Origin of the sequence: Agrobacterium sp. NPDC090283 (assembly GCF_044769685.1) — a bacterium.
Lineage (GTDB): Bacteria > Pseudomonadota > Alphaproteobacteria > Rhizobiales > Rhizobiaceae > Agrobacterium.
Map to the genome: position 1 here is coordinate 114,261 of NZ_JBIVYG010000008.1, position 110,815 is coordinate 225,075.

Annotated in this window: 117 protein-coding genes and 1 tRNA gene (2 of these 118 only partly in view); 50 read left to right on the forward strand and 68 right to left on the reverse strand. The window is 59.2% G+C overall.

The window, feature by feature from the left end; all coding sequences use genetic code 11:
• From fabI to fabA, 3 genes are all read right to left on the reverse strand, one after another.
• A protein-coding gene (gene fabI / locus ACIQUH_RS13800) for an enoyl-ACP reductase FabI (protein WP_400815898.1) crosses the window boundary here: on the reverse strand, nt 1–755 show its 5' portion. 52 nt of this gene lie to the left of the window's left edge; 755 of the gene's 807 nt are visible here — the first part of the coding sequence; it begins with the start codon at nt 753–755; its stop codon lies off the left edge, out of view.
• 6 nt (nt 756–761) lie between these two features.
• On the reverse strand, nt 762–1,985 hold the full coding sequence (gene fabB, locus ACIQUH_RS13805) for a beta-ketoacyl-ACP synthase I (RefSeq protein ID WP_400815901.1): 1,224 nt from the start codon (nt 1,983–1,985) through the stop codon (nt 762–764).
• Nucleotides 1,986–2,060: 75 nt separating this feature from the next.
• Nucleotides 2,061–2,576: a 3-hydroxyacyl-[acyl-carrier-protein] dehydratase FabA gene (gene fabA, locus ACIQUH_RS13810; protein WP_003507274.1), complete on the reverse strand. Its 516-nt coding sequence runs from the start codon at nt 2,574–2,576 to the stop codon at nt 2,061–2,063.
• 318 nt (nt 2,577–2,894) lie between these two features.
• Here fabA and irrA point away from each other — a divergent pair, with 318 nt between their 5' ends.
• Nucleotides 2,895–3,314 (forward strand): iron response transcriptional regulator IrrA, encoded by a 420-nt coding sequence (gene irrA / locus ACIQUH_RS13815; RefSeq protein WP_006309975.1) that lies wholly within the window; start codon nt 2,895–2,897, stop codon nt 3,312–3,314.
• Between the two features lie 74 nt (nt 3,315–3,388).
• On the opposite strand, the gene ACIQUH_RS13820 is transcribed toward irrA, so the two are convergent.
• A complete protein-coding gene (locus ACIQUH_RS13820) occupies nt 3,389–4,027 on the reverse strand; it encodes a trimeric intracellular cation channel family protein (protein WP_400815904.1) in 639 nt (212 codons plus the stop codon).
• A 78-nt stretch (nt 4,028–4,105) separates the two neighbouring features.
• Between ACIQUH_RS13820 and ACIQUH_RS13825 the strand changes: the two genes are divergently transcribed.
• A complete protein-coding gene (locus ACIQUH_RS13825; RefSeq protein ID WP_400815907.1) occupies nt 4,106–4,624 on the forward strand; it encodes a hypothetical protein in 519 nt (172 codons plus the stop codon).
• Nucleotides 4,625–4,636: 12 nt separating this feature from the next.
• On the opposite strand, the gene ACIQUH_RS13830 is transcribed toward ACIQUH_RS13825, so the two are convergent.
• Nucleotides 4,637–5,347: a YoaK family protein gene (locus ACIQUH_RS13830; protein WP_400815909.1), complete on the reverse strand. Its 711-nt coding sequence runs from the start codon at nt 5,345–5,347 to the stop codon at nt 4,637–4,639.
• Between the two features lie 207 nt (nt 5,348–5,554).
• On the opposite strand from ACIQUH_RS13830, the gene ACIQUH_RS13835 reads away from it, so the two are divergent.
• From ACIQUH_RS13835 to ACIQUH_RS13870, 8 genes are all read left to right on the forward strand, one after another.
• Nucleotides 5,555–6,496, forward strand: coding sequence for an ABC transporter substrate-binding protein (locus ACIQUH_RS13835; RefSeq protein ID WP_400815912.1), 942 nt, complete (start codon nt 5,555–5,557; stop codon nt 6,494–6,496).
• A gap of 140 nt (nt 6,497–6,636) precedes the next feature.
• Entirely contained in the window at nt 6,637–7,410 is a 774-nt protein-coding gene (locus ACIQUH_RS13840; protein ID WP_400815915.1) for an ABC transporter permease, read from the forward strand.
• Nucleotides 7,410–8,195, forward strand: coding sequence for an ABC transporter ATP-binding protein (locus ACIQUH_RS13845; RefSeq protein WP_020011222.1), 786 nt, complete (start codon nt 7,410–7,412; stop codon nt 8,193–8,195). The genes ACIQUH_RS13840 and ACIQUH_RS13845 overlap by 1 nt, the downstream gene beginning before the upstream one ends.
• A 34-nt stretch (nt 8,196–8,229) precedes the next feature.
• A complete protein-coding gene (gene hutC, locus ACIQUH_RS13850) occupies nt 8,230–8,967 on the forward strand; it encodes a histidine utilization repressor (RefSeq protein WP_400815917.1) in 738 nt (245 codons plus the stop codon).
• 193 nt (nt 8,968–9,160) lie between these two features.
• Entirely contained in the window at nt 9,161–10,366 is a 1,206-nt protein-coding gene (gene exbB / locus ACIQUH_RS13855) for a tonB-system energizer ExbB (protein ID WP_400815919.1), read from the forward strand.
• Nucleotides 10,367–10,372: 6 nt separating this feature from the next.
• On the forward strand, nt 10,373–10,858 hold the full coding sequence (gene exbD, locus ACIQUH_RS13860; protein ID WP_035219571.1) for a TonB system transport protein ExbD: 486 nt from the start codon (nt 10,373–10,375) through the stop codon (nt 10,856–10,858).
• The gene (locus ACIQUH_RS13865; RefSeq protein WP_400815922.1) at nt 10,855–11,781 is read left to right on the forward strand and encodes an energy transducer TonB; all 927 of its coding nucleotides are present in this window, start codon (nt 10,855–10,857) and stop codon (nt 11,779–11,781) included. The genes exbD and ACIQUH_RS13865 overlap by 4 nt, the downstream gene beginning before the upstream one ends.
• Nucleotides 11,782–11,929: 148 nt before the next feature.
• A complete protein-coding gene (locus ACIQUH_RS13870) occupies nt 11,930–12,919 on the forward strand; it encodes an Ldh family oxidoreductase (RefSeq protein WP_400815924.1) in 990 nt (329 codons plus the stop codon).
• Between the two features lie 218 nt (nt 12,920–13,137).
• Here ACIQUH_RS13870 and ACIQUH_RS13875 read toward each other — a convergent pair whose 3' ends face one another.
• The 16 genes from ACIQUH_RS13875 to phnG form a co-directional block, all read right to left on the reverse strand.
• Nucleotides 13,138–13,383 carry a transcriptional regulator gene (locus ACIQUH_RS13875; protein ID WP_400815926.1) on the reverse strand — a complete coding sequence of 82 codons (246 nt, stop codon included), beginning with the start codon at nt 13,381–13,383 and terminating at the stop codon, nt 13,138–13,140.
• 463 nt (nt 13,384–13,846) lie between these two features.
• A complete protein-coding gene (locus ACIQUH_RS13880) occupies nt 13,847–14,887 on the reverse strand; it encodes an AraC family transcriptional regulator ligand-binding domain-containing protein (protein WP_400815928.1) in 1,041 nt (346 codons plus the stop codon).
• Between the two features lie 87 nt (nt 14,888–14,974).
• Nucleotides 14,975–15,574 carry a phosphonate metabolism protein/1,5-bisphosphokinase (PRPP-forming) PhnN gene (gene phnN / locus ACIQUH_RS13885; RefSeq protein WP_400815931.1) on the reverse strand — a complete coding sequence of 200 codons (600 nt, stop codon included), beginning with the start codon at nt 15,572–15,574 and terminating at the stop codon, nt 14,975–14,977.
• Entirely contained in the window at nt 15,571–16,707 is a 1,137-nt protein-coding gene (locus tag ACIQUH_RS13890; RefSeq protein WP_400815933.1) for an alpha-D-ribose 1-methylphosphonate 5-triphosphate diphosphatase, read from the reverse strand. Before ACIQUH_RS13890 ends, phnN begins: the two co-directional genes overlap by 4 nt.
• Complete coding sequence (locus tag ACIQUH_RS13895; protein ID WP_400815935.1) at nt 16,704–17,402, reverse strand: DUF1045 domain-containing protein; 699 nt, start codon at nt 17,400–17,402, stop codon at nt 16,704–16,706. The genes ACIQUH_RS13890 and ACIQUH_RS13895 overlap by 4 nt, the downstream gene beginning before the upstream one ends.
• A 277-nt stretch (nt 17,403–17,679) precedes the next feature.
• Nucleotides 17,680–19,029 (reverse strand): phosphonate ABC transporter, permease protein PhnE, encoded by a 1,350-nt coding sequence (gene phnE, locus ACIQUH_RS13900; protein WP_400815937.1) that lies wholly within the window; start codon nt 19,027–19,029, stop codon nt 17,680–17,682.
• Nucleotides 19,029–20,015 carry a phosphonate ABC transporter, permease protein PhnE gene (phnE, locus tag ACIQUH_RS13905; protein WP_400815940.1) on the reverse strand — a complete coding sequence of 329 codons (987 nt, stop codon included), beginning with the start codon at nt 20,013–20,015 and terminating at the stop codon, nt 19,029–19,031. Before phnE (ACIQUH_RS13905) ends, phnE (ACIQUH_RS13900) begins: the two co-directional genes overlap by 1 nt.
• A gap of 70 nt (nt 20,016–20,085) precedes the next feature.
• Entirely contained in the window at nt 20,086–20,991 is a 906-nt protein-coding gene (gene phnD, locus ACIQUH_RS13910) for a phosphonate ABC transporter substrate-binding protein (RefSeq protein WP_060722755.1), read from the reverse strand.
• 85 nt (nt 20,992–21,076) lie between these two features.
• Nucleotides 21,077–21,937, reverse strand: coding sequence for a phosphonate ABC transporter ATP-binding protein (phnC, locus tag ACIQUH_RS13915; RefSeq protein WP_400815944.1), 861 nt, complete (start codon nt 21,935–21,937; stop codon nt 21,077–21,079).
• Nucleotides 21,938–22,174: 237 nt separating this feature from the next.
• The gene (locus ACIQUH_RS13920) at nt 22,175–22,792 is read right to left on the reverse strand and encodes a DapH/DapD/GlmU-related protein (RefSeq protein ID WP_400815947.1); all 618 of its coding nucleotides are present in this window, start codon (nt 22,790–22,792) and stop codon (nt 22,175–22,177) included.
• On the reverse strand, nt 22,789–23,496 hold the full coding sequence (gene phnL / locus ACIQUH_RS13925; protein WP_080826862.1) for a phosphonate C-P lyase system protein PhnL: 708 nt from the start codon (nt 23,494–23,496) through the stop codon (nt 22,789–22,791). Before phnL ends, ACIQUH_RS13920 begins: the two co-directional genes overlap by 4 nt.
• A 66-nt stretch (nt 23,497–23,562) precedes the next feature.
• Nucleotides 23,563–24,339, reverse strand: a complete 777-nt coding sequence (gene phnK / locus ACIQUH_RS13930) for a phosphonate C-P lyase system protein PhnK (RefSeq protein ID WP_004439249.1) — start codon at nt 24,337–24,339, stop codon at nt 23,563–23,565.
• On the reverse strand, nt 24,336–25,238 hold the full coding sequence (locus ACIQUH_RS13935; RefSeq protein ID WP_003507325.1) for an alpha-D-ribose 1-methylphosphonate 5-phosphate C-P-lyase PhnJ: 903 nt from the start codon (nt 25,236–25,238) through the stop codon (nt 24,336–24,338). The genes phnK and ACIQUH_RS13935 overlap by 4 nt, the downstream gene beginning before the upstream one ends.
• A 133-nt stretch (nt 25,239–25,371) precedes the next feature.
• Nucleotides 25,372–26,481: a carbon-phosphorus lyase complex subunit PhnI gene (locus tag ACIQUH_RS13940; RefSeq protein ID WP_400815952.1), complete on the reverse strand. Its 1,110-nt coding sequence runs from the start codon at nt 26,479–26,481 to the stop codon at nt 25,372–25,374.
• Nucleotide 26,482: 1 nt separating this feature from the next.
• Entirely contained in the window at nt 26,483–27,091 is a 609-nt protein-coding gene (phnH, locus tag ACIQUH_RS13945; RefSeq protein WP_400815955.1) for a phosphonate C-P lyase system protein PhnH, read from the reverse strand.
• The gene (gene phnG / locus ACIQUH_RS13950) at nt 27,091–27,552 is read right to left on the reverse strand and encodes a phosphonate C-P lyase system protein PhnG (protein WP_400815958.1); all 462 of its coding nucleotides are present in this window, start codon (nt 27,550–27,552) and stop codon (nt 27,091–27,093) included. Before phnG ends, phnH begins: the two co-directional genes overlap by 1 nt.
• Nucleotides 27,553–27,634: 82 nt before the next feature.
• On the opposite strand from phnG, the gene phnF reads away from it, so the two are divergent.
• A complete protein-coding gene (phnF, locus tag ACIQUH_RS13955) occupies nt 27,635–28,372 on the forward strand; it encodes a phosphonate metabolism transcriptional regulator PhnF (protein WP_400815961.1) in 738 nt (245 codons plus the stop codon).
• A gap of 8 nt (nt 28,373–28,380) precedes the next feature.
• Here phnF and dapB read toward each other — a convergent pair whose 3' ends face one another.
• The 4 genes from dapB to mepA all read right to left on the reverse strand — a co-directional run bounded on the left by dapB (nt 28,381) and on the right by mepA (nt 31,927).
• Entirely contained in the window at nt 28,381–29,208 is an 828-nt protein-coding gene (gene dapB, locus ACIQUH_RS13960; protein WP_400816208.1) for a 4-hydroxy-tetrahydrodipicolinate reductase, read from the reverse strand.
• Between the two features lie 135 nt (nt 29,209–29,343).
• Nucleotides 29,344–30,366 (reverse strand): glucokinase, encoded by a 1,023-nt coding sequence (locus ACIQUH_RS13965; protein ID WP_400815963.1) that lies wholly within the window; start codon nt 30,364–30,366, stop codon nt 29,344–29,346.
• 22 nt (nt 30,367–30,388) lie between these two features.
• Nucleotides 30,389–30,772 carry a methylglyoxal synthase gene (locus tag ACIQUH_RS13970; protein ID WP_400815965.1) on the reverse strand — a complete coding sequence of 128 codons (384 nt, stop codon included), beginning with the start codon at nt 30,770–30,772 and terminating at the stop codon, nt 30,389–30,391.
• 99 nt (nt 30,773–30,871) lie between these two features.
• On the reverse strand, nt 30,872–31,927 hold the full coding sequence (mepA, locus tag ACIQUH_RS13975; protein WP_400815967.1) for a penicillin-insensitive murein endopeptidase: 1,056 nt from the start codon (nt 31,925–31,927) through the stop codon (nt 30,872–30,874).
• 205 nt (nt 31,928–32,132) lie between these two features.
• Here mepA and ACIQUH_RS13980 point away from each other — a divergent pair, with 205 nt between their 5' ends.
• The 7 genes from ACIQUH_RS13980 to ACIQUH_RS14010 all read left to right on the forward strand — a co-directional run bounded on the left by ACIQUH_RS13980 (nt 32,133) and on the right by ACIQUH_RS14010 (nt 42,269).
• The gene (locus tag ACIQUH_RS13980) at nt 32,133–33,977 is read left to right on the forward strand and encodes an extracellular solute-binding protein (protein ID WP_400815970.1); all 1,845 of its coding nucleotides are present in this window, start codon (nt 32,133–32,135) and stop codon (nt 33,975–33,977) included.
• 139 nt (nt 33,978–34,116) lie between these two features.
• On the forward strand, nt 34,117–35,211 hold the full coding sequence (locus ACIQUH_RS13985; protein WP_400815973.1) for a microcin C ABC transporter permease YejB: 1,095 nt from the start codon (nt 34,117–34,119) through the stop codon (nt 35,209–35,211).
• Nucleotides 35,211–36,356 (forward strand): ABC transporter permease, encoded by a 1,146-nt coding sequence (locus ACIQUH_RS13990; RefSeq protein WP_400815976.1) that lies wholly within the window; start codon nt 35,211–35,213, stop codon nt 36,354–36,356. The genes ACIQUH_RS13985 and ACIQUH_RS13990 overlap by 1 nt, the downstream gene beginning before the upstream one ends.
• Nucleotides 36,357–36,361: 5 nt before the next feature.
• Nucleotides 36,362–38,002: an ABC transporter ATP-binding protein gene (locus tag ACIQUH_RS13995; RefSeq protein ID WP_400815979.1), complete on the forward strand. Its 1,641-nt coding sequence runs from the start codon at nt 36,362–36,364 to the stop codon at nt 38,000–38,002.
• Between the two features lie 102 nt (nt 38,003–38,104).
• A complete protein-coding gene (locus ACIQUH_RS14000; RefSeq protein ID WP_400815982.1) occupies nt 38,105–39,352 on the forward strand; it encodes an NAD(P)/FAD-dependent oxidoreductase in 1,248 nt (415 codons plus the stop codon).
• A gap of 252 nt (nt 39,353–39,604) precedes the next feature.
• Entirely contained in the window at nt 39,605–40,966 is a 1,362-nt protein-coding gene (locus tag ACIQUH_RS14005; RefSeq protein ID WP_400815984.1) for a glutamine synthetase family protein, read from the forward strand.
• 1 nt (nt 40,967) lies between these two features.
• Nucleotides 40,968–42,269, forward strand: coding sequence for an NAD(P)/FAD-dependent oxidoreductase (locus ACIQUH_RS14010; RefSeq protein WP_400815986.1), 1,302 nt, complete (start codon nt 40,968–40,970; stop codon nt 42,267–42,269).
• Here ACIQUH_RS14010 and ACIQUH_RS14015 read toward each other — a convergent pair.
• The 7 genes from ACIQUH_RS14015 to rirA all read right to left on the reverse strand — a co-directional run bounded on the left by ACIQUH_RS14015 (nt 42,266) and on the right by rirA (nt 48,537).
• Nucleotides 42,266–42,754, reverse strand: coding sequence for a gluconokinase (locus tag ACIQUH_RS14015; protein ID WP_400816210.1), 489 nt, complete (start codon nt 42,752–42,754; stop codon nt 42,266–42,268). The two genes, ACIQUH_RS14010 and ACIQUH_RS14015, sit on opposite strands and share 4 nt — an antisense overlap.
• Nucleotides 42,755–42,862: 108 nt before the next feature.
• Nucleotides 42,863–43,603, reverse strand: a complete 741-nt coding sequence (locus ACIQUH_RS14020; RefSeq protein ID WP_400815989.1) for an ABC transporter permease — start codon at nt 43,601–43,603, stop codon at nt 42,863–42,865.
• Nucleotides 43,600–44,538 carry an ABC transporter ATP-binding protein gene (locus ACIQUH_RS14025; protein WP_400815991.1) on the reverse strand — a complete coding sequence of 313 codons (939 nt, stop codon included), beginning with the start codon at nt 44,536–44,538 and terminating at the stop codon, nt 43,600–43,602. Before ACIQUH_RS14025 ends, ACIQUH_RS14020 begins: the two co-directional genes overlap by 4 nt.
• The gene (locus tag ACIQUH_RS14030) at nt 44,535–45,701 is read right to left on the reverse strand and encodes an ABC transporter permease (protein WP_400815994.1); all 1,167 of its coding nucleotides are present in this window, start codon (nt 45,699–45,701) and stop codon (nt 44,535–44,537) included. The genes ACIQUH_RS14025 and ACIQUH_RS14030 overlap by 4 nt, the downstream gene beginning before the upstream one ends.
• Nucleotides 45,702–45,796: 95 nt before the next feature.
• Nucleotides 45,797–46,708 (reverse strand): ABC transporter substrate-binding protein, encoded by a 912-nt coding sequence (locus ACIQUH_RS14035; RefSeq protein WP_400815997.1) that lies wholly within the window; start codon nt 46,706–46,708, stop codon nt 45,797–45,799.
• A 141-nt stretch (nt 46,709–46,849) separates the two neighbouring features.
• Nucleotides 46,850–47,896, reverse strand: coding sequence for an AbrB family transcriptional regulator (locus ACIQUH_RS14040; RefSeq protein ID WP_400816000.1), 1,047 nt, complete (start codon nt 47,894–47,896; stop codon nt 46,850–46,852).
• 170 nt (nt 47,897–48,066) lie between these two features.
• Nucleotides 48,067–48,537: an iron-responsive transcriptional regulator RirA gene (rirA, locus tag ACIQUH_RS14045; protein ID WP_059759126.1), complete on the reverse strand. Its 471-nt coding sequence runs from the start codon at nt 48,535–48,537 to the stop codon at nt 48,067–48,069.
• A gap of 173 nt (nt 48,538–48,710) precedes the next feature.
• Between rirA and ACIQUH_RS14050 the strand changes: the two genes are divergently transcribed.
• The gene (locus ACIQUH_RS14050) at nt 48,711–49,760 is read left to right on the forward strand and encodes a Fe(3+) ABC transporter substrate-binding protein (RefSeq protein ID WP_400816004.1); all 1,050 of its coding nucleotides are present in this window, start codon (nt 48,711–48,713) and stop codon (nt 49,758–49,760) included.
• Nucleotides 49,761–49,802: 42 nt separating this feature from the next.
• Here the strand turns inward: ACIQUH_RS14050 and ACIQUH_RS14055 are convergent, their stop codons facing one another.
• The 3 genes from ACIQUH_RS14055 to ACIQUH_RS14065 all read right to left on the reverse strand — a co-directional run bounded on the left by ACIQUH_RS14055 (nt 49,803) and on the right by ACIQUH_RS14065 (nt 53,653).
• Nucleotides 49,803–50,873, reverse strand: coding sequence for a M48 family metallopeptidase (locus ACIQUH_RS14055; RefSeq protein WP_400816007.1), 1,071 nt, complete (start codon nt 50,871–50,873; stop codon nt 49,803–49,805).
• The gene (locus ACIQUH_RS14060) at nt 50,863–51,933 is read right to left on the reverse strand and encodes a YjgN family protein (RefSeq protein ID WP_400816010.1); all 1,071 of its coding nucleotides are present in this window, start codon (nt 51,931–51,933) and stop codon (nt 50,863–50,865) included. Before ACIQUH_RS14060 ends, ACIQUH_RS14055 begins: the two co-directional genes overlap by 11 nt.
• Nucleotides 51,934–52,156: 223 nt before the next feature.
• The gene (locus tag ACIQUH_RS14065; protein WP_400816013.1) at nt 52,157–53,653 is read right to left on the reverse strand and encodes a CoA-acylating methylmalonate-semialdehyde dehydrogenase; all 1,497 of its coding nucleotides are present in this window, start codon (nt 53,651–53,653) and stop codon (nt 52,157–52,159) included.
• A gap of 106 nt (nt 53,654–53,759) precedes the next feature.
• Here ACIQUH_RS14065 and ACIQUH_RS14070 point away from each other — a divergent pair, with 106 nt between their 5' ends.
• The 7 genes from ACIQUH_RS14070 (at nt 53,760) to pncB (ending at nt 60,628) form a co-directional block, all read left to right on the forward strand.
• Nucleotides 53,760–54,641: a LysR family transcriptional regulator gene (locus ACIQUH_RS14070; RefSeq protein ID WP_400816016.1), complete on the forward strand. Its 882-nt coding sequence runs from the start codon at nt 53,760–53,762 to the stop codon at nt 54,639–54,641.
• Nucleotides 54,642–54,763: 122 nt separating this feature from the next.
• Entirely contained in the window at nt 54,764–55,681 is a 918-nt protein-coding gene (locus ACIQUH_RS14075) for a DMT family transporter (protein ID WP_400816212.1), read from the forward strand.
• Nucleotides 55,682–55,972: 291 nt separating this feature from the next.
• Complete coding sequence (locus ACIQUH_RS14080) at nt 55,973–57,079, forward strand: DUF475 domain-containing protein (protein ID WP_400816018.1); 1,107 nt, start codon at nt 55,973–55,975, stop codon at nt 57,077–57,079.
• A gap of 362 nt (nt 57,080–57,441) precedes the next feature.
• Entirely contained in the window at nt 57,442–57,786 is a 345-nt protein-coding gene (locus ACIQUH_RS14085; RefSeq protein ID WP_010970731.1) for a helix-turn-helix domain-containing protein, read from the forward strand.
• A gap of 18 nt (nt 57,787–57,804) precedes the next feature.
• On the forward strand, nt 57,805–58,656 hold the full coding sequence (locus ACIQUH_RS14090) for an NlpC/P60 family protein (RefSeq protein ID WP_400816022.1): 852 nt from the start codon (nt 57,805–57,807) through the stop codon (nt 58,654–58,656).
• 95 nt (nt 58,657–58,751) lie between these two features.
• A complete protein-coding gene (locus tag ACIQUH_RS14095) occupies nt 58,752–59,111 on the forward strand; it encodes a hypothetical protein (RefSeq protein ID WP_400816025.1) in 360 nt (119 codons plus the stop codon).
• Nucleotides 59,112–59,323: 212 nt separating this feature from the next.
• Nucleotides 59,324–60,628 (forward strand): nicotinate phosphoribosyltransferase, encoded by a 1,305-nt coding sequence (gene pncB / locus ACIQUH_RS14100; RefSeq protein ID WP_003507389.1) that lies wholly within the window; start codon nt 59,324–59,326, stop codon nt 60,626–60,628.
• Nucleotides 60,629–60,685: 57 nt separating this feature from the next.
• Here pncB and ACIQUH_RS14105 read toward each other — a convergent pair whose 3' ends face one another.
• Nucleotides 60,686–62,080, reverse strand: a complete 1,395-nt coding sequence (locus tag ACIQUH_RS14105; protein WP_400816032.1) for a leucyl aminopeptidase family protein — start codon at nt 62,078–62,080, stop codon at nt 60,686–60,688.
• Nucleotides 62,081–62,222: 142 nt separating this feature from the next.
• On the opposite strand from ACIQUH_RS14105, the gene ACIQUH_RS14110 reads away from it, so the two are divergent.
• On the forward strand, nt 62,223–63,047 hold the full coding sequence (locus tag ACIQUH_RS14110; RefSeq protein ID WP_400816035.1) for a tetratricopeptide repeat protein: 825 nt from the start codon (nt 62,223–62,225) through the stop codon (nt 63,045–63,047).
• Between the two features lie 78 nt (nt 63,048–63,125).
• On the opposite strand, the gene ACIQUH_RS14115 is transcribed toward ACIQUH_RS14110, so the two are convergent.
• From ACIQUH_RS14115 to ACIQUH_RS14155, 9 genes are all read right to left on the reverse strand, one after another.
• Nucleotides 63,126–64,112: a type II secretion system F family protein gene (locus ACIQUH_RS14115; RefSeq protein WP_400816038.1), complete on the reverse strand. Its 987-nt coding sequence runs from the start codon at nt 64,110–64,112 to the stop codon at nt 63,126–63,128.
• Between the two features lie 9 nt (nt 64,113–64,121).
• Nucleotides 64,122–65,126 (reverse strand): type II secretion system F family protein, encoded by a 1,005-nt coding sequence (locus tag ACIQUH_RS14120; protein ID WP_400816041.1) that lies wholly within the window; start codon nt 65,124–65,126, stop codon nt 64,122–64,124.
• Nucleotides 65,127–65,141: 15 nt separating this feature from the next.
• Complete coding sequence (locus tag ACIQUH_RS14125) at nt 65,142–66,614, reverse strand: CpaF family protein (RefSeq protein WP_400816044.1); 1,473 nt, start codon at nt 66,612–66,614, stop codon at nt 65,142–65,144.
• A gap of 34 nt (nt 66,615–66,648) precedes the next feature.
• Nucleotides 66,649–67,932, reverse strand: coding sequence for a CtpF protein (locus tag ACIQUH_RS14130; RefSeq protein WP_400816047.1), 1,284 nt, complete (start codon nt 67,930–67,932; stop codon nt 66,649–66,651).
• Between the two features lie 34 nt (nt 67,933–67,966).
• Nucleotides 67,967–68,659, reverse strand: a complete 693-nt coding sequence (locus ACIQUH_RS14135; protein WP_400816050.1) for a CpaD family pilus assembly protein — start codon at nt 68,657–68,659, stop codon at nt 67,967–67,969.
• 56 nt (nt 68,660–68,715) lie between these two features.
• A complete protein-coding gene (locus tag ACIQUH_RS14140; protein WP_400816053.1) occupies nt 68,716–70,299 on the reverse strand; it encodes a type II and III secretion system protein family protein in 1,584 nt (527 codons plus the stop codon).
• A complete protein-coding gene (cpaB, locus tag ACIQUH_RS14145; protein ID WP_400816056.1) occupies nt 70,296–71,102 on the reverse strand; it encodes a Flp pilus assembly protein CpaB in 807 nt (268 codons plus the stop codon). The genes ACIQUH_RS14140 and cpaB overlap by 4 nt, the downstream gene beginning before the upstream one ends.
• A 129-nt stretch (nt 71,103–71,231) precedes the next feature.
• Nucleotides 71,232–71,744 (reverse strand): prepilin peptidase, encoded by a 513-nt coding sequence (locus ACIQUH_RS14150; RefSeq protein WP_400816059.1) that lies wholly within the window; start codon nt 71,742–71,744, stop codon nt 71,232–71,234.
• A 103-nt stretch (nt 71,745–71,847) separates the two neighbouring features.
• Complete coding sequence (locus tag ACIQUH_RS14155; RefSeq protein WP_400816062.1) at nt 71,848–72,039, reverse strand: Flp family type IVb pilin; 192 nt, start codon at nt 72,037–72,039, stop codon at nt 71,848–71,850.
• Between the two features lie 441 nt (nt 72,040–72,480).
• Between ACIQUH_RS14155 and ACIQUH_RS14160 the strand changes: the two genes are divergently transcribed.
• Complete coding sequence (locus tag ACIQUH_RS14160; RefSeq protein ID WP_400816065.1) at nt 72,481–72,864, forward strand: pilus assembly protein N-terminal domain-containing protein; 384 nt, start codon at nt 72,481–72,483, stop codon at nt 72,862–72,864.
• A gap of 186 nt (nt 72,865–73,050) precedes the next feature.
• On the opposite strand, the gene ACIQUH_RS14165 is transcribed toward ACIQUH_RS14160, so the two are convergent.
• Together ACIQUH_RS14165 and ACIQUH_RS14170 are read right to left on the reverse strand one after the other, a co-directional pair.
• Nucleotides 73,051–73,137, reverse strand: a tRNA-Leu gene (locus ACIQUH_RS14165).
• Between the two features lie 119 nt (nt 73,138–73,256).
• A complete protein-coding gene (locus ACIQUH_RS14170) occupies nt 73,257–73,562 on the reverse strand; it encodes a SelT/SelW/SelH family protein (protein WP_400816068.1) in 306 nt (101 codons plus the stop codon).
• A 145-nt stretch (nt 73,563–73,707) separates the two neighbouring features.
• Here ACIQUH_RS14170 and ACIQUH_RS14175 point away from each other — a divergent pair, with 145 nt between their 5' ends.
• The 4 genes from ACIQUH_RS14175 (at nt 73,708) to ACIQUH_RS14190 (ending at nt 76,556) form a co-directional block, all read left to right on the forward strand.
• On the forward strand, nt 73,708–74,157 hold the full coding sequence (locus ACIQUH_RS14175; protein ID WP_125145140.1) for a DoxX family protein: 450 nt from the start codon (nt 73,708–73,710) through the stop codon (nt 74,155–74,157).
• A 136-nt stretch (nt 74,158–74,293) separates the two neighbouring features.
• Complete coding sequence (locus ACIQUH_RS14180) at nt 74,294–74,992, forward strand: type 1 glutamine amidotransferase (RefSeq protein ID WP_400816071.1); 699 nt, start codon at nt 74,294–74,296, stop codon at nt 74,990–74,992.
• A gap of 84 nt (nt 74,993–75,076) precedes the next feature.
• Nucleotides 75,077–75,265 carry a YegP family protein gene (locus tag ACIQUH_RS14185; protein ID WP_400816073.1) on the forward strand — a complete coding sequence of 63 codons (189 nt, stop codon included), beginning with the start codon at nt 75,077–75,079 and terminating at the stop codon, nt 75,263–75,265.
• A gap of 178 nt (nt 75,266–75,443) precedes the next feature.
• On the forward strand, nt 75,444–76,556 hold the full coding sequence (locus tag ACIQUH_RS14190) for a GH25 family lysozyme (RefSeq protein WP_400816075.1): 1,113 nt from the start codon (nt 75,444–75,446) through the stop codon (nt 76,554–76,556).
• A 12-nt stretch (nt 76,557–76,568) separates the two neighbouring features.
• Here the strand turns inward: ACIQUH_RS14190 and ACIQUH_RS14195 are convergent, their stop codons facing one another.
• Nucleotides 76,569–77,444 (reverse strand): DMT family transporter, encoded by an 876-nt coding sequence (locus ACIQUH_RS14195; RefSeq protein WP_400816077.1) that lies wholly within the window; start codon nt 77,442–77,444, stop codon nt 76,569–76,571.
• Between the two features lie 116 nt (nt 77,445–77,560).
• Here ACIQUH_RS14195 and ACIQUH_RS14200 point away from each other — a divergent pair, with 116 nt between their 5' ends.
• Together ACIQUH_RS14200 and ACIQUH_RS14205 are read left to right on the forward strand one after the other, a co-directional pair.
• On the forward strand, nt 77,561–78,973 hold the full coding sequence (locus ACIQUH_RS14200; RefSeq protein WP_400816079.1) for a PLP-dependent aminotransferase family protein: 1,413 nt from the start codon (nt 77,561–77,563) through the stop codon (nt 78,971–78,973).
• A gap of 72 nt (nt 78,974–79,045) precedes the next feature.
• Nucleotides 79,046–79,360 carry a hypothetical protein gene (locus ACIQUH_RS14205; protein ID WP_400816081.1) on the forward strand — a complete coding sequence of 105 codons (315 nt, stop codon included), beginning with the start codon at nt 79,046–79,048 and terminating at the stop codon, nt 79,358–79,360.
• Between the two features lie 78 nt (nt 79,361–79,438).
• Here ACIQUH_RS14205 and ACIQUH_RS14210 read toward each other — a convergent pair whose 3' ends face one another.
• Nucleotides 79,439–79,897, reverse strand: a complete 459-nt coding sequence (locus ACIQUH_RS14210; protein WP_400816084.1) for an Rrf2 family transcriptional regulator — start codon at nt 79,895–79,897, stop codon at nt 79,439–79,441.
• Nucleotides 79,898–80,051: 154 nt separating this feature from the next.
• Here ACIQUH_RS14210 and ACIQUH_RS14215 point away from each other — a divergent pair, with 154 nt between their 5' ends.
• Nucleotides 80,052–80,942 (forward strand): NAD(P)/FAD-dependent oxidoreductase, encoded by an 891-nt coding sequence (locus tag ACIQUH_RS14215; RefSeq protein ID WP_400816086.1) that lies wholly within the window; start codon nt 80,052–80,054, stop codon nt 80,940–80,942.
• A 63-nt stretch (nt 80,943–81,005) separates the two neighbouring features.
• On the opposite strand, the gene ACIQUH_RS14220 is transcribed toward ACIQUH_RS14215, so the two are convergent.
• Together ACIQUH_RS14220 and ACIQUH_RS14225 are read right to left on the reverse strand one after the other, a co-directional pair.
• Entirely contained in the window at nt 81,006–81,233 is a 228-nt protein-coding gene (locus tag ACIQUH_RS14220) for a DUF2188 domain-containing protein (protein ID WP_111781391.1), read from the reverse strand.
• 15 nt (nt 81,234–81,248) lie between these two features.
• Entirely contained in the window at nt 81,249–81,446 is a 198-nt protein-coding gene (locus ACIQUH_RS14225; protein WP_174006608.1) for a hypothetical protein, read from the reverse strand.
• Nucleotides 81,447–82,015: 569 nt separating this feature from the next.
• Here ACIQUH_RS14225 and ACIQUH_RS14230 point away from each other — a divergent pair.
• A complete protein-coding gene (locus ACIQUH_RS14230) occupies nt 82,016–82,570 on the forward strand; it encodes a hypothetical protein (protein WP_400816089.1) in 555 nt (184 codons plus the stop codon).
• Nucleotides 82,571–82,674: 104 nt separating this feature from the next.
• On the opposite strand, the gene lepA is transcribed toward ACIQUH_RS14230, so the two are convergent.
• The 3 genes from lepA to ACIQUH_RS14245 all read right to left on the reverse strand — a co-directional run bounded on the left by lepA (nt 82,675) and on the right by ACIQUH_RS14245 (nt 86,046).
• Nucleotides 82,675–84,501 carry a translation elongation factor 4 gene (gene lepA / locus ACIQUH_RS14235; protein WP_020808457.1) on the reverse strand — a complete coding sequence of 609 codons (1,827 nt, stop codon included), beginning with the start codon at nt 84,499–84,501 and terminating at the stop codon, nt 82,675–82,677.
• A 73-nt stretch (nt 84,502–84,574) separates the two neighbouring features.
• A complete protein-coding gene (locus tag ACIQUH_RS14240) occupies nt 84,575–85,444 on the reverse strand; it encodes a carbon-nitrogen hydrolase family protein (RefSeq protein WP_400816091.1) in 870 nt (289 codons plus the stop codon).
• Nucleotides 85,441–86,046, reverse strand: a complete 606-nt coding sequence (locus ACIQUH_RS14245) for a GNAT family N-acetyltransferase (protein ID WP_400816093.1) — start codon at nt 86,044–86,046, stop codon at nt 85,441–85,443. Before ACIQUH_RS14245 ends, ACIQUH_RS14240 begins: the two co-directional genes overlap by 4 nt.
• 73 nt (nt 86,047–86,119) lie before the next feature.
• Between ACIQUH_RS14245 and ACIQUH_RS14250 the strand changes: the two genes are divergently transcribed.
• The 3 genes from ACIQUH_RS14250 to ACIQUH_RS14260 all read left to right on the forward strand — a co-directional run bounded on the left by ACIQUH_RS14250 (nt 86,120) and on the right by ACIQUH_RS14260 (nt 87,737).
• Nucleotides 86,120–86,521, forward strand: coding sequence for a ketosteroid isomerase-related protein (locus ACIQUH_RS14250; RefSeq protein WP_400816095.1), 402 nt, complete (start codon nt 86,120–86,122; stop codon nt 86,519–86,521).
• A gap of 96 nt (nt 86,522–86,617) precedes the next feature.
• Nucleotides 86,618–87,199: a helix-turn-helix domain-containing protein gene (locus ACIQUH_RS14255; RefSeq protein WP_400816097.1), complete on the forward strand. Its 582-nt coding sequence runs from the start codon at nt 86,618–86,620 to the stop codon at nt 87,197–87,199.
• Nucleotides 87,200–87,218: 19 nt separating this feature from the next.
• Entirely contained in the window at nt 87,219–87,737 is a 519-nt protein-coding gene (locus ACIQUH_RS14260) for a GNAT family N-acetyltransferase (RefSeq protein ID WP_400816099.1), read from the forward strand.
• Between the two features lie 18 nt (nt 87,738–87,755).
• Here the strand turns inward: ACIQUH_RS14260 and ACIQUH_RS14265 are convergent, their stop codons facing one another.
• Complete coding sequence (locus tag ACIQUH_RS14265) at nt 87,756–88,829, reverse strand: alpha/beta hydrolase family protein (RefSeq protein ID WP_400816101.1); 1,074 nt, start codon at nt 88,827–88,829, stop codon at nt 87,756–87,758.
• A 146-nt stretch (nt 88,830–88,975) separates the two neighbouring features.
• Between ACIQUH_RS14265 and ACIQUH_RS14270 the strand changes: the two genes are divergently transcribed.
• Nucleotides 88,976–90,067: a helix-turn-helix transcriptional regulator gene (locus tag ACIQUH_RS14270; protein ID WP_400816103.1), complete on the forward strand. Its 1,092-nt coding sequence runs from the start codon at nt 88,976–88,978 to the stop codon at nt 90,065–90,067.
• 6 nt (nt 90,068–90,073) lie between these two features.
• Here the strand turns inward: ACIQUH_RS14270 and ACIQUH_RS14275 are convergent, their stop codons facing one another.
• Both ACIQUH_RS14275 and ACIQUH_RS14280 read right to left on the reverse strand, forming a co-directional pair.
• A complete protein-coding gene (locus ACIQUH_RS14275) occupies nt 90,074–91,177 on the reverse strand; it encodes a TRAP transporter substrate-binding protein (RefSeq protein ID WP_400816105.1) in 1,104 nt (367 codons plus the stop codon).
• Nucleotides 91,178–91,340: 163 nt separating this feature from the next.
• Entirely contained in the window at nt 91,341–91,811 is a 471-nt protein-coding gene (locus tag ACIQUH_RS14280) for a group III truncated hemoglobin (protein ID WP_400816107.1), read from the reverse strand.
• Nucleotides 91,812–91,950: 139 nt separating this feature from the next.
• Between ACIQUH_RS14280 and mbfA the strand changes: the two genes are divergently transcribed.
• On the forward strand, nt 91,951–92,934 hold the full coding sequence (gene mbfA / locus ACIQUH_RS14285) for an iron exporter MbfA (RefSeq protein WP_400816109.1): 984 nt from the start codon (nt 91,951–91,953) through the stop codon (nt 92,932–92,934).
• Between the two features lie 56 nt (nt 92,935–92,990).
• Here mbfA and ACIQUH_RS14290 read toward each other — a convergent pair whose 3' ends face one another.
• The gene (locus ACIQUH_RS14290) at nt 92,991–93,605 is read right to left on the reverse strand and encodes a transglutaminase-like cysteine peptidase (protein WP_400816111.1); all 615 of its coding nucleotides are present in this window, start codon (nt 93,603–93,605) and stop codon (nt 92,991–92,993) included.
• 118 nt (nt 93,606–93,723) lie between these two features.
• Nucleotides 93,724–94,512: an alpha/beta hydrolase gene (locus ACIQUH_RS14295; protein ID WP_400816113.1), complete on the reverse strand. Its 789-nt coding sequence runs from the start codon at nt 94,510–94,512 to the stop codon at nt 93,724–93,726.
• A gap of 187 nt (nt 94,513–94,699) precedes the next feature.
• Here ACIQUH_RS14295 and infC point away from each other — a divergent pair, with 187 nt between their 5' ends.
• From infC to pheT, 6 genes are all read left to right on the forward strand, one after another.
• On the forward strand, nt 94,700–95,236 hold the full coding sequence (gene infC, locus ACIQUH_RS14300; protein WP_078051391.1) for a translation initiation factor IF-3: 537 nt from the start codon (nt 94,700–94,702) through the stop codon (nt 95,234–95,236).
• 187 nt (nt 95,237–95,423) lie between these two features.
• Complete coding sequence (rpmI, locus tag ACIQUH_RS14305) at nt 95,424–95,627, forward strand: 50S ribosomal protein L35 (protein WP_003493355.1); 204 nt, start codon at nt 95,424–95,426, stop codon at nt 95,625–95,627.
• A gap of 40 nt (nt 95,628–95,667) precedes the next feature.
• Complete coding sequence (gene rplT / locus ACIQUH_RS14310) at nt 95,668–96,072, forward strand: 50S ribosomal protein L20 (RefSeq protein ID WP_003493358.1); 405 nt, start codon at nt 95,668–95,670, stop codon at nt 96,070–96,072.
• A gap of 175 nt (nt 96,073–96,247) precedes the next feature.
• Nucleotides 96,248–97,126 (forward strand): phosphotransferase, encoded by an 879-nt coding sequence (locus tag ACIQUH_RS14315; protein WP_400816117.1) that lies wholly within the window; start codon nt 96,248–96,250, stop codon nt 97,124–97,126.
• Complete coding sequence (gene pheS, locus ACIQUH_RS14320) at nt 97,119–98,201, forward strand: phenylalanine--tRNA ligase subunit alpha (protein WP_400816119.1); 1,083 nt, start codon at nt 97,119–97,121, stop codon at nt 98,199–98,201. The genes ACIQUH_RS14315 and pheS overlap by 8 nt, the downstream gene beginning before the upstream one ends.
• A gap of 24 nt (nt 98,202–98,225) precedes the next feature.
• On the forward strand, nt 98,226–100,649 hold the full coding sequence (gene pheT / locus ACIQUH_RS14325) for a phenylalanine--tRNA ligase subunit beta (RefSeq protein WP_400816121.1): 2,424 nt from the start codon (nt 98,226–98,228) through the stop codon (nt 100,647–100,649).
• A 53-nt stretch (nt 100,650–100,702) separates the two neighbouring features.
• Here the strand turns inward: pheT and ACIQUH_RS14330 are convergent, their stop codons facing one another.
• A complete protein-coding gene (locus tag ACIQUH_RS14330) occupies nt 100,703–101,704 on the reverse strand; it encodes an aldo/keto reductase (RefSeq protein ID WP_400816123.1) in 1,002 nt (333 codons plus the stop codon).
• 171 nt (nt 101,705–101,875) lie between these two features.
• On the opposite strand from ACIQUH_RS14330, the gene ACIQUH_RS14335 reads away from it, so the two are divergent.
• Entirely contained in the window at nt 101,876–102,766 is an 891-nt protein-coding gene (locus ACIQUH_RS14335) for a LysR family transcriptional regulator (RefSeq protein ID WP_400816125.1), read from the forward strand.
• Here the strand turns inward: ACIQUH_RS14335 and ACIQUH_RS14340 are convergent, their stop codons facing one another.
• From ACIQUH_RS14340 to ACIQUH_RS14355, 4 genes are all read right to left on the reverse strand, one after another.
• Nucleotides 102,767–103,210, reverse strand: a complete 444-nt coding sequence (locus ACIQUH_RS14340; RefSeq protein WP_400816127.1) for a GNAT family N-acetyltransferase — start codon at nt 103,208–103,210, stop codon at nt 102,767–102,769.
• A gap of 1 nt (nt 103,211) precedes the next feature.
• The gene (locus tag ACIQUH_RS14345) at nt 103,212–104,162 is read right to left on the reverse strand and encodes an aldo/keto reductase (RefSeq protein ID WP_400816129.1); all 951 of its coding nucleotides are present in this window, start codon (nt 104,160–104,162) and stop codon (nt 103,212–103,214) included.
• A gap of 108 nt (nt 104,163–104,270) precedes the next feature.
• Nucleotides 104,271–105,254, reverse strand: a complete 984-nt coding sequence (locus ACIQUH_RS14350; RefSeq protein WP_400816131.1) for a GlxA family transcriptional regulator — start codon at nt 105,252–105,254, stop codon at nt 104,271–104,273.
• Nucleotides 105,254–105,814, reverse strand: a complete 561-nt coding sequence (locus tag ACIQUH_RS14355) for a cysteine hydrolase family protein (protein ID WP_400816135.1) — start codon at nt 105,812–105,814, stop codon at nt 105,254–105,256. The genes ACIQUH_RS14350 and ACIQUH_RS14355 overlap by 1 nt, the downstream gene beginning before the upstream one ends.
• Nucleotides 105,815–105,993: 179 nt before the next feature.
• On the opposite strand from ACIQUH_RS14355, the gene ACIQUH_RS14360 reads away from it, so the two are divergent.
• Nucleotides 105,994–106,977 (forward strand): Gfo/Idh/MocA family protein, encoded by a 984-nt coding sequence (locus ACIQUH_RS14360; protein WP_400816137.1) that lies wholly within the window; start codon nt 105,994–105,996, stop codon nt 106,975–106,977.
• Here the strand turns inward: ACIQUH_RS14360 and ACIQUH_RS14365 are convergent.
• Nucleotides 106,974–107,345, reverse strand: a complete 372-nt coding sequence (locus tag ACIQUH_RS14365; protein WP_400816139.1) for a hypothetical protein — start codon at nt 107,343–107,345, stop codon at nt 106,974–106,976. The genes ACIQUH_RS14360 and ACIQUH_RS14365 overlap by 4 nt on opposite strands.
• A gap of 12 nt (nt 107,346–107,357) precedes the next feature.
• Nucleotides 107,358–107,600 (reverse strand): hypothetical protein, encoded by a 243-nt coding sequence (locus ACIQUH_RS14370; RefSeq protein ID WP_400816141.1) that lies wholly within the window; start codon nt 107,598–107,600, stop codon nt 107,358–107,360.
• A gap of 189 nt (nt 107,601–107,789) precedes the next feature.
• Between ACIQUH_RS14370 and xseA the strand changes: the two genes are divergently transcribed.
• Complete coding sequence (gene xseA / locus ACIQUH_RS14375) at nt 107,790–109,388, forward strand: exodeoxyribonuclease VII large subunit (protein ID WP_400816143.1); 1,599 nt, start codon at nt 107,790–107,792, stop codon at nt 109,386–109,388.
• Here xseA and ACIQUH_RS14380 read toward each other — a convergent pair whose 3' ends face one another.
• Nucleotides 109,389–110,591 (reverse strand): mandelate racemase/muconate lactonizing enzyme family protein, encoded by a 1,203-nt coding sequence (locus ACIQUH_RS14380; protein WP_400816145.1) that lies wholly within the window; start codon nt 110,589–110,591, stop codon nt 109,389–109,391.
• Nucleotides 110,592–110,648: 57 nt separating this feature from the next.
• Nucleotides 110,649–110,815: the end of a FadR/GntR family transcriptional regulator gene (locus ACIQUH_RS14385; RefSeq protein ID WP_400816147.1), read on the reverse strand. 541 nt of this gene lie beyond the right edge of the window; 167 of the gene's 708 nt are visible here — the last part of the coding sequence; its start codon lies beyond the right edge, outside the window — the gene reads right to left on this strand; it ends in the stop codon at nt 110,649–110,651.

Consider the following 110,815-nt stretch of genomic DNA (forward strand, 5'->3'; position numbering starts at 1 on the left):
TTGTAACCGCAATCAACGTAATGGCATTCGCCCGTTACGCCGCGCGACAGGCTGGACAGGAGGTAGAGTGCGGACCCGCCGATGTCGTCGATGTCAGCCGTCCGCCGCAACGGTGCGTTTTTCTGGTTCCACGCGTAGATCGCCCGCGCATCCGAAATGCCGGCGCCCGCCAGTGTGCGGACCGGACCGGCCGAGATGGCGTTGACGCGGATATCACGCGGGCCATAATCGGCAGCGAGATAGCGAACGGACGCTTCAAGAGCAGCCTTGGCGACGCCCATGACATTGTAGTTCGGAATGACGCGCTGCGAGCCATTATAGGTCAGCGTCAGCATGGAGCCGCCATTCGTCATCAGTTCAGCGGCGCGCTTGGCGATTTCCGTGAAGGAGAAACAGGAAATGACCATGGTGCGGCTGAAATTGTCGCGGGTCGTATCCGCGTAGAGACCTTTCAGCTCGTTCTTGTCGGAAAAGCCGATGGCGTGCACGACGAAGTCCAGCGAACCCCATTTTTCGCGGATCGCCGCAAAAAGCGCGTCGACCGAGGCAATATCCTCGACATCGCAAGGCACGATGAAATCGGAGCCGAGTTCGGCGGCGAGCGGTTTCACGCGCTTGCCGAGCGCTTCTCCCTGATAGGTGAAGGCCAGTTCCGCGCCCTGCGCCGCCAGCGCCTTGGAGATACCCCAAGCGATCGAGTGATTGTTGGCGACGCCCATGATGAGGCCGCGTTTACCCTGCATGATGCCGTTCATGGGCAATTATCCGTTATGACGCTGGAAGACGAGCGTGGCGTTGGTGCCGCCGAAGCCGAAGGAATTGGAAAGGATGGTGTCGATTTTGGCGTTGTCGATGCGGCTGCGAACGATCGGAACACCCGCAAATTCCGGATCGAGCTCGGCAATATGCGCGCTTTCGCCGATGAAGCGTTCCTGCATCATCAAGAGGCCGTAGATCGATTCCTGCACGCCGGCCGCGCCCAGCGAATGACCGGTGAGCGACTTGGTCGACTGGATATGCGGGATCGTGTTGCCGAAGACTTCGCGGATCGCGCCGATTTCCTTGCTGTCGCCAACCGGCGTTGAGGTGCCGTGAGTGTTGATGTAGTCGATGTCACCCTTGACGGTGGAGAGCGCCTGCCGCATGCAGCGGATTGCGCCTTCGCCCGACGGAGCCACCATGTCGTAGCCGTCGGAGGTCGCGCCGTAACCGACGATTTCGGCGTAGATCCTGGCGCCGCGCGCCTTGGCATGTTCCAGTTCTTCGAGAACCAGCACGCCTGCACCGCCGGCGATCACAAAACCGTCGCGGTTGACGTCATAGGCGCGCGAGGCGACGCTTGGCGTCTCGTTATATTTGGACGACATGGCGCCCATGGCGTCGAAGAGGTTGGACATGGACCAGTCGAGATCCTCGTGGCCGCCCGCGAACATCACGTCCTGCTTGCCCCACTGGATCATCTCGGCGGCGTTGCCGATGCAATGCGCCGAGGTGGAGCAGGCCGACGAGATGGAATAGTTGACGCCGTGGATCTTGAACCAGGTGGCGAGCGTGGCCGATGCGGTGGAAGACATGGCCTTCGGCACGGCAAACGGGCCGATGCGCTTCGGGCTGTTGTTCTTCAGCGTTATGTCGGCTGCCTCGACGATGGTTCGGGTGGAAGGACCGCCCGAACCCATGATGATGCCGGTGCGCTCATTGCCGCTGATATCGCTCTCTTCGAGGCCGGAATCGGCGATCGCCTGCTTCATGGCCACATGGTTCCATGCACCGCCCTGCGACAGGAAGCGCATGGCGCGGCGGTCGACCAGATCGGTCGGGTCGAGAGACGGCTTGCCCCAGACCTGGCATTTGAAACCGTGCTCGGCAAAATCCGGCGAAAATGAAATGCCGGATTTGGCATTGCGCAACGATGCGGTGACTTCAGCGGCATCACCGCCGATGGAAGAAACAATACCGAGGCCGGTGACAACAACTCGTCTCATGAAAGGGACCTTTTCTTAAGATTTCGGCTGGACGACCGAAGCCGCCCGGCTTTTGTCAGGACTATTCCGTCTGCCTCAGGCAGCCTTTTCCTTCGACAGGCCTACGCGCAGGTCCGTCGCCTGATAAATGGTTTCGCCGTCCGCCTTCAGCCAGCCATCGGCGGTGCCAAGCACCAGACGCCCGCGCATCACGCGCTTGAAATCAATACCATACTGAAGCAGCTTGGTGTGAGGGCGCACCATGCCCTTGAACTTCACTTCGCCGGTGGAAAGCGCCATGCCGCGGCCTTCTTCACCCAGCCAGCCGAGGAAGAAACCCGTCAGCTGCCACATGCCGTCAAGGCCGAGGCAGCCCGGCATGATCGGGTTGCCCTGGAAGTGGCAGGGGAAATACCAGTCGTCGGGGCTGACATCGTATTCGGCACGGATGAAACCCTTGTCGAAGGCACCGCCGGTTTCGGAAATTTCGGTAATGCGATGGACCATGAGCATGGGGGGCAATGGGAGCTGGGCATTTCCCGGGCCGAACAATTCGCCGCGACCGCAGGACAGGATCTCCTCGTAATTGTAACTTGATTGCCTCGTTGCCATACCGCTTTCACTTCCCCAATTACTGGTGTTGATCGACTTCACTAGAGCAAGTTAGGTTCAAAATGAAGCGCTGCAAGGGCAGAGGCCGCTCCGCCCCCATTCTTTGTCTTCGAACCTTCTTTGCAGAAGTCATTACCTCAATATGCCGTCCGCATACAGGAACCATACGGCTGGAACCAGAGGAAATTTGCAGGAAAGGCCGGTTTGCCGCCATTTGCCGCGCCTAAGCCACGCTGAAACTATTGAAAGCACTCGCTGCAAAAGATATATGCTAATGCAATTGATAGGTTTCATACCCTCTGTTTGGAATGGGATTGCATGGCATTTGACGCCACATTGGATATCGGAACGAGGCTGCGGCGCTCGGGGCTGCGCCCCACGCGCCAGCGTGTGGCTCTGGGCGATCTTCTCTTCGCAAAGGGCGATCGACACCTGACGGTGGAGGAACTGCACGACGAGGCGGTCACCGCCGGCGTGCCTGTTTCCCTCGCCACCGTCTACAACACGCTGCACCAGTTCACCGAAGCCGGCCTGATCCGCGTTCTGGCCGTGGAAGGCGCGCGCACCTATTTCGACACCAACGTCTCGGATCACCACCACTTCTTCGTGGAGGGCGAAAACGAGGTTCTCGATATTCCGATCAACAATCTCCAGATCGACAATCTGCCGGAAGCGCCCGAAGGCATGGAAATCGCCCATGTGGACGTGGTCATCCGCCTTCGCCGCAAGCGCGGTTGAAGCCTGGCCCGATCGTTGATGTGAAAAAGGCGCCCATGGGCGCCTTTTCTGTTTTCAGCGGTCATTTCCATATGTCACTTCATGACATCTTCCGGCCGTCTGCCCGGCTTCGCCTTGTAGGGCGGGAAAGTCCAGCCAAAGACCAGGGCGCCGGACCGGACGCCGAAGGCTGTCAGGGCGCCCGCCGCTGATGCCGCATAAAGCGGTGCGCCAAGGAAATAGACGACAATGAAGATGGAGGAGCCCAAAAGTGCGCAGGTGATGTAAATCTCCGGCCGCAGGAGCACGGAAGGCTCGCCGGCGAGAATATCGCGCAGCACGCCGCCGAATGTTGCCGTCAGAACGCCGGTAACGATGGCGACGGTCGCGGAGCCGCTTGCGGCAAGGCCCTTGGCTGCGCCCATGACGCAATAGGCGGAGAGACCAAGCGCATCGAGCCAGATCAGTACTCGATAGCGGGACTCGAAAAGATGCGCAGTGAAGAACAGCAGCACCGCGACCGACACGCAGACGAGGATATAGGTGGGGTTTATCACCCAGAAGACCGGCGTTCTGCCCAGCACGAGATCACGCACCGTGCCGCCGCCGATGCCGGTCGCTGCTGCGAAAAACAGGAAGCCGATCAGGTCGAGCTGCTTGCGCGAGGCGGCGAGCGCGCCGGTTGCGGCAAAGACGGCGACACCGGCATAGTCGAGAAAACCCAGAAGCGTCATGAAAAGGTTCCCCCTGGAAATACGGGCTGCGAACACGTCAGTGTCGCGCAAGCACTAAACTCTAGGCTGGCCGCCCGGATGATCGCAACATCCATAACCGAAACGGATGCAAAGGAAAATGCCGTGCGAATCGCTCTCGTTGCCGCTCTTCAGGCGCTGGTTCTCTTGATGTTTCCGGTGGCGCTCTCGGCGCAGCAGCAGCTGGTGAGCGACCCGGAGATCTATGAAAAGGATCATTTCCGCACCGAGTGCAAGGTGGCGGCCTTCGGCGACGATTTCGTCACGCGGCAGGATATCAACAATGACGGGCTGATGGACGCCGTCGTCAATCACGGCGTTCTCGATTGTGACGGCGAAAAGGGCCGCAGCTGCGACGACGAGGGATGCCCCTATAATTTCTATGTCCAGGTGAAGGAAGGCGGTTATCTGATGATCGCGACGGCCCGGATTTACGGTTATGATTTCATCAAGCGCTTTGGCAACATGGTTTTCGTGCTGAAGATGCATCCGCGTTATTGCGAGCGCACCGACAAGGAGCCCTGCCTGATGACGGTGCGGGTACGCGGTACGAAATTCGTCACCATTTCGCGAAAGTGAAGGTGACGATTTTCAGAGCGTGATTCTTCGGATTTTGACCCTTTGATTGTAGCGCTGCCGAAGCGAGCGCGGAATGATGAAGGTGGCGATGGCGACGGCGAAAACCGTGGCCGCAACCACCCACAGGGCATTGGACTGCAGCTTGGCGGCGAGAACGGCGCCGCAGATCGCACCGCTGATCATGCCGAGCCAGGGCACGATCTGAATGCCCCAGTCGAGGCTCCGTTCGCCGAGAAGAAAGCGACCAATGCCACGGCCGAAGCGGGAAAGAGCGCCGGTCACATAGGTGAGGCCGATTGGCAGCCCCTCAATATGTTCAACGGCGGCGTTGACCATGCCCATGGCGAAAACGACGAGATAAAATTGCGCGAGAGCGGAAGCCTCGCCCCCGAGCAGCGCGGCGATTGTTACCAGCAGTCCCACCGCCATCAGAACGGCAAAGATGCGCCGGTCGAACTTATGCGCCACCACGATGCCGCCTGCATTGCCCGCCACGAAGGCAATGATCGCGAAAAGCAGTTTTGCTGCATGAGAATAGAGGCCAGCCTCCACCGAAACGGCGGCTCGCGTGGTGTTGCCGGTCATGAAGGACACGAAGTCACCTGAAATATGCAGGCCCACCGCATCCGTCATGCCGGCGATGAAGGAAATGGCGGCAACCAGCGCAATTCCGGTTCCGGTTCGCCTTGCCCTGATGATACTGCGGCGTCTTTGTCTGGTCATGGAAAAGCTCGATATGGAAAAACAGCGGTCCTGCGGGCGGGGCCGTGCTATCCTATGTCTAGAATGCCTGATGGTGCTTTTGCAATCTTTCTGGAGGCCTTCGGGAGCTTCTATTTTGTCTAGACAAATATAAAATCCCTGCCTACCATGCCTCAAATAAAGCGAAAAACAACATCGCACAAAAATAAATCAAAAGGGGTTCAGATCATGAAGAAAACATGGGTTCTTGCCACAGTCGCCGCGCTCTTTTCATCCGCTTCCGCCTATGCCGAGACGTCGGTGACGATCGGCATGTCCGGCTGGACCGGTTTTGCTCCGCTGACGCTTGCCAAACAGGCCGGCATTTTTGAAAAGAACGGCCTGAAGGTCGATATCAAGAAAATCCCGCAGGCGAGCCGCCATCTGGCTCTTGCTTCCGGTGACATCCAGTGCGCCGCCACCACGGTGGAAACATGGATCGCGTGGAATGCCAATGGCGTGAAATCCACCCAGATTTTCCAGATGGACAAGTCGCATGGCGCCGATGGCATTGCGGTGCGCAGTGATGTTGCAAAGGTCGCGGATCTGAAGGGCAAGACGGTCGCCGCTTCCGCGCCGGGCACCTCGCCCTATTTCTTCCTTGCCTGGATTCTCAAGGAAAACGGCCTGACGCTCAAAGACGTCAAGGTCGTCAACCTTGAGCCGGGACCGGCCGCGCAGGCATTCGTCGCCGGCCAGAACGACGCAGCCATGACCTATGAGCCCTATCTGTCCACGGTCCGTGCCGCTCCCGACAAGGGCAAGATTCTCGCCACAACACTGGATTATCCCGCGGTAATGGATACCTTCGGCTGCACACCGGACTTCCTGAAAGCCAATCCGCAGGCGGCGAAAGCCCTGGCGGACAGCTATTTCCAGGCCCTTGAGCTCATCAAGGCCGATCCCGAAAAGTCCTATGCGACGATGGGGGCGGATGTGAAGCAGACCGGCGAGGCCTTTGCCGCTTCGGCAAAGTTCCTCGAATGGCAGGACAAGGCGGCCAATCAGAAATTTTTCGAGGGTGAATTCAAGACATTCTCGGAAAAATCGGCGGAGCTGCTGCTGGAAATCGGCGTGATAAAGTCGAAGCCCGATCTTTCCACGCTCGCGGATACGTCCTTCATCAAGTAACAGAAAAAGGCGGCCGCATTCCCTGCAGGGAATATTGCAGCCAAAGATAAGCGAGTGCGTCGATTGTGCGTCACGAAACGCGCACGGCGTTCTGATGGCGCGGCGAAGGTGCCGCGCCGGTTTTCCGGACAGGCGACAGAATGCAACCTCTTCAACCCATAAAGAACAGCACGAGGATTGCCCTCGGCATTCTGTTCTTCGTGCTGTTTTTTTCCGCCTGGGGCTTTGCCACGCTGGGCGGTTTCGTGTCGCCGACCTTTCTGGCCGACCCCATCACCATGCTGAAGGACGGCATCTATCTGCTGACCGATCAGGGGTTTGCCAGCGATATCGGCATGACGATCTGGCGCGTGGTGGGTGGTTTCGTGCTGGCATCGCTCATTGCTGTGCCGGTCGGCATCGCCATGGGGGCCTATAAGCCCATCGAGGCGCTGCTTGAGCCCTTCGTCTCCTTCGCGCGCTATCTGCCGGCTTCCGCCTTCGTGCCGCTGCTCATTCTCTGGGCCGGCATCGGCGAGATGCAGAAGCTGCTGGTGATCTTCATCGGCGCGGTGTTCCAGATCATCCTGATGGTTGCCGTCGCTGTCGCCGGCACAAGGCGTGATCTGGTGGAGGCCGCCTATACGCTTGGCGCGAAGGACCGGGGCGTCGTTCGCCGTGTTCTCATTCCTGCCAATGCGCCCGATATTGCCGAAATCCTCCGTCTCGTTCTCGGCTGGGCCTGGACCTATGTCATCGTCGCGGAACTGATCGGCGCCTCCTCGGGCATCGGCTATATGATCATCAATAGCCAGGCGCTGATGGCGACCGGCCAGATCATCTTCGGCATCATCGTCATCGGCATTATCGGCCTTATTTCGGATTTCGCGTTCAAATCGCTGAACCGGAAGCTTTTCGCCTGGAGGCTTGCCTGATGAGCGAACTCGTTATCAAGGGCGTCAGCCGCACTTTTCCGGGCGTACAGGGCGGGCAGCCGACACTGGCCCTGCAGCCGACGAATCTGGAAATCCCGCGCAATGACTTCGTCACCATCCTCGGCCCGTCGGGATGCGGAAAATCGACCTTGCTGCGCATCATCGCCGGTCTCGACCGTCCGACGACGGGCGAGGTGCTGCTGTCAGGCAAGGCGGTAACGGGTCCGGGCGCGGATCGCGGCATGGTGTTCCAGTCCTACACGCTGTTTCCCTGGCTAACGATCCGCGAAAACGTCGCCTTCGGTCTGCGTGAACGCGGCGTCGCCGAAAAGGAAAAATGGGAGATCGTCGACAGCTATATCGACAAGGTCGGCCTGCGCGGTTTCGAAAACCATTGGCCGAAACAATTGTCCGGCGGCATGCAGCAGAGAACGGCCATCGCCCGTGCCCTGGCGAACGGCCCGAAAATCCTGCTGCTCGATGAGCCTTTCGGCGCCCTCGACAACCAGACACGCGGGCTTATGCAGGAGTTGCTGCTCGGCATCTGGGAGCGTGAGCAGAAGACGGTCATTTTTGTCACCCATGACATCGAGGAGGCGGTCTTCATGGCGTCGCGTGTGGTGACCATGTCCGCAAGGCCGGGCCGCATCAAGTCGATCACGCCGGTCGACCTGCCGCATCCGCGTCACTACACCGTCAAGGCCAGCCCGGAATTTTCTGAGCTGCGCGCGAAGCTTACGGAGGAAATCCGCAGCGAGGCGATTGCCGCCGCCGCCCATGGATAGTTGACCAGCCAAAGGGGAGGATAAAAGCATCGGGATGAGGAGCACAGGCGCCGAGCTTCAGGAAAAATCGCTGCACGAGCGCATCCGCAATGATGTCGAGCGCCATATCATGTCGGGCGAGTGGCCGCCGGGTTATCGTATTCCCTTCGAACACGAGATGACCCGGCACTATGCCTGTTCCCGCATGACGGTGAACAAGGCTCTGGGTGAACTGGTGCAGCGCGGACTTATCGAAAGACGCCGCCGTCTCGGCACCTTCGTTCGCCAGCCCCATGCGCAATCCGCCGTTCTGGAAATCCACGATATCGAGCGGGAGGTGCAGGCGCTCGGTCTGGTCTACGGTTACCGTCTCGACAAACGACGGCTGCGCCCTGTGGGGGAAGAGGACGGCGCGGCCATGGCGCTTGCCGCCGAAGCCCGGGTCCTGGAACTCACCTGCACGCACTTCGCCGGCGGCGTTCCCTTTTGCCTTGAGGAGCGCATCATCAATGTCACCGCTGTTCCGGAAGCGGAAGCCGCGGATTTTTCACAGATCGGGCCGGGGACATGGCTGCTGAAAATGGTGCCCTGGAGCGCTGCCGAACATCGCATCAGCGCCGTTTCCGCCGACCGTAAAAATGCGGCGGCGCTCGGTATTGCTTCCGGCGCCGCCTGTCTGGTCATTGATCGGCGGACCTGGCATGGGGCGGATTATATCACCCGCGTCCGGGTCACCTATCCCGGTGACCGGCATGCCCTCGTTGCGCAGTTTTCGCCCTCGCAGAACAGCTGAAGGCCGTCGATCGGTCAATTTTTTGTAAAGAAGAGTTTACGGGTCGTCTTTTGACAATATAATAGTTGTCAAAAGAACTCAGGTTTATTATCGGAACGTCAAGCTTTCACGACGTTATCCGTTCATGACCCCGGTTTTCAGGAACCGGTCAATCTGCGGATGAGTTCATCGACGGAAATCCGGGATAAAAATTATGTCAGCTGAGACCTCAACTTCTTCCGCATCCTTCAACAAGGCAAACACAACAAGGCATCTCTCCCTTGCCGTCGCTGTCACCTTGCTGGCCGGCTTGAGTGCCGGCGCGGTTTTCGCTCAGACGGCATCGGAGACCCAGATACAGCCCGCACCGCAAACGGAAGCGGTTCAGCCGGCACAGCCGGCGGCCCCCGCAACGCCGAGCGCTCCGGCGGCCGCGCCCGTCCAGCCTTCCGCGACTGCGCCGGAACAGCCGGCCGCCACCGCACCCTCGCAGCCTCAGTCAAATCAGCCCGCACCGGTCCAGCCTGCACCCGCTCAGCCCGCGACGAATACCGTACCGGGCGCCGAAGGCTTGGCGCCGCAGCCGACGCAGACCGAGCAACCCGCACAGACGGGCCAGGCGACCGCGCCGAACGAAGCCGCGACCCCATTGGAGCCTGTCAGCACCGAGCCCGCGAGCGCTGAACATCGTGCGGATATCCCGCATAATCTTTCTCCCTGGGGCATGTTCATGGCGGCCGACTGGGTCGTGAAGGGTGTGATGATCGGTCTTGCCTTCGCATCGCTGGTCACCTGGACGGTCTGGGTCGCGAAGTCTATCGAGCTTGCGGGTGCGCGGGTGCGCGCCGGTGCAACGCTCAAGGTCATTCGCAAGGCAAAAACCCTGCTCGAGGCCACCGAAGCCGTCGAAAAGAAGGGCGGGCCGGCGGCGCTGATGCTGCGCATGGCAACCCATGAAATGCAGCTTTCCGATGCGGTGGTTGAGCATACGGACGGCGGCGGTATCAAGGAGCGCGTCTCTTCGGCGCTGTCGCGTATCGAAACCCATGCCGGCCGCCGCATGTCGCGCGGGACTGGGGTTCTGGCGACGATCGGTTCCACGGCTCCCTTTGTCGGCCTGTTCGGCACCGTCTGGGGTATCATGAACTCCTTCATCAGTATTTCGGAATCGCAGACCACCAACCTCGCCGTCGTCGCGCCGGGTATTGCCGAGGCGTTGCTCGCCACCGCCATCGGTCTTGTCGCCGCCATTCCGGCCGTGGTGATCTATAACGTCTTCGCCCGCTCCATCACCGGTTACCGCCATCTTCTGGCGGATGCCGCAGCCGGCGTGGAACGCCTCGTCAGCCGCGACCTCGATTTCCGCCGTATTCCGCCGGGCAGCACCAGCAAGCCCGCCGTGTCTCTGGTTGGACGGTGATCGGTCATGGCTGGCGGCATTCGCGAAAATAGCGGAGACGATCTCTCCGAAAACCACGAGATCAACGTCACGCCCTTCATCGACGTGATGCTGGTTCTGCTCATCATCTTCATGGTGGCCGCACCGCTGGCCACCGTCGATGTGAATGTCGATCTGCCGGCATCCACCGCCAAGCCGGCGGAACGTCCGGAAGAGCCGCTCTATCTGACGGTGAAGGACGATCTTTCGCTCAATCTCGGCAATGATGCGGTTGCACGCGAAGCCTTGGCGGCCGCGATAGACCGGCAGACGGGCGGCAAGAAGGATACGCGCATCTTCCTGCGGGCCGACAAGGCGGTCGATTACGGCCACTTCATGGAAATCATGAATCTGCTGAGAGATGCCGGTTATCTGAAGATCGCCCTTGTCGGGCTGGAAAACGCGGCTGCCGCATCGCAGCCTGCCGCCGCTGGCCAGCCCGTGGCGCCGGCAGCGCAGGGAACCGCGCCATGACTGAAAACGGCTACCCGCAGGCCCGGCATTCCCGTCTCGGGGAAGTGACGCTGTGGTCCGCCGCGGCGTTGCTCATGCTGGGCGTTCACGCCGGTTTTGCCTATTATCTTATGCAGGAGCCCGAGGAACTGGATGCCGGCGGGCCGCCGCCTGCTGCGATCATGATCGAAATGGCGGCGATACCAGAAGCCGTCAAGACCGAAGAAACAACGCAGGCGCAGGATGTCGAAGACGCCGAAGAGGTGAAGAGCGACAGCAGCGAACCGGTGGAGGAAGCCGCCCCGGAAGAGCCGCCGCCGCCGGAGCCGGTTGCGGAAACGCCGCCGCCGCCCGAGCCGGTGCAGCCGCCTGAACCGCCGGTCGAGGAGATCGTCGAACCGCAGGAAATTCCTGAGCCCGTGGAGCCGATTGACCCCGTTCAGGAGCAGATGATGGCGGAACTCGAAAATGTCGAGGTTCCCTTACCCGTCATGCGGCCTCCGCCGCCACCTGTCGAAAAAAAGGTGGAAAAGAAACAGCCGGAAGAGAAAAAGAAGGTCGATCGCCAGCGTCCCAAACCGCAGCAGGCATCGGAACTGCGCGAAACGGCGAAGGCTGAAGCCCAGCAGTCCGACCGGACGGCGGCGTCGCGCAGCAATGCCGGCTCCTTCTCGGCCTCGTCCATGTCAAATGCCGACTGGGGTGCGAAAGTGCGCTCGGCGATGCAGCGGCGACTGGTCCGTTCGGCTGGAAAATCGGGAATGACGATCACGGTTTCTTTCAGGATCGATAGCGGCGGTTCCGTTGGCGGTGCGAGGATTATTTCATCCACTGGCGACTCGGCGATGGATCAGAAGCTTTTGGCGGTCATACAAAAAGCGTCCGTCTCGCCGCCGCCGCCAGGCGCAAATACGAGTTTCACCCTGCCGATTCTTTTCAAGTAGGCGAAACAACCCGACCACATGAGGGCATCCCGACTCTGGAGAGGACGGGATGCCCGATTTATTTTCGATGTTGATTTGCAGCGACCGTATACCGCAGAGTAGGACCAATCGTCCCATCGCATGCAAGCCAACAGGAATCACGAAAATCATGAAATTCTCAATCGCAGAGGCGGAGGATCTCGTATCCTCTATCTTTGAGCGCAACGGCGTTCTGCCGCAAAACGCCCGCTCGGTCGCAAAGGCGCTCGTCGCCTCCGAAGCGGCTGGTCAAAGCGGCCACGGTTTTCGTCGCATCCCCGTTTATGTTCGGCAGGCGCGGGTTGGCAAGGTCGACGGCAAGGCGCGTCCCTTGGCGACGCGCGTGAAGCCGGGCGTGCTGTCGATCGACGCCAATCACGGTTATGCCTATCCGGCGATCGATTGCGCCCTTGAGGAATTGCCTGATGTGGTACGGCAGCAGGGCATCGCGCTTGCCGCGATCCACCGCTCCCATCATGCGGGTGTCATGGCGTTGACCGTCGAGCGGCTTGCCGAAATGGGTCTTGTCGCGCTCATGTTCGCCAACGCGCCGGCATCCATGGCGCCCTGGGGCGGCAGCAAGCCGCTTTATGGAACCAATCCAATCGCCTTCGCTACCCCCGTCGGCGGCGCCGATCCGCTGGTCATCGATCTGGCCCTGTCGAAGGTCGCGCGCGGAAAGATCATGGCCGCCCGCCAGAAGGGTGAAACGATCCCCGGCGACTGGGCGCTTGACAGAAACGGCCGGCCGACGACCGATCCCGAAGAGGCCATAGAGGGAACCATGGTGCCCGCGGGCGAGGCCAAGGGTGCCGCGCTGGCATTGATGGTTGAGATCATGGCTGCGGCGATTACCGGCGGAAACTTCGCATTCGAGGCTTCCTCCCTTCTGGACGACAAGGGCGCGCCACCCTCTCTCGGCCACACGATCATCGCCATAGACCCCGTATCGTCAGGCGGTGCGGCCTTTACCGAGCGGCTGGCGCTCATCGCCGGCGAGATAGAAAAGCAGGAAAATGTGCGTCTGCCCGGCCGCCGCAGCCAGGGGATTCGCAAACAGGCGCTGGAAAGCGGCATCGTGATCGAAAGCGATATTCTGGCCGAAATTCAATCGCTTTGACGTGACAATAAAAACCCGGCGGATCGAATATGACCCGCCGGGCAAACCGTAAATGGCCGCTTTGCATTTGCGTCGATAGAGCCGGACATCATGTCCAGCCCGCTTTTGGTCCGCCATCCCGCCATTGATATGGAGAGATTTGACGCAGAAAGCCGCTCATTCGGTTTTCAGCTTACGGGAGGGGACGTTTCGCGTAAGCCTGGATGATCATTTGTCGATTATGCATCCTGTTCGATCAGGCCGCGCAGCAGGGCGATGCTGACGGCATTCAGCAGATTGGTCGCACCCAGCCTGTGGCGCACCCTTTCAAGAGTATCTTTCACATCCGCTTCATCCGCACCGGTGATCAAGGCGACATGGGACGGATGCTTGCCCCGCGCCACGAGCCCAAGATAATGCCGCTCACGCTCCGAAAGGATGATTTCCCGCGCCTGGCGATGTTCATGTGGCGTATTTGAAGACATTTTCTTTCAGCCTCAAAAGAGATTGACCTTGCCGGGGGCACGATCAGGCAATGGTTCATTCCCCAAAACCGGTTCGTGAACCGTTCTGTCTACACGCGAACGGAAACGCCAATTTCGCCAATAGGTTTCATTTCGCATTGGAAATTATGCAATAAAAGGCCGTTTTCGCAGCCAGACGATTCCGGCGGACGCTGTGTTCCGGGCATTGAAAGGAACTGCGACATCGATATTGCCAGAGACCACAATCGGTCTGGCGCGTAATGCAGCTTCAAAGCTTTGGAATGTTTTCGTCACACCCGAAGGATATGCGGCGCTCTAATAGGCGATGTGCTGCACCGATAGAATAACATCTCGCGCCAAGTTTTTCGTTTTATTGTTATGTTTCGGCACACATCATAATCGGCGCCGACATATTTCTCAAATTTAATGTGTCATTCCGAAATATTGATGCCGACAACATGGATCATCCGGCGGAATGATGCGCGTGTTTCTTGCGAATATCGGTCGGTGTTGCCCCGAACCAGCGGGAAACGGAACGCGAAAACGCGCCGGGTGTCGAATAGCCCAGCCTGTAGCTAATGTCGGATACCGGAAGATCGCTTTCCACGAGGAGCTTGAAACCGGCGTTTTTGCGGATGGCGTCCTTTATCTCGTTGAGATTGGTGCCGAGTTCGGCGAGCCGCCGTTGAAAACTCCGTTCCGACAGGTTGAAATAGGGGGCGATCTCCCCGAGCGACAGCTCGGCATCCGACAGCCGCATCTGCATGTAACGTTTCACCTGATCGATGAAATGGGTCGCATCCGACGATGTTTCCGGTCGCAACATGCGGCACTGCAGGTTCATCAGCTCGAACAGCCGCTCATCCGCATTCGGATTGACCACATCGAGAAGCGATACTGGCAGACGCATGGTATGGATGGGCTGGGAAAAACTGACGCGCCTCGTCATTCGTTCTCTAAATAGTTGAATATTATTCGGTTTCGGCCGCTCCAGACCGATCTCTATCTGGTTTATACGATCTCCGAGAATATCACGCAGGCGCTGCACCAGGACGGCGAGCGACAAATCCACATATTGATCGCGTTTGGCGATAACCGGTGCGAAGGACCATGACAGGGTTACCTGCGTGGCATCCGTTACCATGGTGAAATTGCTGTTATTGGTCGCGTAATAAACATGGTCCTGAAGAAAGCGCAGGAACGCCCTTACCGTCGGTGCACTGATCAGGCCATATCCGAATGCGCCGGATGCGCCTGCGGGAAAGGCTGAGGCACATTGCAGACCGAAGGCATCGTCACCGGAAATCAGTGCGCAGGTTTCGAGCAGACGTGAAAATCTATCGAGGCTGATACGCTCCGTCAGGCTGCTGAATGTGGCTGGATCAATATTCAAGGCCTTGCAGATGGGAGCGATATCGATGCCCCGTGACCGGGCATAATTGCTGACGCCGGCAGCCAGACCGGCGACCACAGTTATCTCATCACTGACCCTTTTTTCGGGCATCCCTCGCCTTGGCGTACCATGTTTGGAAATTGTCGCCTGATGGTAAGCCTTGAAAGGGCGTTTGTCGAGCAGCCAGGCCGGGGGATTTTAAGCGCGGCCCACACCGGCGCTTTGCTCCAGCACCCGCATGATGGTTTGGCCGGCATCTTCGATTGCGCCGCTATTATCGACGGTTATGACATCGAAGTCCCCGACGACGGCCAGCGAGCTGCGTTCCAGCCGCCGGAGGATATCGTCCCGGCTTTCCCGCCCGCGTTGCTCCAGCCGCCTTGCCAGCACCTCCGGCCGCGCGACGATGTTCACGACCTTGAGACGGGAAAAGGCGGTGCCGAAATGGGGAAGTGCCGAGCGCGAGCCATTGGCGATGACCACGTCGCCCGCCTCGAGATGACGATAGACCGCAGCCGGGATGCCGTATTTCAGCCCATGTGCCTGCCAGGAGACCGCGAAGGCGCCCGCCTCTTCCAGCCGATTGAACTCATGTATCGAAACGGCATCGTGATTTTCACCGCCAGCATCGCCGCTGCGGGTAATGACACGGCGGGTGAAGTGAAAACCCGGCCGGCTGGAAAGCTGTGTCGCTGCATAGTCCATCAGCGTGTCCTTGCCGGCCCCGCTGGGGCCGACAATCACGATCATCGTGCCGGGCAATTGTTCGCGCCGGCTATCCTGCCCATCGCCGGTCATGCCACGCGCTTGCCCTGCCGCCAGACCGAACGGGCGACCGGCACACCATCCTCGCGATGAACCCGAACCAGATCGGCCCGCAGTCCCGTTGCGATACGACCACGGTCAACAAGGCCAACCGTCCGGGCGGGCGTGGCAGTGACCATGCGGAGCGCTTCCGGCAGAGAGATGGCTTCCACCTGATCGGCGAGCAGGAAGGGCGCGAAGAGCAGGCTGAACGGCACATAATCGGAAGAAAGAACATCCAGCACGCCGATCTCGGCCAAATCGCGGGCGGCGATATTGCCGGAATGGGATTTGCCGCGGACGATGTTCGGCGCACCCATCAGCACGCTCATGCCGGCGCTGTGCGAGGCCTTTGCAGCCTCGACGCTGGTGGGGAATTCCGCCAGTTTCACGCCGTGGCCGATCGCCTCGCCGACATGCGCTTCGGTGGCGTCGTCATGGCTTGCGACGGTGATGCCGCGTTCGGCGCAGCGGGCGGCCAGATAATCGCGGTGCTTGGCGGAAAATTCCGCCGAAGCAGCCTGCCGCCGCCGCACGAACTCGGCGAAAGCCTCGTCGCTCAAACCGCGCTTCTTCTGGTAATAGAAAATGTACTGATCCATCGATTGGAACTGGCGCTGACCCGGGGAGTGGTCCATCAACGAAATCAGCCGCACGCGGGGATCGGTTTCGAAGTCTTCGAAATGCTCCAGCACATCGGCGGAGGCGACCTCACAGCGCAGATGCAGCAGGTGGTCCGCACGCAGGCGGTTCTGGTCCGCCGCCGCCTCGATGGCGTCAGCCATTTCGCGCATTTCGCCCTTCTTGAAACCGCCATCCTCATCCGAGCCGAGCCGCAGGCAGTCGAATACGGTGGTGATGCCGGAGGCCGCGACCTGCGCGTCATGGGCCTGAATGGCGGCGATCTTGTCCCAGATAACGCCAGGGCGCGGCGAATAATGCTGCTCCAGATGGTCGGTGTGCAGTTCCACCAGGCCGGGGATCAGGAAGTCACCTTCGAGGTCTTCTCCGGTCTTGGAGGCGCCTTCGCTGATATCGGCGATCTTGCCGTCACGGATCAGGACGGAGCCCAGAATAATATCGTCTTCCAGAACGATACGGGCATTGGAAAGGGCGTGCTCGGTCATGGGTTCGCATCTTTCTTTGGTGGCTGGCCAAGGGGGTGCCAGCTATGAACGGTAAAGGGCGCGCCACGCGTTTCTTCAATGAACAAAGCGAGGCCGGAAATGCTGAGGGGCTGATCAACGAACTCGGAAAACCGCGCCGAAAGCACCTCGTGCATGGCGGGCTGATCGCTCTCGTCGATGCGGCCGGTCAGCGTCATGTGAAAACGGAAGTCATCCATCACATGCGGATAACCCCAGAGCGACAGATTTTGCCGCTGGCTCTCCGTCAGCATTTGTGGCCGCCGCCGGGCAATATCTGTCTCGGACAGGGGTGCGCGAAACCGGTCGAAATGATCGACGATCTCGGCGGCAAAATCCTGCAGCGGCTGGTAAATGCGGTCCGGAACCAGTGCGAAAAAAGGCCCGAGCGCACCGACGACGACGCGGGGAATTTCGAAGGCAGGCTGGCTGGCCGCGAAATCTTCGAAGGCCGCGAGCAGCTCCGCCTCGCTGTATTTTTCGGCAAGTTCGAAAGGCGCCTTCAGGGTGGCGTGGAAACCATAACGGCGGGGTTCTTCCGTCATCTCGGCATAGTCGTCGTGGTCGTCATGCAATGTGTCGGAAAATGCATTTCGGCCCAGCCAGCGCGACGCTGCTTCAGTCAGCGGATGATCCTTAGCCGGAGAAAAATAGATGGCGTAGCGCACGGCAAGCACTCTTCAGTGTCATGGGAAACCAGGGATGAGAAGCTATTTGGCGTGACTCGCCCGCTTCCCGCAAGGTCAGGAGTGCGAGGTAATTGGTTTCCGTGACAGAATGATGATGCCGAGGGAAAAAAGCGCATTCGAAATGCGGCAGAGTTCGCGAATGCGCTCCAATGGCAGATGGACGAGGCGAGGGGGATATGTTCGGCGTCCGTGAGGGCTCTGCAAATGCCCGAGGGGCGGGACAACAAATGCCGTTGTGGCTTTTATCATCCCGCTCTTTTTAGGCTTAGTGCTGTGTTTTACCGATCAGGCGCGAACGCAGGGAATTGGAGATGTGGTCGAACAGGAAAACGACAAAGAGGATGAGCAGAACCATATAGGCGACCTTGTCCCAGTCGGCATTCGTACCCATCGCCTCCAGCAGTTTCAGGCCGATGCCGCCGGCACCCACCGCACCGATGATGGTGGCGGAACGGGTGTTGCTTTCCCAGAAGTAGAGCGATTGCGAAATGAAGACCGGCAGAACCTGCGGCAACACGCCGAAGCGATTGACCGCAATCGGGGATGCACCGACCGACTTGACGCCCTCGCGCTGCTTGTCGTCCACATTTTCCAGTGCCTCGGCGTAGACTTTGCCAAGCGCGCCGGTATCGGTGAAGAAGATCGCGGCAATGCCGGGGATCGGTCCGGGGCCGAAACTGCGGGTGAAGAACAGCGCCCAGATCAGCATGTCGATGGAACGCAGGAAGTCGAACAGGCGCTTCATGCCCCAGTTTGCGGCCTTGTTGGCGGTGATGTTGCGGGCGGCGATGAAGGCGAGCGGCAGGGCAACGAGCGTGCCGAACAGCGTGCCCACAAATGCCATCACCAGCGTCTGCATCAGCTTGGAAAGAATATCGGCATGTTGCCAGACGCTGTTGTCGAGGAAATCATCGACCATATGGCCGATGTTGGAGCGTTCGGGATCGAGCCTTTCTCCCCAGAGCGCCAGCGCGGCAAGTTCGCCATAACCCTTGCCCCAGAATTCCGATTTGGTGTCGAACAGGAAGTTGGCCCATCCAAGGAAACGGCGCTGCACATAGACCTGGCTGGTGCGGATTTCCGCCTGGCCAGCAAAGCCGTAATGCACGAGAACCTTCTTGCCGTCCTGCTGGATTTCGTCGGGCAGGCCCTGCGGAGCGACCGCCGCATCGTCATTGATGATGACGGGGTAGTTCTTGCCGTCGACATAGACATCCACCCGGGTCGGGGTCACATCGAGGCGGTTTTGCGTACCGGCATAGACCACACTGTAGCCGCCGCCCGGCAGGGGCTGCAGCCAGTCGATCTTCGCATCGGCGGGATATTGCCCGCGGCTTGACCATTGCGGCTCAACCTTGCCGTCTTCAAAACGCAGGCGCGGCTGGGCGCGCCAGGAATACCAGTCCTGAATATAGCTCGAAGCGCGATCCCACCGCCCCTGCATGAAAGCCGGTCCGACATTGAAGAAGAAAAAGCAGCCGATGAGATAGGCGGTGACGGCAAGAAGGCCCACGAGCAGGCCATACCGTTGCATGAAACTGCGGTTGAATACGCCGGGATATGCAGCCGTCAGCCTCTCGCGGTCGGCGGTGTTGAGAATGAAGCTGGACGACATCAGGCCGCTCCCCGTCCGAATTCGAAGGATTGTTGGCCGATCAGCTTACGGCGCAGCCAGCTGGAAAACTGGTCGACGGCGATGATGGTGATCAGCAGAAGGATGATGATGGCATAGGTCTTCGACGCGTGATCGTTACCGATCGACAGGCGGAAGACCTCGCCGATGCCGCCGCCGCCCACAGCGCCGATGATGGTGGAGGCGCGCACGTTGATTTCGGCGCGCAGCAGCGCGTAGGACACGAAATTGGGCAGCACCTGCGGCACGATGGCGAAGCGCACCCGCTCCAGCCAGTTGGCACCAGCGGCGCGCAGGCCTTCATCCGGTTTCATGTCGGCATTTTCGACGACTTCGAAGAAGAGCTTGCCGAGCGCACCGATCGTATGAACCGAAATCGCAATGATGGCCGCGATCGGACCGATCGACAGGATGGCGGTCAGCAGTCCGGCGACGACGATTTCAGGAAAGGCGCGCAGCACTTCCATCACCCGGCGCACCACCCAGCGCACGAGGCCAGCGCCGACGAGATTGGTGGAGGCAAAGAAGCAGAGCACGAAGGCGAAACTCGTGCCGATGATTGTCGAGACCAGCGCGATATTGAGTGTGATGATCAGCTGGTAGATGAAATGCGGGATGTAGAAGCCGTCGGTGATGTAAACGCGATCCGCGACATAATTATATTTCAGCGAACCATCCGCATAGGGCGACGGCAGGTCGAACATCGCCCGGAAGATTTCCAGCGGACTATCGGGCACGAAGGTCTTCATGAAATCGAAGAAATAGGGCAGGCGCTCGAAGAATTTTCCCGAATTGGCCGCATTGGCGAAATTCAGGGAGGCGGCGAGGATGACGAGAAAGATCACGAGCGAAATGACGGTATAGATCCGCCGTGTCGCAAGCTGCTGTTGATAATGGCGCATGACCGTCCGGGACGATGCGCTCAACCCCTCGGATGAGAGGGTACCATTGTGCAGTGTGGTCGCCATGCCGCTTTTCCTTTATTGGCAAAAGCGGCGGCGCCGTGGGGCACCGCCGCTTCCGGATATGATCTGAGGATCAGCCGCCGATAACGGACTTACGGGCGTCGATGATCGTCTGGTAGAAGGACGGGTCGACCTTGATGTAGGCGGTGTTCTTGCCCTGGGTGAAGCCCTGGAAGCATGCGAGGTCCTTCTTCGGCAGTTCCATGAAGAAGTTTTCGACCTTCTGCTTCATCGCGTCGCCCAGCTTGTTGGTGACCATCAGCGGACCGTTCGGGATCAGCGGCGACTTCCAGACTTCGACGATATCGTCCATGTCGAGGTTGCCCTTCTTGACCATCTGGTAGAGGTTGCCGGCGGTGTAGCCTTCTTCCCACTTGCCAACGCCCGAACCGAAGGTGGTGCCAACGTCGAACTTCTTGTCGAGAACGGCGAGAACGAGGTTCTCATGGCCGCCGCCGAAGCCGGTTTCGGAGAAGTATTCCTTGACCGGAACGCCGGTTTCCTTCGGGATAGCCACGTTCGGAACGAGGAAGCCGGAGGTGGAGTCAGGGTCGGCGAAGCCGATCTTCTTGCCCTTGGCGTCAGCCAGCGTCTTGATGCCGCTGTCCTTGCGGGCAACCATGATCGTGTAATAACCGGTCGAACCATCGGCGCCAGCCGTGGTCAGGATCGGGTCAACGGCCTTCGGATCGGCCAGAGCGATCTTGGCGTAGGAGGATGCGCCCATGGAAGCGATGTCGATGGTGCCGCCGAGCAGGCCCTGGATGACGCCGTTATAGTCCGGCGACGGGAAAACCTGAACTTCGGAAACGCCGGTTGCAGCCTTGAGGCCATCGGCAACGCACTTGGTGTTGCGGATCTGGTCGGCTTCGTTTTCGGAACCGTCGAGACCGATGCGCAGAACCTTGACGTCCTGAGCCATGGCGGAACCGGCCAGAACGCCAAGGGCGACTGCCGAAAGAAGGACTTTCTTCAACATGGACTTTCTCCTGTTTCCCGGCGAGCCGGAGTTTGTTGTGAAGTGTCGGCCCTTGACGCGGGCGCAAACGATGCTGAGCGGTTCCTCAGAGCCCGGCGAGAGCGAGCGGTTCGGGACCGGCAGATTGTTGCACCGGACGCGCGGCAAGCTGCGCGCCGGGAATATTGATGCTGGTCGAGGTCATGGTCTCATCGATGCCGGAGCCTTGAGAATCGGTTCCGTAAATCTCGGTGACGGCGGCAGCCGTCAGCTCCGCAGGCGTCCCGTCGAAGACGACGCGGCCCTGAGACATGCCGATGATGCGTTCGCAATAATTGCGTGCCGTATCCAGCGTGTGCAGGTTGGTGATGACGGTGATGCCTTCGCGCTCGTTGATGTCGCGCAACGCGTCCATCACGATCTTGGCATTGAGGGGATCGAGCGAGGCGATCGGCTCATCGGCCAGCACCATCTTCGGGGACTGCATCAGCGCACGCGCAATGGCGACACGCTGCTGCTGGCCGCCGGAAAGCGTGCCTGCTGCCTGCATGGCCACATGCTCGATACCGAGCCGCTCCAGCGCGGCAATCGCCATCAGCCGCTCTTCATGGGTGAAGATGTTGAAGAGGCTGAGCGCCGTCGAACGGTGGTTGAGGCGGCCGAGCATGACATTGGTGAGCACGTCGAGGCGGGGCACCAGATTGAACTGCTGGAAGATCATGGCGCAGTCGCGCTGCCAGTTGCGCAGCGCCGCACCCTTCAGCGACGATACTTCCGTGTCGTTGAAATGAATGGAACCCGAGGAGGGATCGACGAGGCGGTTGATCATGCGCAGCAGCGTCGATTTTCCCGCACCGGAGCGCCCGATCACGCCGACCATCTGACCCTGCGGTATCTCGACATCAACGGAATCGACCGCAGTGTGGTTGCCGAAACGGCGCGTGACTTGCTTCAGGTGAAAGCTCATTTCCCCGTCCAATCTTCTTTTGACGGGGTTCCACGTAACAGCGGTGCGTGAAGCGTGAGTGTCAGTTTGATGAATAAAATATTACATATTCCCGGGGGCGCGTCCCACGCCTGTTCGCCGACAAAGCTTTCAGGAGGTATCTCGGTGCGCTGAAATCCGCGCGTCCCTTAAAGGCGTAAAAACAAAAATCCCGGAGTCTTGCTCCGGGATTTTCAACTGTTGCAAAAGAGGGAGATTTCATCCGCCATATTTCGCGACGAAATCCTCTGCCGCCAGGTTGCGGAAGTCATCCAGAGCGCCGCGCAGGGCTGCATGGTCCCAGTCCCACCATTGCAGATCATCCATTTGCCGGCCCAGTTCAGCCGGGAAGCGTTCGCGGATGAGCCTGGCGGGCACGCCCCCGACAATCGTGTAGGGCGCCACATCTTTCGAGACGACCGCGCCTGCGCCGATCACCGCGCCGTTGCCGACCGTGACGCCGGGCAGGATGGTCGCACCATGGCCGATCCAGACATCGTGGCCGATCACCACGCGTTTGGCACGGCGGGCGGCGAAGAAGTCCGTCTCGTCTTCCGCATCATCCCAATAGTTGCGGGCACGATAGGTGAAATGGTGCAATGTCGCCCGCTGCATCGGGTGATTGGTGGCGTTGATGCGGACGGAAGCGGCGATGTTGACGAATTTGCCGATGGTGGCGCACCAGATGGCGCCATCCTGCATGACGTAGGAGTAGTCGCCCATCTCGACCTCCTCGAGGCGGCAGCGCTCCGAAATTTCGGTATAGCGGCCGATCGAAGAATTGGTGACGCGGGCACTTTCGTGGATGACGGGTTCGAGACCGACCTTGACACTCATGCCGCTGCCTTCCGGGGCGAGAATTGCGAGACGTCGAGAATGCGATCAGCCACGGCTTCGCGCACCTCCTCGTCGTGGAAGATGCCGAGCAGCGCGGTGCCCTTCTCTTTTTTCTCCCTGATCATGTCGACCACCACACGCCGGTTGGTGGCGTCGAGCGAGGCGGTCGGCTCGTCGAGGAGCAGGATCGCATGATCGGTGATGAAACCGCGGGCGATATTGACGCGCTGCTGCTCACCGCCCGAAAAGGTCGCGGGCGGCAGCGACCACAATTCCCGTGGCAGGTTGAGTTTGGAAAGCAGCATGGCCGCCTGCTCACGCGCATCTTCGGCGGTAACCTTGCGCGCCAGAAGCGGCTCGGCAACGACGTCAATGGCCGCGACACGCGGCACCGTGCGCAGGAACTGGCTGACATAACCGATGGTGCGGTGGCGGATGTCGAGGATCGTGCGCGGCGAGGCATTGCCCATATCGATGACCTCTCCCTGATGTCGGATGAGGATCTGTCCGCTGTCGATGGCGTAATTGCCATAGAGCATTTTCAGGATCGAGCTTTTGCCGATGCCCGAAGGGCCGCCGAGCACGACGCATTCGCCGCCGGAAACGGAGAAGTTGACATCGCGGACGACCGGCAGCTCGATGCCGTCGCGAAGATGCATGGTGAAGCTTTTGAAGACTTCCGAAACAATGAGTGGCGTCGTCATGGTGGTTCTTTCTTCCTGCGCGTGATTTATCCGAAAACCGGGGGACCACTTTTCGGAGCGACGCGGCTAGACCTGCAGAATGGAGGAAACAAGTAATTGCGTGTAGGGCTCGCGTGGATCGTCCAGCACCCGGTCGGTGAGGCCATGTTCGATGACGTCGCCGCCCTTCATCACCATCATGCGATGGGATAACAGCCGCGCCACCGCGAGATCATGGGTGACGACGACGACCGCAAGACCGAGATCGTTGACGAGACCGCGTACGAGATCGAGCAGGCGCGCCTGCACCGAGACATCGAGGCCACCGGTCGGTTCATCCATGAAGACGAGGCGCGGCGAGGTGACGAGGTTGCGGGCAATCTGCAGGCGCTGGCGCATGCCGCCGGAAAAGGCGCGCGGCTGGTCGTCGATACGGTCGGTGCCGATTTCCACCCTCTCCAGCCATTCGCTGGCCGATTGCCTGATATTACCGTAATGCCGGTTACCCACGGCCATCAGCCGCTCGCCGACATTCGCGCCGGCAGAAACCGCCATGCGCAGTCCATCCGCCGGGTTCTGGTGCACGAACCCCCAGTCGGTGCGCATCAGGAAACGCCGCTCGGCCTCGCCCATATGGTAGAGATCGCGCATGGAGCCATCGCGCATGCGATATTCCACGCTGCCGGCGGTGGGCATCAGCCGGGTGGAAATGCAGTTGAGCAGCGTCGTCTTGCCGGAGCCGGATTCTCCGACGATTGCCAGCACTTCGCCCGGATAAAGCTCGAAGGAGACGTTGCGGCAACCGGCGCGGTCGCCATAATATTTGGAAACGTCCCGGACTTTCAGAAGCGGTGCGTCGCTCATTCTGCGGCCTCCTTCACATCCGCCAGCAGGTGGCCCTTGTGGCCGTGGGCACGGCGGTCTTCGCAATGATCGGTATCGGAGCAGACGAACATGCGTCCGCCCTTGTCATCCAGCACCACCTCGTCGAGATAGACATTTTCCCCGCCGCAGAGCGCGCAGGGCTTGTCGAAGCGCTGGATTTCGAAGGGATGATCCTCGAAGTCGAGGCTGACGACATCCGTATAAGGCGGCACGGCGTAGATGCGCTTTTCGCGCCCGGCGCCAAACAGCTGCAGGGCGTCCGAGAGATGCATTTTCGGATTGTCGAATTTCGGCGTCGGCGAAGGGTCCATCACGTAGCGCCCGGCGACCTTCACCGGATAGGCATAGGTGGTGGAGATGCGGCCGTTGCGGGCAATATCTTCATAGAGCTTGACATGCATCAGGCCATATTCTTCGAGCGCGTGCATGACACGGGTCTCGGTCTCGCGCGGCTCGAGGAAGCGTAAGGGTTCGGGGATGGGAACCTGATAAACGAGCACCTGGCCCGAATGCAGCTCCTCTTCCGGAATGCGGTGCCGTGTCTGGATGATCGTCGCATCCTTCGTGCGGGTGGTAACTGCAACATTTGCCACCTTCTGGAAAAAGGCACGGATGGAAACCGCGTTGGTCGTGTCGTCGGCACCCTGGTCGATGACCTTCAGCACATCGTCGGGGCCGAGGATGGAGGCGGTCAGCTGCACGCCACCGGTGCCCCAGCCATAGGGCATGGGCATTTCTCGGGAAGCGAAGGGGACCTGATAACCGGGAATGGCGATGGCTTTCAGGATCGCCCGGCGGATCATCCGCTTGGTCTGTTCGTCGAGATAGGCGAAGTTGTAGGCAGCCAGCCCGTCGTCAAATGAAACTTCTTTAAGCATTGCGCGTTAGCCTTGTGGAAAAAGGAGTACAAGCTCATGGAGATTGGAATTCTTGCAGCCGTGTTCTTTGCTGTCTTTGCAGCATCGACCGTCTTTTGCGCCTACTGGTTCGGCGAGCAGCACGGCCGCTGAGCTATTCGGCCGCATCGCTCATCCACTCCGCGCCATTTGTATTGATCGCCTCGAAATCGGCGCGCATCTTTCTGACCAGACCGAGTTCGGCCTGGAAATCCACGTAATGCGGCAGTTTCAGATGCTCGACGAAACCCGTCGCCTGCACATTGTCGGCGTGTGAGATGACGAATTCCTCGTCCTGGGCGGGAGCGACGACATCCTCGCCGAATTCACCGGCGCGTAGGGCCCTGTCGACCAATGACATTGCCATCGCCTTGCGCTCGCTCTGGCCGAAGACCAGACCGTAACCGCGGGTGAATTGCGGCGGCGCCTTGGCGGAACCCTTGAACTGGTTGACCATCTGGCATTCGGTGACCTTGATATCGCCGAGCGAAACGGAAAAGCCGAGTTCCGGCACATCCAGCTCGACTTCCACCTCACCGATGCGGATTTCGCCGACGAAGGGATGGGTGCGGCCGTACCCGCGCTGGGTCGAATAGGCGAGCGCCAGCAGGAAACCTTCGTCGCCGCGTGCCAGAGATTGCAGGCGCAGGTCGCGCGGCATCGGAAACTCCATCGGTTCCCGTGTCAGGTCGCCGGCAATATGGTCATCCGGCATGTCGCCGTCGCTTTCGATAAGCCCTTCCTGGGCGAGGATATCGGAAACGCGCATGACATATTCCGGTTCGCCTTCGCGCTGGGTAGCGGTTTCGACGGCCTCGTCTTCGAGGAGGGAGGGATCGAGCAGCCGGTGGGTGTAGTCGAAAGTCGGCCCCAGCAATTGCCCGCCGGGCAGATCCTTGTAGGTGGCGGAAACACGCCGCTGCACCGCCATGTCGGCGGTATCCACCGGAACCGAATAACCGAAGCGCGGCAGCGTGGTGCGATAGGCGCGCAGCAGGAAGATGGCTTCGATCATGTCGCCGCGCGCCTGCTTGACGGCAAGGGCCGCAAGCGACTGATCGTAGAGTGAGGCTTCCGCCATTACGCGGTCGACGGCGAGCGATAGCTGCGAAACGATCTGCGCCACGGACATGGCGGGCAGGTCGCGGTCTCCGCGCCGCTGGTCGGCCAGCAGCCGGTGGGCGTTGGCGATGGCGGTCTCCCCGCCTTTGACAGCAACATACATCTTATGCCTCCACGGGTTTGATGCGCGTCGTGCGCGGCAGGCAGACGAATTTATCGCCAGCCGTCAGGATGACATCGACGCCACGCGGGAAGATGGCGTTGTTCTCCGCCCAAAGCCTCGGGAATATATCCGGCAGGCCGGAAGGGCTGATGACGTTGACGTGACGGATGCCGGGGCCGGAGAGCAGCAATTCCCGCCCACCGTCCAGATCGGGCAATTCGATGATGAGGGTCGTGGAGCGGTCGGGATATTCCTGGCTGCCCTGGGCGAAGAGGCCGAAGGATGCGATGGCGCTGCCCGCTTCGATGACGGCGAAATGCGCGGCCGCCTTTTCTTCCGTCGCCGGTGCGCCGGTGTGAAATCCGATCCAGCCCGGCACCGCGGTCTTGCGCAATGCGCCGTTCAGCCAGACCGGTGTATCGTGGTCGCAGAGTGCCAGCAGAACCGCACCGGTGGCAGCGGCAAGCGGCAGCGGCGGGGCGACCGCCGTTTCGATTGTCTGCGGCGTGCCGGGACGGGCCATGCCGTCCATCAGCTTCTTGAAAATACGCTGGGAATCGAAGACGGCGCTGGAAAAGCCGCCCGTCAATGCTTCGGCTTTCACGCCCATCAATCTTCTCCTCGAACCATGGTGAAGAAATCGACCCGCGTGGCCGCGGTTTCTTTTGTTTTCCGGTCCTTCTCTTCGCTCAGTCTCTTTTCGACCGGTGAAAGAAGCTCGGTCTCGATGAAGTCCCGGGTCGGGCTTTCCTGCCAGAGCGCGTCGAACACGGCGGCGTACCAGGCCTTTTTGCGGCCGGTGCCGAGAACATGCGCATGGCCGACGGTTCCCGAGGCCAGCTTGACGGTCGCGCGGGTAACCGTGGTCTCGCCGAGATTAAAAGGCGCACCGCCGCCGCCGATACGGCCCTTGACCATGACGAGGCCGGTTTCCGGCCCCCGCACGTTTTCCGTCTGCGGGCTGGCATCCTGCCGGCTCCAGACCGTTTCAAGTTCCTGAACGGTGGCGCGGGCAAGAAGCGCCGCCACTCGCTTCCTCTCTGCATGTATATTCGCAGCTTCGTTATTCATCGCTTGACCTCTAATGTCTATTGATATAGACAACTATACAATATAAGCTACAATTAACGTCGATGAATGACAAGCGTGTGACATGAGCCCTGCAGCAGCGATGAAAAGAAAGAACGGCGTGGCGCTCTGGCGGCAGATCGCCGACCGGATCAGAGGCGAGATTGCGGCAGGTGATCATGACGAAACCGGCATGTTGCCGCCGGAGATGACGCTGGCCGAAAAATTTGGCGTCAACCGCCATACCGTCCGGAGTGCGATCGCCGCCCTGGCGAGCGAAGGCATTCTCGAGCCGATGCAGGGACGCGGCACGATGATCGCCCGCAAGGAGCGTCTGAGCTTTCCAATTTCGCTGCGCACGCGCTTCACGGCTGGCATCGGCGATCAGGTGAAGGAAATGGAGGCGCTGCTTCTTTCCCACACGACCGAACCGGCAAGCGCCGATCTCGCAGCCCGGCTGCAACTGCCATCAGGTGCGCCGCTCATCCGTCTGGAAACCCTTCGCAAGGCGGATACCCGCCCTGTATCCCGTTCGACCACATGGTTCCCGGCGGATCGTTTTGCTGGAATAGGCGAGGCCTATCAGAAAAGCGGATCGATCACGGCCGCTTTCAAGATGCTTGGCGTGGCGGATTACGTGCGCATTTCCACCGTCATTTCCGCTATCCACGCGGATACGCAGGATCTGGCCGATCTCGAACTATCGCCGGGGGCCATCCTGCTTGTCACCCAGGCGTTGAATGTCGATATGGACGGCGTGCCGGTGCAATATGCCGTCAGCCGATTTTCTGCCGATACGGTCGAATTCACGGTGGAAAATTAGAGTACGGCTTACTGCGGCTGCGAAAGTCCGAGCACATCCAGCATGGAGTAGAAGCCGGGCTTCTTGTCGAAGGCCCAGACCGCTGCCGTGATTGCGCCGCGCGCGAAGATGGAGCGGTCGCCGGCATAATGGGAAAGCTCGACGCGCTCACCTTCTCCGGCGAAGATCACCGAATGTTCGCCGATGACCGAGCCGCCACGTAGCGTGGCAAAACCGATGGTGCCTGCCTCACGCGCGCCCGTATGTCCGTCGCGCACGCGCACGGAAGAGGCCGTGAGATCGACCTTGCGGCCGGCGGCGGCGGCCTCACCAAGCAACAGCGCCGTGCCCGAAGGCGCGTCCACCTTGTGCTTGTGGTGCATTTCCAAAATCTCGATATCCCAGTTCTGTGCATCCAGCGCCTGCGCCGCCTGCTGGGTGAGAACGCTGAGCAGGTTGACGCCGAGGCTCATATTGCCTGACTTGACGATGCGGGCATGGCGCGAAGCCGCCTTGAATTTTTCCTCGTCTTGCGGCGAGCAGCCGGTCGTGCCGATGACGTGCACGATGCGGGCCTGAGCGGCAAGGCCGGCAAAGGTGACGCTGGTTGCCGGTGAGGTGAAATCGATCACCCCTTCGGCATGCAGAAATGCCTGCAGCGGATCGCTGGTGATGTCGACGCCGATCGGGCCGAGACCGGCGATCTCACCGGCATCACGGCCGACAAAAGCCGAACCTTCACGCGCCACAGCGGCATGCAGCTGAACGCCGGGCGTCTGGTGAATGAGGCGGATCAGCGCCTGTCCCATGCGGCCCGCCGCGCCGACCACCACCAGTTTCATGCCGCTGCTGCCCATGCTGTCACTCACTTTTCATGTCGGGCGGATCGGAACCCGCCGGTATCGGATATTTGATGTTTGCTGTAGCGACGTTAAAGGCCGTCCGCCCGCTTCGCAAGCATCACATATGAAGGGTGATCCTTCAAAAACCGGTCAGGCTCTCCAGCGCCTACCGTCCAGCGACAGGCCGAAATCGGATGGCGTTCTGGCATAGGTGGCAAGACCGGAAAGGGCCGCCTGCGGATGGGTGACGACGAATGTCGGAATGGTCCGCATCAGGGCGCTGTGCGGTGCCTTATCCTCGAAAGCGGCCCGGAATTCCGGGCTCTTCAGCGCCGGAACGATCTTCTGCGAAATGCCGCCGGCGAGATAAACGCCGCCCTTGGCCATGAAGATCAGCGCAAGGTCGCCCGCCACACGGCCGAGATAGGTGCTGAACAGCGAGAGCGTTTCTTTCGCCTGCGCGTTCTGGCCGGAAAGCCCCTGCGAGGTGATATCGGCCGGATCGGAGAAGATGGCGTCAATGCCGTCGGCCTTGCAGACGGCGCGGTAAAGATTGACCAGTCCGCGCCCGCACAGGATTTGTTCGCCCGCGACGCGGCCTTCGATGGTCTCGATGTGCGGGAAAACCGCATAATCGCGCGCGCTTCTGGGGCCGATATCGATGTGCCCGCCTTCGCCCGGCACCGGGAACCACATGTGGCGGGCATAGACCAGCCCTGCAACGCCGAGCCCCGTGCCCGGTCCAAGAACGACCCTCGACGCCAGCACGTCTTTTTTGCCGGAGCCGATGGCGTCGCGGTTATCGTCGTCAAGGGCCGCAATCGCCAGAGCCTGCGCCTCGAAATCATTGATGACGATGACGTCCTTCAGGCCGAGATTGGCGAGCATGTCCTTCGGCTTGACGACCCAGTGGCAATTGGTGAGCGGAATCTCGTCGCCCTCGATCGGGCCGGCAATCGCAAGAATGGTCGAGACCGGCTGAAGCGAGGTCTTGTCCAGAACCGCCTGCTGGATGGCGTCATCGATCGTCGGATATTCCGCCGTCTTCACGGTGGTGAGGTGGGCCGGTTCCGCAAAGGAATCGATCAGAATGGAAAAGCGGGCATTGGTGCCGCCGATGTCGCCAAGAAGGATCGGAAAGGACAGATATTCGGTATCGGACGTCTTCGGCATTGCCTGTTCCATGGTGGGAGGGTCAGTTGGCGAGGTGGAAGTCGATGAGGTTTTCTGCGGTGGCGCGATTGAGCGCCATGGGAATGTCATAGACCGTGGCAAGCCGGGTCAGCGCCTTTACGTCCACATCGTGCGGCATGGCCGTCAGCGGATCGGTGAAAAAGATCAGCATGTCCACTTCGCCGGTGGCGATCATCGCGCCGATCTGCTGATCGCCGCCGAGGGGGCCGCTCTTGAGGCGGATGACCTCAAGTCCCGGGCAGGCTTCCTGCACACGCCCGCCGGTGGTGCCGGTGGCGACGATCCTGAAAGCGGCCAGCGCCTTTTGATGGTGACGGGCGAAATCCGCCATATCGTCCTTCTTCTCGTCGTGAGCGATGAGCGCGATACAGCGTTGCCCTTCCATGGTCCCAGCCTGTCCTCAAAGAATTAAATCGATTTGAAGCTTTCTATAACAGCTTGCCGCCATTTGAAAAGGGAAGCCGTTGAATGCCTCATTTCTGTTTCAGTTCAATGTCGGACGCTGGGTCGGAAGCGGAATATCGGACGGCGGCTGAATGGCAGGCGCATTCTGGATGACCTGTTCCACGCTCTGTTGCCGCACGGCCTGTGCAGACGCGGGCGAATATGCCTGGGCTGCAATTCCTTCAGGATTGGCGGAAGGGGCGGCGGCCACGGCGGCGCAGGCCGAGGGCAGGTCGGAAACCATGACCGGACGCGGTTTCACCGGTTTGGCATTGGGATCCTTTTTCGGTGGCGCCCACGGCTCCTTGGAGAACCACCAGGCGAGCGACTTGTCGCAGCCATCGCCCTTGCCAACGGCCGCCTGCGGTTTGCAGTTGGGAGCGCCAGGCGGGCATTCGAGACGGATGTGGAAATGTTCGTCATGACCATAGATCGGCCTGATCTTGCCCATAAAGGTGCGGTCGCCGGTCCATGTCTGGCAGAGCTTCTGCTTGATCGCCGGGTTGACGAAGACCCGCTCCACCTGCGGGTAGCTTGCCGCCATCATCACCAGTCGGGCATTCAGCGGTGACCATTTGCGGTCATCGACCGTCAGGAACTTGCTCTTGTCCAGCATCGAGATGAAAGGCACCGTTTCGCGCTGTTCCGCGCTCAGCCGCGGGGTCGGCATCGGCCGCCACCAGATGTCGACATCGAGACCGATCTGGTGCGACGCATGGCCTGTCAGCATCGGCCCGCCGCGCGGCTGGGAAATATCGCCGAGTAGCAGGCCCGGCCAGCCGATCTTCTGGGCGTCCTGCGAAAATTGCTCGAGGAAGGAAATCATCTGCGGCTGACCCCAGCGCCGGTTGCGCGAAAGGCGCATGGCCTGCCAGCCGGGACCATCAGTCGGCATGGCGATGGCACCGGACTGGCAGCCCTTCGCATAGGAGCCGATTGGCTGCGAGCCGGTAGCGGAAGGCAGGGCCATGTGCCCGAACACTTCTTTCGCCGGCCTGTCCTCGGCCGATGCGGTTTCCATCTGTAACTGCAGCGCGGAGACGACCGAAATCGCCAACATGGCCGCCTTGAAAACTCTCGATGATCCCGCCGTCATATAGTCGTGCCCGTCCGATCAAATGATTCTCTTCCCCTTAAGATAAACTGGAACGGGAATTTGTTGAAACCATGTTTCGCCCCGCATCTTGCAAAGCGGAAGGATAAAGGCGCCGATAAAGAGCTTGTGAGTCGACGCATCTGTTTTTTGCCAATCTTTGTTTTATGCTCTCTCCAACAAACACGAAAACAGGGACATTCCCCCAATGATATTGGCACCACTGAAATCCCGTCTCCTCATTGCTCTTGCGGCATCTGCCCTGCTGATACCGGCGGCCGTCTCCGCACAATCGGCCGATGTATGGCGAAAGGGGATTTCAACGGTTGGGGAGCTGAAACATCCCGATGGCTTCGATCATTTCGACTATGTGAACACCAAGGCGCCGAAAGGCGGCACCCTTCGCCTGTCGACGGCTGGCACCTTCGACACGCTCAATCCGCTGCTCGCCAAGGGTGAGGCGGCGACGGGCCTTTCGCTGGTTTTCGATACGCTGATGAAATCGACGGAAGAAGAGCTGTCGGCCTCCTACGGCTTGCTGGCAGAGGGCGTGAGCTATCCCGACGATATTTCCAAAGCTACTTTCCGGCTGCGGGCGGAGGCCAAATTCGCCGACGGCAAGCCGGTGACGCCTGAAGACGTCGTTTTCAGTTTCGAAAAAGCGAAGGATCTGAGCCCGCAGCTTGCGACCTATTACACCCATGTGACCAAGGCGGAGGTGAGCGGCGAAAGGGACATTACCTTCACTTTCGATGAAAAGAACAATCGTGAATTGCCGCAGATCGTCGGGCAATTGCTGATCGTTCCCAAGCACTGGTGGGAAGCCGCCGGCCCGGATGGCAAGCCGCGCGACATATCGCGCGGCACGCTGGAACCGGTCATGGGTTCCGGCCCCTACAAGATTGCGTCAGTCTCTCCCGGCTCGACAATCACCTATGAACGCCGCGACGACTATTGGGGCAAGGACATCAATGTGAATGTGGGGATGAACAATTTCAAAACCATCGCTTATACCTTCTTTGCCGATCAGGATGTGGAATTCCAGGCCTTCAAATCCGGCACCGTCGATTTCCGCCAGGAAGCCTCCTCCAGCCGCTGGGTCACGGGTTATGATTTTCCGGCCGTCAAGGAAGGCCGCGTCAAGAAGGAAGAATTGCCGAACATCTATCGCTCCGTCGGCATCATGCAGGCCTTCGTGCCGAACATGCGCAGGGAGAAGTTCCAGAACCCGAAACTGCGCAGAGCGCTCAACTACGCTTTCGATTTCGAGGAGCTGAACCGCACCTTGGCTTACGGCCAGTTCCAGCGCATCAACAGCTTCTTCATGGGCAGCGAACTGGCCTCTTCCGGGCTGCCGACCGGTCGCGAGCTGGAAATTCTTCAGGAGCTGAAGGATCAGGTCCCGCCGGAAGTCTTCACGACAGAATATCGTAACCCGGTGGCCGGCGATCCCACCAAGCAGCGCGACAATCTGCGGGAAGCGGTCAAGCTGATGAAGGAGGCGGGATACGAGCTGCGCGGCAACCGAATGGTCAATGCGGCAACGGGACAGCCGCTCGACATGGAGTTTCTGATCGATTCCGCCGGCATGGAAAGAACCATCCTGCCCTATGTCCAGAATCTGAAGAAGATCGGCATCAACGCCACCATCCGCACCGTTGACGCATCGCAATATACCAACCGCACCCGCAGCTTCGATTATGACGTGATCGTCAAGCTCTGGGCGACCTCGGCGAACCCCGGAAACGAACAGGCGGATTTCTGGGGCTCGGCCGCCGCCGACCGGCAGGGTTCCAATAATATCGCCGGAATCAAGAACCCGGCCGTTGATGCCTTGGTCAGGAAGGTCATCTTTGCACCGAACCGGGATGAGCAGGTGGCGGCGGCCCGTGCTCTCGATCGGGTGCTTTTGGCAAACAGCTATGTCATCCCGCAATTCTATCGCGGTGAGATGTTCATCGCCTATTGGAACACGCTCATTCGTCCGGAAAACCTGCCTCAATATGGCGTCGGTTTTCCAGATGCATGGTGGTCCAGCCAGGCCGGAAACTGACGCCGGCCTTGCTTTCGCGGCGAAGGCTTGATTCACATAGGGCGAGACGAATCGCTCAGAGCGCAGGCAGCGCTTTCAGGAAAGGACCGGGTTTGACAGAAACGAAAACCGCTGACGTATCGGCCGGGAGCAGAGGCTGATGGGCGCCTATATCCTCAGACGTCTGGCGCTGATGATCCCGACCATCGTCGGCATTATGGGCATTTCGTTTCTCGTCATCCAGTTCGCGCCGGGCGGGCCGGTGGAACAGGTCGTCGCGCAATTGACGGGGCAGGGCGACAGCGCCTCCGACCGGCTTTCGGGCGGCGGCGATCTCATGGGCCAATCCGGCGGTTTCGATGACAGCGGTTCGAAATATCGCGGCGCGCAGGGTCTCGATCCGGAACTGATCGCGAAGCTCGAAAAACAGTTCGGCTTCGACAAGCCGCCGCTCACCCGTTTTCTCGAGATGATGTGGAATTACATACGATTCGATTTCGGTGACAGCTTCTTCCGCAACTCGTCGGTGATCGATCTCATCATCGACAAGCTGCCGGTCTCTGCCTCGCTCGGCTTCTGGATTCTGATCATTTCCTACATCATTTCCATTCCGCTCGGCATCAAGAAGGCCGTTTCCGACGGCTCGACCTTCGATGTCTGGACGTCGGGCATCATCATCATCGGTTATGCCGTGCCGAGCTTCCTGTTCGGCATTCTTCTCATCGTCCTCTTCGCCGGCGGATCCTTCTTCGACTGGTTCCCGCTGCGCGGTCTGGTTTCGGATAATTTCGACCAGCTCACCTGGTGGCAGAAGATCATCGACTATTTCTGGCACCTGACCCTGCCGCTGATTGCGCTCTCCCTTTCGGCCTTCGCGACGACGACGCTGCTGACCAAGAACTCCTTCATCGACGAGATCAAGAAGCAATATGTCATCACCGCCCGCGCCAAGGGTCTCACCGAACGCAGGGTTCTCTATGGCCATGTCTTCCGCAATGCGATGCTGATCGTGATCGCCGGTTTTCCGGGCGCCTTCATCTCGGCCTTCTTTACCGGATCGTTGCTGATCGAGAATATCTTTTCGCTCGATGGCCTCGGTCGCCTCGGTTATCTCTCGGTCGTCAACCGCGATTACCCGATCGTCTTCGGCACGCTCTTCATCTTCTCGCTGATGGGCCTCGTCGTCGGCCTGATTTCCGACCTGATCTATACATGGATCGATCCGCGCATCGATTTCGAGCGGAGGGACGTGTGATGACGCTTGCCCGTACCGCCGAAACGGAAACGCTGGTAAAGCCCAAGCGCCCGTGGTTCTCGCCGACAACCAAGCGTCGCTGGCAGAATTTCAAGGCAAATCGCCGTGGCTACTGGTCCTTCTGGCTGTTCCTGATCCTGTTTTTCCTGAGCCTGATCGCGGAATTCATCGCCAATGACAAACCCATTCTCGCTTCCTACAAGGGCGAGATTCTGGTGCCGGTCATGGTCGATTATCCGGAGGAGAAATTCGGCGGCTTCCTGGCCCAGACCGACTACAAATCCTCCTTCATTCAGGATGAGATCAACGCCAATGGCTGGATGATCTGGCCGCCGATCCGTTATTCCTATCAGACGGTCAATTCCAATATTCCCCATTCGGCGCCCACTGCGCCCTTCTGGCTGATGGATAAAAAGGATCGCTGCTCGGCTTATCCGCAGGGCGATGCCGATCCCGGCTGTACCCTTGGCAATCTGAATTGGCTCGGAACCGACAATCAGGCCCGCGACGTCACCGCGCGTATGATCTATGGATTCCGCATCTCGGTGCTTTTCGGTCTGACGCTGACCATCGCGTCGGCCCTCGTCGGCGTCACGGCCGGTGCGATACAGGGTTATTTCGGCGGCTGGACGGACCTTCTGTTGCAGCGTTTCATCGAAATCTGGTCGTCAATGCCGGTGCTCTATATCCTGCTCATTATCGCGGCCATCCTGCCGCCGGGCTTCTTTGTGCTGCTCGGCATCATGCTGCTCTTTTCATGGGTCGGTTTCGTCGGCATCGTGCGCGCCGAATTCCTGCGGGCGAGAAATTTCGAATATGTCCGCGCCGCCCGCGCACTCGGTGTCGGCAACTGGACGATCATGTTCCGGCATCTTCTGCCCAATGCCATGGTGGCGACGCTGACCTTCCTGCCTTTCATCCTCTCCGGTTCGATCACGACACTCACCTCGCTCGATTTCCTCGGTTTCGGCATGCCGCCGGGATCGCCGTCGCTGGGTGAGATGATCGCGCAGGGCAAGAACAACCTTCAGGCTCCCTGGCTCGGCCTCACCGCCTTCTTCACCATGTCCATCATGCTCTCGCTATTGATCTTCGTCGGCGAGGCGGTGCGCGACGCCTTCGATCCACGCAAGACGTTCCGGTGATCGCCATGACGGAAACAAATATTCAACCACTCCTCTCCGTACGTGATCTCTCCGTTGCCTTCCATCAGGGCGGCGCAACCAGTGTTGCTGTCGATCATGTCTCCTTCGATCTGATGCCGGGTGAGGTCGTCGCCCTCGTCGGGGAATCCGGTTCCGGCAAATCGGTCACGGCGAATTCCATCCTCAAATTGCTGCCCTATCCGGCAGCAAGCCACCCCTCGGGCAAAATCCTGTTCGATGGCAAGGACATGCTGACTTTGCCGGAACGTTCCCTGCGCGCGGTCCGCGGCAATGACGTCACCATGATTTTCCAAGAGCCGATGACCTCCCTCAACCCGCTTCACACCATCGAGCGGCAGATCGGCGAGATTCTGGAACTGCATCAGGCAATCACCGGGGCGGAGGCGCGGGCGCGCACGCTGGAACTGCTGCTGCAGGTTGGCATCCGTGAACCGGAAAAGCGCCTGAAGGCCTATCCGCACGAATTGTCCGGCGGCCAGCGGCAGCGCGTGATGATCGCCATGGCGCTTGCCAACCGGCCGAAGCTGCTGATCGCCGACGAGCCGACGACGGCGCTCGACGTGACGGTTCAGGCGCAGATTCTCGAGCTGCTTGGCGATCTGAAAAGACAGCACGGCATGTCCATGCTGTTCATTACCCACGATCTCGGCATCGTGCGCAAATTCGCCGATCGCGTCTGTGTCATGACCAAGGGCAAGATCGTCGAGACCGGCACGGTGGAGCAGGTGTTCAACGATCCGCAACACGCCTATACGCGCCACCTTCTGGCGGCAGAGCCGAAAGGCGAACCGCCGCATTCCGACGCGACCAAACCGGTGGTCATGCAGGGCGACGATATCAAGGTCTGGTTCCCCATCAAGGCGGGGCTGATGCGCCGGGTAGTCGATCATGTGAAGGCGGTGGACGGCATCGATATTACCCTGCGTGCCGGCCAGACGGTCGGCGTGGTGGGCGAATCCGGCTCCGGCAAGACGACGCTCGGCCTTGCGCTCTCGCGGTTGATTGCCTCACAAGGGCGTATCAGCTTTATCGGCCAGTCGATCGACCACTATTCCTATGAAATGATGAAGCCGCTGAGAAACCGGCTGCAGGTGGTGTTTCAGGATCCCTATGGATCACTCAGCCCGCGCATGTCGGTTGGCGAAATCGTCGCCGAGGGCCTGAAGGTGCATGAGCGGTCGCTGTCCGCCGACGAGCGTGATACGCGTGTCGCCACCGCGCTGGAAGAGGTCGGCCTCGATCCGGCCACCCGCTGGCGGTATCCGCATGAATTTTCCGGCGGCCAGCGCCAGCGCATCGCCATTGCCCGCGCCATGGTGCTTAAACCCCGTTTCGTCATGCTGGACGAGCCGACATCCGCACTCGACATGAGCGTACAGGCGCAGGTGGTGGACTTGCTACGCGATCTCCAGGCCAAGCATGAACTCGCCTATCTCTTCATCAGCCACGATCTGAAGGTGGTGAAGGCGCTTGCCAACGATCTGATCGTCATGCGCCACGGCAAGGTGGTGGAGAGCGGCCCGGCGGCGGAAATCTTCGCCGATCCGCAGCAGGACTATACCAAGGCGCTGCTGGCGGCCGCCTTCAACATCGAGGCGGTGAAAACGAAAGCGGTCAGCCAGTAGGCCGCATTGCTGTTTCTGTTAAGGCAATGATTTTTCTGTTGCTTCGCGGAAAATGCCGACCCATGTTGCGGGGGCATGTGACGCGGAAACGGATTGATTGCCATGGCAGCGGATGTGATCGTTTTGGGGGCGGGGATTATCGGGGTCTCCGTCGCCTTGCAACTGGCCCGCAGGGGTAAATCGGTGGTGCTGGTCGACCGGCGCGGACCGGGCGAGGAGACCTCTTTCGGCAATGCCGGCCTGATCCAGAGAGAAGGCGTGGTGCCTTATGCCTTTCCGCAGGATCTCGCTTTGCTGCTGCGCTATTCCCTGAACAACAGCATCGACGCCCGCTATCACCTCTCCGCTTTGCCGAAGATCGCGCCTTTTCTCGGCCGCTACTGGTATAATTCCGCAGCCACGCGCCACGCGGCAATTGCCCGCGTGTATGCGCCGCTGATCGAGCATTCGGTTTCGGAACACAACATCCTGATCGAGGAGGCGAAAGCCGGCGATCTGGTCGTCAAGAACGGCTGGATGCAGGCCTACAGGACCGCTGTAAGGCGGGACGCCGATTTTGCTTTCGCCGAGCGTCTGGCGCGCGACCACGGCATTTCCCATACGAAGCTCGATGCTGATGAGCTTGCTGCAGCCGAGCCGCATCTGAGCCATGATTTCGTCGGCGGCCTGAAATGGAACGATCCCTGGTCGGTGCGCGATCCGCATGCGCTGACGCTTGCTTATGTCCGGCTGTTCGAGAGCCTTGGCGGAAGCTTGGTCCGGGGGGATGCATCCACCATCAGCCAGACGGTGACCGGATGGACGGTACGCACCGAAACCGGCGCGGTCGAGGCCGAACAAGCCGTCGTGGCGCTTGGCCCCTGGGCCGATACCGTCACGGAACGGCTGGGTTACCGCTTCCCGCTCGGCGTGAAGCGGGGCTATCACATGCATTATGCGCCGCAGGAGGGTACGAAGCTCAACAACTGGCTGATCGATGCCGAACGCGGTTATTTTCTGGCGCCGATGCGCAAGGGCATCCGCCTGACGACGGGGGCGGAATTTGCCGAACGCGATGCGCCAAAATCTCCGGTGCAGATCGAACGGGCGGAGCGTGTGGCGCGCACCGTCTTTCCTCTTGGTGGCCGGCTGGATGCGGAACCCTGGATGGGTGCGCGGCCCTGCACGCCGGATATGATGCCGATCATTGGTAAAGCGCCGCGTCATAAAACATTGTGGTTTGCTTTCGGACACGCCCATCACGGCCTTACACTTGGGCCAATCACCGGCCGTGTGCTTGCGGAAACCATGCTGGGAGAAACGTCGGTTATCGCCATCGATGCCTATCGTCCGGAAAGGTTCAATCCCTGATAGCTAAATCCGCTGGCCTTCCTGTGACAGGCCACGTAACATGGTCACATGCTGGAGCGGGATGGCGAAAAGTGTGAGCGGTTTTCGCCTGAAATCCCATTCTAACCATATAATTTAGATCATGTGATGATCTAAAGGGGAAAAGGGGCAAACGTCATCATGGTGGCGAGGTTTCTCATCTATCAGCAGCAGGACGACTTTCGTTAGCGAAACTCGCTGCGCATGAAACGAGATGAAACGGCTTGCTGGTGCATGATGGATGATATTGAAAAAGCAAAGAAATTTTTCGCCGATAACCCCGATATCGAAATTCTCGAAGCTTTCGTCATAGACGCAAACGGCGTGCCGCGCGGCAAGTGGATTCCGCGCGAAAGGGCAATCGACGTGCTGGAAAAGGGGATGGCCATTCCCCGTTCGGTCTATGCGCTGGATATCTGGGGCCGGGATGTGCATGCCGCGGGCCTTGCGGAAGGCACGGGCGATCCGGATGGCTTTTGTTTCCCCGTTCCCGGCACGTTGTCGCGCGTGACATGGCTTGGCCGCCCGACGGCACAGGTTCTGCTGGCGATGAAAAACCCGGATGGGACAGGCTTTTATGGCGATCCGCGCCATGTTCTGGCGCAGGTTCTGAACGCCTATAAAAAGGCTGGCCTCACGCCGGTCGTGGCCACCGAACTCGAATTTTACCTGATCGATCCCGTGCGCTCCGCGCTCGATCCCGTCCGTCCGCCGCACAGCCGTGAGGGCCGGTGGCATACGGGCCAGACACAGGTTCTGTCGATTTCCGAATTGCAGGATTTCGAGGATGTTTTCCACGATATCGCCACAGCCTGCCGGGCGCAGGGCGTTCTTGCCGATACCACGCTGCGGGAAAACGGTCCCGGGCAATATGAGATCAACCTCAATCACGTCCCGGATGCCTTGCAGGCGGCCGACTTCGCCGTCTTCCTGAAACGCATCGTCAAGGGCGTGGCGCGGCGGCATGAGCTCGACGCTACCTTCATGGCCAAGCCTTACGGCCTGCAGGCCGGCAACGGCATGCATGTGCATTTTTCCGTTCTCGACAGGGACGGCAGGAATATCTACGCGGGGGAGAACGGCCCATCGGATGCTTTGATGCATTCGGTTGGTGGTCTCTTGGAAAACATGGGGGAAAGCATGGCGATCTTCGCCCCCCATGCCAATTCCTATCGCCGCCTGACACCCAGCGAACATGCGCCGACCTATGCCTCCTGGGGCATCGACAACCGCTCGGCGGCGGTGCGTGTCATCGTTGCCAGCAAGGCGGCGACGCGTATCGAACATCGGGTTGCGGGCGCCGATACCAATCCCTATCTCGTTGTCGCGATGATCCTGAGCGCCGCATTGGCCGGCATGAAGGAGAAGCGCCAGCCCGGCGGTGCGATTGCCGGCGACAGCCACGCGATCAATCACGAACCGCTGCCCACCAACTGGGATTATGCGCTGCAGCGCTTCACGCGATCGAGCTTTGCCTATGCGACGCTCGGCCAGAAGTACCGCACGCTGTTTTCCGCCTGCAAACAGCAGGAGCTTTCCGAATTTTCCCTGCGTGTAACCGACGTCGAATATGACGCCTATATCAGGACGGTGTGAGATGGCTGAGGTAACGAACATTCCCAATCCCGGCCACACATCATCATGGTATGCGGCCTCCGCCAATGTCAAAACCGTGCGGCCGACGCTTGAAGGCGCGCTGGACGCCGATGTCTGCATCATCGGTGGCGGCTTCACCGGCATTTCCGCCGCGCTGGAACTCAGCGAGCGCGGCTATTCCGTCATCGTTTTGGAAGGCGTCCGAGTCGGCTTCGGCGCTTCCGGTCGCAATGGCGGCCAGATCGTCAACGGCTATAGCCGCGATCTCGAAACCATCGCCGGCCGCTATGGTCACGACAAGGCGGTGAAACTCGGAGAAATGTCGCTGGAAGGCGGCGCAATCATCCGCGAGCGTATCGCGAAATACGCCATCGATTGCGATCTGTTCGATGGCGGCTTTTTCGCCGCCTTCACCCCGAAACAGATCCGCGAGATGGAGGCCCATAAGGCCCATTGGGAGAAACACGGCCATGGCGGGCTCGAAATGGTCTCGAAGGCGGATGTCGGCCGATATGTGAAGACCGACCGTTATGCCGGCGGCATGATCGACCGGTTCGGCGGCCATATCCACCCGCTCAATCTGGTGCAGGGCGAAGCGGCGGCGGCCGAAAGCCTCGGTGCGCGCATATTTGAAAATTCGCGCGTCATTTCCGTAGAGCAGGGCGAAAACCCCGTCGTGCGAACCGCGACAGGTAGCGTGAAGGCGAAATATGTCCTCGTCTGCGGCAACGCCTATCTCGGCAAGCTGTTGCCGGAAATCGGTGACCGGATGATGCCGGTCTCAAGCCAGGTCATGGCGACGGAGCCGCTCGATGCCGATCTCATCGAGGCCCTTCTGCCTGCAAATTATTGCGTCGAGGATGCCAATTACATTCTCGATTATTACCGCCGGACCTCTGACAACCGCCTGCTTTATGGCGGCGGCATCGGTTATGGTGGCAGCGATCCCGCTGACCTGACGGGTGTGATCCGGCCCAACATGCTGAAGACCTTCCCGCAGCTGGAAAAGACCAAGATCGATTTCGCCTGGAGCGGCAATTTCGCGCTGACCCTGACGCGCATCCCGCATATGGGCCGGCTGTCGGACAATGTCTATTTTTCGCATGGCGACAGCGGCCATGGCGTCACCACCACGCATCTGCTCGGCAAGATACTGGGCGAGGCCGTTGCCGGCCACGCCGAACGTTTCGATATCTGGAGTTCGCTGCCGAACTATCCGTTCCCGGGCGGCAAGACCTTCCGCGTGCCGCTGACCGTGCTCGGCGCGTGGTGGTACGGCATGCGGGACAGGCTCGGATTTTAGAACGCCACCGTCTTCAAGCCGGAAAGTGCGTTTTTCGCAATATCCTCCGGCGTGGCATCGATGCTGACGGTCACGACGCCCGGCTCGCCGGTTGGTACTTCCAGCGTGGCAAGCTGGGTCTGAAGCAGCGAAAGCGGCATGAAATGGCCCTTGCGTTCGCCCATACGCCGGCTGAGAAGTTCCAGACTGCCATCCAGATAAACGAAAGCCAGCGGGCCGCCGGTGGCCTTGCGAAGCCGGTCGCGATAGATCTTCTTGAGCGCCGAACAGGAAACCACGACACCGTTGTTTTCGCTGCCCTTGCGCAGTTCCGCGCCGATCAGATCGAGCCAGGGCCAGCGGTCTTCGTCCGTCAGCGGAATGCCCTCGGACATTTTATCGACATTGGATTTCGGGTGAAGCTTGTCGCCCTCTATGAAGGCAATTCCCAGTTTCTCCGCCAGCTCCTCCGCGACCGTGGACTTGCCGGAGCCGCTCACTCCCATCACGACAATTGCCTGTGTCACCCGAACCTCTGATGTTTCTGTTTCGACGGTCAGGCCCTACCATGTGTGGCAGGTATCGGGAATATAAAAATGCGGTGCTTGCCCCTGTCAGTGCCCGGTTTTGCGCGCCGCCGCCTTTTCCAGAGCGGAGAAGCCGGTATGGATCAGGATCGCCAGGGCCGCAACGATCAGCCCACCCTGCAGAATGAAGGCGAGATTGTTGGATTGCAGGCCGGCGATGATCACTTCGCCGAGGGTACGCGCCGCCACTGTCGAGCCGATGGTCGCGGTGGAAAGGCTGATGACCGCAGAAAGCCGGATGCCGGCGAGAATGGCCGGAAGGGCAAGCGGCAATTCCACTTTGACAAGGCGTTGCCAGCCGGTCATGCCGCTGCCTCTGGCGGCATCCATCACCGTGGTCGGCAGGGTGGTCAGGCCCGTCAGTGTGTTTTCGAAAACCGGCAGCAGTGCATAGAGAAACAGCGCGATAAGCGTCGGTTTTTCACCAAAACCGATCATCGGAACGGCCAGCGCCAGCACCGCCACCGGCGGAAAGGTCTGGCCGATATTGACGATGCTGCGCGAGAGCGGCAGGAAATCCGCCCCGAATGGCCGGGTGACGAGAACCGCGAGCGCGCCCGCCGTGAGCGTGGCCAGCCCGGTCGCTATCGCAACGGTGGCAAGATGCGACAGCGTCAGGGAAAATAGATTGGCCTGCGTGTAGATCGCCGGCGCATTGGCCTGCACAAGAGGGCGGAACACCGGCGCAAAGACCTGCGGCACGGCAAGGAAGATGAGCAGCGCCAGCGTCAGGAAACCGAGGGCAAAGAAGGACGAGGCGTTTTTCATGGGGTGCCAGTGGCACGCTGGAGGAGAACATCGCGCCGCACCCGGCCGGCGGGTTGCCCATTGTCTTTGACCACCGGCAAGGCATCGCAACCCGCCCATAACATCGCCGACAGGGCGTCGCGCTGGCTTGTATGCTCGCCGAGCGGCTCGCCTTCGGCGTTCCCCGGCTCCACGATGTCGGCAACGGAGAGAACAGAAAGCAGTTTCAGTGCACGTTCGTTTTCGCCGATCATGGTGCGCACGAAATCCGTCGCCGGTTTCAGCACTAGTTCGGCCGGCGGGCAGTCCTGCACGATGCGGCCCTTGTCCATCACGGCGATACGATCCGCCAGACGGAAAGCCTCGTCCATATCGTGTGTCACGAGGACGACCGTCACGCCGAGCTTTTTCTGGATATCGAGAAGATCATTCTGGGCCTTGGCGCGGATCACCGGGTCCAGCGCGCCGAAAGGCTCGTCCATCAGGAGAATGTTCGGCTCGGCGGCGAGCGCACGCGCTACGCCGACACGCTGCTGCTGGCCACCGGACAGCTCATGCGGGAAACGGTCAGCATAAAGTGCCGGGTCAAGCTGGAAGAGCTGCATCAGCGCGTCGATCTTCGCCTCAATGCGCTTGCGATCCCAGCCAATCAGCTGGGGAACGGTCGCAATATTTTCGGCCACCGTCCGGTGCGGAAACAGGCCATGGCCCTGAATGGCGTAACCGATCTGACGGCGCAGCTTGAAGCCGGGTATCGCGCTGACATCCTCTCCGTCGATCCGGATCGTGCCGGAGGTCGGCTCCACCAGCCTGTTGATCATGCGCAGCAGGGTGGTTTTTCCCGACCCGGACGTGCCGACGATGACGGTGACGGTGCGCGGCGCTACCGTTAGCGATACCTGATCCACCACGGTCGTATCGCCATATCGTTTCGTGATGGTGTCGATCTCGATCATGCCTTTTGCCTTCCGCCTGCGCTGAAGAGATTGCTGTCTATGAGAGCGTCGAGTGTTATTGCGGCGGCAAAGCCGAGAAGAACCGTCGGCACGGTGCCAAGCAGTACAAGGTCCATCGCCGTCTGCCCGATGCCCTGAAACACGAAAACGCCGAAGCCACCGCCGCCGATCAGGGCGGCGATCGTCGCCAGGCCGATATTCTGCACCAGCACGATGCGGATACCGGTGAGGATGACCGGCATGGCCAGCGGAAACTCCACCTGCAACAGCCGTTGTAACGGCGTCATGCCCAGCCCGCGCGCCGCTTCCCGGACAGCCTGCGAAACGCCGGAAAGGCCGACCACCGTGTTGGAAACCACCGGCAACAGCGAATAGAGAAACAGCGCCACGAAGGCGGGTGCCATGCCGATGCCGGCAATGCCGATTTTCGCCGCGCCCGGCACAGTGGCGGCGATCCAGCCGAGCGGCGCGATCAGCAGGCCGAAAAGAGCGATGGAGGGAATCGTCTGGACGATATTGAGACTGTTCAGTACCCCCGCCCGCAACCGCTCGACCTTGTAACAGAGGATGCCCAGCGGAATGCCCACGACGGTTGCCGCGATGAGCGAGCCAATGGCTAGCTCCACGTGCCGCAGGGCCTCGGTCCAGAAAATATCGGCCCGGCCGGTATATTCCTTGATGATGGAGAGATCGTTCCAGAGACCGCTAGTCAGCAATGCCGCAAGCGCAGCCATCGCCATCAGCAACAGCAAGATCCGGATGGTGGGTTTCGGCTGGAGACGGGCAATACAATCCGTGGTGAGCAGAGCCAGGCCAGCGAATATCAGCCAAAAGCCGCTGGCGGGCGAAACGCGGGCAACACTGTTACCCTCCGGTGTGAGGAAAGAAGCCGCCTGCCCGACGAAAACCGCCAGAGCCGCAAGACCAACCAGCGCTACTGCGAGTTTCAGTCGAGCGGGAAAGCGGAAAAAGGCAATGAAGGCCGAGAGAAGAATGATGACCGCAAGGATTATCGCGGCCGCCGGTGGGAGCGCCTCGAAGATTGTCCGTGTTTCCCCCTGAACGATCCGGTTGGCGCGAAACGTCATGAATGGCGATGCAAAAAGCGCATAAAGAAGCAGGCACGAAATCAGCACGCCCACCTTGTCAGGCCATTTCGTCAAATCCTGTTCCCCTGTGCCCTGGCCCTGAACTCTGGTTTAGGGCGGGATCATGGGAACGCACCCGTTCCCGCACCCCGCGCCGGCGCCGCGAGCGGTTACTTGACGAAGCCGTTCTTTGTCAGGAAGTCGATGGCTACGGTCTTGGCCTGTTCGCCGCCTACCTGCACGCGGGCATTCAGTTCCTGCAGGGTTGCCAGATCGAGCTTCTCGAATACGGGTTTCAGCAATTCTTCGATATTCGGATGCTTTTTCAGAACCTCTTCGCGAATGATCGGTGCTGGTTGATAGACCGGCTGCACATGCTTGTCGTCTTCAAGAACCACAAGACCCGAAGGGGCGATGCCGCCATCCGTACCATAGACCATGGCTGCATTGGCATTGTTCGTCTGGTTGGCGGCGGCGGCGATCGTGGCCGCGGTGTCGCCGCCGGACAGCGTGATCAGCTGGTCAGGTTTCATGGTGAAGCCATAGGTTGTCTGAAATGCAGGGAGCGCAGCGGCGGAGTTGACGAATTCGGAGGAGGCGGCAAGGACCACCTCACCACCATCGGCAACATATTTGCCGAAATCGGAAAGCGTCTTCAGATTGTTCTTGTCGGCGACATCCTTGCGCAGGGCAATTGCCCAGGTGTTGTTGGCCGGCGATGGTGTCAGCCAGACGATCTTGTTGGCGTCGAAATCGAGTGTTTTGGCTTCTTCATAGCCCTTGGCTGCATCTTTCCAGAGCGGATCGTCCGCCTTGGAGAAAAAGAACGCGGCGTTGCCGGTATATTCCGGATAGATGTCGATCTCGCCCGCGGTGATCGCCTTCCGGACAACCGGTGTGGCGCCAAGCTGGATGCGATCCGTCGTTTCGATCTTGTTCTGGTTGAGAACGGCGAGGATGATGTTGCCGAGAACGCCGCCTTCCGTGTCGATCTTCGACGACACGACCACCTGCGCCTGAGCGATGGAAACAGAAAAGGCAAGCGCAAGTCCGGCGCCCGTCAACGTCATCAAGCGGTTCATGAATGTTCCTCCGGTGGGTCAGCCTGCCGAACAGGCGAAAGATCGCCGCCGCAATTGCGGCGGAATATAAACGGCCGGGAGGAAAAATGGTTGCATGCCATCTGCATTTTCGCGCTGATGGCGCCGGCTACACGCCGATGGTCAGGTTTCGCCGTCGCGCTTGCGTGCATCCTTGCCCATGACGAGCGGCATGAGAACGGAAAGAAACAGGAGCCTGATGACGTGGTGGGAGCCGACATAGGCCGTATCGGCATGCATCATCACCGCCATCGCCGCCATGGTTTCCAGTCCGCCCGGCGAATAGGCGATCATGACGGCATTGAGCGGCACGCCGGTCACGCCCGATATCATCCAGGCAATGCTGCCGGCAATCAGCATCACGGCGATGGTGACGACGAGGCCCGCCAGAAAGCCTTTCCGCACGTCCATCAGTGAGACATTCGAAAAACGTGTGCCGATAAGACAGCCGATCAGCACATAGACGGGCAGGCTGAGCCAGGTGGGAACGCCGCCTTCGGTAAGACCGGTAATGTGGGTGCCGATGGAAATGGCGACGCCGCCAAGCAGCAGCGCGGCCGGAAACTTCCAGCGCAGGAAAAGCCAGCCGGTCAGAAGCGATGCGCCGATGGTCAGCGCCAGCGTGAACAGGCCCATTGGCGGGTTAGCCACAAGCGGTTCCGTGCTGACGAGATCGAAATATTCGACGATCAGCGGCACGGAAAGTGTGAGCGCCAGCACCCGCACGCTCTGCACGATGCTGACGGTCGCAAGGTCGCTTTTCGTCTCGGCACCAAGGCTGATGATATAGCTGAGATGACCGGGAGAGGCGCCAAGCATCGCCGTTGTCCGATCGTAACCGAAGCCGTAATGCAGGATCCAGTAGGCGACATAGAGCATGATGACGACAGCGACGAGCACAACGACGAAGCTCAGGGGCCATGTCTTTGCGGCGTCGATCACGGAGGGTGTCACGCTCGTTCCCATCGAAATGCCGACGACGACGAAACAGGCATTGCGGATGAAGGCGGGAACGCCAAGCCTTATGCCGGCCAGCCCCGTCATCGTCACGGCGAGCGCCGGGCCGGAAAGAAAAGGCGCCGGAATATCGATGAGGCTGGCGAGCAGCGCCCCTATGCTGCCGATGAGCGCGGTAAGAGCAAATGTATGGAATTCAGGCTTGATGATCATTGCGACGCTGATTGGTTGCTTGAAAAAGCTCGCGACCAAATGCGCCGCTTCCATTCGCGACGTCAACACGCAGGATCAAAAATATTACATTTCCTGCATCTTCGATAAAAGAAAAGCCCGTGACCTCAAGGACACGGGCTATGGCAATTGCCGCCAGGGTAACGGGATGATCAGGCGGCCGGAAGGGCAGCGATCTTCGGCATTTCCGTGTCCAGGCCAAGCAGGAAGTTGATCTGCGGCCGCGCCTTGACGAGATCGTCGATCGAATATTCCGCCAGAACGTCGAAAAAGGCATTGAGCGCCTTGCGAAGCGCCGAGTTGAGGCCGCAGCTGTCCACAAGCGGACATTCCACAGCGCCATCCTCGAAGCATTCGGCCATGGCGAAGCTGTCTTCCGTCACCTTCACCACGTCGAACAGGCTGATCTTTTCGGCGGGTTTGCCAAGACGCACGCCACCGTTGCGGCCACGCACCGTTTCTACAAGGCCTGCCTTGTTGAGCGGCTGCAGGATTTTGAACAGGAACAGCTCCGAAACGCCATAGGCCTTGGCGATCTCAGGAATGCGGCTCAGATGGCCTTCATTGGCGGCGCAATACATCAACATGCGAACGGCATAGTTGGTCTGTTTGGTCAAGCGCATGCTGGTCTCCTAACTCTCAATGTGGAGTTATATAGTCTCTTTTTCAGTTTAGAACAATTCCAGAAACTGAAAAAACTGGCACCCATCCGATATTTCTCAAGCAGCCTTGTTGACCGTCCGGATGATTCATGAACAAACAAGTCAAGAATCGGAATGTAATGGAGGCATTCATAATGGCAAGCTTGAAATCATACTTTTCCGCTGCCGTTTTTTCAGGGCTGGCGATGCTTTCGGCCGCGCCCGCCGCTCTGGCAGAAGGAGAGGTTAACGTCTATTCCTATCGCCAGCCTGAATTGATCCAGCCGCTGCTCGACGCCTTCACGAAGGAAACCGGGATAGAGGCGAACGTGCTTTTTCTCGACAAGGGGCTGGTGGAACGCATTCAGGCCGAGGGTGTCAATTCGCCCGCCGATGTGCTGCTGACGGTCGATATCGCCCGTCTCGTCGAGGCGAAGGAAGGCAAGGTCACCCAGCCGGTCCTCAACGATCCCGTCATCGAAAAGGATATTCCCGCCAATCTGCGTGATCCCGAGGGCGAATGGTTTGGGCTCACCACGCGAGGCCGGGTTGTCTATGCGTCGAAGGAAAGGGTGACCCAGAAGGACATCACCTATGAGGAGCTTGCCGATCCGAAATGGAAGGGCAAGATCTGCATTCGCGACGGCCAGCATTCCTATAATATCGCGCTGATTGCCTCGATGATCGCCCATCACGGCGTCGATTATACCCGCACATGGCTGACCGGCCTGAAGAACAATCTCGCCCGCAAGCCTGACGGAACTGACCGCAGCCAGGCGAAATCGATCTTTTCCGGTGAATGCGACATTGCGCTCGGCAACACCTATTATGTCGGCCTGATGCTGACCAATGATCGCGAGCCGGAAGAAAAGGAATGGGCCGGATCGGTGCGGGTGATCTTCCCCAACGCGGGCGATCGCGGCACACATGTGAATATTTCCGGCATGGCGCTGACGAAATACGCACCCAACAAAGACAATGCGCTGAAGCTGATGGAATTCCTGGCCTCGCGCGAGGCGCAGGAAATCTACGCCAAGCAGGTCTTCGAATATCCGGTCCTGCCCGGCGCGGAGCCCTCCGATGTGGTAAAGGGTTTCGGCCCCATCAATCCGGACAGGCTGCCGCTGACGGACATAGCCGCCCATCGCAAACAGGCATCCGAACTGGTGGATGAAGTGGGTTTCAACGACGGCCCGACCAACTGAGCTGGCTCTTGATCGAACTCTGAGAGTTGCGATACCGGCGGGTCAGTTACCCGCCGGTTTGTTGTCCAGGGAAGCGTTGTAGTCGAGTATGGCCTTACGCCTTTCCGGTGTTCCGGGATGGGTTGACACGATACTGGTGCCACCCTTGTCGCCCAGTTTTTCCTCAAGCAGCGCGAAGAAGCGTTCGATGGCGGTGGGGTCGAGCCCGGCCTCGCGCATCAGTTCGACGGAGCGCTGATCCGCCTGCCGTTCGGCATCGCGCGAATGCGACAGCGCCAGAAGGCCGCCACCCTGGGTGAGAATATCCTCCATCGCTGAACCGACGTCGCCGGCAATCAGCATGACGAGACCGGCGACACCGGCGGCACGATAAAGCTGCCGCAGGCTGTGTTCATATTCCACATGGCCGATTTCATGCGCCAGAACTCCGGTGATCATCTGCCTGTCATCGCCTGCGAGTTCCACCAGCTCGTCCGTCAAGACCAGCGTGCCATCCGGCAGCGCAAAGGCATTGGGGCCGATATAACCGCCCTTGCGGAAATTCAGCTTGTAGTCCTCGGGCGAACCTTCCGCATGGGCGGCGATCCGGGCAAATTCCGCACGGATGGCATCCTGCTCTTCCTGCGGCAGTTCGCTTGGAGAAAACACCGCCTGGTCCAGGGCCTGCATGGTGCTGGCCGACATGACCTGCGGAACGATGGGCGGTGTTACGGCGACTGCCAGTTCCACCAGCGCCGGAAGCGCCAGCTTGTAGGTGCCGTAAGCCAGAAGAACGGCTGCGGCGGCGATGCCGATCAGTCGCGGGCGGAACTGTTCCAGCCAGTGCACGAAACCGGAGCGCTTGGTAATGTGTTGGCCAAGCAGCCGGTCCACGCCGTCATTGTCACGGGTTTCGAACAGCGACCCGTCGGGAAAATGCAACTCCCGGGGGATGGTGCCGACCCGGTGGCTGATCTCGACCGTTTTTATCTCGGCCTGGGTTCTGACGTGATTGTCCTTCGCGTCGAGCACGAGAAGGACCGTGCCGCCAAGCTTCAGCCTGGCGGCGCTGGAAAGGTTGGAGCGAGCGGCATGCCACTCGCCCGCAACGGTTTCGCCGGTATCAGAAACCAAATTCGAAACCTTCCATATCCATATATTCGGCGCTGACGGCAGCCCCCGTTGCCTCCATCGAGGAAAGAACCTCGCCGACATCGCCATTGAAACGGATTGCCGTGCGTTCAACGGTATAACGTGCTTCCCGCACCGCCGCCCATGGCCGCATCAGGCCAAGCGTGAAGACGGTGACAATCAGGTTGGAGATGACGATCCACAGGTAGCGGCCGCGATGAAGATCGCTGTGCAGGTCGTGCTTTCCGTCCAACAGCATGGAGGAGATGACGACATTGCGAACGCCGGTGCGATAGACGACACCCGCAAGACCATAGACCAGAAACGCGCCGAAAATTCCCACATAAAGGGAAGCCAGCGCCGTGGCCATGGCTGCCGTCTCGTCTTCAATCATCGCGCTATTGGCCGCAAAGGCGGCAATGCCGAAAAAGCCGACCACGATACCGCCGATCACCACCATGATCGCGGGAATGATCCAGACCCGGTAGAGTTTGCCGATCCTCGGGTCGGCGCTGAAGGGCCGGTCGCCGTAACGCAGGTTGCTGAAAATATAGCGGTTTGCCCAGCGGCTGGACAGCGGCGCCAGAATGCCGAAGGAGAAGAACGCAACGAGGCTGCCAAGCAGGATGGAGACAAAAGCGCCCCAAGCCGTTCCGACAAAATCAAAACGCACATTGCGATAGCTCGTCACCCGCGCATTGAAACGAATGCTGCGCGTGATCAGCCATGGAAAGAAGATCATCAGCAGGATTGCCGGCACGAAAACCAGGAACGGATGGATGAGGCCGACGAGCTGGGAGACGACGATAAAGGCAAAGGCGATCAGCCGGCCCTTGAAGATTTGCCCGCCGGTGGCGTGATAACCGAAGGCGCGGCCGGCCAGCATGGTGTTGCCATTGAAATAACGTTTGCGGCGCACCTTTGCCCAGGCGGAATAGATGCCGATGGTGATGATCGTCAGCAGAATATTGACGATCCAGATTCCGAAATATTCCTTGGCATTTCCGCTGAACGAGCCGCGTTCAAGCGCGCGCTGATCCGCGCTCACAGAGATATCACTCATAATAGTCCCTCATGACATGCCCCTCTCCGGGCAGATTGAGTTTGCAGGCTTCCCCGTTATCGTCGGTTTGGCAGCGTCCCCACGCCGCAGATGCTCTCTTACGTCATAACAGCTTTAAGTGGAAATATTTTGAAGAAAAAACTTGATTTTTAAAGTTATCTTTTAATCAAAAAAGCCCCGCTGCGCGAACAGCGGGGCTTTTTCCAGTTGCCAGCTTCCCGGCTTACTTCATTGTCGGCATCACGAATTCGGCACCCGACTTGATGCCCGACGGCCAGCGCGAGGTGATCGTCTTGGTCTTTGTCCAGAACTTGATCGAATCCGTCCCGTGCTGGTTGAGGTCGCCGAAGCTCGAAGCCTTCCAGCCGCCGAAGGAGTGATAGGCAAGCGGAACCGGGATCGGAACGTTGACGCCGATCATGCCGATGTTGACGCGGCTTGCGAAGTCGCGGGCGGCGTCGCCGTCACGGGTGTAGATCGCGACGCCGTTGCCGTATTCATGCTTCATCGGCAGTTCGAGCGCGTCTTCGTAGTTCTTGGCGCGAACGACCGACAGTACCGGTCCGAAGATTTCCGTCTTGTAGATGTCCATATCGGGGGTGACGTGGTCGAACAGGCAACCGCCGACGAAATAGCCGTCTTCATAGCCCTGCAGCTTGAAGTCGCGGCCATCGACCAGAAGCTTCGCACCCTGTGCGACGCCGCTGTCGATCAGACCCTTGACGCGCGTCTGCGCTTCCTTGGTGACGAGCGGGCCCATATCGGCTTTGTCGTCGGTATAGGGGCCGATTCTCAGGCTTTCGATCTGCGGAATGAGCTTCTCAACGAGACGGTTGGCCGTCTCCTCACCGACCGGAACCGCAACGGAAACGGCCATGCAGCGTTCGCCGGCCGAACCGTAACCTGCGCCCATCAATGCGTTCACCGCCTGGTCGAGATCGGCATCCGGCATGATGATCATGTGGTTCTTCGCGCCGCCGAAGCACTGTGCGCGCTTGCCGTTCATGGCAGCGGTGCCATAGACGTAGCGGGCAATCGGCGTCGAGCCGACAAAGGAGACCGCGCCGATATCGGGATCGGTCAGGATGGCGTCGACCGCGCCCTTGTCGCCATTGACGACGTTCAGGATGCCGGCCGGAAGACCGGCTTCGATCATCAGTTCGGCAAGACGGATCGGCAGCGACGGATCGCGCTCGGAAGGCTTGAGGATGAAGGCGTTGCCGCAGGCAATCGCCGGCGCGAACATCCACATCGGAATCATGCCGGGGAAGTTGAACGGGGTAATCCCCGCACCGATGCCGACCGGCTGGCGGATCGAATACATGTCGATGGCCGGGCCTGCGCCCTCGGTGAATTCACCCTTCTGCAGATGCGGAATGCCGCAGACGAATTCGCAGACTTCGAGGCCGCGAATGATATCGCCCTTGGAATCTTCGACGGTCTTGCCGTGTTCGCTGGAGAGAAGGACCGCAAGCTCGTTGATGTCGCGGTTCAGAAGCTCGACGAATTTGAAGAAGACGCGGGCGCGGCGCTGCGGGTTGGTGGCGGCCCATTTCGGCTGTGCCGCTTTTGCGCTTTCCACGGCGGCGCGCAGCTCGGCATCGCTTGCAAGCGCGACCGTCGCCTGCACTTCGCCCGTGGCCGGGTTATAGACATTCGATGTGCGGCCGCTGGTGCCCGGCACATGCTTGCCGTTAATGAAATGACCGATTTCCTTCATGGGTGTTCCTCCAGAATGTGATGGCGCAGCATTACCTTTCGATTTGCACAAATCAATCGCCTGAAATAAGCATCAATTGTGCAAAAATAGACATAAGGAGGGTGCCGTGAACTGGGATGATGTGCGTTTGTTTCTAAGCGTGGCGCGAAGCGGCCAGTTTCTTTCGGCGGCCAGAAAGCTTGGCGTCAACCATGCCACCCTCAGCAGGCGTATTTCCGCGCTGGAAGCGGCCATCGGCACACAGCTTTTCCTGCGAAGCACCAATGGCTGCGAGTTGACGGAGGAGGGCCAGCGTCTTCTTGCCGGGGCCGAGCGCATGGAAACCGAAATGCTCAACGCCCAGGCCAATCTCGGCCGCGTGGATACGGCGGTGGCGGGAACGGTGCGCATCGGCGCGCCGGATGGTCTCGGCGTTTCCTTCCTCGCGCCACGGCTCGGCCGGCTGACGGCGCGTTACCCCGACCTGAAAATCCAGCTCGTACCGGTGCCGCGTTCCTTCTCGCTGTCGCAGCGTGAGGCCGATATCGCCATCACCATCGAAAGGCCGGAGCAGGGCCGGCTGATGTTTTCGAAGCTCACCGATTATTCGCTGGGCCTCTATGCCTCCGCGAATTATCTGGCCGACTATGGAACGCCTGGCGATGTCGAGGCGCTGAAGCGCCATCGGCGGATCGGTTATGTGGAGGACCTGATCTTTTCGCCTTCCCTGAACTTTACCGGTGAGATCATGCGCGACTGGGACGCCGCCTTTGAAATATCGAGCGCCACCGGCCAGACCGAGGCGGTGCGCTCCGGCGCGGGTATCGGCATCCTGCATAATTACATCGCCGGGCAATATCCCGAACTTCTGCGGATCATGCCGCACCTTACCATCAGCCGATCCTACTGGACGGCCTATCACGAATCCGCCCGTCAACTGGTCCGGGTCCGCACGGTGGTCGATTTTCTCCAGGAACTCGTGGCCGAAGAACGGCGAATCTTCATCTGACCTCGGCTGCCCAAGTTATTAGTACTATTATTTGCGTTGAACTGCCGCTTCCGGGCTTGACAAAGGGCTACCGGCTGGACGACCAATGCAACCATTGGGAGATCGGAATTGACATGTCGACTATGATAAAAAAGCTTTCGCCGACCGGCTTCGGCGTGGCCGTCATGCTGCTTGGAATGCTGCTTTTTGCGTTGAACGATGCCATGGGTAAATGGCTTGTCGCGACCTACAGCCAGGGCCAGGTGATCCTTATCCGCAGCGCCGCAGCGCTTGTCATTCTTGTTCCGATCGTCTGGAGAGCCGGCCCTTCCGGCTTGGTGAAAATCGAGCGACCGGTTCTTCAGGTGGCGCGCGTCTTTTTCTCCACCGCAGAGCTTTTCTGTTTCTATTTCGCGGTTGCGGCCCTGCCGCTGGCCGATGTCATGACCTATTGGCTGGCCGCTCCCATCTACGTGGCGGCGCTTTCGCCGTTTTTGCTGGGGGAAAAGGTCGGCTGGCGTCGCTGGACGGCCATCGCCATCGGTTTTGTCGGCGTTCTCATCGCGCTCAAACCCAGCTCGGCAAGCCTCACCTCGGCAGCATTGTTTTCGATCCTCGGCAGCGCCGCTTTCGCCTTCATGATGTTGTCCGGCCGGCAACTGCGCAATACGCCGGATACGGTGCTTGCCTTCTGGCAGATCATCGGTGCGGCGCTTGCGGGCATTGTCGCGGTATTCCTCACGCCATCGGGATGGCTGCCGGTTCAGTCCGGTTTCGATCTGGCCTTCCTTGGCCTGCTCGGCGTGGTCGCCATGGCGGCGCATGTGCTGGTTAACCGGGCCCTGAAACTGGCCGATGCCGCCACCGTCGCCCCGCTGCAATATACGCTGCTGCTCTGGGCGGTGATTTTCGGCTGGCTGTTCTTCGGCGACGTGCCGCAGACGAGTATCGTTCTCGGCGCCGGCCTGATTGTTCTTTCCGGCCTTTACATCTTCTTTCGCGAAAATACGCTTAAACGCCGTCGCGAAACCGCCGAAGGACTGGCTGCGGAGCAGGTTTGATCTTTCTCACAGCCTCGATCACGATCACGGGACTTGACGAAGGCGTGATCTTCGGGGAGTAAGAAGGGGCCCTGCGATGATTTGTCTCGCAACGGCAGAGGAAACAAAGGTGCCGGGCCCCTCTGGCGAGAGTTTTACGGCGCTCTCGCGATGTCGGTACCGCCTGCAAAAATTGGCCGGCGGATTGAAAACTATGAAAAACCTGAATGTGCTTCGCGCGCGTGCTTTCTGCGTGCGGCCTGACGCCCTGCGTCGGTCCGTGAACATCCTCGTCATCGGAGGAGACCGGACATGAGCGCCGCCCAGAAAAACACGCTTACCTACTTCAAGTGGGCTTTTATCGTCACCATCGTCGGCCTGATTCTCGGCGGTTATCTCGGTTGGGAAATGACCGGAACGGTGGGCGGCACGGCGACGATTTTCTTCATCTGCGTCGTTCTGGCGGTGCTGGAAATCTCGCTCTCCTTCGACAACGCCATCGTCAACGCCAACAAACTGAAGGATATGACACCGGTCTGGCAGCATCGCTTCCTGACCTGGGGTATCCTGATCGCCGTTTTCGGCATGCGTATCGTCTTCCCGCTGCTCATCGTGGTCGTCGCGGCCAATGTCGGCCCGTGGACGGCGATCGTCATGGCGGCCACGCAACCGGAACGTTATGCGGAAATCATGCGTGACGCCCATCTGCCGATTGCGGCTTTCGGCGGCACCTTCCTGATGATGGTCGGTCTCAACTTCTTCTTCGACCATGAAAAGGACGTGCACTGGGTGCGCTGGATCGAGGAAAAGGCTGCGATCTATTCCTCCGTCAAGGGCATCGAGATCGCCTTCGTGCTGGTCGTCATGCTGATCTTTTCCCGCATCATCGGCGCAAGCGACAATCCGGAACTGGGTCCGGTTGCGGCCAACACCTTCTTCCATTCGGCGATCTGGGGTCTTCTGACCTTCCTGCTTGTGGAAGTTGTCGGCGGTATTCTCGACCGCAGCCAGGAAATGCTGGAAGGCGCCGCAAAAGGCGGCTTCGGTGCGTTTCTTTACCTCGAAGTGCTGGATGCCAGCTTCTCCTTCGACGGCGTTATCGGCGCTTTCGCGCTGACGCAGAACCTCTTCATCATCGCCATCGGCCTCGGCATCGGCGCCATGTATGTGCGTTCGATGACCATCATGCTGGTCGAGAAGGGAACGCTGGCCGAATATCGCTATCTGGAGCACGGCGCCTTTTATGCGATCCTCATCCTGTCCGTCATCATGTATGTGCAGACCATGGTACATATACCGGAAGTCATCACGGGTCTTGGCGGTGCGGGCCTGATCGGCATCTCGCTCTGGTCGTCGATCCGCTATAACCGGCGGCAGAATGCCGATGCGGTCGATGCCGCACGCGGCGCGGAAATCTGATCCGCGATATCATTGCCTTCCGCTGTCGCGGCGGAAGGCAGTTTTTAAGCATTGAATTATTTTATGCCTGTTTTTGTTGCCGTTTGCCCTTTGCGAAAAATTTCGCCACAAGGCGGAGTATTCACCTTAAGTCCCTGTTTTAAAAAACACTTGTGCGTCGCAGCAAAACTGGCACGCTTCCTGCATCTCATTCCGCAAGTCCAGAGGGGACATTATGGCCTGAAAACGGGTCAACAAATACCGCCGCGCCGCGCGATCTTCGGATCTGTGCCGTGCGGCGGTTCTGTTTGTGCGGGATGGTTCTTGAGTTTTCCGTTCTGTTGAATGAAAACGGTAGGACAACGACTGGAAGGGTCACCGGCTTGCCTGCACAATTGTCGCCAACGGAGGCCCTGGGGCTCTGGCATCGTGTATCCACGGCGCAGGTCATTGACGATCAGCCGGATTTGACCTTGCGTCAGACGGCCATCCTGCTGCAGATTTATCTCGTGCCGCCGCCGCACACCGTTCGGGGTCTCGCCGCCATGCTGGGCGTGACCAAGCCCGTCATTACCCGCGCGCTCGACAGCCTCGGCGCGCTCGGATTGGTCGACCGGGTTCGGGATGAGCGGGACAGGCGCAATGTCGTGATAAAACGCACCGTGGCCGGTGCGCTTTATCTGGAAAAATTCGGCGATCTGATTATTGATCAGGCACGCAAGATCTAACCCTTGGATGTGAAACCCATGATGCTCGACCGCCGCCTGAATGTCTTCCGCTCCGATCTAGCCGATGAAAAGCTGCAGGGCGTGGTTCAGGCCGAACGTTTTGTCAGCGGTACGGCCGCCCAGATCGCGGTGCCGGTTATTGGCCTGCGGCCAACGCCCGATCTTGCCGCCGGTATCGATACCGAGCTGCTGTCTGGCGAAACTGTCCGTGTGTTCGACAGGGCGAATGGCTGGGCCTGGGTGCAGGCGGATGTGGATGGTTATGCCGGTTATGTGCCGGAAACGACGATCGGCGATGTTGTTGCCGCCACCCATCGGGTGATTGCACCGCGCACTTTTCTCTATCCAGCCGCCGAACTGCGCAAACCGCCGGTCGCAGCGCTTTCCATGGGTAGCCTGATCCGCATCGTCGGCGAGGCGGAGACGCGCGGCACCCGTTATCTGCTGACTGAAAAAGGCGAAGGCATCATCGCCGCCCATTGTCGGGCCGTTGATGCGGCGCTTGAGGAGGATTATGTGGCGGTGGCGCTGCGTTTTATCGAAACGCCCTATCTCTGGGGCGGACGCTCCGGCTTCGGTATCGATTGTTCCGGCCTCGTGCAGCTTTCCATGGCCATGACGGGCCGGCGGGTTCTGCGCGATACCGACATGCAGGTAAAGTCGCTCGGCGTGGAAATCGAGCGTGATGAATTGCGCCGCGGCGATCTGGTCTTCTGGAAGGGCCATGTCGGCCTCATGGAAAACGAGGAAACGCTGCTGCATGCCAATGGCCACACGATGAATGTCGCACGCGAAAATCTCGATGCGGCTATCGAGCGCATTGGCTGGCTTTATGAAAAGCCGACGGCTTTCCGCCGCGTTGAAGGCTGAGGCGGCGGCTTTCACGAAATTGTGCCTGCCCACCCCTTTGTGCGAGAGCCACCGACAGCCTACATCGGTTGGATGATGGTTCGGGACCGGCATCGATGAAGACAAGAACGGCAACACGATTGGCAGCGATCCTCGCGGCGGCTTTGCTGAGCGCGTCGGCGCAGGCGCAGACTGTTTTCCAGAACGGCTTTGCCCCCGCGCCGGATGCCTATGCAAACCTGCCCGGCGTCAAGGACCCGCGCACGCTGCAGCCAAAGGTCCGCTACAACTGCCATAGCGAACTCGGCAGGACCGGATATTCCCGCGGTTCCTACAGGAATGTTTTCGGCAGCCGTGGACTTCCCGTTCAGGGTTATCGTTGTACCGACGAAAACGGAATTTCCAGCTTCGGCGGCAGAAATCCGGTTTCCAAAGACTGGTATCCCGGCATAAACCCCGTAGACCCGACCTTCTGAAGCGGCATCGCTCCAGCACCGGACCGAAAACCCCATTGCGGTCTTCGGAAAATCGATGCGCGAGCGGTGGCGGCGGGCATTTGCCGGGCCAGTGCTCTGGACTTGTTGTCGCTTTTTCAGATAAATCTTCCCCGTGGCAGGTTGATACCTGCCTGGGTGCGGAGTGAGATCGGCTGTTTTTTGACCTTTGGCCGATATTGGGGAATGCAAGTATGACGAAGACCGATATTGCCACCCGTGTCCACAATCATACCTGGAAGCTAGACCCGATCGTCCGCAGCCTGATCGATACGGATTTCTACAAGCTGTTGATGTTGCAGATGATCTGGAAACTCTATCCGGAAGTCGACGCGACGTTTTCGCTGATCAACCGCACCAAGACTGTGCGGCTGGCGGAAGAGATCGACGAGATGGAGCTGCGCGAACAGCTCGATCATGCGCGCACCCTGCGTCTCTCCAAGAAGGAAAATATCTGGCTTGCGGGTAACACGTTTTACGGCCGCTCGCAGATTTTCGAGCCGGAGTTTCTCTCCTGGCTTTCGAGCTATCAATTGCCGGAATACGAGCTTTTCAAGCGCGACGGGCAATATGAGCTGAATTTCCATGGCCGCTGGATGGATACGACACTCTGGGAAATCCCGGCGCTGGCCATCATCAACGAACTCCGCTCGCGCAGTGCCATGCGTTCGCTCGGTTATTTCACGCTGGATGTGCTCTACGCCCGCGCCAAGGCGAAGATGTGGGAGAAGGTCGAGCGATTGCGGGAACTGCCGGGCCTTCGCATTTCCGATTTCGGCACCCGTCGCCGCCACAGCTTCCTTTGGCAGCGCTGGTGCGTCGAGGCCTTGAAGGAAGGCATCGGTCCTGCCTTTACCGGCACGAGCAATGTCCTTCTCGCCATGGATTCCGATCTCGAAGCTGTCGGCACGAACGCGCATGAACTGCCCATGGTGGTCGCGGCGCTGGCGCAGACGAACGAGGAACTGGCGGCCGCTCCCTATCAGGTTCTGAAGGACTGGAACCGGCTTTATGGTGGTAACCTGCTGATCGTGCTGCCGGATGCTTTCGGCACGGCGGCGTTTCTGCGCAATGCGCCGGAATGGGTGGCTGACTGGACGGGTTTTCGTCCCGACAGCGCACCGCCGATCGAAGGCGGCGAAAAGATTATCGAGTGGTGGCAGAAGATGGGCCGCGACCCGCGCAAGAAGATGCTGATCTTTTCCGATGGTCTCGATGTCGACGCCATCATCGACACCTACCGGCATTTCGAAGGCCGCGTTCGCATGAGCTTCGGTTGGGGCACCAATCTCACCAATGATTTCGCCGGTTGCGCGCCGAAGACCATTGCCAGCCTCAAGCCGATTTCCATTGTCTGCAAGGTGAGCGACGCCAATGGCCGCCCGGCGGTGAAGCTCTCGGACAATCCGCAAAAGGCCACCGGCGACCCGGCCGAAGTGGAACGGTATCTGAAGTTCTTCGGCGAGGAAGACCACAAGGAACAGAAGGTTCTGGTTTAAGGCAATCGGGCGCTCCGTCGAGGAAGCGCCCTTCAAACCCGACCCGATTTCAGCGGATTACTTCGCGAATTGATGTGCGATGTAATGGAAGAGTGCGCGGATACCCTGTGCTTCCCCGCCGATCGATGAATGGTGACGCTCGCTCAGAGACCAGCCGTAAATATCGAAATGCGCCCAGCGCCTGGTATTGGTGACGAAGCGTTTCAGGAACAGGGCGGCGGTGATCGATCCGCCCATGCCGCCCGAAGGCGCGTTGGTGATATCGGCCGCGCGCGAGCGGATATCCTTGTCGTAGCCCATATAGAGCGGCATGCGCCATAGCGGATCGTCCGTATCGATGCTGGCTTCCGCGATATCATGCGCCAGATCCTCATCATCGGTGTAGAAGGGCGGCAGATCCGGGCCGAGCGCGACGCGCGCAGCGCCCGTCAGCGTCGCCATGTCGATCATCAGGTCCGGCGCATCTTCGTCCGCATAGGCCAGCGCATCCGCCAGAACAAGACGACCCTCCGCATCGGTATTGTCGATCTGGACCGTCAGCCCCTTGCGGCTCCTATAGATATCGCCGGGGCGGAAGGCATTGGCGGAAATGGAGTTTTCGACCGCCGGCACGAGAACGCGCAGATCGACCGGCAGCTTCGCATCCATGATCATCAGCGCAAGGCCGAGCACATTGGCCGCACCTCCCATATCCTTTTTCATCAACGCCATGGAAGCGGCGGGTTTGATATCGAGACCGCCTGTATCGAAGCACACACCCTTGCCCACCAGTGTCAGCCGCGGATTGCCCTTCTTGCCCCAGTTCATCTCCAGAAGCCGCGGCGCGCTTTCGCTGGCCCGGCCAACGGCATGGATCAGCGGGAAGTTTTCCTTGAGCAGATCATCGCCGGTCGTGACATTCACCTTGGCCTTGTAGTGGGCGGCAAGTGCTCGGAAAGCGATTTCGAGCTCGTCCGGCCCCATGTCATTGGCCGGGACGTTGATGAGGTCGCGCGCAAGGAAAACGCCGGCCAGTATGCGCTTGATCTCGCCGTCTTCCGCGTCCTGCGGAATAAGGAGCTTTGCTCCGTTCGTCTTGGTGGTCTTGTATTTGTCGAAGCGATAGCTGCCGAGGCCGAAACCGAGCGCGAGGCGATTGGCTGTCAGGGGCGCGGTTTCGATGTGCCATTCACCCTCCGGCAGCTCACGGGCGAGTTTGCCGGTGATGAAGGGAATTTCGGAAGGATTGCCACCAAGGCCGAGCAGTACACCGCCCAGCGATCCATCGGCGGAAGGAACGAGCAGGACGGCGCCGGCTTCCGCCTTGAACCCCGCCTTTTTCGCCCAGTCCAGAGCGACCGGGTCTATGGCACCCTGTTCGATATGGGCCGGCGTGACGGCAAAAACCGGCAATGTGCTGCCGGCCTTCGAGCTGAAAGGGGTGGGGCGTTCGATGAACTGATAGGGCGCCATGGTATGCTTCCGTAAATGTCGAGAATCGGTGCGATTAACGCTCTGTTAGGGTTAACAGATTATTGCTTAAGCGAAAGTTGCGTCATGTGAGTCTGTCGTGTGTCGGGCGCAAGATCGATCATTCTCGGGCGGGGGCGCTGCCATGACTGCATTTTCTTTGGGTGAGACAGGCCGGACGGGGCTGCTGCGGGGCGCTTGTCTTGCAGCGCTGGTTTTGGCCGTTTCCGGATGTGCGAGCACCAATAAGCCGGATCGCATGTCCACCGGCTCCATTCCCGCCGCCACGCGTTCTTATGACCATTTGAACATGGAGCAGCTTCGGCAGGCGGAAGAGACCTCGGGCAAAGCCTATGAACGCAACCCCAAGGACAAGTCCGTTGGCATGAATTATGCCAGCGTGCTGATGATGACCGGCAAGAATACGCAGGCTCTCGCCGTCATGCAGCAGATCGCCATTGCCAATCCCGCCGACCGTGAAGTGCTTGCAGCCTATGGCAAGTCGCAGGCGGCTGCCGGCCAGCTGGAACAGGCGCTTTCGACAATCCAGCGGGCGCAGACACCTGATCGTCCCGACTGGCGGCTCTACTCCGCCGAAGGTGCCGTGCTCGATCAGCTTGGACGCTCGAACGAGGCACGTTCCAGATATCGTCAGGCGCTTGACCTGAAGCCGAACGATCCGAGCGTCCTGTCCAATCTTGGCATGTCCTATGTCCTGTCGAGCGATCCGCGTACCGCCGAAACCTATCTGCAATCGGCCATTTCCCAGCCGGGCGCCGATAGCCGCGTCCGCCAGAACCTTGCGCTCGTGGTCGGTCTGCAGGGCCGCTTTGCCGAAGCCGAACGCATTGCGGTTCAGGAGCTCTCTGCGCAGCAGGCACAGGCTAACCTCACATATCTGCGGGCAATGCTTTCGCAGCAGAATTCCTGGCAGCAGCTGGCGAAGAAAGATAGCAAGCCGGCTGGTTGATGCGCTTTCGGGCGGTTGATAGCCCGTCCGTTGGACGATGATTGTTGTGCCATGCGCGATCTCTGCGGGCCTGCTACATCAGAACGTGTCGGCAACCCGGATGCCAGCTGGTCCAAGAATGACGGCGATCAGAACCGGCAGGAAAAATACGATCATCGGCACAGTCAGTTTTGGCGGCAATGCTGCGGCCTTTTTCTCGGCTTCATTCATACGCTCGTCACGTCCTTCCTGGGCGAGGACGCGTAGTGCCTGTGCGAGCGGTGTGCCGTATCGTTCCGCCTGAATAAGAGCTTGCACCACGCTTTTGACGCCATCCAGCTGGGTACGCATACCGAAATTCTCAAGCGCCACGCGTCTATCCTGAAGGAAGGACAATTCCGCTGTCGTGAGGATCATTTCCTCTGCCAGTTCGGGCGACTGCTCACCCATTTCCTCTGCCACTCGGCGCATGGCCGATTCCATCGACACACCTGATTCGACGCAGATCAGCATCAGGTCGAGTGCATCCGGCCATGCCCGCTTGATCGAGGTCTGCCGTTTGGTCATGCGGTTCGAAACATAGATATTGGGGGCGTAAAAGCCGATATAGCCGAAAAGAAGTACTGCCATCAGCCGAACGACAAAGGATTTGTCAGCCAGATTTCCGAGAACGAAAACCCAGGCAAATGCCACCGCCAGGAAAATGAACGGCAGGACGAACCGGGCGGCAAGAAACGTATTGAAAGCGTTCTGTGAACGGAAACCGGCGGCACGCAGCTTGTTCATCGTGTTCTGGTCGGCAAGCGCTTCCCGAAGATTGAATTTTTCGACGATGCGCAGCGCGGATTTATTATTGTTGCCGCGAAGGGATGTTCTGCCGTCGCGGGTCGCGGTCGCCAGGCGCTCGCGCTCACGGTTGCGAATGAGTTCGCGTTCCGACGAGACGGCTTTCATGCGCTTGGCGAGATCTTTTCGCTCCAGGAAGGGCATGATCAGCGTATAGAGGGTCGCGAAGACCGCCAGCGTCACGAGAATGGCGATGATCGTCTGCGGATCCGTCAGGCGGGAAAAGAGATTTCCTGTCATGGTCTCCCCTCAGATATCGAAATTGATCATTTGACGCATGATGAAAATCCCGATGAGCATCCACAAGGCGGATGCCCCCAAAATGATGTGTCCGCGCATATCCGTGAAAAGGATCGAGAGGTAGTCGGGCGAGGTGAAGTGTACCAGCGTCATAACGATGAAAGGCAATGCGCCGATGATGACAGCGGATGCTTTCGCCTCCATCGACAGGGCATTCACCTTGGCGCGCATCTTTTTACGGTCACGCAACACCTTGGACAGGTTGGACAAGGCCTCCGAAAGGTTACCGCCTGCCTGCGCCTGGATGTTGATAACGGTGCTGAAGAAGCTGACTTCGAAAAGCGGCATGGTCAGCATCATGCGCTCTATCCCCTGTGGGATGCCTATCCCGACCTGCTGCGCATCGACAACCCGCTGAAACTCCGTTTTCACCGGTTCCTGACCGTCCGAGGCGATCAGTCGTACCGCGTCGTTCAGCGGCAAACCTGATTTGATCGAGCGGCACATGACATCAAGCGCATTGGGAAACTCCTCGAGAAATTTTTTCTGCCGGCGTTTGAGGAGAAATGCCAGGACCCAGCGCGGCAGTCCCAAGGCCGCGACGACGGCTATGAGAAGAGTGGTCAATAACGACAGACCATAGATAAGGGCGATAAAAGCGGCACAAGCCGCCGCGCCGGCGCTCAGAAGGTGGAACTGCCGAACGGAAATTGCCAGCCCTGCCTGCACGAGTTTATCGCGCAGGCTGACATTCTTTGCTTTTTTCGCCTTTTCATTCTGTTTCTTTTCCATATCCCGCAGGTTGTCCTGCATGGATTTGCGGCGCTTGCTGAGTTCCTGGACCCGGTCGCGCGCGGCCTTGATATTGGCATGATCCGTCTCTGCTGCCTGCACCCGCTTGAAGCGGCTGGTGGTCTTTTTTTCGACCTCTATCTGCTGGAAAAGAAAGGCATAGGCGAGCGCTCCTGCCGAGATGGCGACGAGTACGGCCAGTAACACTATTGTCGGGTCCATGGCGGTCGCTTTCCCTTAGGATGTCTTTTCCATCTCATCGAGCGCGGCCGCCAGACGTTTTTCTTCGCCGTAATAACGTGCACGATCCCAGAAATGCGGCTTGCTGATCCCGGTCGACACATGCCTGCCGATCAACTTGCCCTGCGCATCTTCGCCTTCGATCTCGTATCGCATCAGATCCTGGGTGACGATGACATCGCCTTCCATGCCGATCACTTCGGTGATCTGCGTTATCCGTCGCGAGCCGTCGCGCAGGCGCGCTGCCTGAATGACGACATCGATCGAGCCTGAGATGATTTCGCGCACGGTCTTGGCCGGCAACGTGAACCCGCCCATGGCGATCATCGATTCGATACGGCTGAGGCATTCGCGCGGCGTATTGGCGTGCAGCGTTCCCATCGAGCCGTCATGGCCGGTGTTCATGGCCTGAAGCAGGTCAAAAACTTCCGGTCCGCGTACTTCGCCGACGATGATGCGCTCGGGCCGCATGCGGAGGCAGTTCTTGACGAGATCGCGCATGGTGATCTCGCCTTCGCCCTCGATATTCGGCGGACGCGTTTCAAGCCGCACCACATGCGGCTGCTGGAGCTGCAATTCAGCGGTGTCTTCGCAGGTGATGACGCGTTCATCCCTGTCGATGAAGCTCGTCAGGCAATTGAGGAGCGTGGTCTTGCCCGAGCCGGTACCTCCAGAGATGACGACATTGCAGCGGACGCGACCGATGATCTTGAGCAACGTGGCGCCTTCGGGCGTTATCGCTCCGAAACGCACGAGCTGGTCGAGAGTCAGCTTGTCCCGCTTGAATTTTCGGATGGTCAACGCCGGTCCGTCGATGGCGAGCGGCGGTGCGATGACGTTGACGCGCGATCCGTCCGGCAGGCGCGCATCGCATATGGGGCTCGACTCATCCACGCGGCGGCCGACCTGGCTGACGATGCGCTGGCAGATGGAGAGCAACTGCGCATTGTCCCGGAAGCGGATATCGGATTCGATGGTCTTGCCGCCGACTTCTATGAAGGTCTGGCCGGAACCATTGACCATGATATCGGCAATATCGTCGCGTGCGAGAAGCGGTTCCAGCGGCCCGTAACCCAGAACGTCATTACAGATATCTTCGAGCAGCTCTTCCTGCTCGGCAATCGACATGGCGAAATTTTTGATCGTGATGATATCGTTGACGATATCACGGATTTCCTCGCGCGCGCTTTCTGCGTCGAGCTTGGCGAGCTGCGAAAGATCGATCGTATCGATGAGAGCGGAAAATACCTGGCTTTTGGTATTATAGTAGTCTTCCGTACGGGCGCGTTTTTTCTGCACGGGTGGTGTGCCCGCCGCCGCCTGACGCGTGATGGGTGACTGGCCGGGCTCGAGCGTGTCATTTGCAGAAGAGCGAGGCTCAGCCGCCGTCGCCATCTGCATGGCGACAGGTGCAACAGGTTCCGGCTTCGTGCTTCTGGCTGGGCCTTCAGGCCCGCGTTTTCCGAACATCGGCGTTTCCGTCTAAGGGACGCAGGCAGAAGACCTACTTGCGCTTGAGAATATTCTTCAGTTTTTCCAAACCGCCGCGTCTGCTTTTGCGCAGCACGGAGCGGCCTGTGATGGTATGGGCGATCTGCGAGAAGGTTTCCGCCGCCTGGGATTTTTCATCCATTTCGCTGATCATGCGGCCGCTATTGGCGGCATTTCCGAACAAATGTGCGTCGAAGGGTATGATCGCGATCGGCTCGACTTCCAGTGGATCGAGGAAATCCGCAGGCGCGATTTCCGGGCGTTTGGGCATGCCGACCTGATTGAGAATGAGATGCGGTAACTTGTCGTTGGGTCTCATCTTGATAAGCGCGTCGAAAAGGTTCTTTGTATTGCGCAGATTGGCGAGATCGGGAACCGCGGTGATGACCACCTCGTCGGCTTCCGCAAGAACGGCCCGGGTCCAGTCGCACCATTGGTGGGGAAGATCGAGAACCGCAACCGGAGCACTGCGCTGCAAGACCTCGAGGATCGGCAGAAAGGCCTGACGATCGAGATCATAGGTCCTGTCGAGAAGAGATGGTGCCGCCAGCAGAGACAGATGATCGGAGCATTTCGTCAGAAGACGGTCGAGGAATACCTCGTCCAGCCGCTCCGGTGAAAAGACGGCTTCAGCCATGCCCTGGGCGGGATCCTGATCGAAATCGATATTGGCCGTTCCATAGGCGAGATCCATGTCCGCCAGAATGGTTTCCGTGGAGAAGAGGCTCGAAATGCCGAAGGCGCAATTATGCGCGATGGTGGAGGAACCCACGCCGCCCTTGGCGCCGATAAAGGCGATGTTGCGGCCGAGCGGTTCGGCTTCCGGATCGACAAAGATGGCGGCGACCGAAGCGAGCAGATCGGCCATGTTGACCGGCGCGACGAGGTATTCGGAAATACCGTTACGGATGAGATCGCGATAAAGCGTGATGTCGTTGTGCCGGCCGATAATGATGACACGGGTGGAAGGATCACAAACCTCTGCCAAAGGCGCGAGATCGTCCAGCAGAGAGGCGGGCGAGCTTGACGTTTCGAGAATGATGAGATTGGGCGTGGGTGACGCGGAAAACATCGTTGCTGCCGCATTGATGTCGCCCTTGGTCACTCGCAGGGTGACCTTGCTCATGCGCCTGTCGCTGGACAATGCATCCATGACGCCTTGCATATTGTCGCTGACGCAGAAAGCGTGAACGGAAATACGGGGCAGGGGGCGCAGGCGATCCATATCCGAAGCGCGCACCGGCGGCTCGGCTTCTGCGCCGCCGCTTGGTTTGATATCGTATTCTACAGCGCTCATCGTCTTTCCTGCCGTGACAAATGTTGGATCCGCATCAATCTGTTGCCGCCGTCGAAGTCTTGCCGCGATAGGTGTCGATGACGACCGCGCGGCGCTCGGCATCGATCGGGCTCATGCCGCGCGGGCCGACCAGATCCATGGGATTGGCGATCTGCGCCGCGAGATTGCTCTGGGAAGCGCAGCCGAAATTGTACCAGTTCTTGTTGCCGAAGGTATTGTCTGAGAGATCCTCCGGCCATTGACCGCACTGGCCGGTCATGGCGGTAACGGCCACATAACTCAGGCGGATCGGGGAGGCATCGCCACGCGGGGAAGCGGCATAACGCGTCTCCATGATCTTGCCCGGTGCCACGCCTGCACCGGAAAGCGTCGAGCGGATCTGTTTTGCCATTCGTGATGCGGCTGCCGAATTGGCCGATCCCGACGGAGTCTGAATATTGATGATGCCCGTCGACATCGACGCATAATTCTGAGCAAAACCGCGGACATTATCCGCCATCGCTGTGGTCAGCCGGCTGTCGCTGGCCGAGACCGGAATATCCAGCGAGTGCTCCGCTTCCGACAGGGTAATCGGGTGACGTGTGCGATAATCGTCGGGAATGGCGTTGGTGGTCATCGGATCGCGTGCGCAGCCCTGCAACAGGCCGGCAGCAAGCGCGGCAACGACGACGAGGCCGGTCCGTCTTCCGGACCGGGAGGAGGAAAAGGAGGGGTGGGTTTTCTTCATGACGTTTCCCGCCCTGACCGGGCTTGCTGCGAAGAGGGGATTTTGTGTGCGTGTCGTCATTTGTAGATGAACCCCACTGACCCCTGATAGGGAGCCGCCTGAACCTGGTCCTTGCGGCCATAAACCTTGTTAACGCGGTTCATGAAATACATGGCGGCATCGTTTTCCGGATTGAAGTTATCATCCGGCCGGGCGATCTGGTTGCGGGCAACCGGCCGCACCAGATAGGGGGTCGCGATGATGACAAGTTCCGTTTCGTTGCGCAGGAAGTCCTTGCTGCGGAAAAGCGTGCCGAAGATCGGGATTTTCGAAATTCCCGGAAGTCCGGACATGGCTTGGCGCACATTGTCCTGAACAAGGCCCGCAATCACGATCGATCCGCCGGAAGGAAGCTCGACCGTTGTGGAGGTTTCGCGCTTGCGCACCGACATGTAGGTCGATCCCGGAATGCCACGCCCGTAGTTTCCGCTTGTGAAATTACCTTCATAGGTAGGCTCGGACACGTTCGTCTCGATCTTGAGACTTATTCTGCCCGGTGAAAGCACCACCGGTTTGAAGTTCAGGGTAATGCCGTAGTCGACCGTCTCCACATCGCGTTTGACGACCAGGGAATTCGTATCCTTGTCGAGCGAAACATCCTGTTGCGCGGCAATGCGGAAGTCTCCCCCCACATAAAATTTGGCCTGTTCGCCGGAAATTGCCGTCAGGCTCGGTTCCGCCAGGGTGCGCATGACACCGGCCTGCTCCATGGCGTTGAGGTAGGAGGCGAATCTGAGAGAGCCTGAACCAATCGCACCACTGGCAATCCGGGATGCACCGTCGATCGCGGCGCCAAGATTAGACGGATTTGCGAATTCGAAACCATTGCCGCTCGTCGTGCTGCTGATCGAGCCGTTGAAGCCGAGTTGCTTCAGAACCTGCCTGCTCACTTCGGCCACGGTGACCTTCAGCGTCACCTGGTCTTCCCCTTCGATCGTCAGCATGTTGACGATCTGCGATACCTGCCGGCGCTCGGCAAAAATCGCCGCATCGCCGCCATTGTCGCCGCCTGTCAGCGATATATTGCGGGTGGTGGCCTCGCCGCCTTTGAGAAAGGCGTCGGCAAGTTGAACGGCGCGCGCGGAATCCTGCGGTGTGCGCACCGAGCCCGTCAGAACGATGTTATCCGAAACGATTTCTATCTTGATATCCGAGTCGGGAATAAAACGACGGATATTGGCCTCAAGCCCCGAGATGTCGCGCTCTACCTCGAGATCGAGGCTGACGATTTCCCGGCCGCCTTCACCGAAAATGAAGATGTTGGTTTGCCCAACCGTTTTGCCGAAAAGATAGATGCGTTTCGACGTCCGGGTCACGGCATCGGCAAGGTTCGGGTCGGCAACGAGGATGTCGTGTGCATCTTCCGGCAGGTCGATGACCAGCGCCTTGTTCAGGCCCAGCTTCAGACGCTTGCGAATGCCTGCCCCGCTTTCGGTGATCCGCACGATGCTTGCGCTTTGCGCCTCGGCTTTGCTGATACGCAGAAACTCGGGGGAATTTTGGCCGGGAAGGCCTGAGAAAGCCAGGCAGAATGCGATGCCACCTGCCATCGATGAACGCAGGCGCTGTTTGAGACGTTTCGTCATGAGTTCCCCGGTCATTGTGACGCTCCTTGACCGCTTTTCACGATCGAGCCGGATTTGATCACCTGAATTTCCGGTTGTCCCGAACCTCCATTGAGAAGGTAGCCGGCCGAAAGCGTGTCGTTTTCTTGGGCATCGGCGACGGAGCGCAAGGCGAGCGTGAGGCGATCCGCCATTTGTTGCGCCACCGTTATGATCTTCGCCTGTTCCGGGGTCAGTTCCAGCGTGGCGGTTGCGCCGACCACCGCCGATGTTCCGTCCTCGCCTTCCTTGATCTGCTGATCGATCGCCAGAACACGAACATTGTTCAAAACATTTTCGGTCAGGAAGTTACCGTTGTCGCCCTTGCGGACCATGATGACATCGACCCGGTCATTCGGCAGCACGAAGCCGCCCGCACCGGTCGAGACGGAAATCTCGGTAGCGACGGCGCGTTTGCCGGCCGGCAAAAGGGAGGACATGATACGGGTGCTGGAATCGACTACTTTTTCGGGCCGTATCGGTTCGCCTTCGAACAAAGGCAAACGCACGACCGCGCCTGCGAGTTCGGTGATGGCGTCAGGCCTTTTCGCCTCCGTTATGAAATTGTCGACCACATTGCCCTGCGGCCAGGGTGTCCAGCGCACCGAACTGTCGTTCAGACGGCTGCCGACGGGCAGATTGACCGAAGAGACGAGGACGTTGACCGTCGGTTCTTTCTGGATGATCGTTTCCGCTTTTTCGATGACCTGCTTCGCGCCGGAAATCTGCATGGCGACAAGGCCGGCAAGACCGGCGGCCACCAGGGCAACGGAAAGAATGACGATACGCGACGGTTTCATGCTCGATCCTTGAGGGAATCAGATTCTTCTCCCCTCAGGATGGCGCGCGATTGGTATAATTATGGTTAATATTGTACTTGGATGTTTAGTTAACGGAACCTTTAAGATCCGCTCATCCTGGTGGTTCTCTTAGAAAAGGCTGGCGATTGCCGTTTTTACAATTGGAGCTTCACCATAGGTCAATAGGCCAGCGACGGCGATGCCAACGCCATATGGTATTTTTTTTGCCACAAGAAGAGAGTCCGGGATAGGGATGCCGATGGCGGTGATCTCTTGCACGCGCGATCGCAAAAGAAGAATGGCAACGGTCAACACACCGCCAACTAGCGTTACTGCAAGTAAAAATTCGACAAGCGCGGGATTGAAACCAAACCATACGGCACATGCAGAGAGCAATTTCGCGTCTCCACCGCCCATGACGTTGGCGGAAAAAAGCGCGAACGAGGCCAAAAGTACGATTAAGCCTGCTGCAAGGCTCATAAGAAATGAGTTCATATCCATCCCTGTGAAGGGTGCAGCGGCCAAGAAGCCGACGAAGATAATCACGCTCAACCGATTGGGGATGGTCATACTTAAGAGGTCTGTCGCTGCTGCAAGACACAAACACAAAGGTAGGACCAAAAATATCGTCGCTATCACCATGCGCGTAAGCCCCGCCACTACATTTTTACGACATAAGAAGATGGAAAAAATTAAAGCTATGCCGCGGTAAACGGCATAGCTCGCATTGACGTAAATTCGGAGCTTATTTGCCGCCAGCCGCTGTATTGGCTTTTGTCATTTCCTCGCCGATGGCGCCGAACAGGGTCTTAAGCTTACTTCCGACTGTAGTCGCGCCGCCGATGATGGCGACAGAAATGAGGGCAGCAATCAAGCCGTATTCGATTGCAGTCGCGCCGGATTCGTCCTTGAGGAAACGAGCGAAAATCTTGGTCATAGGTCTCTCCTAACTCTTGTTTGGTTCAGCACGCCGACAACTGTTCTCCGTTGTTCGGTTGCGTTCAAACTACAGCCGAGCGATTTCCAACCGCTTAAAAAAAACGATTAACTCAAAGTAAACGGCAGGATGAGTTTCTTTTGGTAAATAAAGGTGAAAAGTATTTTATGCATTTTTATATTTGCTTATAAACAAATGTATTTTGTGCCTGATCGCTTTCCTCTTTCCTCGGAGTGTTGTTTCAGGGAAACGCATGTGTTCAGTTTTGAGGCAGCAGAGGAGGTGCGAAAATATCAACTTGTGACACATGGTTATCATCCGCGTCGCAGATTCCCGCCATTTAACGCTTCATTCACTAAAAATGCGCATTGTGGAATGCAATAACTGTGCTGATAGTGAGCAAGGGCCAAACGCGTGTCATCCGGAAAACTGGCGAAAATCATGGTCGGCTTGTCCGTCTTTCTGGGGACTGCGGCGCAGCCTGTTTTTGCCCAGGACGATATATTGCGCGTTTCAATGAATCACGCCCGCGTCCTTCGCCTCGATCGTCCCGTGAGCAAGGTTATCGTCGGCAATTCCAAGGTCGCCGATGCCACGGTTGCCGATGCCACCACGATTGTTCTGACGGGTCGCAGTTTCGGCACGACCAACCTTGTGCTTCTCGATGGCGAAGGCAATCCGATCGTGGATGAACGCATTCTCGTTTCCATCGACGAGGGTAATACGGTTCGCGTTTTCCGCCAGACGGAGCGCACCGTGTTGTCCTGTACGCCGAATTGCGAGCAGCATTCGCAAAACAGCGGCGACAAGGACGCTCAGCCGTAACGCTGCAGCCTCAATCATAGCTCTGAGAGGATGGCAGGCTTTCCGAAGAAAACGGAAACCACCTGTTGGCAGCTTTTCTGAACGTAGAAAAGGCAAAAAAGCAACATGCTTCCCGGCGTTTGCCGGTCGGCTGTGTGTTGCTATTTTTTTGCTAAGTATTTGATCTGGCTAAGATCAAAAATGGAATGGTGCCCAGAAGAGGACTCGAACCTCCACACCCTTGCGAGTACCAGCACCTGAAGCTGGCGCGTCTACCAATTCCGCCATCTGGGCGACGGAAAGCGATGTACGAGGGCAGCCGCCCGGTGTCAACAGGCTTTTTGAACTTTTATGACGATCATTGATTTTAAAGGGAAAAAACTTGGTTGGGGCTGTTGAAACATGTCGCCGGGTCAGGTGTCGAGCCCTTCATGCTTCGTTCTGTCCACATGACCGAGGTGGCGTTCCGGGTCGATGATGTCACGGATTCTCTGTTTCAGTTCTTTTGGGCCGGGAAAACCGCCATCGCGTTTGCGCTCCCATATGGTCGTGCCGTCCACGGTGATCTCGAACAGACCGCCGGTCGAGGGAACGAGGCTGACTGCACCGACATCGGAAGCGAAGGTCTGCAGGATTTCCTGCGCCATCCAGCCTGCCCGAAGCAGCCAGTTGCATTGCGTGCAGTAGCGGATGGTTATGTGGGGTTTGGTCTCGGTCATCCTCACGTCTCCTTCATCGCCCGGCGGCAATAATGTTCACGATAATGTCAACTATAATACTCATGTTTTTACCGGGCATATGCTTGTTCTTATCATGCGGCTTTGCGAACAGAGAAGCTGTCGAAGGCTGAAACGTGGAGATCCTATGGCCCAGTTCGAGAATAATCGTCAGCGTCTGTTCGTTCCGGCGGTCGCACCGCTTTATAATGCGACACACGATCTGGTGGAGACGATCCTGCGCGTCACGGCTGGACTTCTTCTCGTCACCCATGGGTTCGGCAAGATCGTCAATCCTTTTGGCGCAGTCGGCATGGTGGAAAGTCTCGGCTTTTATCCCGGCGTCTTCTGGTCGCCGCTGCTTGCCGCCACGGAATTTTTCGGCGGAATTCTGGTTGCTATCGGCCTGTTCACACGGCCGGCCTCCTTCGCGGCCATGATCGTCCTTTTGGTGACGGTTTATTTTCACGGCGTCGTAAAGGCGGAAGGTCTGGGCGGCGCGGAAAAATCGATCCTGTGGGCCGCGATTTTCCTGTTCTTCGCCGTTCGCGGCGGTAACCGGCATTCGGCAGACGCCAAGCTGGCGCGTGAATTCTAAGGCTTATCGCGTCAGAATCCGCCTATTGTCACACGGGCGATGCTGCGGCTCTTGAAAATCGATTTTTCTCGTGGTGAAGCTGGATTCGATCGGCACTTCTGGCCGGTCGAATCCATTGTCGTCTCCACGAGGTTTTATGCGCGTTGCAATCATAGAAAACATGGCGGGTACGCCGCATGGGCAACTCGGCGTTGCACTGAAAGAGGCGGCGGCGGAAATCCATGTCATCCGCGCTTATGCGGGTGAACCTCTCCCCACCGATGCCGCCGGCCATGATGCGCTTGTCGTTCTGGGCGGCGAACAGAACGCGCTTGACGATGCGCTTTATCCCTATCTTGCCGATCTTGCCCATCTCATGAAAGCCTTTGGTGATGCCGGCAAGGCGGTCATGGGCGTGTGCCTCGGCAGCCAGTTGCTGGCGCGCGCCTATGGGGGCGAGAATATTCTCTCCGGCCCGCCCGAATTCGGCTGGCAGGATGTTTCCCTGACGGAAGAGGGTGAGTCCGATCCGCTATTGGCTGGGCTTGAAAAGACATTCCCTATTTTTCAGTGGCATTGCGATACATTCACGCTCCCGCCGGACGCCACGCGGCTTGCGACCAATGGCGCCACACGAAACCAGGCCTTTCGCATGGGCCGGGCAGTCTATGGCACGCAATTCCATTTCGAGGCCTCCACTCCCGTGGTCGATGGCTGGTGTCAGGCCTTCCCCGCTTCGGTGGAAAGAATGTCGCCGGGCTGGCTGGAGGATTATCGTGACCATCGCGGCTTGCGGGCAGAAATGGCCGATGCAGCCGGGCTGGAAATTGCCCGGGCCTGGGTACGGCTCATCTAGCTCGGCGATTTTCCGTTGCGAAACTGATCGAGGCCGAACAAATTGCGGCTGACGAACCATCGTGTGCAAGGAGGCGCAGAGATCATGTGCAAATTCGAAATCTATCAGGACAAGGCCGGCGAATATCGTTTCCGCTTCAAGGCTTCCAACGGCGAAACCATGTTTTCATCGGAAGGATACCAGGCGAAGGCGTCGGCTATCCACGCGATCGAATCGATCAAGAGAAATTCCCCCGGTGCCGACACTGTCGATCTGACCGCCATGACGGCCTGAGCCGCGCCGCCGCTCGAGAACGCGAAGCGTTTCGCCTGCCAGAAATGACGGGCGCATCGACAGGTGCCGACGTAAAGATAAGATTCAGTCTTTTTTGATAATCTTCCGTTAGCATTTGTATTTCGAGGTCTCCGGGCGGCATCAGAGTGCCCCCGATTTGTTTTGCGTACGGGTTCTCATGCGTTCATCGGCTGTGCCAGCACTTTTCTTCGGTTGCCTCCTGCTTGGAGGCTGCACGTCCAGTTCCGGGCCGGAAAGCCTGATGGCCGGCCTGCCTTCGAAGGAAACGACGAGTTCGGTCACGCCATCCGCACCGGTGCCGCAGGCAGGTGTCGGCACCCAGGCGATCGCCGCCCAGCCAAGGCAGGAAGTTCTGGCGTGGGGAGGGCCGGTGCCGGACGAACCCAAGGCCTTTTCCGCCGTCACCCCCAAGGCGTCGTTAACGCAGAATGCACCTGAAATCCGTTTGCCGGTCCCGTCACAGGCGACTGGCATGGTGCGGCCGGCGGAGCGCCCCACGATCAACCAGATGGAGCGTCCGGTACAATTGGCCATGGCTGCGGCCCCGGCGGCGAGCGCCGGCGCGCAGATACGCTCGCGGATTTTTCGATCCAGCTTCAGCGACGCCAAGCCGATCAATTTCGGCAGGGTCCAGCCCCGTCATTTCCAGGTCCATGGGGTGGATGTATCCCGCTGGCAGGCCAATATAAACTGGCCGCAGTTGCGCACGCGCGGCGCCAATTTCGCCTTCATCAAGGCGACGGATGGCGGTGATCATCTCGATCCGATGTTCCGCACCAACTGGCAGCGCGCGAAGGAAGCGGGCATTCGCCGTGGCGCCTACCACTTCTTTTATTGGTGCCGCAACGCCAGCGAACAGGCGGACTGGTTCATTCGCAATGTACCGCGCGATCCGGACGCGCTGCCGCCTGTTATCGACGTGGAATATAACGGCGAATCGAGCTGCAAGATGCGCCATTCCCGCGAACGCGTTCTGGAAAAGATGCGCGTCTTCATGGACAAGCTCGAGCGCCATTATGGTCAGCGGCCGATCATTTATACGGCGCCCGATTTTTACAAGGACAACCTCCAGGGCGAATTCCAGGATTATCCCTTCTGGCTGCGCGCCGTCGCGCAGCATCCGTCGGTGGTTTATCCCGGCCGCAAGTGGCTGTTCTGGCAATATTCCGGTTCGGGCCTGTCGCATGGCGTCGATGGCCGTATCGATCTCAATGTCTTCAACGGCAGCGAGGATGCATGGCATCGCTGGGTGGACCGCCGTTCGAGCTGACGATGGCAATCATCAGCGTGCGAATTTCCGCGCGCCTGCAACACAGAGCACCACCACAAGCGTAACGGCGATCATGGCCGGGCTCACCTCCTCATGCAGCAGGGTGGCGGCAAGCGCGAGCCCGAAAAAGGGCTGAAGCAATTGCAGCTGGCCCACGGCGGCGATGCCGCCAAGCGCCAGCCCACGATACCAGAAGATGAAGCCGATCAGCATGCTGAACAGCGAGACATAGGCAAGGCCAGCCCAGGCCTGCGGGTCGATGCCGGCAAGCGTTTCCGGCCCGGTGAAGAAAGCAAGCGGCAACATGACCGGCAGGGAAAGAACCAGCGCCCAGGAAATGACCTGCCAGCCGCCCAGCTTGCGGGAAAGGGCAGCACCTTCCGCATAGCCGAGCCCGCAGACGACGATTGCGCCGAGCATCAGAAGATCGCCGGCCAGTGAGGCCTCGATCCCGGCAGCAAACGAATTCGACAGCGAAAAACCCGCGACAAGTGCACTGCCCAGACAGGAAAAGAACCAGAACACCGGGCGCGGGCGTTCGCCGCCGCGCAGCACGGCGAAGATTGCCGTTGCGAGTGGCAGCAGCCCCACGAAAACGATGGAATGCGCCGAGGTGACGTGCCGCAGGGCGAGCGCGGTCAATAGCGGGAAACCCACGACGACACCGAGCGAGACGATGAAAAGCGATGCCAGGTCATCGCGCGCCGGCCGCTTTTGCCTGAACAGAAACAGCAACGCGAGCGCCAGCAGGCCTGCGATGCTGGCGCGGGCGACGGTCAGGAACACCGGATCGAAACCCGTTACCGCAATGCGCGTCGCGGGAAGGGAACCGCTGAATATCACCACCCCTGTCAGGCCGCTCAGCCAGCCGCTCGTCGTCTTGTCCATTGTCAACTCCTGCGTTTTGCCTTTCTTGAACCGGAATGGCTGGCAGGAACAGCGACAATCATATACAATTTCGAGAAACTGTTATGGTTTCATGAGCGGTACGGTTGGGGGGAGATGTGGACGGTCAGGTCGCTGCGGGCACGCGCATAGAAAAGGTAATGGCAAATGTGCGGCAACGTATCGCCTCGCGCAGCCTCGTGCCGGGCGCTCGCCTGCCGTCGGTCAGGGCGCTGGCAAAGACCATGCAGGTTTCCACCTCCACCATCGTCGAGGCCTATGACCGGCTCGTGGCGGATGGTACGATAAGCTCGCGCCCCGGCTCCGGTTTTTTCGTTTCGGGTCCGCTCGCGCCCCTGTCGCTCGCCGATATCGAGCCGCAGCTCGACAGGGCCGTGGATCCCTTGTGGGTCTCGCGGCAGGCGCTGGATGAAGGTTCCGTTCTCGCCAAGCCCGGTTGCGGCTGGCTTCCCGCATCGTGGATGCCGCAGGAGGCTTTGAGACGGGCCATGCGCGGGCTTGCTCGCGCCGACGCCGCCCTGCTGACGGATTATGGCAGCCCGATGGGGCTGTTGCCGCTGCGCCAGCTTCTGTCGCGCAGGCTGGCTGAACACGGGGTGCAGGCGGGTGCGCACCAGATCATGCTCACCGATTCCGGCACGCAGGCGATCGATCTTCTATGCCGTTTCCTGCTGCAGCCGGGGGACACGGTGATTGTCGATGATCCCTGTTATTTCAATTTCCACGCCCTCTTGCGGGCGCATCGGGTGAAGATCGTCGGTGTTCCCTATACGCCGACCGGACCGGATCTGCTGCTTTTCGAGCAGGCGCTGAAAGACCATCAGCCGCGGCTTTATATCACCAATTCCGCAATCCATAATCCGACAGGTGCCAGGCTTTCCGCCGTTTCCGCCCATCGCCTGCTGATGCTCGCCGAACAGGTGGGGCTGACCATCATCGAGGACGATATTTTTGCCGATTTCGAAACCCAGGCTGCACCCCGGCTGGCGGCCTTCGATGGTTTGAATCGGGTCGTCCAGATAGGCAGTTTTTCAAAAACACTGTCGGCCTCCGTGCGGTGCGGTTTCATTGCGGCCCCCCTGGCGTGGGTGGAGGCCCTGACCGATCTCAAGATCGCCACCACTTTTGGCGGAACGCATTTTTCGGCCGCACTGATCCTCTCGCTTTTGACCGATGGCAGTTACCGCAAGCATGTGGAGGCACTCAGGCAGCGCCTTGCGGCAGCGATGCCGGAGGTGGCGGCGCGTCTGAGGTCGGCCGGATGTGTGCCGTGGATCGAACCGCAGGCGGGCATGTTTTTATGGTGCCGCCTGCCTGACGGGATCGATGCCGCCGATGTGGCGCGCCGGGCGCTTTCGCGGCAGGTGGTGCTGGCCCCCGGCAATGTGTTCAGTTCCTCGCAGACCGCCTCGGGTTTCATGCGTTTCAACGTGTCGCAAATGGCAGGTCCGCAGGTCATGACGGTGCTGGTGGATGCCCTTCAGCAAGGGGCGGAGCATCGTGGAATGTAGGCGTTCTGGAACGAATCGGAACAAAATCCCGTGAACGTCGTTTTCTCCGCAGAATGAAGAGGAGGAAACACCATGACATTCGATCCCAACAACCCGCGCCCGGACCGCGATCTTCGTCCGGAAGTGAATATCAGCAATGAACCGCGCGCCCGTTCCTCGTCCTGGGTGCCGTGGCTGGCGATCATCGTCGTCGTATTGGTGGGCGTTTTCGCATGGTCGCAGATGAGCGGCCCGACCACCGATCCGGCCACGACATCCTCCACCACGCCGCCTGCGGCAACGGATCAGGCACCGGCGCCCATGGCTCCGACCGCTCCGGCAACACCGCCTGCGAACAATACCGCACCGGCAAGCCCGAATACGGGCGGCACGCAGACCCAGCCGTAACGGGCTTCCTGATATGATAAAACCGCCTGCCTTCCGGCAGGCGGTTTTTCTTTGCGAGGGGCGGCGTTATCCGCCACCTTAAAGCTGCTCCATCGCGGAAGGGTGGTGGGAAACGCTGGACCAGCGGGTGATGGATTCTTGCGCCAGCGTCGAGAGTGCAATGCTTCCGAAGCGGGACAAGAGAATGCTTTCCGCCTCTTTCATGGCGTCGAAAAGCGCCGCATTGACGGCCTGTTCGATAACGCAGTTCGGATTGTCGCCCGCCAGCCCGATCGAGAACAGTTCCGGTGCGCCAAGCGCCCGGTAAATATCGAGCAGCGTGATTTCGCTGAGCGGCCGTGCCAGCACCCACCCGCCGCCATGGCCTTTTTCCGACGAGACATAACCATGCTCGCGCAAGCCGGCCATCGTCCTGCGCACCACCACCGGGTTGGTCTGAAGCATCGCGGCGATGCTCTCGGATGTCGCCGCACACTTATGATTTTCCATGTGGATCAGAATATGCAGCACCCGTGAAAGGCGCGTGTCGTGTCTCATTGCCCAAACCCGTCTGTTTGCATCGACGCTACCACTTTCAGGGTGATGTAACAATATAAGTTGCGTGACTATTGACTCCGGAAGTCATGTAACAATATAAGTATCGTGAAATGAGCGGGCACTTCCGCCTCCTTCCTGAAACGATAGGTGCATCATGAAATTCGACGTCATCATTATCGGTGGCAGCTATGCCGGCCTTTCAGCCGCCCTACAGCTTGGACGCGCCAGAAAAAACATTCTGGTGGTGGACGCCGGTGAGCGGAGAAACCGCTTCGCCAGCCATTCGCACGGTTTTCTCGGGCAGGACGGCAAGGCGCCGGGTGAGATTATCGCCGAGGCGCGCCGCCAGATCGAACGTTATCCGACCATACAATGGGCCGAAGGCAGGGTGACCGATGCCGAAGGCTCATTTGGCGATTTCGTGATCGAGATCGATGGCAACCGCCAGGAAATTGCGGACCGGCTCATCCTCGCCATGGGCGTCACCGATGAATTGCCTGCTATTGCCGGGCTGAAAGACCGTTGGGGCTCTTCGGTCTTCCATTGCCCCTATTGCCATGGTTATGAGCTCAATCAGGGAAAGATCGGTGTTATCGCGGCTTCACCGCTGGCTATCCACCACGCGTTGATGCTTCCGGACTGGGGCGAGACGACCTTTTTCACCAATGGCATATTCGAGCCGGATGCGGACCAGCACGCACTCTTGTCAAAGCGCGGCGTGCGGGTAGAAAAAGACCGTATCCGGGAAATTACCGGGCACGCGGATGTCGTTCTGGCGGATGGACGCAGCATCGCATTGGCTGGCCTCTTCACCCAGCCGACATTGCGAATCGCCTCGAACTGGCTGGAAAAGCTTGGCTGCGCCGTGGAGGAAGGGCCTATGGGATCGACCGTCGTGACTGACCCGATGAAACAGACCAGCGCCCGCGGCATATTCGCTTGCGGTGACGTGGCAAGGCCCGCCGGCTCGGTCGCCCTTTCGGTGGGAGACGGCGCCATGGCGGGTGCTGCGGCTCACCGGTCGATCCTGTTTCCGGACATATAAGAATAAAAGGAATTAATAAAGCTGGTGGCCTTGGGAGGCCACCAGCACCAGTAAAAAGATCTATTAGCCCTTTGGCGGAAACGGATCATTGCCATAGGAGTTACGCTCGCGAATACGACCGTTTTCTCCATGAATCAGCATTTCCGTTGCCTGATTTTGTGCGATTCCACGGGCAATATCGATTGCTTCCCGTTGAGTTTCCACAACCCTCGTCGCCCGTTCTGCGCCGGCACCTTTTACGGCCCAGCCATCGGGATGGGGAACGACGTGCTGATTACGCTTATTCGTCATGTTCAGAACCTTTCGTCACGCGGAACGCCGGGAGAGCGCCGCTTCACGGCTGCCGACATGTTTCCGCTCTTTAAGGACATCATTAACGCGGCCCGGATTGACATCGAAACTCGCTGCAATCCGGTTCTGGAATTCACCCTTCCAGTGGCGAAGCCAAATCTGGACGGCGTCATCGAAAGTGAGCGTGTAGCTCGGCATATTGTCGTTGGTCATAGCGACCTCCTATTACGCCAGAAAGCCCTCTTGAAACGGAGACCGGAAAATGCGATTCTGAAGATGTAACGTGCTTCAGATATCGGCAATTCCAGTCACTCCGTCCAACGGATTTGGGCTTGTCCGCTGACACCATGGGTCACAATTCGCGCCGACTGGTACTCGGTTCGTTTTGTGGCCCTTTCTGTTATTGCCAACCGCGACGGTGCTCCTTGGTGCGGCTGGCTAGTGTTATTCTCGCCATGCGATTCTCCTTTTCAAAGATACTCGGACGATATTTCTGAGGAGTCAATCCTTTGGCAACGATCAGCGTGCGATTTTTTATGCGACAGACAAATAAATTTTCCAGATAAATCAACCGGAGTTTATTATAAATTCAGATAGATATTTTATTTAAGAGAAAAATTCATATTTTACAATATGTTACAAAATCAATGTCTATCATTTTGAAATTGTGTTTAGGTGGTCGGCGTCCGAGTCGCGAGTGCGTCAGAATGGACGGTGACTCGCTAGGGCTTATTGACGCATTTGTGGCGCTCTGTAATAATAAAGTAAATAGGAGTCAGAAGATGACTGGTCAAAAATCTAAAGACGCGTTGCTTGCCTTTCTCGACTATCTTGCTCGTAAGGGTCTTATGAACAAGACAACGGTTTCCTCAAGAAAGGCGGCTGTTAACAACGTTCTAGGGATTCTGGATATAGAGGAAGCGAAAGATGTGTCCATGATAGATTTGGACGATGTGATGCATCGTTTTCAAAACCTGAATGGAATGAAATATACCGGCGACAGCTTGTCCACCTATAAGAGTAGGGTGAGGTCTGCTATCGATGATTTTCTTAGCTATATTGAAAATCCGATGGCATTTAAGCCAAGCACAGGCAGCGGTAAAAAAACGCGTGAGAGTTCTCGAGCAGCCAATAGAGCGCAAAAAGAGAATACTACGACGTTCGCTTCTGCGCCGACATTAATCGCTCAGACACCGCCACCGGTTGCCACGTTGATTTTGCCCATACCAGTTCGCGCTGATTTGACGGTCTATGTACAGGGGATACCCCACGATCTAACTCAATCAGAGGCGTCAAGGATAGCGAACGTGATACGCGCTATGGCAATTGTTGATTAGTGTTGGCAGCGGATTTTCGGTTACTTTCTAGTAGGTGCCAGGTTAAACAAGCGTAGCGCGCTGCTTGTTGTTGCGCCACGCTTTTGCGGCCCTTGACAGATGCATCACTCGTCGTTCATCTTCAGGGCGGCGATGAAGGCTTCCTGCGGAATTTCCACCTTGCCGAACTGGCGCATGCGCTTCTTGCCTTCCTTCTGCTTGTCCAGAAGCTTGCGTTTGCGCGTTGCGTCGCCGCCGTAGCACTTCGCCGTCACGTCCTTGCGCAGGGCGCGCACGGTTTCGCGGGCGATGACCTTGCCGCCGATGGCCGCCTGGATCGGGATCTGGAACATGTGCGGCGGAATGAGTTCCTTCAGCTTTTCGCACATGCCGCGCCCGCGCCGGTCGGCCGCCGAGCGGTGCACCAGCATGGAGAGAGCGTCGACAGGATCGCCGTTGACGAGGATCGACATCTTCACGAGATCGCCTTCGCGATAGTCGATGATGTTGTAATCGAAGGAGGCGTAACCCTTGGAGATGGATTTCAGACGGTCGTAGAAATCGAACACCACTTCGTTGAGCGGCAGTTCATAGGTGATCATCGCACGGTTGCCGACATAGGTCAGCTCCGTCTGCAGGCCGCGCCGGTCCTGACACAGTTTCAGGATGCCGCCGAGATATTCGTCCGGCGTCATGATGGTCGCCTTGATCCACGGCTCGCGGATTTCCTTGATCTTGACAACGTCGGGCATGTCGGCCGGGTTGTGAAGTTCCTTCTCCGTGCCGTCGGTCAGTGTCATTTCATAGACAACCGACGGTGCGGTGGCGACGAGATCGAGATTGAACTCGCGCTCGAGGCGCTCCTGAATGATTTCGAGATGCAGCAGGCCGAGGAAGCCGCAGCGGAAACCGAAGCCGAGGGCGGCAGACGATTCCATTTCAAAGGAGAAGGAAGCGTCGTTGAGGCGAAGCTTGCCCACCGCTGCGCGCAGATCTTCAAAGTCGGCCGCATCGACCGGGAAGAGGCCGCAGAACACCACCGGCTGCGCGGGCTTGAAGCCGGGCAGGGCCTGCGCCGTCGGGCGCTTGTCGTCGGTGATGGTATCGCCAACGCGCGTATCGGCAACTTCCTTGATCGAGGCGGTGATGAAGCCGATCTCGCCGGGGCCGAGGCTGTCGACATTAACCATCTTCGGGGTCAGCACGCCGACGCGTTCGATGCCGTATTTCGCGCCCGAACCCATCATGCGGATCTGCTGGCCCTTGCTCAGCACGCCGTCAATGACGCGCACCAGAACCATGACGCCGAGATAGGTGTCGTACCAGCTGTCGACCAGCAGCGCCTTCAGCGGTCCGTTCTCGCCGACTTCGCTCTTCGGCGGCGGCAGACGGTTGACGATGGCTTCCAGCACATCGGGAATGCCAAGACCGGTCTTGGCCGAGATCATCACGGCGTCGGAGGCGTCGATGCCGATCACTTCCTCGATCTGTTCCTTGATGCGGTCGGGTTCGGCCGCCGGCAGGTCGATCTTGTTCAAGACCGTGACCAGCTCGTGATTATTGTCGATTGCCTGATAGACATTGGCGAGCGTCTGGGCTTCCACGCCCTGCGATGCATCGACCACCAGCAGCGAGCCTTCACAGGCCGAAAGCGAGCGGGACACTTCGTAAGCGAAGTCGACGTGGCCGGGCGTGTCGATGAGGTTCAGCACATAGGTCTCGCCGTTATTCGCCTTGTAGTGCAGGCGCACGGTCTGGGCCTTGATGGTGATGCCGCGCTCGCGCTCGATATCCATCGAATCGAGAACCTGTTCCGACATGTCGCGTTCGGCAAGGCCGCCCGTCGACTGGATCAGCCGGTCGGCCAGCGTCGATTTGCCGTGATCGATGTGGGCAACGATCGAGAAGTTGCGGATATGGTCCAGGGGCGTGCGGGTCGAATTTGTGCTCATGTTCCGCGCTATAGCAGGGGCTTCTCATGCCGCAAAGCGGGAATTTGGTTAAAAGCCCTTTAAAATGGGCTTTTCAGGTCGCAAATTGCTCCGGCCAGTCGCGACGGGTGGCGACCTGTCCCTCGGTGCGGAGCCTTGCAACGGCGGCAAGATCGATATCGGCGATCAGAAGCGTGCTTCGCACCACCGCGTCGCTTTCGCTTTCCGCGATGATGCCGGATGCCGGCATGCCGTAGTCGGACGGCACGTAAAGCGCCGCGCGGCCGCGATTTTCATCGACGGCGGGAGACCACGGGGCCTCTCCTGCGGTCGGGGCAGAGAGAACGGCATATTGGTTTTCCAGCGCCCTGGCCTGTGCACCGATCCGCACCCGGTAAGCGCCGGCCAAAGTGTCGGTGCAACTCGGGGCGAGAACCAGTTCCACACCAAGCTCTGCAAGCCTGCGGCCGAGCATCGGGAACTCGTTGTCGTAACAGATGAGGATGCCGAGCCTGCCGATACTCGTCTCGAAGGCCTTCAAACCCTCCACGCCGGCATGAATGTTCCATTGCTCCCGCTCGAAGCGGGTCATGATCTGCTTGTCCTGATAACCGATCAGGTCATCAGGGCCAAAGAGCCACGCCCTGTTGCGGAACTTGCCGTCCGGGTCCTTAACAGGCGCGCTGCCCGGCTGGAACAGAATCTGGTGTTGCCGCGCCAGCTCTTCGCAAAGCTCCACCCAGGAGGGGATGAGCGGCTGTATCTCTTCGATGGAACGGTGCAGATCGGAGCGGGCATCGGCCGGCAATTGCCCGGTCAGCACCATGGCCGAATATTCCGGCAGCAGCAGCAACTCAGCGCCCTTTTCCTTCGCCTCGCGCACGATGGCGGCAAGATGCGCGGCGTAGGCCTCCCATGTCTCGATCAGTTCGATGGCATATTGGCTGGCGGCTAACCGGGTCATTCGTTTCCATCTCCGGCAATGGTCTTCACCCAGAAGGACAGCGATTTCGGGCTTTCGCTGCTCTCGTCGAGATCCTGCCATGTGAAGCTGGTGCGCAATTCGGGATGGTGGCGATACCCGCGCTTTTCCCAGAAGGCATTAAGCGGCACGTAATCCGCCGGCCGGCGCGGATGGTCGGCGGGCCGTTCGACCGCGCAGAAGGTGCAACGGTTAAAGCCGAGCCTCTTTGCATGCGCCTCCCGCTGCTCGAAGAAGCGTACTCCTGTGCCGTGGCCGCGATAGCCGGGCAAAAGGACACTTTCGCCGAAGTAGAATATCCGCTCGGGATCGTAACCCGCTTCGACGAACGGCATTTTTACCTCGTCGGTTTCCGCCGCCATCGGCATGCCGGTGGACATGCCTACCACGCTGCCGTCATCGAGCGCCAGCACGAAGACGGCGCCGTCCGTTTTGGCATAGGTCGCGAGATATTTCCGCTCATAGTCCAGCGAGCCGTCATAGAGATAGGGAAAGGCGCGAAACACCTCGATCCGCAGGCGCGCAAGGTCATCGAAATAGGGTTTGGCGTTGATGCCGGAAAGAGACTTGATTTCGACGGTCATGGGCATTTTCACTTTCGGTTGCACTGGTTATACCGTCATGGAAAACCCGCGCAAGCATTGAACGGAGAAGACGATGACCGCTGCCGAGACCATCCGCGCCTATTATGATGCCTTCAACCGTCAGGACATGGATGCCTTTCTGGCGCTTCTTCACGACGAGGTGGTGCACGACATCAATCAGGGCGAGCGCCAGACCGGCAAGGCCGCCTTCGCCTCCTTCATGGATCATATGAACCGCTGCTATAGGGAAAACCTCACCGATATGGTGATCATGGCCAGCGAGGACGGTAAGCGTGCTTCCGCGGAATTCATCGTCAATGGCGAATATCTCAAGACCGATGAGGGATTGCCCGAGGCAAACGGTCAGACATATGTGCTGCCGGCCGGCGCCTTCTTTGACCTGAAGGACGGAAAAGTTAGCCGAGTAACGAACTACTATAATCTGAACGACTGGATTGGACAGGTTGGTGCCTGAGCCCTCCTGTTTCCCGCGATAAATGGTAACCTGACATCGACAATGGTTTCCACTATCGTGGATATTGACTCCATCATACGGGAATTCTAGTCTCATATGATGGAAAACGAATATCATGTTCTCGAACGCTCGATCGGCGAGCGGATCAAAACATTGCGGGCTGAAAACGGCCTGACGCTGGACGGGCTTGCGTCCGAATCCGGCGTCAGCCGCGCCATGATTTCCCGCATAGAACGTGGCGAGGCGAGCCCCACCGCCTCGCTGCTGGCCCGCATCTGTGCGGCACTTGGCCTGTCGCTCTCCGGCTTCTTCGCCGAAAACGAAGAGGCTGTTTCCCCGCTGGTGAAAAAGCGCGACCAGCAGCTCTGGAAAGATCCCGAAACCGGCTATGTCCGCCGCGCCATTTCCCCGCCGCGTGTGGGTTCCGATGTCGATATCGTCGAGGTCGAATTTCCGGCCGGCGCGCGCGTTGGTTTTCCGCCGCATGCGGCAAGCCGGGGGATGACGCAATATGTCTGGCTTTTCGAAGGTGTGCTGGAAATGACGAGCGGCGGAGAGATCCACCGGATGGAGCCTGGCGATTGCCTTTTCATGCCCGTGGGAGAAGGGCATGTCTTCCACAATCCTTCCGAAAAACCCGCCCGTTATGCCGTCGTGCTCGATCAAAGACAGCGCTGATTTCCCCAAAGGAGTTTTTATGGCGACCATCCGCGTGTTAAACCGGGAAGAGACGATCGAGGCACTGCCTGAACTCTGCGAAGTCCTCGCCGCCTGCGTGAATGGCGGCGCATCCGTCGGTTTCATGTTGCCCTTTTCGCCGCAGGATGCTGAGCCCTTCTGGCGATCCGTGGCGGAAGCGGCCGGCGAGGGTGCGACCATTCATGCGGTGGCGGAAGTGGAGGGCAAGGTGGTGGGCACCGTGCAGGTCGGCCTTGCCTCGAAGCCCAATCAGCCGCATCGCGGCGATCTGATGAAACTCCTCGTGCACCCGTCCGCGCGAGGCCTCGGGCTCGCCCGCAAGCTCATGCAAAAAGTGGAGGAGGAGGCGGCAAAACGTGGCCGCACCCTCTTGGTTCTGGATACGGCCACGGGCAGCGATGCCGAGGCGATTTATCCTCGCCTCGGCTGGGAGCGGGTCGGCATTATTCCCGACTATGCCCTGTTTCCGGATGGACGCTTTTGCGGCACGACCCTGTTCTACAAGCGGATCGGCTAGGCCTTTCAGGCTGCCATCTTACTGACCCGGCTTCAGCGTATGGTTGAAGGCGGCAACGATCATCGTCTCCAATTGTGCGTGAAAGTCGGCGCGGTCTCGTGGTCCTGCCGGTTCGCAGATCGGATCGCGCTCGCCGATGGATTTGAGGAACGCATCGGCATCCGGTTTGCAAAGCGGCAGGAAGCTGAAATGATTGGCTTCATCCACCTGCTGATAGGTCGCGCCGGGCACTTCCTCCGCAAGTTTATCCGCAAGCACGGCTGGCGGAATTTTGCCCTTGCTGCCGAGATTGATGAAGGTCAGCGGAATATCGATCTCTTTCAGGCTCTCCGGTTTGAAAGCGAGCGCCAGGCCGGGATCGATCAGCACGGCGGAGCGGATGCGGGGATCGCGGTTCTGCTGCTCGAAACGGGCCTTGTTGAGGGTTTTGAGACCAAGCTTCGGCACGCTGACCGGCTCGCCATTGAGATAACCGCGGCCGCCGGCAAACCATTGGCAATCCATCATCGTGGCATAGTCTTCGCAATAACGCGCATAGGCATCGAGATCGGCGCGGGCGCCCGCAATCTCCATCGCCGCGCTGCCGCCCAGCGAAAAGCCGAGAACGCCGATCCTATTCGCATCAATTGCACTCGACCATTTGCCCTGTGCTGTCAGGACCGTCATGATCGTGGAAAGATCGTCCGTCCGTTCCCAGATTTTCGGTGTGTCGGCTGGTGTGGAGTCGCCGCTGGTCGTGCCGGGGTGGTTGGCTCCGGCGACAATGAAACCTTCGCTCGCAAGTTTCGCGGCGATCCATGCCATACCGGACACTCTTGAACCCGAACCGTGGGACAGAAGCACAAGCGGCAGGCGACCCGGCTTAACAGCGGCATCCTTGAGCGCGGGCGTGCCTTTAAAAATCCGGTCCTCGCCGGAAAGCGTCTGCACGCCGTTGCCGTCAGAAGGATACCAGATGGTGACGGCAAGGTCTTTGCCGCGTGCTGGCGAATGGATGGTGGTTTCGCTGACGCCGACGGCCTCGCCTGCAAAAACCGGTTGGGTGACGAGGGCGGAAAACAGTAGAGTCGCGATGGTGGTGACAGGGCGCATGAAAAACCTCGTGCGGTTGGAAAGAACGGGGTTCAATCTGCGCCACCGCATATTTTTCGCGTCCTTGATCGCGTTAGAGGTCGTCCCGAAACGCGATCTGGTCCATGAATTGGCAATATAGGCCGTTGTTCCGGGGATATTTAGTCGTGCTGTTCATTCCGCTGCCTTTCGTCGTGGCGCTTTTGCTGGTTGTCATGTTCATCGTTTTCCTTCGAAGCGGAGACGATGTGCGGACCAACAGGGCCTTTCTGGTGGCTATCGCCCTTTGCGCCGTGCAATCCGTCCTTGTTGGCCTGCGCTGGGGATATGGCATCAGCGAAACACGGTATATTCTGCCGATCCTCGCCGCCTGCCTGCCGCCTCTCGTCTACATCGCCTTTCGCGGGTTGATGGGAGTGGGTGTGGAGAGCAGGAGAGCGATGTTCGCCAGCCTGGTTCTGTCGCCGCTTTTGATTGTCGTTCTGGAATTTGCATTCCCGACCGGCATCGATCTTGCTCTGATCGTCATCTTCGTCGGGCACGCCATCGCCCTGCTTCTTCTGGGACGAAAGGGACCGGATGGGCTGGACGAGGCGCAATTCGCCAGCGTTGCCTCGGCACACCGGGCGCTGATCATCGCTGCCATTGCTTTGTGTGTTTCCGCCCTGTTCGATCTTCTGGTGTTTTTCGATTTCGAATGGGCGCAGGGGCAGAACGTTGCCGCGCTCGTCAGCAATGCCAATCTTCTCGGGCTGTTGTTGATTGGCCTCATGGCCGCTTTGGCCGGCAAGAGCAAAGCGCCACAAACAGCCGTAGAATCTATCGCGGAATTGCCGCCGCCCGAACCATCGGAGCAGGACCGGGACATCGTCGTAAGGATCGACCGGTTGATGGAAACCCAGGCGCTTTACCGCGACGAGAACCTCAACCTGTCGCGGCTTGCAAGACGCCTCGGCCTGCCGAGCCGGCAGATATCAGGCGCGATCAATCGCTCGCTCGGCGTCAATGTCTCGCAATATGTCAACCAGCTGCGCATCCGCGAAGCCTGCCGGTTGCTTGAGGAGACCGAGCAATCGGTGACGGCAATCATGCTGTCCTCGGGCTTTCAGACCAAGTCCAATTTCAACCGCGAATTTCGCCGCGTCACCGGCATGAGCCCGGTCGACTGGCGGGAGCGTGAAGTGTGGAAGCTGGTCTCGCCAAACAAAACGGCCACCCGGCAAATGCCGGATGACCGTTTGAAGATCGTCGGAAAGTGATGGGGATCAGAGCGTGCCGTTGCGCTGCTGGATCATCATGTAGGTGTCATAGGTATATTCGGCAATCTGCGCCCAGAGATAGGCGTCCTTCTTGAAGGCCTGCTGGCTTTCGTAGATTTTCTTGAAGTTCTCGTTCTTGGCCGAAATCTCCGCATAGGTGTCCTGCGCCGCCTTGTGGCAGACATCGAGGATTTCCTGGCTGAAGGGGCGCAGGATAGCGCCCTGCGCCACCAGTTCCTTCAGAGCCTTCGGGTTGCGCGCATCGTAACGTTCCAGCATGCTGGCGCTGCCGGCGGCGCAGGCATCCTTCAGGATGCGCTTGTAGTTCTCGGGCAGCTCGTTGAACTTCTGCAGGTTCACGAAGGCATGCACGGCCGGGCCGCCTTCCCACCATGCCGGGTAGTAGTAATATTTCGCGACCTTGTAGAAGCCGAGCTTCTGGTCGTCATAGGGACCGACGAATTCGGTCGCGTCGATCGTGCCCTTTTCCAGCGCGGCATAAACGTCACCGCCGGCGATCTGCTGCGGGGTTACGCCGACCTTCTGCATCACCTGGCCGGTGAGGCCGGCAATGCGCATCTTCAGGCCCTTGAGGTCGTCGATGGTGTTGATTTCCTTGCGGAACCAGCCGCCCATCTGGGCACCGGTATTACCGAGCAGGATCGAGTAGATATTGTGCTGGGCAAGGAATTCATTGAGCAGTTCGTTGCCGCCGGCCTGGTTGAACCAGGCATTCGTCTGGCGCGCGTTGAGGCCGAAGGGAACCGAGGTTCCGAGCGCGAAGGTCGGATCCTTGCCGACGTAATAATAGGAGCAGGTATGCGCCATCTCGACGGTTCCGGCCGTCACCGCATCCGCTGCCTGCAGCGCCGGCACGATTTCGCCGCCGGCAAAGTGCTGAATGACGAAGTTGCCGCCGGAAGCTTCCTTGACATGATCGGCGACGATCTGGCCTGCGCCGAACAAAATGTCGAGACCCTTGGTGAAGGACGACGTCATGCGCCAGGTGATCTTGGGGTTTTCCTGCGCAATCGCCGGAGCGGCAAGCGCCGTTGCGGTAACACCGGCACCAACGGCGCCCGCCTTGCGAATAAATGATCTGCGATCCATGTCGATAAGCCCTGATATGTCTGCATATGACGGGCGAACCGCACGGTACGCCTCCCGAGGGCTACTAACCATTTATCCCGGCGGCCATCAAGAGGGAATGTTCGAAACTTGCGTGATCGTCCGTGATGCTTGGCGATTGTTGCTTCGTCCCGTCTTGTTCACGTCACTTGCTGCGCATCAACGCCGGGTCGTCCATTGCGGGATTATAAAACAGCGAAAGCGTCAGGCTTCTGGCGATGCGTTCCGCCGTTTCCATGAACCAGTCATGAGCCTCCCTGCTCGGCGCTATATCGTCAAGCGTGGCGGAAAAAAGCGCGAGCCATTGCGGGAAAAGCTCCGCCGACATGCCCTTTACACCGAGATGTGCCTGCACAGGCTTGCCGCCATAACCACCATTCTTGAGCGCCACAGCCGCCCAGAACTGTTTCATCCTGGCCATATGCTCCGGCCAGCGCCCGGCAAGCCGCGCATCAAAAACCGGGCCGAGCGTGGGGTGTTCGAGAACGCGGCCGTAGAATGTTTCCACCAGAAGGTCGATGAAACCGGCATCGACGCCAATCTCCGCCATGGCTTTTTCCGCCCGGTCCTGAATGTCCGCGCTATGGGCGGCCCTGGCCGCAATGTCATCCTGCATGGTGTTTCCTTTTCTGCGAATTTACCCCGCGACGACGTGGCCCGCAATGCGACCCTTTGCCATATTAGAATTATTCTAAGATGTCTTGATCCTGACGCGGCGCAGATGTATTTAGAATTATTCTAAAAAGGTTTCAGCCATGTTCCGCAGTCTTTTTTCCCTGTCCAAACGCCCTTTTTCCTCTCTCGGTGAGCAGGAAATCCTCGCGCTCGCCATTTCGTCCGAAGAGGACGATTCCCGCATCTATCGCTCCTATGCCGATCATCTGCGCGCGCAATATCCACAATCTGCAAAAGTCTTCGACGATATGGCTGATGTCGAACAGCAGCATCGAAATATCCTGATCGACATGCATCGCCGCCGTTTCGGAGAGACGATCCCGCTGATCCGCCGCGAACATGTGCGTGGTTTTTACGAGCGCACCCCGGACTGGCTGGTGAAGAACCTGTCGCTCGAGAAAATCCGCGCCCAGGCCGAATTGATGGAAGCGCAGGCGATCCGTTTTTACGATGAGGCCGTCAAGCGCACCAGCGATGCCTCGACGCGCAAGCTGCTGGGCGATCTGGCCGAAGCGGAGCGGGGTCACGAAGAGATCGCGCAAATGCTGGAAGAAAAACATCTCGATGAAGATGGCAGGACCGAAGAGGCGGAAACCGCCAGGCGGCAATTTCTTCTGACCTATGTGCAACCCGGTCTTGCCGGTCTGATGGATGGCTCCGTCTCGACGCTCGCCCCGATCTTTGCGGCCGCCTTCGCAACACAGGATACCTGGCAGACTTTCCTCATCGGCCTTTCGGCATCCGTCGGCGCGGGTATTTCCATGGGTTTCACCGAGGCCGCCCATGATGACGGCAAGCTTTCGGGCCGTGGTTCTCCGGTAAAGCGCGGCCTGGCCTCGGGTATCATGACGGCGATAGGCGGTCTTGGCCACGCCTTGCCCTATCTCATTCCGCATTTCTGGACAGCAACGGCGATTGCCGCCGTCGTCGTTTTCGTGGAACTCTGGGCCATCGCCTTCATTCAGAACCGTTTCATGGAAACGCCGTTCCTGCGCGCCGTGTTTCAGGTGGTCCTTGGTGGCTCACTGGTGCTCGCGGCCGGCATTATCATTGGTAACGGGTGAAAAAAGAAAGAGCCCGCAATAGCGGGCCCTTGATTTATCAGACGTGGAACTAAGCGTCAGCGCAATGCGCCAACCAGAACGTCACGGCCATCTTCGATGGAGACCCAACGGCCCGTATTGAAGGACGCCTGCCGTTTCAGATAGGTATAGTTGGTGTCGGTCCAGAGCTTCACGTCGTCAGTGAGATTGTCGAGAATATAATCGCCGTCGGTGGTGCGAAGCGTCAGCACGGCATGGCCCTCGCCATCCGGCTTGCGCACGACGGTTATCAGCAGATCGGCCACGGAGAAGCCACGTTCAACCAGCTTCTTGCGCTTCAGCAGCACGAAATCTTCGCAATCGCCGGCAGTCGTCGGATATTCCCAGACTTCGTCCTTGCCGTAGATTTCCTGGTCGGTCATTGCCACGATGGTGGTGTTGACGGACGTATTGACCTCGCGAATGACACTCCAGCCATAGTCCGTGACACGCGGCGGCGGCGTCGTTTTGCTGCGAATATTGCACTCATCGGCATATTTCTGACAGAACTCATAATGGCCGATCGGCTGGGATGTGATCCCGCCCGTCACCATGGAAGGGCTTCCCTTGGTTTCCGCCGTGGCGGAGGCAGCAGTCATTAGCCCGGCGGCAACTGCAAACAGCAGCGCACGCGCCAGCGGTGCGTTCATCATGAAACCCGTCCCTTAATTCTTAACGAAAAGTTAAGAGGGATAGGGGGCTTGAGTCAATCGCTAGCAATCGGCGGCGCGCAAGACTCGTCGAATATGGTTAAGAGCGTTGCGCAAATGCCTATATTGCAAGGGCTTTGATCGCGGCGAGCATGCGCTCGATATCCTGTGGCCGGGAAAGCCGATGGTCGCCATCGCGGATCAGCGTCAGCACGACGTCGTCGGACGGAAGATGTTCGAGAAGCTTCAGCGCATGCTGATAGGGAACATCGGGGTCGCGCATGCCCTGCAGGATGTGGACGGGGCAACCGGTGGTGATGATACCCTGCAACACGCGGTTCTGCTTCCCGTCCTCCATCAGCGCGCGGGTGAAGATGTTGGGCTCGGGGCTATATTCCGAATGTTCCTCGAAATAACCCTTTTCCGCGAGAGAGGTTTTTTCCGCAGCCGAAAGGCTGGGCTCTATCAGTTCCTGTGTGAAATCCGGCGCTGGCGCAATGAGGACCAGACCGGCGACGGACGGCGCCCCCCCCGCCTTGCGCAGCTCCTCGACCATGCGTAGCGCTATCCATCCACCCATGGAGGAGCCGATGAGAACGACACGCGACGGCGCTTTTGCGCGCACCACGGCAAGCGCCTCTTCCAGCCAGCGGGAGATCGTGCCTTTCTTGAAGTCGCCGCCGGAAGCCCCGTGGCCGGAATAGTCGAGCCGCAGGCAGGCAAGGCCGTTTTCTGCCGCGAAGCGATCGAGTTCAACCGCCTTGGTTCCGGTCATGTCGGAGCGATAGCCTCCAAGCCATACCAGCATCGGCGTATTCTCGTCCGAAGCCGCCGGGCGATGGAGGAAAGCGATGTCGCGGGTGTCGTTGTCGGGGCCTACACGCAGGAATTCAGCAGCTTGTTCGGTCATGTATATGCAATTCTCCTGATTTTGGTGCAACAACGGCGGCGTATTTGCAAAAACCGTGACAACAGGTGATCTTTTCGGGCAGATATGCTATTGACTTCGCCACGGCAATAACGACATTTCCGCCGCTTGTACCAAACAAGCTGTTTTTTGCTGACGTGATCCAGAAACAGATCAGGAGAATACGACCATTCGCAGACCTTTCAAAGCCGATGCCCCCGTCAAGGAGGGGCCGCGCTCCAACCGGGAAATTCGGGTTCCCAGAGTTCAGCTTATTGATGAAGAGGGCCAGAACCTCGGTAGCATGCCGACGGATCAGGCTTTGAAACTGGCGGAGGAGGCCGGTCTCGATCTCGTTGAGATTTCGCCGAACGCTGAACCGCCGGTGTGCAAGATCCTCGATCTCGGCAAGCTGAAGTACTCGACCCAGAAAAAGGCCGCTGAAGCGCGCAAGAAACAGAAGATCGTCGAAGTTAAAGAAATCAAGATGCGCCCCAACATCGACACGCATGACTATGACGTGAAGATGAAGGCTATGGGCCGTTTCTTTGATGATGGCGACAAGGTGAAGGTAACGCTGAAGTTCCGCGGCCGCGAAATGGCCCACCAGGAACTCGGCATGAAGCTTCTCCTCCAGGTGAAGGAAGACACCCAGGCGATTGCCAAGGTGGAGGCCGAGCCGAAGCTGGAAGGCCGTCAGATGATGATGGTTCTCGCCCCGAAATAATTTGCGCCGGCATTTACGGCCGCATAATCACCATCGCAAGGGGAAGTTTGCTTTCCCCGTTGCGCTTTTAGCCGACTGCGGTTATAAGCGCGCGTCCGAACGGTCCGGCAGGGCATGCCGTGGCCGTTCCTGAATAGCTTGAAATAGGCCTCGTCTGCCTGTTTCGATACAAAAACGGAGTAGCAAAATGCCCAAGATGAAGACGAAGTCCGCTGCAAAGAAGCGGTTCAAGATCACTGCGACCGGCAAGGTCGTTGCAGCCGCCGCCGGCAAGCGCCACGGCATGATCAAGCGTACCAACAAGTTCATTCGCGACGCGCGTGGAACCATGGTTCTCGCCGAAGCTGACGGCAAGAAGGTCGTCAAGAACTACCTGCCGAACGGTCTCTGAGACTTTTCCGCACATTTGGACACTTTAAGGAGATCATGACATGGCACGCGTAAAACGTGGCGTAACTTCCCGCGCCAAGCACACCAAGACACTCAAGGCAGCCAAGGGCTTCTACGGCCGCCGCAAGAACACCATCCGCGCAGCAAAGGCTGCCGTGGATCGTTCCAAGCAGTACGCTTACCGCGACCGCAAGGTCAACAAGCGCAACTTCCGCGCTCTGTGGATCCAGCGTATCAACGCTGCTGTTCGCGAATTCGGCCTGACCTACGGCCGCTTCATCGACGGCCTGAACAAGGCTGGCATCGAAGTTGACCGCAAGGTTCTGTCCGACATGGCTATCCATGAGCCGGCAGCATTCGGCGCGCTCGTCGAAGCAGCGAAGAAGGCGCTTGAGTACCTCAAGGATGCTGGTACGGCCAACGAGTTTGAAACCGCTGTAAAGTAATTACGGCGCGGACAATCTGTTGTTCATTTGAAACCCGCGCCGGTTCTCCGGCGCGGGTTTTCGTTTTTTGCAATTCAGGGCAGATTCGGCAAAGGCGTGGAACGCTTTTGATCCGAGTTTGCCAAAAGGGTGGGGCATCCGGCTTTCGGTCGGCAGGCTCCATTGGGGGCGGAAAATGCTGGTTGCCGCAAGCGAGGCGGAAAAGGCGAAGGGTTTCCACGTCCATCTCGAAGATGGCGATATCGCAGCCTTGATGCGGGCTCTGCTTAAAAGCGAGCGCCGCGTGCAGAAACTCGAACTTTCCGCAACAACCGTCTGGATCAAGCGCCAGGGCACGGAAACGCCGTCCTGGTGGATAAAGCTGCAGACCTTTCTCGCAAAGCTGCTTCCCTATACCTTCATGCGCCCATCGCCGCCGCTTGACGGTGCAGGCTTGATGCGCCGTGAACTCGAAACGCTGCAGGTCTTCAAGGCCCGCGGGTTTCCCGTTCCGCCCATCATCTATTCTTCGTTGACGGCCGTTGTCCTGGGTGATGTCGGGCCCACCATCATGGAGCGCATGGACGCGATAAAGGCCGCGAAGCCTGCGGACCATGATGCCCTGCTGGTAAAATCCGCCGAGGCGCTCGGCGAATTGCACGCGGCAGGCCTTTGCCACGGGCGCCCACATGTGCGCGACTTCTTTCTCCAGGACGGCCGCGTTGGTTTCATGGATTTCGAGGAGCGACCGCAGGAGGTCATGCCGCTTGAGACGGCGCAGGCCCGCGATATCTGGCTGCTGTTTCTGCAGGTCGCGACACGCGCCTGCGATGCGCCGAAAACCTGCGATGCGGCCTTCGCCCGCTGGCGCGAAAACGCCCCGCTCCGGGCACTTGAAGAATTAAGCCGCCTGACCGGCATTCTCGGGCGATTTTTACCGCTTGCCCGGTTGATCGGGCGCGTGCGGATGGGTAGTGATCTGCGACGCTTTATCATGGCGACCGACTATCTGATGAATGCTGTGAACCCCGAAGCCGCTCTCAAAAAAACCGGCAAGGCAGGAAAAGATGACTGAACTTGATACCTTGAAATCGCAATTGATGTCGGAGATCGCCGCCGCTGCCGATGAGCCGGCCATCGAAGCCGTGCGCGTTTCCGCGCTGGGCAAGAAGGGCTCGGTTTCGGAGCTTCTGAAGACGCTGGGCAGCATGACCCCGGAAGAGCGCCAGACCCGTGGTGCTGCCATCAACCAACTCAAGACTGAGATCACCGATCTCATCGGCGAACGCAAGAACGCCCTGAAGGATGCTGCCATCGCCGCCCGGTTGAAGGCGGAAACGGTGGATGTCAGCTTGCCGGTTCGCCAGTCCCCGGCCGAGCGTGGCCGCATTCATCCCATCAGCCAGATCGTCGATGAAATCACCGCCATCTTCGCGGATATGGGTTTCTCGATCGCCGAAGGTCCCGATATCGAGACCGATTATTACAACTTCACGGCGCTGAATTTCCCTGAAGGCCATCCAGCCCGCGAAATGCACGACACCTTCTTCTTCCAGCCAGACGAAAAGGGTGAGCGCAAGGTGCTGCGCACGCACACCTCGCCGGTGCAGATCCGCACCATGGAAAGCCAGAAGCCGCCGATCCGCATCGTCATTCCCGGCAAGACCTACCGTCAGGATTCCGACGCCACCCATTCGCCGATGTTCCATCAGGTCGAAGGCCTTGTCATCGACAAGAAGGCGCATGTCGGCAATCTGCGCTGGGTGCTGGAAGAGTTCTGCAAGACTTTCTTTGAGGTCGACAGCGTCGTCATGCGCTTCCGCCCGTCCTTCTTCCCCTTCACGGAGCCAAGCTTCGAGGTGGATATCCAGTGCGACCGTTCCGGCCCGATCGTCAAGTTCGGCGAGGGCAAGGACTGGATGGAAATCCTCGGCTGCGGCATGGTGCATCCGAACGTGCTGCGCGCCGGCGGGCTGGACCCGGACGAATATCAGGGCTTTGCCTGGGGCATGGGCCTCGACCGCATCGCCATGCTGAAATACGGCATGCCTGATCTGCGCGATTTCTTCAACGCCGATGTCCGCTGGATGAACCATTACGGCTTCCGCCCGCTCGACATGCCGACGCTGTTCGGCGGTTTGAGCGTTTAATCCGGTTAGCCAAGGAGCAAAGACATGAAATTCACTCTTTCCTGGCTGAAAGAGCATCTGGATACCGATGCGACGCTGGATGAGATTTGCGAGCGGCTGACGGCGATTGGCCTTGAGGTCGAGGATGTTGACGACAAGGCGGCATACAAGCCCTTCGTCATCGCCAAGGTGGTTTCCGCTGAAAAACATCCTGAGGCCGACCGCCTCAAGGTGCTGATGGTCGATGCCGGTGACGGCAAGCCGGTGCAGATCGTCTGCGGTGCGCCCAATGCACGCGCCGGCCTTGTCGGCGCGCTCGCACGTCCCGGCATGTATGTGCCCGGCATTGATGTCACGCTTGCCATCGGCAAGATTCGTGGCGTCGAAAGCCACGGCATGATGTGCTCCGAAAAGGAGCTCAACATTTCCGACGATCACGACGGCATCATCGACTTGCCGCAGGATGCCCCTGTCGGCACGTCTTTCGCCACCTATGCCGGCCTCGACGATCCGGTCATCGAGATCAACCTCACGCCGAACCGTCCGGATTGCACGTCGATCTACGGCATCGCCCGCGATCTCGCCGCGTCCGGTCTCGGTAAGCTGAAGACGAAGCCTGCGCCGTCCTTCAAGATTGAAGGCGCAACCCCGGTTACGGTGAAGCTGGAGCTGGACGACGCGGCGCTCTGCCCCGGCTTTTCGCTGCGCATCGTGCGCGGCGTCAAGAACGGCCCGAGCCCGAAATGGATGCAACAGCGCCTGATGGCGATTGGCCTGCGCCCCATCAACGCGCTTGTCGACATCACCAACTACATGACCTTCGATCAGGGCCGGCCGATGCACGTCTTCGACGCCGCCAAGGTCAAGGGCGATCTCACGGTTCGCCGCGCGAAAGAGGGTGAGACCATCCTCGCGCTCGACCAGCGCGAATACAAGCTTGGCCCGAACAATGTCGTCATCGCCGATGAAAAGGGCCTTGAGTCCATCGGCGGCATCATGGGCGGCGAGCATTCCGGCTGTGATGAAAACACTGTCGACGTGCTGATCGAGGCTGCTCTCTGGGATCCGATCAACATCGCCAAGACCGGGCGTTCGCTCGGCATCATCACCGATGCGCGTTATCGTTTCGAGCGCGGCGTCGATCCGGACTATATGGTTCCGGGTCTGGAACGCACCACGGAACTGGTTCTGGAACTGTGTGGCGGCGTTGCCGGCGAAGCCAGGGTTGTCGGTTACAAGGGCCATCAGCCGAAGGTCGTGGATTTTCCGCTGGCGGAAGTGAAGCGCCTGACAGGTCTGGAAGTGTCGGCGGAAGAAAGCCTCGCCATTCTCAAGGGGCTTGGTTTTGGCGTCGAGGGAACGGGCGAACGCGTGTCCGTCACCGTGCCGTCCTGGCGACCAGACGTCGATGGCAAGGCCGATCTGGTGGAAGAAGTTATGCGCATCCACGGCGTTGACAATATCAAGCCGGAACCACTGGAAAGCTTCGGCGCCGTCAACGGCCGTATTCTGACCACGCTGCAGATCCGCACCCGCACCGCGCGCCGTGCCCTGGCGAGCCGTGGCATGCTGGAGGCTGTCACATGGTCCTTCATTCCGGAAGCGCAGGCGAAGCTCTTCGGTGGCGGTTCGCCGGCCCTGAAACTCGCCAATCCGATTGCGGCCGATATGTCGGACATGCGGCCCTCGTTGCTGCCCGGCCTTTTGACCGCCGCGCAGCGCAATGCCGACAAGGGCTATGGTGACGTCTCGATCTTCGAGGTTTCCGGCACCTATGAGGGCGATACGCCTGAGAAGCAGCGCCGCGTTGCCGGCGGTGTCCGCCGTGGCACGGCCTCGCTCGCAGGCAGCGGTCGCATGTGGTCGAATGCGGCCAAGGGCGGCGGCAAGCCGGTGGATGTCTATGACGCCAAGGCCGATGCGCTTTCGGTACTCGAAGCCTGCGGCCTGCCCATGGCCAATGTGCAGATCGAAGCGGGGGCACCTTCCTGGTATCACCCCGGCCGCTCCGGCACCATCAAGATGGGTCCGAAGGTCGTGCTCGGTTATTTCGGTGAATTCCATCCGAAAACACTGTCCGAACTGGATGTTTCCGGCGCCTATTGCGGTTTCGAGATTTATCTCGATGCCATGCAGGAGCCGAAGAAAAAGGCGACCCGCACCAAGCCGGCGCTTGAGCTTTCGCCTTTCCAGGCGGTCAAGCGCGACTTCGCCTTCGTTGTCGACAAGTCGGTTGAGGCGGGCGCCATCATCAAGGCCGCGACGAGCGCCGATCGCAAGCTGATCACCGGCGTTAATGTCTTCGATATCTTCGAAGGCGCATCGCTCGGCGAAAATCGCAAGTCGGTCGCCATCGAAGTCCAGATCCAGCCGGTCGACAAGACGCTGACCGATGAGGATTTCGAAGCGCTGACGGCCAAGATTGTCGGCAATGTCGAGAAATCGACGGGCGGCGTTCTGCGCGCCTGACGGCAACTTACGGAACGAAAAAAGCCGCGGCAACTGCCGCGGCTTTTTGTTTTTTAGCGGTTGGCCAATCGGGTCATGCGTTCCGGATAACGTTCCCCCGCAACCTTCGTCGGAGAGAGCAATGCGCCGAGGCTGGCGACTTCGTCGGCCGTCAGCGACACGTCCGCCGCCGCCACGTTTTTCTCCAGATTGGCGATTTTTGTGGTGCCGGGGATCGGTACGATAAAATCGCCCTGCGCCAGAACCCAGGCGAGTGCAAGCTGGCCGGCGGTAACGCCTTTTTCGGCTGCCATGTCCTCCAGCAGCTGGATAAGCGCCAGATTGGCATCGAAGTTTTCACTTTGGAAGCGCGGCAGGCTGCGGCGGAAATCGTCGGACGCAAGCCCATCGAGGGATTTCAGCGCACCCGTCAAGGCGCCGCGGCCGAGCGGGCTGAAGGGCACAAAACCGATGCCGAGTTCACGGCAGGTTTCCAGCACGCCATTTTCTTCGGGATCGCGCGTCCATAGCGAATATTCGCTCTGAATGGCCGCGATCGGGTGAACCGCATGCGCCCTGCGAAGGGTCGCCGCGCTCGCTTCCGAAAGACCGAGGGCCTTCACCTTGCCTTCCCGCACCAGATCAGCCATGGCGCCGACCGTCTCTTCAATCGCCACATCCGGATCGACACGATGCTGGTAATAGAGGTCGATGACATCGACACCCAGCCTCTTCAGCGAGGCTTCGGCAACGGCACGAACATTTGCCGGCGAACCGTCGACCCCCTGGATCATCTCCGCCGAAGGTTTGCTGCCATCGATGCGGAAACCGAATTTGGTGGCGATGGTCACCTGGTCGCGATAGGGCTTCAAAGCCTTGCCTACGAGGGTCTCATTCTTGAACGGGCCATAAACTTCCGCCGTATCGAACAATGTGACGCCAAGCTCGACGGCGCGATGCAGAGTCGCGATGGAGCCGCTTTCATCATTCGAAGGGCCATAGGCGTGGCTCATGCCCATGCAGCCAAGTCCGAGTGCGGAAACGGAGAGGTCTTTTCCGAGAATTCTGTGTTTCATCTGCCTGTCCTTTGTCAGAGCGCGCCTTGAAAACCGTCCCGTGGTTTGGGCCGAGCATGTGTCCAAGACGCTGAATATACCCCTGGGAGTGGGTGCGGGCAAAATATAACGCCTGGTGGTGGCAAAGATAATCGCTGCAAACCCGCTCGGCTTGTTCTATCATTTAGAACAATGAACCGTGTGCAACTCTCCCAGCTGGCCGTTCTCGCCGCCGTTGCCGAAGGCCGCAGCTTCCGCAAGGCCGCGGCTGAACTCGCCATTGCGCCGTCGGCCGTCAGCCATGCGGTATCGTCGCTGGAGGCAAGCCTTGGCCTGCGCCTGCTTCACCGCACCACCCGCAGCGTCTCGCCGACGGAGGAGGGCAGGCGGCTTCTGGAAACGTTGGGTCCGGCGCTCGCCGATATCGGCGCGGTCATCGAGACGCTGGCGGAACAGGGCGGAAGGCCGGCCGGCCCCCTGCGCATCACCTTGCCGAGACTGGCCGCCGAGGATATCATCGTGCCCCGGTTGGGAGAATTCCTGCGGCTTTATCCCGATATTTCACTCGAAATCTCAACGGATGATCGTTTCGAAGATATTGTCGCGAAGGGTTTCGATGCCGGTCTGCGGCTCGGAGAGCACCTCGATGCGGATATGATTGCGGTGAAAGCCAGCGGCGCCTGGCGAGGCGCCATTGTTGGTGCTCCATCCTATTTCGCGGAAAATCCCCCGCCGCGCGATCCCAGGGATCTCATCCGGCACCGTTGCATCCGCCGTCGTTTCGCCAGTGGCCTTATCTATCGCTGGGAACTGGAGAAGAGTGGCAAGCCGCTGGTGGTCGATGTCCAGGGGCCTTTGATCCTGTCGGACCAGAGCCTCATTCGTCGGGCAGCAATCGATGGGGCAGGGCTGGCCTTCGTTTTCGAGCAGCGCGTCGAAGACGATATCAGGGATGGCAGGCTCATCCGCGTACTGGAGGACTGGTGTGCGCCCTTCGACGGCTTCTATATCTATTATCCCTCGCGCCGGCAGATGCGCCCGGCGCTGAGGGCTTTTGTGGATTTCTTCCGTTTCCGGGGATGATCAGAAGGTGATGCGATAGCGGATATGGCCGTCGCTCTTCACATAGCTGTCGTAAAGCTTCTGGGCGCGGTGGTTGTCTTCGCCGGTGTTCCAGTAAAGCCGCGACCAGCCCTTATCCTTGCAGATGGCGATAAGATCGTCCATCAGCGCCCGGCCTGTCCCTTTGCCGCGGATTTCACCATCAACGAAAAGATCTTCCAGATAGCAGTCGGGCGTCTTCACCCAGGTGGAATCATGGAAGTGGTGAATGGCGAAACCGGCCATGCGATCGCCGAGCAGCGCCACACGCATGGCGACGCGGGATGTGGGGTCGAGAATCCGCGCCCAGGTATGGTCGGTGACATCATCGGCAAGATCGACATCGTAAAAGGCGAGATAGTCGTTCCAGAGGCGCAGCCATTCCGCCCGGTCAGCCGGTTCAGCGTCACGAATTGTAAGTTCCATCTTATGCGCCCGCCTTGTCGAGAAGCGTCATCATCTCATCGGTCAGTTTCAGGTCGACGGCACGTTTGAAGCTTTCAAGCTGGGACAGGCTGGTAGCGCTGGCAATCGGCGCGGTTATCGCCTTTTTCCGCAAAAGCCAGGCGAGCGCGATATCGGCAAGTTTGGCGCCGGTCTCCACCGCCACCGCGTCCATCGCCCCCAGAACGGCAAGGCCGCGCGTGTTGACATATTCGCCGACCCGATAGCTGCGGGCGACACCCTCCGTATCGGCCTTGGCGCGGTATTTCCCGGTCAGGAAGCCGGCAGCGAGGCTGTAGTAATTGATGACGCCAATCTCTTCTTTCACACAAAGATCGGCAAGCGGACCTTCGAAATCCGCGCGGTTATAGAGATTATATTCCGGCTGCAGCACGTCGTAGCGGGGAAGATCGTTCTTCGCAGCCGTGTCCAGCGCGTCCTGAAGCTGGCTCGCAGAGTAGTTGGAGCAGCCGATGGCGCGGATTTTTCCCTGCTCCTTCAGCTTTGCGAAGGCGGCAAGCGTCTCTTCCAGCCGCACCTCCGTATCCGGTTTATGGGCGAGGTAGAGGTCGATATAGTCGGTTTGCAGCCGCTTCAGCGAAGCCTCGACGGCTTCCGCGATCCATTTAGCGCTGAGGCCGGTCTTCTCGCCGCGATTGTCGAAACCGACCTTGGTGACGATCACCGCATCCTCACGCCTGACGCTCGACTGCTTCAGCCATTTGCCGATGATCGCCTCGGATTCTCCGCCCACATGGCCGTCTACCCAGGCGGAATAGACATCCGCCGTGTCGATGGCGTTGAACCCGGCATCGAAAAAGGCGTCGAGCAGGGCAAAGGAAGTCTTCTCATCCGCTGTCCAGCCGAACACGTTGCCACCGAAGACGATCGGGGCGATGGAGAGGCCGGTGCGGCCAAGGCTTCGTTTTTCCACGGGGAATGCTCCTGTTGCTGTCTTGGTGGCAAGGTTAGCAACTGCCTGCCGACATAACCATTCAATTCCTTTGATGGCATTCATCAGGCGGCGGGAGGACTACGACAATCAGGCCTGAAAACCGCGATAGTGGCTGGGAGGGTAACGATTGTGCTGCTGCCAGACCCGCCGCAGGTGGCGGGCCGATGCAAAGCCCGCCCGTTCGGCAATGGTTTCCATATCGAGACGGCTGTTGGTGAGAATGTCACGGGCGAGATTGACCCGCATCAGGTTGACGTAGTCGATGACGCTGATGCCGGTATGCTCGCGAAACAGGCGCGACAGATGCCTTTCGCTGAGCGCGGCAATATCGGCCAGCCGCTCCAGCGACCAGTCCTGCGCCGGCTCCGCCATCACACGGTCCTGAACCCGATGAATGGCTGGATGGATATGATTGCGGCCAGTGAGCCAGGGGGAGATTTGCGGATCGCTGCCGCTGCGCCTGAGATAAACGACCATGGTTTTGGCAATACGGGCCGCGACGGCCGGGGATGTCAGCCGGGACACCACATGCAACATCAGGTCGATGCCGGTGGAAATACCGGCGCTTGAGAAGCGGTTGCCATCCTCGACGAAAAGGCGGTTCTCTGCCACCTGGGACAGCGGCGCGATGCGACGCAGCCCTTCAACGCAATCGGCATGGGTCGTGCAGTTTCGCCCGTCAAAAAGTCCCGCTTCGCCCGCCAGCAGGGCGCCGGAGCAGATGGAAATGACCGTTGTGTCGGGGCGCACTGCACGGCGCAGCCATGCCGCCAGTGCCTGCCGCTCTCGCCGGGTCTCCGGATCGTTGTCGAAGCGTGACGTGCTGCCAGAGATCAGCAGGAAAGCATTTTCCGGCAGGCTCGCGGGCAAGCTCTCCAGCCCGGAGAGCCCAAGGCCGATTGAGGACTGTTGTTCGCCGCTCGCGGCAATGTAATGGCAGATAAAATTGATGTCCCGCTGTTCGCCGTTGGCATAACGGATCACTTCGAGCGGACCGGCAATGTCTAGCAACAGCGCATGTGGCGGCACAAGCGTATAAAAGGGAATGGTGCGCGTGCCGCCTTTGTCCATCAGGCTGCCTCTTTTACCGTGGCAAGCGCATCGTTGACGGTGGCGATGCGCGCGAAGCGACCGGCAAGCACGAGTTCGGTCCGTTTGCGGATATCGTCCGGGCTGAAGACGGTGCCGGAGGCATGTGTCATCGGGAAAGTCAGTGTTGCTTCGGTAACGTAGTCGACGCTGTAGCCAAGATCGGAAGCGTGCCGGGTGGTGGTTTCGCAGCATTGCTCGGTGCGGATGCCGGAGACGATCAGCCGGTTGATACCCTTCTGCGTCAGCCAGATTTCGAGGCCGGTGCCGGCAAAGGCCGAATGGCGGTTCTTGTGAAAGGTGACATCAGGGGTAATCCGCACCCCGTCCAGTGCACGGATATAGCCGCTGTCTTTCGAGAAGGCCTTGTCGCCATCGACATGGAAGATTTGCACGACGGGAATGCCCGCAGTTTTGGCGCCGTCGATCAGCGCCTGCTGCTTCTCCAGATAGGTGGCAAGCTCGCTTTCTTCGAAATAGGGGGCGTGCCGAAAGGATTCCTGAACGTCGATAACAAGCAGTGCTGTATGGGAAGAGGACATTTCATGTTTCTCCATTGGGTTCATACATAGCATAATTCCCCCTATAAGGTCAGGAGAAAAGCAGATATCCCGACAAAGAGAGGACAAATTAAGCCATCTATAATTCTATCATGCCCTGCGGCTTGTCAGGAGGCGTGACGGTGGTAAGTTTCCGATGGATGGCAGAGCGGGAGAATGGAATGCTGCGCTTCGGAATAATCTCAACGGCGAAAATCGCTCAGGATCACGTCATTCCGGCGATACAGGATGCACAGAACTGCGTGGTCAGCGCCATCGCCAGCCGGGATATCGTCAAGGCGCGCGCGGTTGCGGACCGTTTTTCCGTGCCTCATGCTTTCGGCTCCTATGAGGAAATGCTGGCATCCGATGTCATCGACGCGGTTTACATTCCGCTTCCCACATCGCAGCACGTGGAATGGACCATCAAGGCGGCCGATGCCGGCAAACATGTTCTGTGCGAAAAGCCGATTGCTTTGAAGGCAGGGGAGATCGACACCCTCATTACCGCGCGCGACCGCAACCGCGTTGTCATCTCGGAAGCCTTCATGGTCACCTATGCGCCCGTCTGGGCGAAGGTGAAGGAATTGCTGGCCTCGGGCGCGATCGGGACACTGAAGCATGTGCAGGGTGCTTTCAGCTATTTTAATCGTGACCCCGGCAATATGCGCAATATTCCCGAACTGGGTGGCGGTGCCTTGCCCGATATCGGCGTCTATCCGACCATCGTCACCCGCTTTGCCACGAATGCGGAGCCGAAACGCGTGCAGGCTACCGTCGAGCGCGATAAGGAATTCGGCACCGATATCTATTCCAGCGTCAGGGCCGATTTCGGTGATTTCGAACTGAGCTTTTATCTGGCGACCCAGCTTGCCGCTCGCCAACTGATGGTTTTCCATGGCACGGACGGCTACATCGAGGTCAAGTCGCCCTTTAACGCCAATCGCTGGGGTTCGGAAGAGATCGAGCTGACCAATCAGGCCCATAACCAGTCGCAGATCTTCCGATTTCAGGATAGCCGTCAATATAAGCTGGAGGCGGAGGCCTTTGCCCGGGCGGCGAAGGGTGAGGGTGACGTCGTCACGCTGGAAAGCTCGAGGAAGAACCAGCTTTTCATCGACGCTATCTATCGGGCGGCGGAAAAGGATGGCTGGGAAGCGGTTTAATCCTGATCTTGCCGTTGCTTTTGAAGCCGCCAATAACCGTAAAGCGCCAGCACCAGTGCCGCGAGCGCTGAAAAGGCAAGCGGGACGAGTGGCTGCACCAGCGGGTTACGCCACTGCAGCAGGGCAAACAGCCCGACGCTGACGATGCGTGAGGTGAGTGTGACGGCATTCGTCAGAAAGCTGTTCAGCCTGGCCGATGCCTCACCATTTGCACGGTTCAGCCGCCAGCTTGTTGCAAGCCCTGCTGCTGCGCCCGGCAAACGGGCGGCCAACGGCTCGACGCCGAGATTGAAAATAAGCAGGCAGGTAACGGCAAGGTCAGCGGCCAGTCCGCAAATCTCGGTTAGCGCAAAATGCGGAAGCCTCAAGGCCGTAAGCTTTTAAAGCGTAGGCTGGGTGGAACGCGGGCGCTGCAGCACCAGAAGGCTGATAACGACACCCACGACGCCGAAATTGTAACCGGCGAGTGCCAGAAGCAGCGACATCAAGGACACTGCCGCCGAAGAAAGTGCGATCGCTACGCCATAGGCGGCGATAATCATCATGCAGATAAAAACGATGCTGAAAACCGAACGGAGCGCAACTGCGGTTACGCCGAGCACTGTGGCGGTAAGAAAAATCATGATGCCGCCTCCTCTTTGGTTGTCGGGCCTGGGGCAAGACGTAACGCCGTCTTCCCTAATGAACCCTTGTTTTCTCCTCCAATCCCCATTTTCCTAACTCGTTAGTTGAGGATATGGTTTCATCGTCGTTAAAATGGGGCGTGCCGGCGCCGGCATTTCCGAATCGACGGGTTTTGGTTACAAACGGGCATGAGCGATATCTTCTCCCACGCAGCATTGAGCAATCTTGCCGAATTCTCGGTCTCCGAACTGTCGGGTTCCATCAAGCGAACGGTGGAGACGGCTTTCGAGCAGGTGCGGGTGCGCGGCGAGATTTCCGGCTATCGAGGGCCGCATTCTTCGGGACACGCCTATTTTTCGCTGAAGGACGATCGCGCCCGCATCGATGCGGTGATCTGGAAAGGCACGTTCTCGCGGCTGAAATTCCGCCCGGAAGAGGGTATGGAAGTGATTGCCACCGGCAAGGTAACCACCTTTCCCGGATCGTCGAAATATCAGATCGTCATAGAAAGCCTTGAACCGGCCGGTGCCGGCGCACTGATGGCGCTGCTCGAAGACCGCCGCCGGCGTCTGGCGGCGGAAGGGCTGTTCGATCCGGCCCGCAAGCGTCGCCTGCCGTTCATGCCGCATGTCATCGGTGTCGTCACCTCGCCCACCGGCGCGGTCATTCGCGATATTCTTCACCGTATCTCGGATCGTTTTCCCGTGCATGTCGTCGTCTGGCCGGTCAAGGTGCAGGGCGAAGGCTCGGGCGAGGAGGTGGCGAATGCCATTCGCGGTTTCAACGCGCTGAAGCCAGGTGGCGAAATTGCGCGGCCGGATGTGCTGATCGTCGCGCGTGGCGGCGGCAGTCTGGAAGACCTCTGGAGTTTCAACGACGAAATCGTCGTGCGTGCGGCTGCCGAAAGCGAAATCCCGCTGATTTCCGCCGTCGGGCATGAGACCGATACGACCTTGATCGACTACGCCGCCGATGTACGTGCGCCTACACCGACGGGCGCTGCCGAAATGGCGGTGCCGGTGCGGGCGGAACTCGAAGCGCAGCTCTCCGGACTTGCCGCGCGTCTTTCAGGCTCGGTATCGCGGCAGATGGACAATCGCCGTCAGGGCGTGCGGGCGCTGGTGCGCGCGCTGCCGTCTCTCGATCAGCTTCTGGCCCTGCCGCGCCGCCGTTTCGACGAGGCCGCGAGCGGTCTCGGCCGCGGGTTGGAAATGACAACCCTCAACAAGCGCCGCGCCTTCGAACGCTCCGCCTCGGGTCTCAGGCCTGAAACGCTGCTGAACGGTCTCAAACAGCACAGGCAACGAATTACCGAGCGCATGCACCGGGCAGAGGCCCTGGTGGAGCGCCGTCTGCTGCAGGGAAAAGGCCGTGTCGATGCCTTCGATTCCGCGCTGCGTTCGCTTCCCGCCCGTCTGCTCGGCCAGCTGGAGCGGCAGAAGGAACGCACCATCACCGCCGCACGCCGTGCCGACACAGCCGTGCTGCACCGCATGACGCAGAACCGTGCGGGCCTTGCCGCCCATGATCGCATCCTGCAATCGCTATCTTATAAAAACGTGTTGAAGCGTGGTTATGCCGTGATCCGCGATGAGGAAAACCGGCCGCTGACCCGTGCAGCGGCCATTGCCTCCGGTGCGGTGGTATCGATGGAATTTGCCGATGGCCGCGTCTCGGCCATTACAACGGGAGAGGGCGCGCCATCCCCTGACACTCCCGCAGTGTCAAAAAAGAAGCCGGCGAAACCGGCTTCTTCCGGCCCTGGCAATCAGGGCAGCCTGTTCTGATCAGATCGATGCAGCATCTGAAAAACGCCGGCTGACGGTGAAGGTCTTTTCGATGTCTGGATGCAGCTCCATGCCAAGGCCGGCCCCAGGCGGCACGGTGATCATGCCGTTTTTCACTTCCGGCAATGCGGTGACGAGATCGCGATACCAGGTCTTGTAGAAGGCGCGCACGCTTTCCTGCACCAGCGCGTTTGGCGCATTGAGCGACAGATGGGTGGAGGCGCAGAGCACCACTGGCCCGGTGCAATCATGCGGGGCGACCGGCAGATGCCAGGCTTCCGCCATGGAAGCGATCTTGCGTGCCTCCGAAAGCCCGCCGCACCAGCTGATGTCAAGCATCACCACACCGGCCGCACCCGTTTCCAGGAGATCGCGGAAAGCCCAGCGGGAACCGAGCGTCTCCGATGCGGAAATCGGCGCGGGCGAAACGGTGGCATAACGCGTCAGGCTGGAAAGGCTGTCCATCTTGATCGGGTCTTCATGCCAGAAGGTCTGGTAGGGGGTGAGGGCCTTGGCGATCTGCATGGCGGGCAGAAGCTGCCACATGGAGTGAAACTCCACCATGATATCCATCTTGTCGCCCACTGCCTTGCGGATTTTTTCGAACGGCTCAAGCGCGCTTTTGAGGTCCGGCATCGAAATATATTGGCCGCGCGTCTTTTCCGCCGCCGCATCGAAGGGCCAGATTTTCATAGCCGTGATGCCGTCTTCCAGCAGCGAATGGGCCAGTTCGTCAGCGCGGTGAAGGAAGCCGTTGAGGTCGTCATAGTCCTTGCCGCTGGAAAGGCCGTAATTGGCCGTCTGCTGCCCGGTTGCCTTCTTGATGTATTCGGTGCCCGCGCAGGTATTGTAGGTGCGGATTTCCTTGCGGCTGAAGCCGCCGAGAAGCTGGGCGATCGGCTGGTTGGTGGCCTTGCCAAAAATATCCCACAGCGCGATATCGAAGGCGGAATTGCCACGCACTTCCGCGCCCGATGAGCGGAAGCCGAGATAACCGACGAGGTCTTGCGCCAGAAGGTCGATTTGCAGCGGATCGCGACCGATCACGCGGGGCGCGATATATTCATGCACATAGGTCTCCACCGTCTCCGCTCCGAAGAAGGTTTCGCCAAGCCCGGTAATGCCCTCATCGGTATGGACCAGAACCCAGAGCAGGTTCGTCCGTTCCGCCACGCGGACGGTCTCGAGTTTTGTGATTTTCATGAAGTGTTTCCTCCTCCAGAGGCAGGTCGTGTTCCGTATGGAACGGTGTTTGAAAAATCAGGCGATGCCGGCGGCCAGAAGCGCGTGCACGCTTTCATCGAAATGCCGCGCCATCAGCGTTGAGGCTGTTTGTGGATCGCCGGCGGCAATGGCCTGCCCTATGGCGATGTGAAGCTCGCTTGCGGCATGGCGCTGCGCATCGGATGTGCGGCTTTTCCAGCCGA

Coding starts and splice junctions, on each gene's coding strand:
- fabB (WP_400815901.1), bottom strand. CDS start 1,985: ATGAGACGAGTTGTTGTCACCGGCCTCGGTATTGTTTCTTCCATCGGC.
- fabA (WP_003507274.1), bottom strand. CDS start 2,576: ATGGCAACGAGGCAATCAAGTTACAATTACGAGGAGATCCTGTCCTGC.
- irrA (WP_006309975.1), top strand. CDS start 2,895: ATGGCATTTGACGCCACATTGGATATCGGAACGAGGCTGCGGCGCTCG.
- ACIQUH_RS13820 (WP_400815904.1), bottom strand. CDS start 4,027: ATGACGCTTCTGGGTTTTCTCGACTATGCCGGTGTCGCCGTCTTTGCC.
- ACIQUH_RS13825 (WP_400815907.1), top strand. CDS start 4,106: ATGATCGCAACATCCATAACCGAAACGGATGCAAAGGAAAATGCCGTG.
- ACIQUH_RS13830 (WP_400815909.1), bottom strand. CDS start 5,347: ATGACCAGACAAAGACGCCGCAGTATCATCAGGGCAAGGCGAACCGGA.
- ACIQUH_RS13835 (WP_400815912.1), top strand. CDS start 5,555: ATGAAGAAAACATGGGTTCTTGCCACAGTCGCCGCGCTCTTTTCATCC.
- ACIQUH_RS13840 (WP_400815915.1), top strand. CDS start 6,637: ATGCAACCTCTTCAACCCATAAAGAACAGCACGAGGATTGCCCTCGGC.
- ACIQUH_RS13845 (WP_020011222.1), top strand. CDS start 7,410: ATGAGCGAACTCGTTATCAAGGGCGTCAGCCGCACTTTTCCGGGCGTA.
- hutC (WP_400815917.1), top strand. CDS start 8,230: ATGAGGAGCACAGGCGCCGAGCTTCAGGAAAAATCGCTGCACGAGCGC.
- exbB (WP_400815919.1), top strand. CDS start 9,161: ATGTCAGCTGAGACCTCAACTTCTTCCGCATCCTTCAACAAGGCAAAC.
- exbD (WP_035219571.1), top strand. CDS start 10,373: ATGGCTGGCGGCATTCGCGAAAATAGCGGAGACGATCTCTCCGAAAAC.
- ACIQUH_RS13865 (WP_400815922.1), top strand. CDS start 10,855: ATGACTGAAAACGGCTACCCGCAGGCCCGGCATTCCCGTCTCGGGGAA.
- ACIQUH_RS13870 (WP_400815924.1), top strand. CDS start 11,930: ATGAAATTCTCAATCGCAGAGGCGGAGGATCTCGTATCCTCTATCTTT.
- ACIQUH_RS13875 (WP_400815926.1), bottom strand. CDS start 13,383: ATGTCTTCAAATACGCCACATGAACATCGCCAGGCGCGGGAAATCATC.
- ACIQUH_RS13880 (WP_400815928.1), bottom strand. CDS start 14,887: ATGCCCGAAAAAAGGGTCAGTGATGAGATAACTGTGGTCGCCGGTCTG.
- phnN (WP_400815931.1), bottom strand. CDS start 15,574: ATGACCGGCGATGGGCAGGATAGCCGGCGCGAACAATTGCCCGGCACG.
- ACIQUH_RS13890 (WP_400815933.1), bottom strand. CDS start 16,707: ATGACCGAGCACGCCCTTTCCAATGCCCGTATCGTTCTGGAAGACGAT.
- phnE (WP_400815937.1), bottom strand. CDS start 19,029: ATGTCGTCCAGCTTCATTCTCAACACCGCCGACCGCGAGAGGCTGACG.
- phnE (WP_400815940.1), bottom strand. CDS start 20,015: ATGGCGACCACACTGCACAATGGTACCCTCTCATCCGAGGGGTTGAGC.
- phnD (WP_060722755.1), bottom strand. CDS start 20,991: ATGTTGAAGAAAGTCCTTCTTTCGGCAGTCGCCCTTGGCGTTCTGGCC.
- phnC (WP_400815944.1), bottom strand. CDS start 21,937: ATGAGCTTTCACCTGAAGCAAGTCACGCGCCGTTTCGGCAACCACACT.
- ACIQUH_RS13920 (WP_400815947.1), bottom strand. CDS start 22,792: ATGAGTGTCAAGGTCGGTCTCGAACCCGTCATCCACGAAAGTGCCCGC.
- phnL (WP_080826862.1), bottom strand. CDS start 23,496: ATGACGACGCCACTCATTGTTTCGGAAGTCTTCAAAAGCTTCACCATG.
- phnK (WP_004439249.1), bottom strand. CDS start 24,339: ATGAGCGACGCACCGCTTCTGAAAGTCCGGGACGTTTCCAAATATTAT.
- ACIQUH_RS13935 (WP_003507325.1), bottom strand. CDS start 25,238: ATGCTTAAAGAAGTTTCATTTGACGACGGGCTGGCTGCCTACAACTTC.
- ACIQUH_RS13940 (WP_400815952.1), bottom strand. CDS start 26,481: ATGTATGTTGCTGTCAAAGGCGGGGAGACCGCCATCGCCAACGCCCAC.
- phnH (WP_400815955.1), bottom strand. CDS start 27,091: ATGGGCGTGAAAGCCGAAGCATTGACGGGCGGCTTTTCCAGCGCCGTC.
- phnG (WP_400815958.1), bottom strand. CDS start 27,552: ATGAATAACGAAGCTGCGAATATACATGCAGAGAGGAAGCGAGTGGCG.
- phnF (WP_400815961.1), top strand. CDS start 27,635: ATGAGCCCTGCAGCAGCGATGAAAAGAAAGAACGGCGTGGCGCTCTGG.
- dapB (WP_400816208.1), bottom strand. CDS start 29,208: ATGGGCAGCAGCGGCATGAAACTGGTGGTGGTCGGCGCGGCGGGCCGC.
- ACIQUH_RS13965 (WP_400815963.1), bottom strand. CDS start 30,366: ATGCCGAAGACGTCCGATACCGAATATCTGTCCTTTCCGATCCTTCTT.
- ACIQUH_RS13970 (WP_400815965.1), bottom strand. CDS start 30,772: ATGGAAGGGCAACGCTGTATCGCGCTCATCGCTCACGACGAGAAGAAG.
- mepA (WP_400815967.1), bottom strand. CDS start 31,927: ATGACGGCGGGATCATCGAGAGTTTTCAAGGCGGCCATGTTGGCGATT.
- ACIQUH_RS13980 (WP_400815970.1), top strand. CDS start 32,133: ATGATATTGGCACCACTGAAATCCCGTCTCCTCATTGCTCTTGCGGCA.
- ACIQUH_RS13985 (WP_400815973.1), top strand. CDS start 34,117: ATGGGCGCCTATATCCTCAGACGTCTGGCGCTGATGATCCCGACCATC.
- ACIQUH_RS13990 (WP_400815976.1), top strand. CDS start 35,211: ATGACGCTTGCCCGTACCGCCGAAACGGAAACGCTGGTAAAGCCCAAG.
- ACIQUH_RS13995 (WP_400815979.1), top strand. CDS start 36,362: ATGACGGAAACAAATATTCAACCACTCCTCTCCGTACGTGATCTCTCC.
- ACIQUH_RS14000 (WP_400815982.1), top strand. CDS start 38,105: ATGGCAGCGGATGTGATCGTTTTGGGGGCGGGGATTATCGGGGTCTCC.
- ACIQUH_RS14005 (WP_400815984.1), top strand. CDS start 39,605: ATGATGGATGATATTGAAAAAGCAAAGAAATTTTTCGCCGATAACCCC.
- ACIQUH_RS14010 (WP_400815986.1), top strand. CDS start 40,968: ATGGCTGAGGTAACGAACATTCCCAATCCCGGCCACACATCATCATGG.
- ACIQUH_RS14015 (WP_400816210.1), bottom strand. CDS start 42,754: ATGGGAGTGAGCGGCTCCGGCAAGTCCACGGTCGCGGAGGAGCTGGCG.
- ACIQUH_RS14020 (WP_400815989.1), bottom strand. CDS start 43,603: ATGAAAAACGCCTCGTCCTTCTTTGCCCTCGGTTTCCTGACGCTGGCG.
- ACIQUH_RS14025 (WP_400815991.1), bottom strand. CDS start 44,538: ATGATCGAGATCGACACCATCACGAAACGATATGGCGATACGACCGTG.
- ACIQUH_RS14035 (WP_400815997.1), bottom strand. CDS start 46,708: ATGAACCGCTTGATGACGTTGACGGGCGCCGGACTTGCGCTTGCCTTT.
- ACIQUH_RS14040 (WP_400816000.1), bottom strand. CDS start 47,896: ATGATCATCAAGCCTGAATTCCATACATTTGCTCTTACCGCGCTCATC.
- rirA (WP_059759126.1), bottom strand. CDS start 48,537: ATGCGCTTGACCAAACAGACCAACTATGCCGTTCGCATGTTGATGTAT.
- ACIQUH_RS14050 (WP_400816004.1), top strand. CDS start 48,711: ATGGCAAGCTTGAAATCATACTTTTCCGCTGCCGTTTTTTCAGGGCTG.
- ACIQUH_RS14060 (WP_400816010.1), bottom strand. CDS start 51,933: ATGAGTGATATCTCTGTGAGCGCGGATCAGCGCGCGCTTGAACGCGGC.
- ACIQUH_RS14065 (WP_400816013.1), bottom strand. CDS start 53,653: ATGAAGGAAATCGGTCATTTCATTAACGGCAAGCATGTGCCGGGCACC.
- ACIQUH_RS14075 (WP_400816212.1), top strand. CDS start 54,764: ATGATAAAAAAGCTTTCGCCGACCGGCTTCGGCGTGGCCGTCATGCTG.
- ACIQUH_RS14080 (WP_400816018.1), top strand. CDS start 55,973: ATGAGCGCCGCCCAGAAAAACACGCTTACCTACTTCAAGTGGGCTTTT.
- ACIQUH_RS14090 (WP_400816022.1), top strand. CDS start 57,805: ATGATGCTCGACCGCCGCCTGAATGTCTTCCGCTCCGATCTAGCCGAT.
- ACIQUH_RS14095 (WP_400816025.1), top strand. CDS start 58,752: ATGAAGACAAGAACGGCAACACGATTGGCAGCGATCCTCGCGGCGGCT.
- pncB (WP_003507389.1), top strand. CDS start 59,324: ATGACGAAGACCGATATTGCCACCCGTGTCCACAATCATACCTGGAAG.
- ACIQUH_RS14105 (WP_400816032.1), bottom strand. CDS start 62,080: ATGGCGCCCTATCAGTTCATCGAACGCCCCACCCCTTTCAGCTCGAAG.
- ACIQUH_RS14110 (WP_400816035.1), top strand. CDS start 62,223: ATGACTGCATTTTCTTTGGGTGAGACAGGCCGGACGGGGCTGCTGCGG.
- ACIQUH_RS14115 (WP_400816038.1), bottom strand. CDS start 64,112: ATGACAGGAAATCTCTTTTCCCGCCTGACGGATCCGCAGACGATCATC.
- ACIQUH_RS14120 (WP_400816041.1), bottom strand. CDS start 65,126: ATGGACCCGACAATAGTGTTACTGGCCGTACTCGTCGCCATCTCGGCA.
- ACIQUH_RS14125 (WP_400816044.1), bottom strand. CDS start 66,614: ATGTTCGGAAAACGCGGGCCTGAAGGCCCAGCCAGAAGCACGAAGCCG.
- ACIQUH_RS14130 (WP_400816047.1), bottom strand. CDS start 67,932: ATGAGCGCTGTAGAATACGATATCAAACCAAGCGGCGGCGCAGAAGCC.
- ACIQUH_RS14135 (WP_400816050.1), bottom strand. CDS start 68,659: ATGAAGAAAACCCACCCCTCCTTTTCCTCCTCCCGGTCCGGAAGACGG.
- ACIQUH_RS14140 (WP_400816053.1), bottom strand. CDS start 70,299: ATGACCGGGGAACTCATGACGAAACGTCTCAAACAGCGCCTGCGTTCA.
- cpaB (WP_400816056.1), bottom strand. CDS start 71,102: ATGAAACCGTCGCGTATCGTCATTCTTTCCGTTGCCCTGGTGGCCGCC.
- ACIQUH_RS14150 (WP_400816059.1), bottom strand. CDS start 71,744: ATGGTGATAGCGACGATATTTTTGGTCCTACCTTTGTGTTTGTGTCTT.
- ACIQUH_RS14155 (WP_400816062.1), bottom strand. CDS start 72,039: ATGACCAAGATTTTCGCTCGTTTCCTCAAGGACGAATCCGGCGCGACT.
- ACIQUH_RS14160 (WP_400816065.1), top strand. CDS start 72,481: ATGGTCGGCTTGTCCGTCTTTCTGGGGACTGCGGCGCAGCCTGTTTTT.
- ACIQUH_RS14170 (WP_400816068.1), bottom strand. CDS start 73,562: ATGACCGAGACCAAACCCCACATAACCATCCGCTACTGCACGCAATGC.
- ACIQUH_RS14175 (WP_125145140.1), top strand. CDS start 73,708: ATGGCCCAGTTCGAGAATAATCGTCAGCGTCTGTTCGTTCCGGCGGTC.
- ACIQUH_RS14180 (WP_400816071.1), top strand. CDS start 74,294: ATGCGCGTTGCAATCATAGAAAACATGGCGGGTACGCCGCATGGGCAA.
- ACIQUH_RS14185 (WP_400816073.1), top strand. CDS start 75,077: ATGTGCAAATTCGAAATCTATCAGGACAAGGCCGGCGAATATCGTTTC.
- ACIQUH_RS14190 (WP_400816075.1), top strand. CDS start 75,444: ATGCGTTCATCGGCTGTGCCAGCACTTTTCTTCGGTTGCCTCCTGCTT.
- ACIQUH_RS14195 (WP_400816077.1), bottom strand. CDS start 77,444: ATGGACAAGACGACGAGCGGCTGGCTGAGCGGCCTGACAGGGGTGGTG.
- ACIQUH_RS14205 (WP_400816081.1), top strand. CDS start 79,046: ATGACATTCGATCCCAACAACCCGCGCCCGGACCGCGATCTTCGTCCG.
- ACIQUH_RS14210 (WP_400816084.1), bottom strand. CDS start 79,897: ATGAGACACGACACGCGCCTTTCACGGGTGCTGCATATTCTGATCCAC.
- ACIQUH_RS14215 (WP_400816086.1), top strand. CDS start 80,052: ATGAAATTCGACGTCATCATTATCGGTGGCAGCTATGCCGGCCTTTCA.
- ACIQUH_RS14220 (WP_111781391.1), bottom strand. CDS start 81,233: ATGACGAATAAGCGTAATCAGCACGTCGTTCCCCATCCCGATGGCTGG.
- ACIQUH_RS14225 (WP_174006608.1), bottom strand. CDS start 81,446: ATGACCAACGACAATATGCCGAGCTACACGCTCACTTTCGATGACGCC.
- ACIQUH_RS14230 (WP_400816089.1), top strand. CDS start 82,016: ATGACTGGTCAAAAATCTAAAGACGCGTTGCTTGCCTTTCTCGACTAT.
- lepA (WP_020808457.1), bottom strand. CDS start 84,501: ATGAGCACAAATTCGACCCGCACGCCCCTGGACCATATCCGCAACTTC.
- ACIQUH_RS14240 (WP_400816091.1), bottom strand. CDS start 85,444: ATGACCCGGTTAGCCGCCAGCCAATATGCCATCGAACTGATCGAGACA.
- ACIQUH_RS14245 (WP_400816093.1), bottom strand. CDS start 86,046: ATGACCGTCGAAATCAAGTCTCTTTCCGGCATCAACGCCAAACCCTAT.
- ACIQUH_RS14250 (WP_400816095.1), top strand. CDS start 86,120: ATGACCGCTGCCGAGACCATCCGCGCCTATTATGATGCCTTCAACCGT.
- ACIQUH_RS14255 (WP_400816097.1), top strand. CDS start 86,618: ATGATGGAAAACGAATATCATGTTCTCGAACGCTCGATCGGCGAGCGG.
- ACIQUH_RS14260 (WP_400816099.1), top strand. CDS start 87,219: ATGGCGACCATCCGCGTGTTAAACCGGGAAGAGACGATCGAGGCACTG.
- ACIQUH_RS14265 (WP_400816101.1), bottom strand. CDS start 88,829: ATGCGCCCTGTCACCACCATCGCGACTCTACTGTTTTCCGCCCTCGTC.
- ACIQUH_RS14275 (WP_400816105.1), bottom strand. CDS start 91,177: ATGGATCGCAGATCATTTATTCGCAAGGCGGGCGCCGTTGGTGCCGGT.
- ACIQUH_RS14280 (WP_400816107.1), bottom strand. CDS start 91,811: ATGCAGGATGACATTGCGGCCAGGGCCGCCCATAGCGCGGACATTCAG.
- mbfA (WP_400816109.1), top strand. CDS start 91,951: ATGTTCCGCAGTCTTTTTTCCCTGTCCAAACGCCCTTTTTCCTCTCTC.
- ACIQUH_RS14290 (WP_400816111.1), bottom strand. CDS start 93,605: ATGATGAACGCACCGCTGGCGCGTGCGCTGCTGTTTGCAGTTGCCGCC.
- ACIQUH_RS14295 (WP_400816113.1), bottom strand. CDS start 94,512: ATGACCGAACAAGCTGCTGAATTCCTGCGTGTAGGCCCCGACAACGAC.
- rpmI (WP_003493355.1), top strand. CDS start 95,424: ATGCCCAAGATGAAGACGAAGTCCGCTGCAAAGAAGCGGTTCAAGATC.
- rplT (WP_003493358.1), top strand. CDS start 95,668: ATGGCACGCGTAAAACGTGGCGTAACTTCCCGCGCCAAGCACACCAAG.
- ACIQUH_RS14315 (WP_400816117.1), top strand. CDS start 96,248: ATGCTGGTTGCCGCAAGCGAGGCGGAAAAGGCGAAGGGTTTCCACGTC.
- pheS (WP_400816119.1), top strand. CDS start 97,119: ATGACTGAACTTGATACCTTGAAATCGCAATTGATGTCGGAGATCGCC.
- pheT (WP_400816121.1), top strand. CDS start 98,226: ATGAAATTCACTCTTTCCTGGCTGAAAGAGCATCTGGATACCGATGCG.
- ACIQUH_RS14330 (WP_400816123.1), bottom strand. CDS start 101,704: ATGAAACACAGAATTCTCGGAAAAGACCTCTCCGTTTCCGCACTCGGA.
- ACIQUH_RS14335 (WP_400816125.1), top strand. CDS start 101,876: ATGAACCGTGTGCAACTCTCCCAGCTGGCCGTTCTCGCCGCCGTTGCC.
- ACIQUH_RS14340 (WP_400816127.1), bottom strand. CDS start 103,210: ATGGAACTTACAATTCGTGACGCTGAACCGGCTGACCGGGCGGAATGG.
- ACIQUH_RS14350 (WP_400816131.1), bottom strand. CDS start 105,254: ATGGACAAAGGCGGCACGCGCACCATTCCCTTTTATACGCTTGTGCCG.
- ACIQUH_RS14355 (WP_400816135.1), bottom strand. CDS start 105,814: ATGTCCTCTTCCCATACAGCACTGCTTGTTATCGACGTTCAGGAATCC.
- ACIQUH_RS14360 (WP_400816137.1), top strand. CDS start 105,994: ATGCTGCGCTTCGGAATAATCTCAACGGCGAAAATCGCTCAGGATCAC.
- ACIQUH_RS14370 (WP_400816141.1), bottom strand. CDS start 107,600: ATGATTTTTCTTACCGCCACAGTGCTCGGCGTAACCGCAGTTGCGCTC.
- xseA (WP_400816143.1), top strand. CDS start 107,790: ATGAGCGATATCTTCTCCCACGCAGCATTGAGCAATCTTGCCGAATTC.
- ACIQUH_RS14380 (WP_400816145.1), bottom strand. CDS start 110,591: ATGAAAATCACAAAACTCGAGACCGTCCGCGTGGCGGAACGGACGAAC.